The following is a 113,631-nucleotide window of genomic DNA, read 5'->3' as shown; positions in this document are numbered from 1 at the left end:
ACGCCTGGGCCGGCCATCTCTGCCTGACGCTGAACGGCGTCGCGGTGATGCGCGAGATCGAAAGCGGCGTGTATTCCGGCTGCGTCCAGAACGGGCTTGGTACCGCGCGCGGCACCTTGACCGGCATCGGCGCGGCGGAACTCGCTTGCGGGCACCGGAGCGCGATCACCGAGCATTTCACCGCCGAGGCGAGGCCGAAGCGCCTGCCGCCCCGGCCGTTCCAGGAAATCGGCGCCAACACGGTCCTGCGCTGGAAGGAATGGCGCGCCGGCAAGGAGTGAGGCTCAAAGCTCCTTGCAGACCCGGAGCGCGTCCAGGACGGCGGCATGGATGTTGCGCCCGGCCACCGCGTCGCCGATCCGCGCGAGCAGGTAGCGACCCTCGGCATTGTGGCGCCGGAACGGGTCGGTTCCGGCGATCAGCGCCTCGGGATCGAGCTGGCCGAGATTGGCCGAGCCCGGCTTCAGCGCGTGGTAGAGCGCGTCCATCGGGACGAGGCCCTGTTCCACCACCACATGATCGACGATCCGGGTTTCGGTGGCGCCGGTCAGCACATGACGCAAGGTCGCCCGCCGCCGCGCCCCCTCGGCCTCGACGGCGACAAGCTCGGTGAGGCAGGTGAAGCGCACCCCGTCCTTCGCCAGTTGCCGGAGCGCCACCGCAGAGGTCGTGGGGCCAAGGTCGTGGAGCGGCGCGCGGTCGGGCGTCACCCATTCGACCTTGCAACCCGCCTCGGCAAGGTGATCGGCGGTGACGGCGGCGGGGTGGTCACCGGCCTCGTCGGTCATCAGCACCGCGCCCGAGGGACGGACAGCGCCCGAGAGCACGTCCCAGCTCGACACCGTGAGATCGCCGCCCGGAATCGCCGGCGGCTCCGGCCAGCCGCCGGTGGCGACGATGACGGCATCGGGCACCTCCGCCAGCACGTCAGCGGCCTCGGCATAGGCGTTCAGCCTCAGATCGACGCCGAGCCGCGTGACCTCGGCGATGAGCCAGTCGGCAATGCCCCAGACCTGCCGTCTGACGCGCCCCTTCGCGGCGAGCGCGAGCTGACCGCCGAGCCGGCCGGCGGCCTCGAAGAGCACCACCTCGTGGCCGCGCGCAGCCGCCACGCGGGCGGCCTCCAAGCCACCCGGCCCGCCGCCGACCACGACGACCTTGCAGGCCGCATCGGCCTTGGCAATGACATGCGGCATCACCGCCTCGCGCCCCGTCGCTGCATTGTGACCGCAGACCGCGGGTTTGCCCTGGTTGACCCGGTCGACGCAGTATCCGAGGCCGACGCAGGGACGGATCCGCTCCTCGTCACCGCGCGCGAGCTTCGCCACCAGATGCGGATCGGCCATATGGGCGCGGGTCATGCCGACGAGATCGACATGGCCCTCGGCCACGGCGTGGCGGGCGGTAGCAAGATCGGCGATACCGCCCGCGTGGAAGACCGGCAGGCCGGTCGCCTGCCGGATGCGCCCGGCGATCGGCAGATGCGGCGCCGAGGGCATCCCCATCGGCGGCACCCAGCCGGCGAGGCCGAGATCGTCATAGGGTGCGCCCGCGAGCACGTTGATGAAATCGACGGCACCCGCCTCGGCCAGCATCCGCGCGACGGCGACGCAGTCATCGGCCGAAAGGCCCCCCTCGGCAAGCTCGTCGCCGGTCAGGCGGATGCCGAGGATCATCTCCGGCCCGACCTCGGCGCGGATCGCGCCGAGCGCTTCCAGCGTCAGCCGCAGCCGGTTTTCCAAGGGGCCGCCGTAGCGGTCCTCGCGGTCGTTGACCAAAGGCGAGAGGAACTGGCCGAGAAGATGCGAATGCGACAGGATCTCGATCCCGTCGAAGCCGCCCTCCTTGCAGCGCCGCGCGGCGGCGGCGAAGTCGCCGGTGACGCGGACGATGTCCTCGGCCTCCATCACCTTTGGGAAGGCCCGATGCGCCCGCTCGCGCCGTCCCGAGGGGCCGATGACCGGCAGCCAGTTTCCGTCGTCCCAGGCGGTGCGGCGGCCCATATGGGTGATCTGGCACATCACGGCGGCGCCCTGCGCCTTCACGCCAGAGGTCAGGCGCCGGAACCACGGCACGATGCTGTCATCGCCGGCATAGAGCTGACCAAAGACCGAAGGGCTGTCGGGCGCGATATTGGTCGAGCCGCCGATCATCGTCATGCCGATGCCGCCCTTCGCCTTCTCCTCGTGGTAGAGCCGGTAGCGGTCGCGGGGATGGCCGTTCTCGACGAAGTTCGGCGCGTGGGCCGTCGAGATGATCCGGTTGCGGATCGTGAGGTGGCGAAGCCGGTAGGGTTCGAGAAGCGGGTCCATCAGGGTTCCTTGCGGAAAGGGTTGACCGGGATGCCGGGGCACGACCGGACCGGAAGGCACCACGCCGGCGCCGGGCGCCTCCCCTCCCCCTCGTGGGGAGGGGATGGGGGTGTAGGGCGGCCCCGGAGTGGGTTCTTCCGATCCGATCCCGTCTATCCCGCGATGCCCGCCGACGGTGGCCTCTGAGCGACACCGAAAGTCGGGTAGCGCCAGCGGTGATCAAGGCAGACTCAGTTTCGCCATCCGCCCGCCGTCGACGGTCCAGACCTGCCCGGTGACGAAACCCGCCTCGCCCGAAGCGAGCCAGGCGACGATGGCCGCGACCTCCTCGGGGCGGCCGGTGCGGCCGACCGGATGGATGCGGCCGATCTCGCGGCGGAAGGCAGCGGGGTCGGGCATCTTTTCGATGAAATCAACGTTGAGATCGGTATCGATCCAGCCCGGCGCGACCGCGTTGCAGCGGATGCCCTCGGCCCCATGATCCACCGCCACCGCGCGGGTCAGTCCATGCAACCCGGCCTTGGAGGCGCAATAGGCGGCGTGCGTCGAGTTCGACCCCAGCCCCTCAATCGAGCCGATATTGACGATGGCGCCCTTGGCCGCCCTCAGATGCGGCAGCGCCGCCTTGATCATGAGGAAGGGTGCGGTGAGGTTCACGGCCAGCGTGCGCTGCCAGTCGGCGAGCGACATCTCCTCGACGCTGGCCTCCTGCATCACACCGGCATTGTTGACCAGCACGTCGAGCCGCCCGGCCCTCTCGACCACCTCGCCCACGACCCGCGCCGGGCAGGCGGAATCGGCGAAGTTCGCTGCGATCCCTTCGAATTCCGCATCCGGCCCGCGCTGCGCCGTGAAGACCCGCGCGCCCTCCTCAGCCAACCGCCTGGCGATAGCTTGCCCGATCCCGCTGCGCCCCCCGGTGACGAGCGCGACCTTGCCCTGAAACCTCATGCCACGGCCTTCCCGCCGTTCACCTCGACCAGCGCGCCGCACATGTAGCGCGCCGCGTCCGAGGCAAGGAACAGGACCACGTCGGCAATGTCCTCGGGCTCGGCGATGCGGCCCAAGGGCACGGTCTTGCCGAGCTCGGCGACCGCCGTATCGGGGTCGAAGCCGCGCTTGGCGAAGCCGGTGCGCAGCATCGGCGTGTTGACCTCGTTCGGGCAGACCGCGTTGATGCGGATGCCCTGATGGGCGTGGTCCATGCCCATGCATTGCGTCAAGGACGCGATCGCCGCCTTGGTCATGCAATAGACCGCGTGGTTCGGGCCGGGACGCAGCCCCCAGCAGGAGGCGGTGTTGACGATCGCACCGCCCCCCGCTTCCTCCATGATCGGGATCGCGGCGCGGGCGATGCGGAACGGGGCCTCCACATTGACGCCGAGCGAGAGTGTCCAGTCGGCGTCCGTCGTCTCGGTCACCCTGCCGCGGGTGATGACGCCCGCATTGTTCACCACGATGTCGAGCCCGCCGAGCGCCGCCCGCGCGGCCTCCGGCAGCGCGTCGGCATAGGCGGGATCGAGGAGGTCGCCCGGCAGGTGCGCCTCAGCCTCGACGCCCGACACGTCGCGGTCGGCGACGGCGACCTTGGCGCCCTCGGCGCGGAGCGCCCGCACGATGGCGGCACCGATGCCACCGGCCGCCCCGGTCACGAGCGCGCGTCTTCCGTTGAATCTCATGGGTCATCCTCACGTATAGCTGGCGACGGGCGTACCGAAGCGGCTCTCGTCGGGGGTGATGCCAAGACCCGGACCCTCCGGCAGGCGGATATGGCCGCCCTCGATCCGGATGCCATTCGCGGGATCGTAGTGCCCCTCGATGTAGGGTGCCGCGAGCCAGACGCCCTCGCACAGCCGCGGCAGGACGGTCGCGCCGATATGGGTGCAGGCGGCGGCGATGATGTCGCCGCCCCAGGCGTCGTCGCAGGTATGCGGCAGCGACCGCGCCTCGCAGATGTCGCGGAAGGTGGCCATCGCGGACAGCCCGCCGATCCGTGTCACCTTCATCCCGAACCCGTCGCAGAGCCCCTGCCCCACGACACGCAACACGGTGGCCAGATCCTCGCCGTTCTCGTCGATATAGACGGCGTGGTGCAGCTGGCCCCGGATCGCCGCGATCTCCTCGATCGTGTTGCAGGGCTGCTCCATGATGAAGGGAATGTCGGGGCATTCGCGGCTGAGCCTCAGCGCGTCCCGCGTCGTCAGCCCTCGGTTGCCGTCGACCGCGAGCCGGACCTTGCCGCCGACGCGCTCCCAGACCTTGCGCACGGTCTCGATATCGATCTCGACCGGGCGGCCTCCGATCTTGACCTGAAGCCTCGGATAGCCCTCGGCCACCTTCTCAGCGGCGATGCGGGCGATGTCGTCGGGCGCGCCGACGCCGGTCGCGTAGTAGGAGGGCACCCGCTCGGTCACCGCGCCGCCGAGGAGGTCGGCGACGCGGGCGCCGTAATGCTTGCCCATGAGGTCGTAAGCCGCGATGTCGATCGCCGCCTTGGCATAGCGGTGGCCGTTCAATAGCCCGTCCATCCGGCGGCGGAGCGCGACGGGCGTCAGGGGATCGGCCCCGATCAGGCCCGGCGCCATCTCGGCGAGCGCGGCGCGGGCTCCAAGGGCATGATGCGGCTGGTAGGTCGGGCCGACCGGGCAGGTCTCGCCCCAGCCGATAAGCCCGGTATCGGTCACGAGCTTCACGAGCGTGGTGTCGAGCGCCCAGACCTCGGCATTGGCCATCGTGTAGGGGCCGTTCCGAACCGGCAGGTCGTGCTGATAGACGTGGATTTCGGAGATCTTCATGGATGCCTCGAAAAGAACGGCCGTCGCGGGTGCGACGGCCAGTCAGGGAGCGTCAGTATTCGGTGTTGAGCGCATCTTCCGCCGGGACCTCGCGCTCCCGCCGGGCGATGTAGTCGCGCAAGGCCTCGTCGATGCCGGCGTCGAGCTTCGGCTCCTCGTAGTCGCGCAGGAGCTTCTTTGCGTAGTCGAGCGCCCTTGCGGTGATTTCGACAGACCCTTCCGCCTGCCACTGCTCGATCGAGTTGTTGTCGAAGAGCTTCGGCATGAAGAAGGCGCGCTCAAAGTTTTCGAGCGTATGCGGATGGCCGAGGTAATGGCCGCCGGGACCGACATCGCGCACCGCCTGCAAGGCTTCGTCGAAATCGTCCCAGCGCGGCCCCTCGGCCATGCGGTAGCCCATCGCGCACATCTCGGCATCGACCACGAACTTGGCGACCGAACAGTGCATCCCGGCCTCGTTCCAGCCCGCCGAATGCCAGATGTAGTTGCAGCCCGCATGCAGGACCGCGTTCATCGTCATCGCACTTTCATAGCCCGCCTGGGCGTCGAAGGACTTGGCCCCACCGAGGTTGTTCGAACTCCGCCACGGCACACCGTAGAACCGCGCCATCTGGCCGATCATGAAGTTCATGAGGCTGATCTCCGGCGTCCCGGCCATCGGGGCGCCCGACTTCATCGACACCGTTGAGAGGTAGTGCCCGTAGATCGCCGGCGCGCCCTTGCGGATCACCTGCGTATAGGCGAGCGCCGAAAGCGCCTCGGCATTGAGCTGGGCGACGGCCGGCGCGACCGAGGCGGGCGTGTTCGCCCCGCCAAGGACGAAGGGCGAGCAGAGGACCGGCTGGCGCCGCTTCACGAAGGCGCGCATGGCCGAGAGCATCGTCTCGTCCCACACGAGCGGCGAGTTGCCGTTGCAGTTGCCGGTGACGACCGGCGTCTCCTCCATCACGTCGCGGCCGAACAGTATCTCGCACATGTCCATCACGTCCTCGGCGTTCTTGCCCGAGGTGGTCATGCCCATGAAGGTCTTGTCGGAATGCTTCATCGACGAATAGGTGATGTGGAGATGGCGGTGGCTCACCTTCATGTCCATCGGCTCGACGATGTGATGCGCGGTCGAATGCAGCGCCGGCGACATATGCGCGAGCTTGTGGAACATGTTGAGGTCGGCCATCGTCGGCCAGCGCCGCACATCGTCGAGGTCGCGCAGGAACGGCGCCCCGGTCATCGGCACGAAGATCGAGTGCTTGCCGCCGAACGGCAGGCTGCGCTCGGGGTTCCGCGCCCGGTAGGTCCAGTCCGAGGGGATCGAGGAGATCAGCTCCCGCACGAGGCCGCGGTCGAGATGCACCCGCTCGCCGCGCACATCGGCACCGGCGCGCTTCCAGTCCTCAAGTGCGATGTCGTCGCGGAAGATGACGCCGACCTCTTCGAGGATCGCCATCGAGGCGTCGTCGATCCGTTCGACCTGGTCCTGATCCATCGGCTCGCAGAGCGGCAGCCCGCGCTTCAGCGCCGGCAGCATCCCGAGATCCGGGGCCGAGCGCAGCGCCTTGCGCGCGCCGCGCCCGCCCGCGCGTGCCTTACGATCGTTGCTGTCAGCCATGTCTGCCCCCGTGGTGAAACTCTCGGCCACAGAAAGCCCCGGACCGACCCGGATCGGCAGTCACTTATTCGAAGCAATCCCGCCAAAATGCGACGCGGGATGCGGGCGGCGTCCTGGCGCCGCCCCGCGCTCAGGCATCGGCCGTGGCGTGTTCGCGGCTGATCCGCTCGGCCTCCTTGCCGTAGATCTCCTCGTAGTGGTCGAACTCGGTCTCGTGCCAGGCGGTGCCCTGGGTGGCCGAGCCGAGCGCCATCACCAGATCCTCCTCGGCCGAGGCGGGCAGCAACGCGCGGAAGATGTCCCAGCCGCGGAAATCGGGATCGCCGTCGAACCCGAGCACCTGACCCTTGAGCGAGGAGATCATCGACACCATTGCCCCGGAATAGACCGAGGGCACATGGATCGATACCCGCTCGATCGGCTGCAACAGCACCGGCCCCGCCTTGGTCAGCGCCTCGCGGAGCGCCATCCGGCCCGCGGTGCGGAACGCGAAGTCCGAACTGTCCACCGAATGATGCTTGCCGTCGGTGAGCGTCACCGCGAGATCAGTGACCGGGAACCCGAGCGGCCCCTTGTCGAGCGCCTCGCGCGCGCCCTCCTCGACCGCGGGAATGTAGTTCCTCGGCACCGCGCCGCCCTTCACCACCTCCTCGAACTGGAAGCCGTCGCCGCGCCCCGCGGGCCGCACCGTGATCGCCACGTCGGCGAACTGGCCCGCGCCGCCGGACTGTTTCCGATGTCGGTAATGCTCTTCAGTGCTGGATGAGATTGTTTCCAGATAGCGCGGATCCGGCACCTCGGTCGCCACCTCGATCCCGAAGTCGTCGGCGAGCGTGGCGAGGGTCTGGCGCTCGTGCATCACGCCCTGCAGGTTCAGAAGCGCATGCCCGCTCAACGGATCCTGTCCAAGCCGGAGCATCGGATCGGCTTCGGCGAGCCGCGAGAGCGCCGCCGACAGCCGCACCTCGTCGCGCTCGTGCGCAGGCGTCACGATCCGCGCAAGCGGCGGCGGGCAGCCCTTGGCCCAGTCCGGCACCGGCTCTGCCGCCGCGGCGGTGAAGATGCGCCCGGAATCGAGCTGGTCGGACTTGACCGAGATCCCGACCTCGCCGGGTTCCAGATGGTCGAGCCCGGCCTTGCCGCCGAGCCCGGCGAGCCCGCCAAGACCGTCGCCGCCAAGCTGCTTGCCGGCCGCGACGCCACCGTCGAGCGCGCGCAGCATCACGCATTTGCCGAGATGCTTGCGGATCTGGGCGTGAAAGCCGACCGCGAGCGCCTTGTCCGCGCCGAGCCGGGCCTTCAGGGCCGAGACGTCGGGTGCCTCGTGCCGCAGGGCCTTCATCAGCCGGTGAATGCCGTTCTTGTGGCTCGCCGAGCCGAGGAACGCGGGGATCACGGCGCGGTCCTGGGTCTCGCGCCGGGCAATCTCGAACAGCGCGCCTGTCGCCGGCTCGCGGTCCTCGATCAGTTCCTCCAGAAGCGCGTCGTCGTAATCCGACATCTGCTCCAGAAGTTCCGCCCGCGCCTCATGCTCGCGATCGGCCTCGGATTTCGGCATCTCGATCAGCTGCGAGCTCTGCCCCTCGCGGTAGCGCCAGGCCCGCTCGGAGATGAGGTCGACCGCACCGACGATCTCGCCGCCCTCGCGGATCGGGATCTGGCGCAGGACGATCGGATGGCCTGAGTAGGTCTGCAAGGCCGCGACGATGTCACGGACGCGGCCCTTGGGCATGTCCATGCGGTTGATGAAAAGAAAGCAGGGCAGATTGGCGGCCTCGACAGCGCGAAGCCAGGGCGCGGCGAGCACCGCCTCGTCGGGATCGGGCGCCACGCAGAGCACCGCGGCATCGGCGGCAAGGAGCGCCGCCCCGCCCATCCGCGCGAATTCCGGACCGCCCGCGACGTCGATCGCGCACCAGTCCTCGCCCATGAAACCAAACCGCGTGAGGTTGAGATGACCGGCCGTCTCGGACCGGGGATGGCCGTCCTCAAGCGCCGCAAGCGCCCGGACTAGCTCGGTTTTCCCCGATTGAGACGGCCCAAGTACCGTGATGCAGCGCATGATGATCCCCTTTCGGCACGCAGGCGGGCGCAATCCGTGACTGGCCCCCGTGCCCTCGGGCCATGCGCCCTGATGGATCAACTCTCGGTCTCTGAACGCGCCGGGTCAAGGTCGGATCGCGCCCGCCCTTTCACCTTGCCGAAAATATCCCCGCCGGAGGCCGGCACGCGCTCTGCCTCCGCGCGATACCGAAAACCGGGTGCCGGGAATCAGCGCCCCCGAAACCGCGCCGGGCGCTTTTCGAGGAAGGCCGCGACGCCCTCGGCGAAATCCGCCGTCCGCCCGCATTCGCCCTGCAGCCGCGCCTCGAGCGCGAGCTGGGCATCGACATCGTTGCCGAGACTGGCCCTGAGCGCCTGCTTCACCCGGACGAAAGCCTCGGTCGGCCCGGCCGCCAGCGCCTCGGCCCGCGCCTTCCACCGCGCCTCGAACGCGTCGTCAGGAACCGCCTCCCAGATCATGCCCCAGTCGGCCGCCTGCCGCGCGGTGACCTTCTCGGCGAAAAGCGCTGCCCCCATCGCCCGAGCCATCCCGACCAAACGCGGTAGGGCGAAGGTCCCGCCGGCATCGGGAATGAGCCCGATCCGGGTGAAGGCCTGGATGAAGCTCGCGCTTTCCGCCGCGATCACGACGTCGGCCGCGAGCGCGAGATTGGCCCCCGCCCCAGCCGCGGCGCCGTTAACCGCCGCGATCACCGGCACCCGCGCGGCGAGGATCGCACGCAACATCGGCTCGTATTCCTCGGCCAGCGTCCGCTCGAGGTCAAAGTCGCTCCCGGCCGCCCGGTCGCCCAGGTCCTGCCCCGAACAGAAGGCCCGGCCTGAGCCGGTCAGCACGATCACCCGCGCCGTCCCGTCCGCTCGCCCCACCGCATCGGTGATCTCGGCCCGCATCGTCGTGTTGAGCGCGTTCATCACCGCGGGCCGGTCGAGCGTGACAACGGCGACGCAGTCCGCCTCAGTGTACCGGATCGTCTTATAGCCCATTGTCCCGCTCCTGCCGCCGCACCCGCCCGCAGCATAGCCCGCCCGCGCGCCGCGCAAAGCGCGACGGCGCGTCACTTGTCGAGGATTTCCTTGAGCCGCTTCTTCTCGGCCTCGCTGAGCGGATCCGGCGCCGCCTCGGCAACGGGCTTGCGGCGGCGCAGATAGACCGCCGCGGTGCCGAGCGCGATGACAAGCATCGCCGGCCCGGCGATCCAGAGGATCAGGTTCTCGCCCGACGCGGTGGGCTGCAGGAGAACGTATTCGCCGTAGCGGTCGACCAAATAGGCGATGACCTCCGCGTCGCTGTCCCCGGCGACGAGCCGCTCGCGCACGAGAAGCCTGAGGTCGCGCGCGAGCCCCGCGTTAGACTCGTCGATGTTCTCGTTGCGGCAGACTAGGCAGCGCAGACCTTGGCTGAGGTCCCGCGCCCGCGCCTCGAGCGCCGGGTCGTCGAGGATCTCGTCGGGCTGGACCGCGAAGACCGGCGTGGCGAGCAACGCGAGAAGAAGCAGGAGCCGGCGCATCACGTCACTCCGCAGGTGCGGCGAGCGCACCGCGTGCCTTCCGCGCCCCGGCCGCGACCCGGTAGCGCCGATCGCTGAGGCTCAGGATGCCGCCGAGCGCCATCAGGATCGCCCCGCCCCAGATCCAGTTTGCGAAGGGCTTGATATAGGTCCGCACCGCCCAGCCGCCGTCCGCCTGCTCGTCGCCGATCACGAGGTAGATGTCGCGCCAGACGCCGTTGGAGATCGCGGCCTCGGTGGTCGGCATCGCCGCGACCGGATAGACCCGCTTCTCGGGGTGGAGCACCGCGACCTGCCGCCCCTCCCGCGAGACGATCATCGTCGCCATGGTCGAGAGGTAGTTCGGCCCCTCGACCTTCTCGACCCGGTCCAGCGCGATGTCGAAGCCGCCGACCGCGAAGCTCTCGCCGACCTTCGCCACCCGGATGTCCTCGACATCCCAGGCCATCAGGCAGGCGATGCCGATGAAGACGATGCCGAGCCCCGAATGCGCCGCGGCCTTGCCCCAGTCAGCCCGCGGCAATCGGCCGAGCCGCGCCACCTGGTGGCCCGCGCGTTGCCAGAGCTCCGCCGCCGCCCCGGCGATCAGCCAGACGCCGAGCGCCACGCCCACCGGCGCGAGGGCGGTGCGTTCGGTCTGAACCGCGAAGGCAAGCGCACCGAGTGCGAGCGCGAGGATCAGCGCCGGGTAGAGCGGCCGCATCGACCGCTCGAGCCGCGCCCGTTTCCACGGCATGATCGCGCCAAGCGGCAACAGGATCGCGAGCACGATCATGAACGGCGTGAAGGCCTGGTTGAAGAACGGCGCGCCGACCGACAGCTTGCGGTCGAAGGCCAGTTCCGCGATCAGCGGCCAGAGCGTGCCGACGAAGACCACGAAGGCCGCGACCGCGAGAAGCACGTTGTTGAGGACGAGCGCCGATTCCCGGCTGACCATCGCGAAGACGCCCTTGGCCTCCATCGCGCCCGCCCGAGCCGCGTAGAGCGTGAGCGCGCCACCGATGAAGACGGCGAGGATCGCGAGGATGAAGATCCCGCGCTCGGGGTCGTTGGCGAAGGCGTGCACGCTCGTGATGATGCCCGAGCGCACGATGAACGTGCCGATGAGCGAGAAGCCGAAGGCGAGGATCGCGAGGAGGATCGTCCAGGCCTTCAGCGTCTCGCGCTTCTCGACCACGATGGCGGAGTGGAGCAACGCGGCCGCGATGAGCCAGGGCATGAAGGACGCGTTCTCGACCGGATCCCAGAACCAGAACCCGCCCCAGCCGAGCTCGTAATAGGCCCACCAAGAGCCGAGCGCGATGCCGATGGTCAGGAACATCCAGGCCGCGAGCGTCCAGGGCCGGACCCAGCGCGCCCAGGCCGCATCGACGCGGCCCTCGATCAGCGCCGCGACCGCGAAGGAGAACGCCATCGAGAGCCCGACATAGCCGAGATAGAGGAACGGCGGATGGAAGGCCAAGCCCGGATCCTGCAGGAGCGGATTGAGATCCTGGCCGTCGAAGGGCGGCTCGGCGAGCCTCAGGAACGGGTTCGAGGTGAAGAGGATGAAGGCGAGGAAGGCCAAGCCGATCATCGCCTGGACGCTGAGGACCCGCGCTTTCAGCCGTTCGGGCAGCCCGCCGCCGAACCATGCCGCCGTGGCGCCGAACCCCGCAAGGATCAGCACCCAGAGCAGCATCGAGCCCTCGTGGTTGCCCCAGACGCCCGAGACCTTGTAGAGCATCGGCTTCAGCGTGTGGGAATTCTCGACGACAAGGCGAAGCGAGAAGTCCGACGTCACGAAGGCCCAGGTCAGCGCCGCGAACGAGATCGCGATGCAGAGGAACTGCGCCGTAGCCGCCGGTCCCGCCAGCGCCATCCAGCCGCGCCAGTCCTTGTGGGCGCCGACAAGCGGAATCACGACCTGAACGGCCGCCAGCATCAGCGCGAGGATAAGGGTGAAATGGCCAAGCTCGACGATCATGGCGCGGAGCATACCGGCTCGCGCGGGCGGGGCCAATGGGCTGCGCTCCAATGTCGCGGGTATATTCCGCGCCATCGCCGGCGCCCGCCCCGGGCGCAGCGGGGCCACGGGCCGGACAAATGTAAATTTCTTTTACATGGCATCTTGACGCAGCTCCGCCGGGTTCCGATCTAGATCAATGTGAAAGGAATTCACATAACCCGACGGAGGACCCAATGACCACCATCGCCGCCTGGCCCGGACGGGCCGAAGCCTGGCTCGACGAGCGCGGCAAGGGCGCCTGGATCGCCGCCATGGTGCTCGGCTTCATCTTCTTCTGGCCGATCGGCCTCGCCCTTCTCGCCTATATGATCTGGAGCAAGCGCATGTTTTCCAAGTCCTGCGGCTGGAGCCGCCACGACGCCCATTCCCACATGGCCCGCAGCCGGTGCCGCCAGCACGGTTTCCGGTCCTCCGGCAACACCGCGTTCGACGCCTACAAGGCCGACACGCTCGACCGGCTCGAACGCGAGCAGGAGGAGTTCGAAGCCTTCCTCAAGCGCCTGCGCGAAAGCAAGGACAAGGCCGAGTTCGACCAATATCTCGACGAACGCGCCCGCACCGCCAGCGACGAACGCGACGAGACGGGCGGGAAGGACAGCGGTCAGGAGCCCGAGCGCCCCGGACGCTACTGAGCCCTGCGGACGATGCTTGAAGGGTGGCCCGGAGCGATCCGGGCCACCCCTCTTGTGAATACATGCCACTAGGCAAAACTCGGGGCTTGGCGGAAAAGCCGGTCCTTGTTACCTTCCTGACGTCAACCGATCTTTCAGACCCGCACCGGCGGGGGGTCGATAATGCGCCATACGCTGCCCATCGCGCCCCAGTTCTATGTGACGGCACCCCAGCCCTGCCCCTACCTCGGGGGACGGTCGGAGCGAAAACTGTTCACCGCGCTGCAAGGCGACAATGCCGAGAGACTGAACGACGCTCTGTCGAAACAGGGGTTCCGACGGTCGCAGAACGTGCTCTACCGACCGTCCTGCGCCGAATGCACGGCCTGCCTCTCGGCGCGGATCCGGGTCGCGGATTTCCAGCCCAGCAAGAGCCAGCGCCGGACACTGCGCCGCAACGCCCATCTGCGGCGCGACGCGACGAGCCCCTGGGCGTCCGAGGACCAGTACGCGCTCTTCCGCCGCTATCTCGACAGCCGCCACGCCGATGGCGGCATGGCCGACATGGACATCTTCGAGTTCGCCGCGATGATCGAGGAGACGCCGGTCCGCAGCCGCGTCGTCGAGTATTCGGCGCCGCCAGACGAACCTGGCGACCGGCGCAAGCTCACCGCGGTCTGCCTGACGGACGTGCTCGATGACGGACTGTCGATGGTCTACAGCTTCTACGATCCGGATCGCGCCGGCGACAGCCTCGGCACCTACATCATTCTCGACCATGTCGAGATCGCCCGCCGGTCCAGCCTGCCCTATGTCTACCTCGGCTACTGGGTCCCCGGCAGCCGAAAGATGGGCTACAAGGCCGGCTTCGGCGCGCTCGAGATCTACAAGAACGGGCGCTGGCAGGATATCGGCGACCCCGCCGATCATACCGGCGAGACCCATCCCCTCGCGGTCGATCCGATCGCCGAGCAGGTTGCCCGGATCGCGTTGCCCGAGGCGCGCACGGCCAAGAGCGGCCTGTAAGCGGCACAACCAACCCCTATAGGAATCGACCTGGTCGCCGGCAGACCGGAGCATCCGCACGGCCTCGGCGCGATGACAGGCTCAGAAGACCTTCCCCGGAATGCATTCCGTCCCGGCAGGCTCCACCGAGCCTCGGCAATGCGCACCGGATCCTGCTTCTTCCTGCAAACACCAATCCCCGGGGCTAACGGCCCTCAGGCCGCGGCCCGCCACTTCATCGAGGCCGATCTTGTGGCGGGCGCTCATACGCGTGTGCCCGGTCCAGCCGGATAATTGGCACCGCCCCCGTCAGTGCCCGGAGAACACCAGAGTTTGCACCGGCACGATCAGCGCCTGGATCCTGAGAACCGCCGCATGCACGACGGCCGTCGCGTCAACGGCGTGGTAGAAGATCCATGTTCCGAAGCCGAGGCCGCCCTCGTCCAGCCGGTCGTGGAAGCTCGTGTAGGCATTGACGATGCACTTGCTGCCCGGCGGCACATCGTCGGCGCTGCCGGGATAGAGCGGCTCCATGGCCACCGTCACCGTTCCCGGCCGCGCGGCTTCCGTCGCGTCCACGAGCCGGTCCGTCGGCCGGAACTGGCCCGAAGCGATGACGTCCTGCACCGAGACCACCACGGTCGGGATGATCGTGAAGGGTTTCGACAAACACAGGATCTCGCCAACCATTCCCGGTTTGATCACCTGTGCCGAGACCTGATCGAAGCCCGCCTGGAACCTGCCCGTGCCCGAAGCCTTCGGCACGAGGATCCCGGCCGGGCGGAGCACTGCGCTGACATAGTCCCCCGGCTGAAGGATGAACTGCTGAACGGTCCCGGACACGCCTGCGGTGACGACCAGCTTGTCGAGCGTCACCTGCGCCTGCGCCAGCGCCGATTCCGCGGTTGCCTTCTGCGCCGGCAGGAGCGTCGATATCTTGGTCTGAACCGACGCACGGCTGGATTCTGCGACCGTCAGGGCCGCCTCTCGGCCGTCCACGAGGTTCTGCTGGCGCTCGATCTCGCGCTCGCTCACGACCGAGGAATTGCGCGCCTGCAGCTCCAGATTGCGGTTCAGTTCGTCCGTTGCCTGGGTCAGCGCGCTCCGCGCCTGCGCGACGGAGCCTTCGGCGGCGGCGAGTTCCGACTGGGCCATCACCATCGCGGCGTCGATCTCGGCAACCTGCGCCTTCGCGGTCTCGTAGGATGCGCGCGCGAGCTCGTCGTCCAGCCGGAACAGGGGGTCTCCAGCCTCGACCTCCTGCAGGTTCTCGACATAGACCTCGGCAACCCTGCCGCCGGTCTCGGGCAGGATCGTCACCGTGCGGAAGAAGGACGCGCCGTTCGACGTCGTCGGGTGGTAGTAGAAGATCATGGTCAAAAGCGAGATTGTCAGCACGGCACAGGCCGTGATCCCCCAGCGCAGTTCGTACCAGATCGAGAAGAGTGTCAGCTCCCTGCCCCACCTCTTGCCCTGAACCCGGCTGCGGTAGAGGTAGTCGGGAAAAATCGTGACGAGCGAGCAGAGCAGAAACTCGAGCATTCCGGTCTCTCCTCAGGCCTGTTCGGACGCTGCGGCATCGGCGGCCACCGCCGGGGCCTTGGGGGCATTCTTGGCCGCACCCTTCGACAGTTCGCGCAAGGAGCCCGCGATCGAGTTCAGCGGTTCGGTGAAGTTCGGCAACTGGATAGCCGCCAGGAGCAGGGCACCGACCCAGAAGATATGGTTATGAGTGAACAGCGCCAGGAGCGCCATGACCCCGATCAGCTGAAGCTGCGTGCTGTTGGCATGTTCGGCCATCTTTTCGGGCAGCGCGTGCAGCTTGAAGTAGAAGTTGCCGACAAGAAGCACGATCACCACCAGCGAAACGACGATGACGTTGTAAAGAAAGTCCGAACTCCCCGGCGCCGTGATGAAGGGAGGAAGGTGGTGCGGCGCAAGTTCGTGAAGATCCGTACTCATCATTCCTCCGTCAGCTGTTCGCGCGACAGCGAGGCGCGAGGCGCCGCTGCCTGAAAAGAACTAAATCCCATGCGCTTGGGTTTGTCCACTCCGGTGCGACCCGGACGCCGCGCGCCGCCGCCCGGCGCATCCATGGTGTCGTACCTGCAGCCCGCGGCACGGCTGATCCGCACGCCCCGACGCCTTTTGGGCGGCGCTGGAGACGCTGGGCATGGTCGATGCGCCGCCGCGGCGCCGACCCGAACTCCGGGATTTCGATGAAAGCGCCCGTCGGCCGAAGCCGGTCAGATCGGATAGCCGTGCCGCTGCGCGAGCCGCCAGATCTCGCGGTTGAGTTCCGCGATCGCCTCGATCGCGGCATCGACCGTCTCCAGTTCGGCGCTGTTGATCGGATCGGTCTTGCCGTACCGGATCGCGTCCTTGCGATCCGAGATCCGCATCAGGATGGTCTTCGGCGATCCGCCATCCGCATCGAAGGAATAGATGCAGTGATTGTACTTGTTGCGCAGAGCCGAGATCCGGGAGAAGCGCTCTGTGACGCCGAGCACGTCTTTGCGTTCGGCTTCCGGGGTACGCTCCATCTTGGCCAGCCGCCCAACGAGATCGAGCCGCGCCCGTGTCGTGTTGAGCGTGAGGAAGATGATCAGCGCCGTATCCTTGTCGATCCGCGCCAGCCCCGCGATCAGGTGGATGAGTAAGCTCTCGGTGTTGGACCAGGTGTAATTGAGCTTGCCGACCCTGAGCAGTATCTCGTCAAGCTGCGGCGCGTCGGCCGTCGATGCCGGCGTCTGGTGGGGTCCCGCCATCACCGCTGACCGAAGTACCTGGCGACCGCCTCCGTCCGGTTTTGAACCCCCAATTTGGTAATCACATGGTGGATATGCAGCTTGATCGTGTGCTGCGACAGATCGAGCTTGGACGCGATCAGCTTGTTGGGAAGTCCTTTGGCAAGGAGTGTGAGCACCTGTCTTTCGCGCGGGGTCAGGCCAGCGTCGGACGCGGCGCCGGACCGGGCCGCCGTGCCGATCCGGTCATTGGCGACGGCCTCCGCCGGTTCCTCGGCGCGCAGCAATTCGGCGGGGACGTAGCGACCGCCGCTCAGGAGAAGCCGGAGCACGGATATCCAGAGATCGAACCGGATGTCGATCGGCAGATAGCTCTCGATCCAGTCGAAACCGGACGCCAGATCGATTATGCGCCGTGCGGCCTCCTCGGAACGATACGCCAGGACGACAACGGCCGAGCCGAAGCCGCCGCGCTCCCCGAAGGTTGCCCCGTCGTCTTGGGATATCGTGGCTTCGTCAACGACAACCAGACGCACCGCCGCCTTGCGAACCGGAGGCAGCGCATCGAAATCGGCCAGCGTCTCCAGACGCTCGAGCCCGCTGTCGCCTACTTCCATCGACGTTGCGCGAACCAGACATTCCGAAAAGCTGTGTCTGGAACCTATGATGGCCAGTTCGGCCACCGCTTCACTGCCCCGCGCTGGAATATCCCGTTCCACGTTTCCGGAAACGACTGCATCAAATCGATCAATCAACATATTCGTCCCCCTACGTAAAGACACCCGGCAGGGCAAATAACCCAACATTACCAATGCCCTCGACGCCGTGAACGGCATCCGTAGACAAAACGCACACAGTAAATCTGTGACGGCGGCCTCGACTATACGCGCTTGGGGGCCAGAATTAAACCTTAACCATTGGAATATGTGACTAGCTCCAAGGATTTATCCCGGCCCTGTTGGGTATCTCCGTCTATTTCAATGTATTACAGACCGAACCTGATTGCCGTAGCGATTTTTCCGCTTCGACCGGGTAGCTCGGTACCGCTTCGCCGCGTCTGAACCCTGCCCGATCGGCGCCACAAGCATTAGACCCCGCGGTGATTCGATACCTCAGGTTGATTGAGCGACGTAGCGTCCGGCTACGCAAGTCGTTAGAAACACGGCCATTCCGTCTCCCGCGGCACCGCTAGTCCGATTTGCCAGCTACCCCAAAAGTGGTTTTCGCGTGACCATTTTCAGGCATCACTTGGCAATTTCTGCCGATGTGTGCCGGCTCCGGGACGTCGAACGTTTTCCCGGGGGCGATGTTTCGCAGGAACACATTTGAGCCGGTCATTGATGGAAAGGAGAGCACGAGACCACCGGTCCAGGCGTTTCCCTGTCAGCGAAATCCAATAAGGAAACCGTGCCGGACCATACCGCTTGAGAGATGAACGGCGGTGATCCGGCCACCAACCGGAGAATTGTCATGAGCAACAGAAACTGGTGGCCTTTCAACTTCGAGCTTGAGAATGAGGTCGACAACTCCGTCGACTCCGAAGCCGAGAACGACTCCTACCTCGATTCCCGCACCGAGTCGGAGAACGAGGCCTTGGCCGACGCGCAGGCCGATTCCTCGGCCGAGGGTGAGGTCGAAGGCGAGACCGAAGCCGAAGCCGAGGGCGGCGAGGAAGAGGGCGAAGGCGAAGCCGAGGCTACGACCGACGGTCAGGCCCAGGCCGATTCCGCGGCGGATGCCGGTGCGCAGAACGACGCCGAGGCCAAAGCCAAAAGCGACAACTACGCCAACAACGCCGCGACCAATGACACCGACGTCACGACCGATATCACCAACGACGTCGATCTCGCCATCGACTGGAACCAGACCGACGACGACGTGATCGACATCTCCGCCGAAGCTGAAGAGGGCGGGACTGTGGACATCGACGATGTGGCCGCCTTCAACGGCGACATCACGCTCGACAACTTCCTCAACGGTTCGCTTGGTGCCGCGGGCAACGACTCCGCCAATGTGTTCGTCCAGTCGAACAACATGACCGACAACGACCAGCTCGACAACGCCGAGGTTTCGAATTCCGGCGCGTTCTATGCCGGCGGCATGGCGCTTGGCGGTTATGCCACGTCCGGCGACGGCATCAGCACCGAGCCGGAAGGCGGAGACGGCGGCAGCTATGCGCAGGCCGATGGTGGCGGCGGCGGACACGCATTCTCGATCGGTGGTGAAGCCGAGTCTGACGGCGGTGATGGCGGTGATGGCGAAGGCACGACCGCTTCCGCAGCCGAAGCGGCGGGCGGCCAGGCTGACGGCGGCAGCGCCAGTACCGCCAACGACGTCGAAGCCGAAGGCGAGGGCGGAGAGGCGAACGGCGCCTCCGGTACCGGCCTCGGCGTCGGCCTTGGCGTCGGCGCGGGTCTCGGCGGCGACGGCGGCTCCGGCGATGCCGAGAACGCGGTCACGGCCGAAGGCGAAGGCGGCGACGCGAGCGGCGGCGATGCGGCCGGTCTCGGTGTCGGTCTCGGCGGCGGCGAAGGCGGCGAAACCGGTGACAGCAGCGCGGCTGGTCTTGGTGTCGGCCTCGGCGAAGGCGAAGGCGGCGATACCGGCGACAGCAATGCGGCTGGCCTTGGTGCCGGTCTCGGTGGCGGCTTCGGCGGCAACACCGAGGGTGGCGACGCGGCCGGACTGGGCCTTGGCGCCGGTCAGGGCACCGGAACGGGTGGTGACGGCGGTGCCGGCGACGGCGAAGGCGAGATCGAAGCCTCCGGCGGCGAAGGCGAAGTCGAAGACGCCGAAGCCGAGGGCACCGGCACAGGCGGCGACGCCGGTGACGGCGCGGGCCTTGGCGCCGGGCTGGGAGCCGGCTCGGGCACGGGCGGCGATTCCGGCGATGCGAACGGGCTCGGCGCCGGCTTTGGCAGCGGTGACGGCACCTCCGGCGATACCGGCGATGCGAACGCACTCGGTGCCGGCTTTGGCAGCGGTGACGGCACCTCCGGCGATACCGGCGACGCGAACGCGCTCGGCATAGGCCTTGGCGCGGGCAATGGCGAAGCCGGTGACGGCGGCAGCTCCGACGGTGCCGGCCTCGGCCTCGGCTTTGCCCAAGGCGACGGCGGCGACGCGGGCGATGGCGCGGGCCTCGGCCTCGGCGCCGGTAACGGCGAAGGCGAAGGCGGCGACGGCGGGTTCGCGGACGGTCTGGCCGCAGCCTGGGGCGAAGCGGATGCCGAGGGCGGCCATGGCGGCTTCGCCGGCGGCCTCGCGGCGGCCTACGGCGAGACCAACGCTTCCGGCGGCGGCGGCGGCGGTGGCGGCACCGCGACGGTCGGTGACTCCATGGCCAATGGCGGCATGGGCGGCATGGGCGGCATGGCCACGAACGGCGATGGCGGCGTCGCGAACGGCGGCGTCTGGGGGTCCAACAACGGTGACGACGGTTATGTGAACGGGACCTCGTCCGCCTCTGCCGATGCGGCGATCGACACCGCGGCGTTCAACATGGACATCGTCCAGGGCGCCAACATCATGGGTAACTCGATCGACATGACTGTGGTCGGCGGCAACCTGTCTTCGACGTTCATCGGCGACGACGACATGAGCTGATCGCCCGGCGCGACAGACCAGGGCCTGCGCGGATTAGCCGCGCAGGCCCGCCACACGACATAAGGTCAACGCGACGACCGGAAACCACGCTAGACGAGGTCCAGGACGATGCGCTATTTCGACAATGCGACCGAGATCATTTCTCACTTTATTGGTTTGTTTCATTTGAGCGTTGAAGAGGCCCGGCTTCGGGCCGAGTACGATGAATTCCGGGCCCTGAAGAGACTGAACGACGGCCCCGAAGACCTCCCCGTCATCAATCCCAAGATCATCGACGACTTCGAGCCTGACGAGTTCAACGGCAAGATCCGCTTCAAGGCGAAGTCCGAGGATGCGCCGGATACGCGGTCAGCAGTCCCGTCGCCCGACGTCGATGCCGGGTTCGCGGAGCCGGGCTTGCTCTCTCCGCCGGTCTCCGGGTTCGCCTCCCCCCTGCCGGCGGGAGCAAGCCATACTGTCAGCATCAGCTTCGGCGGCGGCGACCGCAGCGGCGGCGGCCCAATCGATGTCGTCTTCAAGATCCCGGCGCCGAGTTCGGTTGCGGTCGTCATCCATCAGTCGAACGTCCTTCACGACAGTGACCAGTGGAATACGGACGCCTTCCAGGGGCCGATCGTCAGCAAGGAAGTTCTCGAGGCAGCACTGGAGAAACTTGTCGATGCCGGCAAGGCCTTGCAGATCTTCAGCCCGGCCGTGCTGCCGGACGGCGAGGTGAGCTACTCCGACATGGCCCATTCGCTGGTCAAGTTCATCGAAGAAGTCGAGGTCCCCGAGGTCGAGGGCGCCCAGATCACTCTCTTGAAAGGCGACGACGCTTACGGCCTGCATGTCAACGGCGAGGAAGTAACAGAGCTTCCCAGTTGGCAGGACCACATTCCCGCCTATCTCGCTCCGCCGCCGGCGGAGGGCGCCGGAGAGGGCGCGGATGCGAACGCGGATGAGAGCCTCGACGAGAACTTGGCGGCGAGCGCGGAGGGAACGACGCCGGTCACCGGCCCGGCCGAGGACGAAGGCCCGGCGCATCAGGCGGTGCATGGCGGCAACCTGCTCGTCAATGAGGTTGTGCTGTCGGCGAGCTGGCTCTACGCGCCGGTGATGCTGGTCGGCGGCGACAGCGTATCGCTTCACATGATCAGCCAGATCAACGTCTGGAACGACGATCACGTCTCCTTCTCGGCGGATGCCGACGAGGCCGGCGACAGCGCGCTCACGACCGCGTGGAACGTCGCCAGCCTGATCCGCGAATCCGCGCCCGCCGAGCAAGATAAGGATCCGGTCGACGCGAAGTTCCCCGAGCACTGGGCGATTACCCGGATCGAGGGCGATGTGATTAACGTGAGTTGGATCAAACAGTTCAACTTCGTCGTCGACAACGACGTGACCGCAATGACCTTCTCGGGTTCGGAGTCGAATTTTGTTTTCGGCGGCAACGAGATCACCAACAGCGTGTCGCTCTACGAACTCGGCTTCCAGTACGACCTGATCGTGGTCGGCGGCCATCTGATCAACCTGGCGATGATCAACCAGATGAACGTGCTTCTCGATACCGACGCCGTCACGCTCGACAATCACGGCGGCGTCGTCGGAAGCGGTGGCAATCTTTTGTGGAACGAGGCAGCAATCTACGAACTCGGCAGCGACACGATCATGCCGCTGGACGCGATGCAGAAGCAGTTCATCACCATGCTCGGCGAGGGGGCCAACGGTGTTCCGGGCTGGCTGTTGAAGAACGAGGCCTTCAGCGGCGACACGATGCTCAGCGTGCTCTACATCGACGGCAACCTGATCAACTCGCAGAGCGTCGAACAGACCAACGTTCTCGGCGACGCCGACCAGGTCGAACTGCTCGCCGGCGAATTGCTCGCTTCGGCAGGTGACGATGGCGTGACGGTGACGACCGGATCGAACGCGCTGCTCAACCTGGCGTCGATCGAGGAATACGGAACCGATTCCACCGTTCATGTCGGGGGCGAGCATTACTCGGACGCCCTGCTCTACCAGGCGGAACTGATCTCGCTCGAGGATCCGATGTCGGGCGAGTCCGACCTTGCGAGCGAAGCTGTCGCGTTCCTCGCCGAAGGTATGATCGAGGACCAGTACGGCAATGACGACGGGCACCCGTCCAATGGCCACGGCAACGGCCACGGCAACGACGCCGGTTCGGCCGATGTCATGCAGACGATGCTTGCCTGAAGTCATTTTCAAAGGATCTGATCGTGAAAGACATTCCAAACGGTCCCGGCGAGGACGACGAAAGCACGGGACATATCCCGAACTTCCAGAGCCGCCGTACGGGCCTCGGCACCACGATCGAAGGCAAGGCGGGGGGTGACCGTTCGGGAGGCACGGTCAACGGCACGGGACAGCCGACGGCCAACGCCGGCGGCGGTGGCGGAGGGATGAACGGGAACAGGTTCCACAAGCGCCTGGGGCCGACCGATTTTTCCAAGAGCCTCGCGGCCGGAAAATGGGCCGTCCGCCGAAACCTCGCGGCTGTCATGCTGTTCACCTGCATGACCAACTTTCTGATCCTCGCGATCCCGGTCTACCTCTTCCAGATTTCCGACAGGGTGCTCACGAGCCGCTCGGTCGACACTCTGATCATGCTGACGGCGGTCATCGTCGGCGCCGTCGTGCTCCAGGCCGTGTTCGACGCCGTGCGGCGGTTCATCCTGATGCGCACGGCGGTGGAGGTCGCGGTGCGCCTTGGCTCGCCGATCCTGGCCGCCGCGGCGCGTGCCTCGCTGCACGGGACCGGACGCGAGTACCAGACCCTCGGCGACCTCCAGCAACTGCGCGGCTTTCTCGTGTCCGGCACGCTCCTGTCTTTTCTCGACATTCCCTTCGCACCGCTCTTCATCCTTGCGATCTTCCTCGTGCATCCGCATCTCGGCGCGATCGTGGTGACGACCGCGCTGATTCTGGTCGTGATCGCCTTGATCAACCAGCGCCTGACCTCGCGCCCCTTCGCCGAGGCGAATGTCGCGCAGAGCAAGGCGAACCAGCATCTCGACTCGATGTCGCGCAACTCGCAGATCATCAATGCGCTTGCGATGATCCCCGAGGCGGTCGAGATCTGGGGCAAGGACACGGCGGCCTCGCTGTCTGCGCAGGTGCGCGCGCAGGACCGCAACGTCATCACCGCCTCGATGTCGCGGGCAGTGCGGCTGCTGACCCAGGTCGGCATGCTAGGCTGGGGCGCCTACCTCGCGATCCAGGGCCACATCACCGGCGGCATGGTGATCGCCGCCTCGATCATCGCCGGCCGCGCATTGGCGCCGATCGAGGGCGCGATCGAGGGCTGGAACAGCTTCCTCCTCTCCCGCGCCGCGTTCGACCGGATCACGGCCCTGCTCAAGTCCTCGCCACTGAACGTCGACCGCCTGCTTCTGCCGAACCCCGAGGGCCGGCTCGACGTCGAGCGGCTGCTCTATGTTCCCGGCGGCACCAAGCGGGTCGTCCTCAACTCGATCAGCTTCTCGCTCGATCCCGGCGGCTCGCTCGCGATTATCGGCAATTCGGGCGCCGGCAAGACCACGCTTGGCAAGATGCTGGTGGGGTCGATCCTGCCCACTTCCGGCAGCGTCCGGCTCGACCTGATGGACCTGCGCAACTGGGACCAGCGCCAGTTCGGCGAGAGCATCGGCTACCTGCCGCAGGACGTGCAGCTCTTTCCCGGCACGATCAAGAACAACATCGCGCGGATGCGCTCGGACGCGACGGACGAGCAGATCTACGAGGCCGCCGTGCTCGCCGATGTGCATGACATGATCGCCACTTTCCCGCAGGGCTACGAGACGGTCGTCTCCGCCGACGGCTCGCCGCTCTCGGGCGGCCAGAAGCAGCGGATCGCGCTTGCCAGGGCGTTCTTCGGCAACCCGCGCCTCGTCGTCCTCGACGAGCCCAACTCCAACCTCGACAACGCCGGCGACAAGGCGCTGGCGCGGGCGATGGACCATGCGCGGCGCAACAGCATCACCGTGGTGGTCGTGACGCAGAAACCCTCGCTCCTGCAATCGGTGGAGAAGGTGATGCTGCTGACCGACGGGCGCGTGAACCTCTTTGGCACCCGCGAGGAGGTCATGCAGGCGATCTCCGCGCGCCGCAACGCCAAGCCCGCGAATCCCACGATCGCGCAGAAACGCCAGTAAGGAGTCGCAACGACCATGGGCACCCAGCTCGTTGTTCCGCAGAACCCCAACTACCACGCGGAGGAATGGTATTCCGAAGTTCCGCGCTCGGTCTCGCGCCACACGATCATCGGGGTCGCGCTGATCATCATCGCGATCGGCGGATTCGGTTTCTGGGCGATCACCGCGCCGCTCGCGGCGGCTGTGATCGCGCAAGGCAGCTTCGTCGCGACCGGCCACAACAAGATCATCCAGCACCTCGAAGGCGGGATCATCGAGGAAATCCTCGTCTCCGAAGGCGACGCGGTCGTCAAGGGGCAGCCCCTGATCCACCTCGAACAGACTGCAGCGCTGGCCAACCAGCGGGAACTGATGCTGCGCCGCGCCCGGCTCGAAGCGGTCAACGCGCGGCTGATGTCCGAATTCAACGGCGCCGAGCGGATCACCTTCCCGTCCTTCTTGCTGGACAAGGGCCAGGATCCCGAAATCATCGAGATCATGGACAACCAGCGCCTCAATTTCCAGACATCGCGCACTAAGCTCGAAAGTGACGTCATCCTGCTCAAGACCAATATTTCGGCACTGGACAGCCGCGTCACCGGCTACGCGACGCACGAGGACGCGCTCCGGCGGCAGCATATTCTCCTGCAGGAGGATTTCGTCGCGAAATCCAGCCTCCTAGAGCAGGGGTTGATCCGCAAGACCGAAGTCAACGCGATCGAGCGCGCGATGATCGATGCCGAAGGCCAGCTCGGCCGGCTCTCGGCCGACCAGGCCGAAACCCAGTCACTCAAGGAGAAGTACGAGCAGCAGATCGACTTGACCTACAACGAGTACCGCCAGGCCGCGCTCGACGAGATGCAGGCGATCCAGGCCGAGCTCGACAGCGTGCGCGAGCAGTCCTACAACGCGGTGGACGTGCTGCGGCGCTCGGTGATCAGCGCACCCGTCTCGGGAACGGTCGTGCGGATGCACTACTTCACTTCCGGCGGCGTCATCGAGGGCGGCAAGGCGATCGCCGAGATCCTGCCCAAGAACGCCCCCCTCATCATTGAGGCGCAGGTGCCGCGCAACGATATCGACGATGTGCGCCTTGGCCAGATGGCAACGGTGCGGCTCGTCTCGCTGAACCAGCGCACGACGCCGGTCCTCAAGGGCGAGGTCTACTATGTTTCGGCGGACTCGCTCCCAGTCGACGCCAGCAACAACCTGCGCGAGGTCTATGTGGCGCGCGTGAAGCTTCCGGCCTCCGAGCTGGAGCGTGTCAAGAGCTTCACGCCGACCCCGGGCATGCCGGCCGAGATCATGATCGAAACCGCCGAGCGGACCTTCTTCGAATACCTGGTGAAGCCCATCGTCGACTCGATGAGCCGCGCGTTCCGCGAACAGTAACTGCCGACGAGGGCCTATTCCGAACCTGCGCTGGCAACGACGGTTGGCGAGCCGCTGCCCTGCACCGTTGCCCCCAGGCTCGAATTGAGCGCAACGAAAGCGAGGGCCTGTGCACGCAGGTTCGCCGCCAGCGCAATCTCCGCATCGCTGAGGTTTTCTTCGTCATCGAGCAGCTCGTTCAGCGTCGCCCCATTGAGCGCGATCATGCCACGCGTAAGGTCCACTGCCTCGCCGTAAAGCTCGACGGCATTGCGGGCCTGCTCGGTCGCGGCACGGCTCTGGGCGTAATCGGACAGCGCATCCTCGACTTCGCGGATCGCGTTGATCACCGTGGAAGTCCAGTTTGTATGGGCCTGCCTCGCCCGCGATTCCTGAGCTGCGACGCGGGCGCGCCCGGTCTGCAACGGCAGGGTCGGAAGTGCGATCGCGGGGCCGAAGAAGTACTCCGGTCCCGTATTGCCGCCCACCCGCGCGAGACTGATCGCCCCGCCGAGCGACAGCTTCGGATAGAGATCCGCGCGCGCCACACCGGTTTCGGCCACCGCCGCGTAATAAAGGCGCTCGGCGATCCGGATGTCGGGACGGTTGCGCACCAGATCGGCCGGAATGCCGACCCCGGTCGACATCCGCGGCATCGGCTGGCGGGCCCCGGCGTCCAGATTGACATCGAGCCGGCCGGGCGTCGTGCCGAGCAGGGTCGCGATCTGGTTCTTCTGGCCCTGAATGCGGGCGCGGATCCCCGGCACCGTCGCGCGCGCCTCGGCGAGGCGCGCCTGGGCCCTGACCAGATCGAGCTTGGTGGCGGCATCCTTGTCGAGCAGGGACTCCGTCAGTTCGAGCGTCTCCTCGCGCGATGTGACTTCCTTCTGACGGACGACCAGCGCACGCTGGTTGAATCGAAGATCGACATAGGCGTTGGCGAGGTTGAAGAGCAGCAGCAGCCGCGCCGCATCCACCTCGGCATCGGCCACCTCGACGCGGGCCCGGCTGGCTTCCTTGCGCAGGCTCTGCTCGCCGAAGGGATCGAGCATCCAGCTCAGGCCGAGCGACGCGTCGGCCCGGGTCTCCGGCGTGTCGGCGACCTCCTTCTGCCGGACCACCGAGGCATCGCTGTTCGCCGTCACCTGGGTCGGCACGGCGGCAAGGTCGGCCTTCGCCTCCCGCACCCTCTCGGTGGCGATCGCGAGGCTGAGGCTGCCGGCCAGGGCCCGCTGAACGAGCGAATTGAGGGTCGGATCCTTAAGCCCTTCCCACCAGGCGACGTTGTTCAAAAGGACCGGCGCGGTATCTTTGTGCCCGGTATAGGTCGATGCGAAGAAAAACTTGGGTGCCTGATATGGCGTCTCGACCGAACACCCCGTCAACAACAAGGACGCCACCGCAACCGACGCAACGCAAGATGCGTCCCGCAAGGGCTTGCCTGCCATTTGCTATCCTTTCGATAACTTTTTTTCTTAGACTGCTCTGCTTTTCAGGGAAGTCTGCGGCAGATTATTTCTTTAAACAAGCACAACTGGAGGTTCAGTGCGCGCTGTAACCCGGATGCATCACTGCGCCGGAATGTCGTCAGCCATTTCCGGAACGGGCGGCACATCAGCTTTGGTTTGGCTTCCGGCCGGATTCGCCCGGATGGTTCAGACCCACCTCGGGAGAGCGAAAGGACACGCGCCGATTGCGCGCTGCATCACGCAGCTTTCACTACCGGGGGGCGCCAACCACGTCGTGTCCGTAAAGCCACTCGAACCGGCCAAGCACACGGTCCGGGGCGAACTTGCCGAGCGCCCGCAATCCCAGATGCGCGACATCGCGCCTGAGGCCCGACAGGTGATAGTTCCGCGCGTTGGCATTGGCGGCGTCGACGATGCGGCGGCATCGCCCCTCGCGTGCTCGTTGGTAGTCCGCGAATGCGGTTTCGGGTCCGGCGCCGGCATCCAGCGTCTCGGCGAGAACCCATGCATCCTCCAGCGCCATGTTCGCGCCCTGCGCGAGGAACGGCAGCGTCGGATGGGCGGCATCGCCAAGGATCGCCGCGCCGTGTCCGTGCCAGCGGGCTGCCACCGGGTGGCGGAACAACCCCCAGAGATTGGGCCGCTCGATCCGATCGAGCCAGCCCCGGACTTCGGGCACGAACTCCTCGAAAGCGATCCGCAGCGCCAGCGGGTCGTCGGTCAACGACCAGCTCTCCTCGGCCCAGCGGCGGCGCTCCTCGACCGCGACGATGTTCCGGAGCCGCCCGCCCCGCAAGGGATAGGTCACGAGGTGCCGGCCGGGGCCCATGAAGACCTGCGCGACCGGCGCGATGCCGGGCTCGGCCGGCAGGGTCGCGCGCCACGCCACCTGATGGGTGAAGAAAGGCGCCACCGTTCCGTTGAGCGCCGCCCGGACCTTCGAATGCAACCCGTCCGCGCCGATCAGGATCTCGGCCTCGAACTCCTCCCCGAGCGTGGTCACGAGACGCGGCGGATGCGCACCCAGCCGGACCTCGTCGACCTGTTTCAGGAGCCGGATCGTCACGCCCGCGTCCCGCGCGCCCTCCTGGAGCACATCAATGAGATCGGCCCTGTGCAGGAACAGGAAGTCGTTGCCCGTCCCCGCCCGCGACAGGTCCATCCGCAGCACGACCGCGCCGCTCTCGCCGTCGCGAAGCTCGACCGCCTCAGCGCGCTGCCCGGCCTTTCCGAGCGCCGCGCCAAGGCCGAGCGCGGATATGACCCGCGCGCCGTTCGGGGAAATCTGTAGGCCCGCCCCGACCTCGCGGATCTCCGGCGCCTGTTCGAGCACCGTCACCTCCGCCCCGCGGAGCGCCAGGGCGCGAGCGACGGACAGGCCGGCCACGCCGGCCCCGAGCACCGTGACTTTCCGCCCCTTCAACATACCCGTACCCCCGAAAAAGAACGGCACCGGAGCCTTGCGACCACGGTGCCGGAAATCCCTGCCCCTGCGCGCAGCGGCTCAATCGTCGCGATGCACGCGCTCGCGCCGCTCGTGCTTTTCCTGCGCCTCGAGCGTCATCGTCGCGATCGGCCGCGCGTCAAGGCGCTTCAGCGAGATCGGCTCGCCGGTCATCTCGCAATAGCCGTACTCGCCGCTGTCGATCCGTCGCAGCGCCGAATCGATCTTGGTGACGAGCTTGCGCTGGCGGTCGCGGGTCCGAAGCTCCAGCGCCCGATCGGTCTCCTCGCTGGCGCGGTCGGCGATGTCCGGGACGTTCCGGGCACTGTCCTGAAGACCTTCGAGCGTCTCGGCGGACTGCTCGAGCAGTTCTTCCTTCCACGTCTGCAGTTTCCGGCGGAAATATTCGAGCTGACGCTCGTTCATAAAGGGCTCGTCTTCGGCCGGACGGTAATCGTTGGGAAGAAAGACCTCGGGTTTCATCTCTGCTCCCTTCTGCCGGCCGGAATCTGAATTCGGCTTGTTCATGTGCATCCGGCTCTCCTCGGGCGCTCCCATAACGCAACCGGCGGGGGTTGTCACTAGGCCTAACCCGGCCTTGCGGCAAATTGATGGCGCCGCTAAGACTCCCGGGACACACCTGCTGCAAAATGACGGAAACCCGGGTCAAACCCGCTTCAAAGTGACGGAAATCCAGTGAAATTCGCCGGCACCGAACAATATGTCGCAACCGCCGACCTGACGGTCGCCGTCAATGCCTCGGTGACGCTCGAACGGCCGCTCCTCGTGAAGGGCGAACCCGGCACCGGCAAGACCGAGCTTGCCCGTCAGGTCGCGCTCTCGCTCGGGCTGCCGATCGTCGAATGGCACGTGAAGTCAACGACGAAGGCGGCGCAGGGGCTTTACGAATACGATGCCGTGAGCCGGCTCCGCGACAGCCAACTCGGCGACGAGCGGGTCCATGACGTGAGCAACTACATCCGCAAGGGCAAGCTCTGGCAGGCCTTCGAGGCCGAGACCAAGGTCGTGCTCCTGATTGACGAGATCGACAAGGCGGACATCGAGTTTCCCAACGACCTCCTGCAGGAACTCGACCGGATGGAGTTCCACGTCTACGAGACCGGCGACACGATCCGCGCGAAGCACCGCCCGGTCATCGTCATCACCTCGAACAACGAGAAGGAACTGCCCGACGCGTTCCTCAGGCGCTGCTTCTTCCACTACATCCGCTTCCCCGAGGCCGAGACGCTGAAGCAGATCGTCGAGGTCCACTATCCGGGCATCAAGGAGCACCTGCTCGCGACCGCGCTGACGCAGTTCTACGAGATCCGCGAGACGCCGGGATTGAAAAAGAAGCCCTCGACCTCCGAGGTGCTCGACTGGCTGAAACTGATCCTCGCCGAGGATCTCTCGCCCGAGGAACTCAAGCGGGATCCGGCGAGCCTCTTGCCGAAGCTGCACGGAGCCCTTCTGAAGAACGAGCAGGACGTGCAGCTATTCGAGCGGCTCGCGTTCATGGCGCGGGGACGGAGCTGAGGCGGCGCCCGGGTTTTACCCACGGAGCCGGTCCGAAAAGTTGCCCCTTCCCTCTCGCGCTGTAACGAAGGCTCGGCTAACCTTCTCGTGAGAAGCGGAAGGAGCGAGTGGCGATGCCCGACATTCTGACGATCCGGCCGGTCGCGGCCGGCGATGAGCAGGCGCGTCGCGTTCCGCCCCATCGTCGTCCGGCCCCGGCCCTTTCACACGAACGGACCTGAGCGTTGCGCCTCCTGCTTTGCGCCCTGGTTCTGGCCGCAACCGCCTGCACCCCCGTCCCGCCCCCGCCGGTCACGGCCCGCATGGTGCTGCCGGATCTGCCGCCGATGCGCCGCTTCGCCGGCCCCTCCGTGACACCGCCGCGCCGCGCCAATGCGGACATGGCGGAAGATTTCATGGACCTTTCGTTCCGGCTCGAAAGCGGACGCGAGCTTGCCGTCTTCACGCGCTTCGAAGGCCCCGTACGCGTGCGGATGATCGGTGCCGTGCCTCCGAGCGCGCCGGAAGACCTGCGCCGGCTCCTCAGCCGGCTGCGGAACGAGGCCGGGATCGACATCATCCAGTCTGCCGATCCCGACAGCGAGGTCTCGATCGAATTCCTGCCGCTGCGCACGATGCAGCGCATGGTTCCCCAGGCCGCCTGTTTCGTGGCGCCCCGCGTCGGCTCGTCGCGCGAGTACCGCCGCGCCAGGCGTGCCATGATCGACTGGTACACCCTCACCTCGCGTGAACGCGCAGTGATCTTCATCCCGAGCGACACCGCCCCGCAGGAGGTCCGCGACTGCCTGCACGAGGAACTCGCCCAGGCGCTCGGCCCGCTGAACGACCTCTACCGGCTGCCGGATTCCGTCTTCAACGACGACAACATCCACACCGTGCTGACCGGTTTCGACATACTCATGCTGCGCGCCTATTACGCACCCGAACTGCGCAACGGGATGACTGCCCGTGACGTGGCCGTGCGCCTGCCCGCGCTCCTCGCCCGGCTCAACCCGCGTGGCGAGGCCGTGCGGCCGCGGCGCCCTGAAATCACCCCGCGCGCCTATGCCGACGCGATCGAGACCGCGCTCGGCCCCGGCACCTCTGAATCGCGGCGCCGCTCGGCCGCGGTCACGGCGATGAACATCGCCCGCGCCAACGGCTGGAGGGATGCGCGCGCCGGCTTCACCTGGCTCGCACTCGGCCGGCTTTCGCTCGGTTACGACGCGGAAGTCGCGGAATTCGCCTTCCGTCAGGCCGCCGCGATCTATCACAGCCAACCCGGCCTCGCACTGCACGCCGCCCATGCCGACATGCAGCTTGCCGCCTTCGCCCTCTCGCAGGGCCGCGCGAACGAGACCATCGCGCTCGCGGACGCCTCCATTCCTGCGGTCTCCGCGGCCGAGAACGCCGCCCTCCTCGCCCATTTCCTGATGGTCAAGGCCGAGGCGCTCGACATGCTCGGACGCAGCGGCGAGGCACGGCAGGTCAGGCTCGACAGCCTCGGCTGGGCGCGCTATGGCTTCGCCTCCGATACCGAGGTCTGGGGGAGGCTGATGAACATCGCCGCACTCTCCCCGGTCCAGAGAGCGAGACATCCATGATCTTCTTCGCCGCCACCCTTCTCGGCGCCCTCACCGGCTGGCTGCGCGCGACGCGCCGCGGCGGCGACCGGCTCGACAAGCTGCAGTATGCCGCGGTTCACGCGATCATCTTCGCCATCGCCGGGCTCTTCGTCACCATCGCCGTCCACCGCCTGTCCTGATCCCGCATGTTCCTTCGCTTCTTCGAGACACTCCGCAAGACCGGCATCCCGGTCACCTTGCGCGAGTATCTCGGCTTTCTCGAAGGCATGGCCTCGGGCCTCGTCACCTACGACATCGAAGGCTTCTACTACCTCGCCCGCACCGCGATGGTGAAGGACGAGCGCCATCTCGACCGCTTCGACCGCGCCTTCTCGGAGGCCTTCAAGGGGCTCGAGGCGATCTCGGTCGAACAGGTGCTGGAGGCAATCGACCTTCCGGTCGAATGGCTGGAGAAACTCGCCGAAAAGACGCTGAGTGAAGAAGAGAAGGCGCAGATCGAAGCCCTGGGCGGGTTCGAGAAGCTGATGGAGACGCTGAAGAAGCGGCTCGAGGAACAGAAGGGCCGCCATCAGGGCGGTTCGAAATGGATCGGCACCGCCGGCACCTCTCCCTTCGGCGCCTATGGCTACAACCCCGAAGGCGTCCGGATCGGCCAGAAGGAAAGCCGCCACCAGCGCGCGGTGAAGGTCTGGGACCGGCGCGACTTCCGGAATCTCGACGACACGGTCGAGCTTGGAACCCGCAACATCAAGGTGGCGCTGAAACGGCTCCGCCGCTGGGCGCGCACGGGGGCGGCAGAGGAACTGGACCTCGCGGGCACGATCCGCGCCACCGCCGAACACGGCTACCTCGACGTCAAGACCCGGCCGGAACGGCACAATGCGGTGAAGGTGCTGCTCTTTCTCGATGTCGGCGGCTCGATGGATCCGCATATCCGCGTCGTCGAGGAACTGTTCTCGGCCGCCCGCGCCGAGTTCAAGCATCTCGAGTACTACTACTTCCACAACTGCCTCTACGAGGGCGTCTGGCGCGACAACCGCCGCCGCTGGGACCAGCAGACCCCGACCTGGGAGGTGCTTCGGACCTATGGCGGCGACTACAAGGCGATCTTCGTCGGCGACGCCTCGATGTCACCCTACGAGATCGCCTATCCCGGCGGCGCGAACGAGCACTGGAACGCCGAGGCCGGTCAGGTCTGGCTGGCCCGCGCGCGCGAGCACTGGCCCTACAATGTCTGGCTCAATCCCCTGCCCGAGCGGCACTGGCAATACACCCAGTCGGTCGGCATGGTCCGCCAGATCTTCGAGGGCCGGATGTTCCCGCTGACCCTCGAAGGGATCGGACGGGCGATGAAGGCGATGACCTGACCCGGCCGAGGCGGTCCCGCTTGATCTGAATCGCCCGATGCCGGAGGCTGGACCTCCGTTCCCGATCCGGCGCCATGCTCCTTCGCTTCATCCTTGCCTTCCTCGTGATCACCCTCACCGGCTGCGGCGCCCCCACGCTGCCACCGCGCGGAGCAGAGTCCCCCCTGGCCTACGACCGCGCCGAGGTCGCGCGGGCGCCCAGGCTCGCGATCCTCGTGCCCGGCGCCTTCGCCTCGGTGTCGATCTTCGCCGCTGCCGACCGCTGGCGCGATGCCGGCTACGCGCTCGTCTACTACCGCTTTCCCGGCCTCGACGGCCTGCCGCTCGATCACGCGCTGAGGATCGAGACGGCGGCCGACACCATCGCCGAGTTCGCGCGAGAGCATCCCGGCAAGAAGATCCGGCTTTTCGGCTATTCCGCCGGCGGGCCGATCGTCATCGAGGCGGCCCGCCGCCTTGAGGGCTACGACGTCCGCGCCGCCGCCCTGGCCCCGTCGCCGGATCACGCGGGCGGTATCCGGACCACGCTGCGCGGAACGCTCGACCTGCTCGGCGCTGCGAGACGTGCCGGAACATTCGACCGCGACGCGGTCTGGGAGGAATACTACCGTGTCCTCCTCTTCGGCCGTGCGGGGCTTGCCGATCCCGAGCTTGCCGAACTCTCGCGCAGGATCGCGGCGGAACAGCGCGGAAAGATCCTCGTCCCCGACCGGGAAATGGCGCGCGCGCACACCCGCGACCTGCGCCAATGGAGACTAGAGCCGGTGCCGGACTGGCTCCAGCCGCGCGTTCGCATCTATCTCGGCCGCGAGGACCCGATCTTCTCGCTCGACCAGACCCTCGCCGTGGCGCAGAAGGCCGGCGACGGCGGGGTCTACGCCTATCCCCGACAAGGGCATCTGATGTTCCTGACCGGACCCCGCGTTTTCGACGACGTGCTGGCCTTCTTCGAGGATCCCTGAGAAGAGGACACCCTGGCGCCCTTTCCAACCACACCGTCCCGCCCCCATATATAACCCATGCTGAAGCTGACCCCGATCCTCCTTGCGCTGCTTTACGGCGTCGTGATCTACCGCTTCTCCGCCTGGCGGACGGCGCGGACGCTCGACGCGCAATCGACGCCGCTCGCAGATCCGCAGCTTCTCGCCGTGACCGCCCGCCTCGCAACCGCGCTCGGCATCCAGCGCGTCCCGGTCCATCTGTACGAGATCGCGCCTGTGAATGGCCTCGCCGCACCGGACGGCCGCATCTTCCTCACGCGGGGCTTTTACCAGAAGTTCCGCGAGGGCGCGGTTACAGCCGAGGAAATGGCGAGCGTCATCGCCCACGAACTCGGCCATGTAGCACTTGGCCACGCAAGGCGCCGGATGATCGACTTTTCCGGCCAGAACGCGATCCGGGTCGTGCTGGCGACGGTTCTCGGCCGGTTCCTGCCCGGGATCGGCATCTATGTCGCGGGGTTCCTCACCTCGCTGCTCGCCGCTCGGCTGAGCCGTCAAGACGAATACGAAGCCGACGAATGGGCCTCGGCGCTGCTCGTCAAGGCGGGGATCGGCACCGGCCCGCAGAAGTCGCTGTTCTCGAAGCTCGAAACCCTCACCGGCATGGGCGGCAGCGCCCCGGCATGGATGATGAGCCATCCGAAATCCGCCGACCGCATCGCCGCGATCGAGGCCAACGAGGTTAAATGGGGCGTGACGCGCTGAGAGCGCGCCACCTGCGCCATCACTTCTTTACCGGGTTCCCGACGTGCTTTCTCAGCCGCGACGGCGTGTGGAACTTCTTGTCCTTGTAGGGGTTCTTGTCGCCCTGATCGCGGAACGTCAGCCGGACCGGCGTTCCCGGCATGTCAAAATCGGCCCGCAACCCGTTGACAAGATAGCGCGAATAGCTGTCGGGTAGCTGGTCGGCATGGTTGCACATGACGACGAATGCGGGCGGCCGCGTCTTCACCTGGGTCATGTACCTGAGCTTGATCCGACGCCCGCCCGGCGCCGGGGGCGGATGCGCCTCCGTCATCGCGCCGAGCCACTGGTTGAGCTTCGCCGTCGTTATCCGGCGGTTCCAGACGTCATAGGCCTTCAGGATCGCGTTGTGGAGCCGGTCGAGCCCCTTGCCGGTCTTGGCCGAGACCGTGACCAGCGGCGCACCCTTGAGCTGCGGCAAAAGTCGCTCGAACGCCTCGCGCAACTCCTTCAGCTTCTCGGTCTTGTCCTCTTCGAGGTCCCACTTGTTGGCGGCCAGCACCACCGCACGGCCCTCGGTCTCGGCGAAGTCGGCGATCCGCAGGTCCTGCTGCTCGAACGGGATGCCGACGTCGAGGAGCACGACCACGACCTCGGCGAAACGGACGGCGCGGAGACCGTCTGCAACGGAAAGCTTTTCAAGCTTTTCAGTAACTTTCGCTTTCTTCCTCATGCCGGCGGTATCGAAGATCCGCATCGGCGTGCCCATGAAGTCGGCGCTGACCGAGATCGCGTCGCGGGTGATCCCGGCTTCCGGGCCGGTGAGCAGGCGCTCTTCGCCGATGATCTTGTTGATCAGCGTCGACTTGCCGGCGTTCGGCCGCCCGATCACGGCGATCTGCAAGGGTTTCTCGCGGGTCGGCTTGCGCGGGCCCTCGTCGGCCTCGTCGTCGCTGACGTCGACATCGACCTCGGGCGCGTCCACCGCGGCGCGGGCTGCGAACTCCTCGGCCAGCGGACGGAGCATGTGGTAAAGCTCGTCCATCCCCTCGCCATGTTCGGCCGAGAGCCGCAGGGGCTCGCCGAGGCCGAGCGCATAGGCCTCGATCACGCCGGCGTCGGCCGCCCTGCCCTCGGCCTTGTTGGCGGCGAGGATCACATGGGCGTTCTTCTTCCTCAGGATCTCGGCGAAGACCTGGTCGGTCGGCGTGACCCCGGCCCGCGCGTCGATCACGAAGAGGCAGATATCGGCCATCTCGACCGCGCGCTCGGTCAGCCGCCGCATCCGGCCCTGAAGGCTGTCGTCGGCCACGTCCTCGAGCCCGGCGCTGTCGATCGCGATGAAGCGCAGGTCACCGAGCCGCGCCTCGCCCTCGCGCAGATCGCGGGTGACGCCCGGCTGGTCATCGACGAGCGCGAGCTTCTTGCCCACGAGCCGGTTGAACAGCGTGGACTTGCCGACATTGGGGCGCCCGACAATGGCGAGGGTGAAGCTCATATGCGTATCCTTGAGGGCCGAAGCCGCCCTCTTACACAAGCTTTCGCCTAGCGGAAAGCCTGAAGCGTGCCCGATTTGCTCACCACGTAGAGCACGCCGCCAGCCACCGCCGGCGCCGAGGCCGCGCCGCCCGGCAGTTCCACCGTCCGGACAAGCGCCCCCGAGGCGGGATCGAAGCTGCGGATCAAGCCGTCGGAGGAGGCGACGACCAGCCGGCCACCGGCAAGAACCGGGCCGTAATGGGCGACGATGTCACGACGCCGCTTGTCGCGGTCCTTGGTGAAATAGGGCATGTCGACGCGCCAGACCTCGGCGCCGGTCGCCGCGTCGAGCCGCATCAGCTGATCCTCGTCGTTGACGAAGAAGACAGCGCCCCCGGCGACCGCGACGGGGCTCGTCGCGCCATCGCGGGCCGACCAGAGCGTGAGACCGGTATCGGCATTGACTGCCGCCAGCCGGCCGGCCGAGGTGCCGGCATAGACGACGCCGTCCGCGATCACCGGATCGCCGGTCAAGTCCGCGAACGAGGCATAGGCACGGCCGCGTCTTTGACCCGCGACATTGGCGCTCCAGAGACCGACGCCGCTGTCCTTCGCGGCCGCGACCATCTGACCCGAAGTGAAGGGGAAGATCGCCTGCCGCGCATCGACTGCCGGCGCGGCGGCTCCCAACACGCCGGCATTCGAGGGCGTACCGGGCAGCACCCATTCGACCTTGCCGTCCGACGCGCGCACGGCCCAGGCCGAGGCGTCGCGCGCAACGACGTAGACGCGCCCGTCCGAGACCGCCGGCGCGCCGCCGACCGCGGCGTCGAAGCGCTGGCGCCAGACGACCGCGCCGCTCGCCGGATCGAGCGCCAGGAGCTCGCCATAGCCGCTGGTCGCGAAGATCCGACCCTCGCCATAGGCGAGACCGCCGCCCGAGGCGTCGCCGCTCCGCTCGGACGGCGGCGTCAGGTCGGCCTGCCACAGCGTCGCGCCATTGGTGCCGGTCGCGGTCACGGTCGCCCTGGAGTCGAGCGTGAAGATCCGCCCCGTCGCGACGATCGGATCGGCGGTGATGCGGTTCCTGCGGCCGTCGCCCTCACCGATCCGCGCGCTCCAGAACGGCGCCGGCGACGCCGAGAGCGCGACATGCCCGATCCGGTGGGTGGTCGCGCCGCCGCGATGGGTCCACTCCGCGTTCCGCTGCATCGCCGGCAGCGAGATCGGCGCCGCAACGGCCGCTGCCGGCGCAAGCTGCGCGGCATCGGCTCCGATGGCGGCGGCCCGCACGTCCTGACGCTCGCCTTCGAGGATCACCTCGGGGTCCGTGCAGGCCGAAACCAGCACGAGAATGCCTGCCGCACCAATCGCTCGGGAAATCATCACCTGCCTGCCTCTTCGTTCGTTGCATCCCCGGCGGCGCGCGACGGCGCACCGCCCGCCCGTCAGGCCGCTTCGGGATCGCCGCCCAGAATTACAATCAACTGCGTCACGCGCCGGCGCAAGCCCGCGGTCACGTCCGGTTCCTCGAGGATCCGCCGCAGAAGCTCCAACGCCTCGTCGTCCTTCGCGTCGGCCATCAGCACCAGCGCCTGCTGCTCCAGCGCCAGAACCCGGAACGGCGCACCGGGCTGGGCGAGTTCCTCGAGCGCCGCGTCGCGCTCGGCCGCATCCATCTCGGCGCCCGCCAGGATCACCGCCTTGAGCCGGGCGAGATCGCGGTAGCCGGCCGAAACCTCGGGATCGGCCGCCAGCGCCTCGAACCGGTCGCGCGCCCCGTCGCGATCGCCCGACCGCAGCGCCTCGTGCGCGGCGAGGAGGGTCACCATCGCGCGCTGCCCGGCGCCATCGCCGACGCCGTCCGCACCGATCGCCTCCAGCGCCGCGAGCCGCGCCGCGGCATCGTCGGATTCGAGCGCGGCCACGATACTGTCGCCGAAGCCTTGCGCGGCGGTCTTGTGGCGCGCCTTCTGCCACTCGGTATACCCTGCGCCGCCGACGATCAGCACGACGAGCGCGATGCCGATCCAGCCGTATTTGCGCATCAGCGCAAAGAGCTTGTCGCGGCGGACCTCCTCGGTCACCTCGTCGATGAAACTGTCGGTTTCGCTCACGCCGATCTCCCTCGTGCCGAGGCCCGCGACGGGCCCGGTCTGCGGCCCGTCTTACACGCAAGCCCGAGCCCTTGCCAAGCCCGGAGCCGCCGCCGCAACGCCCGCGCGCTGATCCCTGCGCGCGGGTCCAGGAGATCCGGTCTCAGTTCTTCGGCGCGTAGTGCCACTGGCGATCGGGCGGCAAGTCGGTGACAAGCACGTCCTCGGCACCGGCGGCCAGCCTTTCGGGCGGCGCCGCCGCCGCGTCGTCCTCCTCGGCGGACTGGCGCGCCCACATCGCCGCATAGCGGCCGCCCCTGGCGAGCAGGTCGTCGTGCCGCCCGATCTCGGCGATCTCGCCCTTTTCGAGCACCACGATCCGGTCGGCATCGGCAATCGTCGAGAGTCGGTGCGCGATGGTGATCACCGTGCGGCCCTTGCCCATCGCCTTCAGGCTTTCCTGGATGTCGCGTTCGGTCTGGGTGTCGAGGGCCGACGTCGCCTCGTCGAGAAGCAGGATCGGCGGGTTCTTCAGGAGCGTCCGGGCGATCCCGACGCGCTGCTTCTCGCCGCCCGAGAGCTTCAGGCCGCGCTCGCCGACCTTGGTTTCGTAGCCTTCCGGTAGCGACATGATGAAGTCGTGGATCTTCGCGGCCTTTGCCGCCGCGATCAGCTCCTCGCGGCTGGCCTCGGGGCGACCGTAGGCGATGTTGTAAAGGACCGTGTCGTTGAAGAGCACGGTGTCCTGCGGCACGACGCCGATCAGCGCGTGCAGCGAATCCTGGGTGACGTCGCGCAGATCCTGCCCGTCGATCCGGAGCGCCCCGCCGGTGACGTCATAGAACCGGAAGAGGAGCCGCCCGATGGTCGACTTGCCCGAGCCCGACGGCCCGACGATCGCCACGGTCTCGCCGGCCCCGATGGACAGGCTGATGCCCTTGAGGATCGGCCGGGCCGCGTCATAGCCGAACTTCACCCGGTCGAGCGTGACCTCGCCGCCCTTCACCGAAAGCGGCTTTGCGCCGGGCCTGTCGGTGACCTCGGCGGGTTGTTCGAGAAGGTCGAACATCTCGCCCATGTCGACCAGCGCCTGGCGGATCTCGCGGTAGACGGTGCCGAGAAAGTTCAGCGGCATGGTGATCTGGATCATGTAGGCGTTGACCATGACGAAATCGCCCACCGTCAGCGTTCCCGACTGCACCCCGAAGGCGGCCATGACCATCACGATCACCAGCCCCGCGGTGATCAGCAGAGCCTGGCCGAAATTCAGGAGCGAGAGCGACTGACCGGTCTTGATGGCAGCACCTTCATAGCCGCGCATCGCCTCGTCGTAGCGGTGCGCCTCGCGTGCCTCGGCGCCGAAATACTTCACCGTCTCGAAGTTCAGGAGGCTATCGATCGCCTTCTGGTTCGCGTCGGTGTCCTGTTCGTTCATCTTTCGACGGATCTTCACCCGCCATTCGGTGATCTTGAACGTGTAGGTGACATAGAGCGTGATCGTGACCAGCACGACGGCAGCGTAACGCCAGTCGAACAGCAGCGCGAAGATCACCGTCACCATGCTGAGTTCTAGGATCAGCGGACCGACCGACAGGAGCATGAAGCGCAGCAGGAACTCGACCCCCTTCACGCCGCGCTCGATCACCCGGCTCAGGCCGCCGGTCTTGCGGGTGATGTGGTAGCGCATCGACAGGCGATGGATGTGGGTAAAGGTCTCGAGCGCGAGCTTCCTGAGCGCCCTTTGCCCCACCCGCACGAAGATCACGTCCCGAAGCTCGTTGAACCCGATCGTGCCGATCCGCGCCATCCCGTAGGCCACCGTGAGCCCGATCGCCCCCATCGCGAGCAGCCAGGCGTCGCCCCGCCCCTCGCCCGAAAGCGAATCCACGGCCGCCTTGTAGAAGAACGGCGTCAGCACCGAGACGATCTTGGCGACGACCAGCGCGCTCAGCGACAGAACAACGCGCCGCTTCACCCAGAACTGGTCCTCGGGCCAGAGATAGGGCGCCACGCGTTTCAGCGTTCGCGCGCTGCGACGCCAGCCATCCGCTGTTGTTCCCTGGTTGCCAGCCATCCGGTCACCGCCTCTTGTCGCATGGTCAACCCGGTTGATCGCAACGGCGGTCTCGGGTATCAAGATCATATTTCAACGTTTCATGAGTAGTTGAACAGTGGAGCAGAGTAAAGCCCTGAACGCGCTGTCGGCGCTGGCCAACGGGACCCGGCTGGAACTCGTGCGCGCCCTGATCGGAACGGGTGCCGAGGGGCTCGCGGCAGGCGATATCGCGCGACGCCTCGACGTTTCCGCGTCGCGGCTGTCGTTCCACCTCTCGACGCTGGAACAGGCCGGGCTGATCACGTCGCGCCGGGAATCGCGCCATGTCTTCTACATGGCGGACGCCGGGGTGATCGGACAGGTCATCGCCTATCTGCTCAACGACTGCTGCTGCGCGCATCCCGAGATCCGCGCCTGCTGCACGCCGGAGACTGAAGGAAGCCTGCCACCGGGTCTCTGAGCAGGCTATTCGGCCGGCGCCGGCACGGTGAATATCTGGCCGGGATAGATGAGGTCCGGATCGCGGATCTGCTCCTTGTTCGCCTCGTAGACCTTCACATAGAGGATACCACTGCCATAGTTCTCGCGCGCGATCCGCCAGAGCGTGAAGCCCGGCTGCACGGTGACGATCGAGGCTTGCGTCGCCGGTGTACGCGGCGCGTCGCCCTCTGTCGCCACGGCGGTCGGGGCGGTTCCTCCTGCCGGAGCGGCGCCAGTGTCCGGAGCAGTCACGGACCCGTCGACCGTCGCACTCCCGTTCGCGGCCGCGGTGGAAAGCTCGGGAACTGCGTTGGTACGAAGCGCTGCGGCGACCGTTTCGGCCGCCTCGCGCAGAAACGGAGTCTCGAAGCGCGCGGTGACCTTGCCGCCCCCGTCGATCTGGTCGATCCGCATCGTATAGAGCCCCGGAGACAGATCCGAGAGTTCGGCCGTCCAGCGTCCGCCAGTTTCGACCGGAACCGTCAGGATCTCGCGGTTGTCGAGATAGACCCGGGCAAAGCTGCCGGAAGCGCCATGTCCGGCCACGCGGACGGCACCGGACGGCGCGTAGCCGATCGTGTCGATCACGATATCGCCGGGCGATACCGGCGAAGACTGCCGGCGCACGCCCTCGGAATCGACGATCAGCACATCCGGCTGGTCAGCCACTTCTGCCTCCGGTTGGGCGGGGGTTTCCTCCTCCGGTGCTGCTTCGACGACTTGGTCCGGTTCGCCAAATGGTTCGACGACCACCGCCGCCTCCGAAGCGACAACGCTGCCGTCTTTCTGAGACGTCTCCAACGTCAGGACACGCGGCTCGTCGCTCGGTGGCAACGAAAGCAGGGCCGCGAAGCTCCCTTTCGAGTCCGCGACCGCGGTCTGGGCTTCAGCGCCGTCGATACGGATCGTAACCGACGCCCCCGCTTCGGCGCGCCCGGCCACGAGCAGCGATCCCCCCGCATCGACCCGCACCGTGTCGAAAGACGGTACCGACGGCGATTCCGCCGCCGGTTTGGGCGGCTCCGGCGCGTTTGGCGCCTGCACGGCTGGAGCCGGCTGGGATACCGTCGCCGGCTCTTCGTCCGGCGACCCGGTCGGCAACCCGACCGGTGGCAGCAGAAAATGGCCGATCACTGCCGCCAAGGCGAGCCCGCCGAGCACACCGCCGACCCACTTCAAAGTAGCGGCGCCGTCGCTCCGGGCTACCGACTTGTCTTCCATGCATTTCCCCTCAGATGCGCATCCTTCCGTCGCGCTTGAGCGACCATAGCAACGCCGTTATCAGGGGTCAAAGCAACCCTGCGCGAGGATCCCATGTCCAGAACCCGGCATTCCGTTTGCGTCTACTGCGGCTCGCGCGTCGGCGCCCGTCCGGCCTACCCTGAGGCCGCGCGCGCAACCGGGTCGATGCTCGCGGCGAACGGCTGGCGGCTGGTCTACGGAGCGGGCGATGTCGGCCTGATGGGCGAGGTCGCCCGCGCCGCCCAAAGCGCCGGAGGCGAGACCTTCGGCGTGATCCCTACGCACCTTTTGTCGCTCGAAGTGGGCAAGCGCGATCTCTCGACCTTCGTCGTCACCGAGACGATGCACGAACGCAAGAAGGTCATGTTCATGAACGCCGACGCCGTCGTGGTTCTGCCCGGCGGCGGCGGATCGCTCGACGAGTTCTTCGAGGTGCTCACCTGGCGCCAGCTCGGACTCCACGCGAAGCCGATCGTCCTCCTGAACACCCAGGGCTATTGGGACCGGCTCGTCGCGCTCATCGACGCGATCGTCGACGAGGGATTCGCAGACGCCTCGCTGCGGGGCTTCGTCGAGGTGGCCTCGACGGTCGAGGCGCTCGAGGCGGTGCTGCGGCGCGGCTTCGCCACGCGCGGCTAGACCGCGACCGGCACCTGCCGGCGCCGGCGCTCCTGCCGCAGCGCGCTCAGCGAATAGACGGCAAGCGCGGTCCAGATCAGCGGGAAGGCGATCATGTGCCAGAGCGTCACCGGCTCGGCGAAAATCAACGCGGCGACGGCAAACTGCAGCGTCGGGTTGAGGTACTGGACGAGGCCCACGGTCGCCATCCGCACCCGCTTGGTGGCGTAGGAAAAGAGCATCAGCGGGCCTCCTGTCAGGATGCCCGACAGCGCGAGGATCACGCTGTCGGGCCAGTTGGCGCCGAAGGCACCGCCGCCCCTGCCCCAATGCCCCGAATGGACGCCCCAGAGCCAGAGCGCGGCCACGGGCGCGAGTAGCGTCACCTCGGCCGCGACCGACACGACCGGCCCCGCCTCGATCCGGCGCTTGAGCAGGCCGTAGATCCCGAATGTCGTGGCGAGAAAAAGCGCGATCCAGGGGGCGGCGCCGAGCCCGCCGGTCAGCACCGTGACCGCCAGCGCGGCCAGCGCCACCGCCGCCCACTGACCCCGGCTGAGCGTTTCGCCGAAAATCACGCGGCCGATCATCACCGCGACCAGCGGGAAGATGTAGTAGCCGAGCGAGGCCTCGATCGCGCGGCCGTTCTGGATCGACCAGATGAAGCCGAACCAGTTGGCCGAAATCATCAGCGCGGCGACAGCGACCAGGAGGACCGACCGCCCGGCAACGAGCGCGGGCAGAAGCCGGAGCCTGCCTTGGACGGCAAGGACGGCCAGAAAGAATACCAGCGACCAGAGCGTGCGATGGGCCAGCACCTCGGGCGGAGGAACATGGGCCACCGCCTTGTAGAAGATCCCCGACAAGCCCCAGACCGTACAGGCCAGGACCATCGCTAGAACGCCCTTGACCGCCTCGCTCATGCGCTGATCTCCACCATCGTGATCTCCGGCACGACGCCGAGGCGCACCGGCAGGATCGAGCAGCCGATCCCACCCGAGACGACGAGGTCGCGGCCCTCTTCGCGGACATGGCCATAGGCGAAGCGGTTGCCGTAGGCGGAGGGCACGAGCGGCGAATAGCCAAAGCACCGGACCTGCCCGCCATGCGTATGGCCCGACAGCGTGAGCGCGATCCGCTCCGGCACGCGCGGAAATATATCCGGCTCATGCGCGAGCAGGATCGCCGGTTCGTCACCTTCGATCTGGGCGAGCGTGCCGTCGAGATCGTCGACGCCCGTATATCGGCCCGGCCCGTCGACCAGCGCCAGCTGGTCGCCAAGCCCGGCGAGCCAGAAATCCCCGGCCGGCCGGACGATCTTCAGCGCGTGGTTCTCCAGCACCGGGATGCCGTTCGCTTCGAGCGCGGTGCCCGCGAGAACCGGCCCGGCGCGGCGGCGCTGGGCGCTCCGGTCATCCCACCAGTCGTGGTTGCCGAGGATCCCGTAGACACCGAGCGGCGCGGAGAGCCGGCCAAGCGCGGCGGCCGTCTCGGCCACCGGGACCTCTTTCGTGACGAAGCGGTGTCCAGCCGCGAGGTCGCCGAGCACGACGACGAGATCGGCGCCAAGCGCATTGGTGCGCGCGACGATCCGCCTGAGCCGGCGCAGCGGCACGAAGGGCTCGCCCATGTGAAGGTCCGCCACGACGGCGATCCTCAGCGGCGCCCCGCGCCAGCCCTCGGGCCTCACCTGCCAGCGCCGCACCCGGAGCCGCAGCGCCGGCTCGACGAAGAAGGCATAGGCGGAGGTGAAAAGGCCCGCCAGGAATACCCCCAGCAGGCCCCTCAATACGCCGCGCCGCGAGATCACCTCAGAGACGCGAGGCGACGTTTTCCCAGCTCACGAGCTTGTCGAGGAAGTTCGTGAGATAGGCGGGGCGCTTGTTGCGGAAGTCGATGTAGTAGCTGTGCTCCCACACGTCGCAGCCCAGAAGCGCGGTCTGGCCGAAGCAGAGCGGGTTCACGCCGTTCTCGGTCTTGGTGACCTTGAGGCTGCCGTCCTTGTCCTTGACGAGCCAGCACCAGCCCGAGCCGAACTGGCCCGCACCGGCGGCGGCGAAATCGTCCTTGAACTTCTGGACCGAACCGAAAGCCTCGGTGATCGCCTTTTCCAGCTCGCCCGGCATCGCCTTGCCGCCCGGCCCCATCATCTCCCAGAACTGGTTGTGATTCCAATGCTGCGAGGCGTTGTTGAAGATGCCGTTCTGCGCGACCGCACCGGCCTGGTAGGTGCCGGTGATGATGTCCTCGAGCGACTTGCCCTCCCACTCGGTCCCGGCAATCAGCTTGTTGCCGTTGTCGACATAGGCCTTGTGGTGCAGGTCGTGGTGATACTCGAGCGTCTCCTTCGACATGCCGAGCGCGGCGAGCGCGTCGTGGGCGTAGGGAAGATCGGGAAGTGTGAAGGCCATGGTTCTGTTCCTTTCGCGCGGAAATTTGCCCGCCCAGTAGAAACGCCTTCAAGCCTCAAAGGTCAATGGCTTGACGGCCTCAAACCCACGAATCCCGGCCGCCTTGATATGCCAGAGCCGGCAGATAAAGGCGGCGGCCAAGAACTTCGTGCTACGCTGGAACGCGGCCATTTCACGTTGGTTCCACCACGAACTGGTCAAGCCGACAAAGCGCCAGCCCCTCATCGTCGAGAAAATCGAAATGCCGCTCCCTCACGCGGCGCAGTTCAGCGACCGAGGCGGGTACCATGCCACGCTTCTTAAGGATGCGCGCCTCGTGGCGTGGCGTGTCGTTATCGCCGCGATGCGTGACGATGTTCGGAAAATGTGGATCAGTCACCGATACCATGCGGGACGGGATCTGGTAGTGCCCCCAATCGAACACCGTCCGGTCACGATGGCGAGTCATGGCGCCCGCCGAGAAGAAGGGGCTATACCAATTGTAGATACCTTCGGTCGGGCCATCGGTTACACAATAGTACTGCTGAGCGAAGCTTATCGCGAAGTTCTGGTTTTCCCACATCGCCGTGGCGTGACGCCGGGCGCGACGGATAAAATCCTTCGAAACGCAGTCGTCGTCGTCCAACCGAAACTGAAGCGTGTCGCCCGGCGCGATTGCCAGTTCCGCCAAGGTCTCCCGGATCACGTCGGAGATATGCGTTGGCGGCACGAACCTCAGGACGACCGCTTTCACGCCGGCGCATATGCGGACTAGACGCTCCCTATAGTCGGCGGGCAGCCGGTCCGAGGCCACGACGAGGAACCGAAAGTCCTGATCGCTCTGGGCTGCGAGCGATTTCAGCGTCAGATGCTCGAATGTAGCAAGCCGGTTCTCCATCCGATCCGGCGCGAAGAGTTCGCGAGCCTTCTCTTCATAGATCTCCTCGAGCTTGTCATCCGGCTGGTTCCTGTAGGCCTTCCAATCACCGCGCCCCAGCATCGAGAACCGGCAGACGCCCAATATGTTCATGTTGTCGTGCATCTTATAATTCCCCTACTGCTAGACCAACGTAGCATTTCGTGGTGCAGGACACTCAGGTGTTCACTTGCGAGGCACGGCGTTTCAAGTTCGTCTTTGCTTTTGTAGCGGCCATATCAACTGCTTCGGCCAACTGAGCCTTTGTCGGAGCACACCAAACGTCGGACTTTTTAATGAACCCGCCTGCGCCAAGACATCTCCCCACCTCGGAGAAGTCCAATTCTCCCCAGGTCTGGTGATTTGCAAAATTCTGTGTCTCGGGCATCCAATCTGCCGCCAAGGCGTTGATGATTACTGGCGGATGCCCCATGAATGACTCCAATTGGGTGGCAATCGCGGTGAACGCTTCGGAATTACGGCGCAAGACAATTGCCGCGCGCTGATCTTCGCGCGCCACGAATCCAAAAAGATGGAAAGCCGATCCATCTAGGCCGACGACATGTTTCGCCGCCTTGTAGAGTGCTAGCTGACGCGGCAGTGAAAGACGTTGCGGATGGATCACGGTGTATCCCAACGCCTCCATATTTGCTTCCAGACATGCCTCGCTCAGCACGCCGCCCTGCCCGCCGAATTGTGTTCGGGAAATGTACAGCTTTTCCGGCCCATTGGGCTCTATCGAAGCCGCCATGACGTTTAGCAAGTCCTTGAATTCCGGCGTAGCGCGGGAAATTCGACCAAGCCCGAAACCCTGACCGGGAACGATCAGTTCGTCGACCTCGACCGGGTCTGTTACAATCCGAGCGGGGATCCCGATATCTAGGAGTTCGTAGAGTGCAGACTGGTAGCCCTTAAAATCGGTCAGTGCATCATGGCGCGGAACGAACAGAACACTCTCGGCGTCAACTCTTCCGCGAATCCACAACCGCGAGATCGTTTCCATCAGGAAATGGCCGAAATTTCCGAAGAACAAGCCGCCCCAGATATGACGTCCGGACCACTTCTCAACCGGAACGGGCCGTTCGCTCAGGGGTTGCGTAAATCGCTTACCAAACCGCCACAAAGCGGCATGCGCATAGTCGAAATCGCCATCCATCACGCCACATTGCTGAAGGTATTGCGATCTCGACGGAGGGCAAACAAGCGCACTGCTCACGGAAGTATAATCCCGCGACCATCCAGCTTCGGGCAAAGGTTCCGACATGCCTGCTCCATTCATCTGCTCGCAGGCATGTCTAGCGGTCTCAACCATTCAAGGCAACGACAACTGGCCGGCAACACAACCTGTCCGGTCAGCCTGACCAAATCCCTCAGCCAGGAAGCGATTCCCGGACCGCTCAGGTGCGGCAGGTCTTACCCTCGGCGAGCGCATCGAGGTCGGCCGGGCACAGTTCCAACTGCACGCTTTCGCTCCATCGATCCAGCGCTCTTGCGGACATCGTGACAGATCCCGGCTCACACCAGGAACGGCTCGTCGCGCATCGTCTCCGGTATCTCCACGCCGAGGCGCGCGAGGATTGTCGGCGCGAGCTGGGTCTGGTTCAGGAGCGTATCCGGCGCGGGTCCTTCGGCCGGGCCGAAGTAATAGAGCGCGAAGTCGCGCTGCACGTCCTCGGCCCCGCCGTGATGGCCGCGTTTGGACTGGCCGTGGTCGGCGGTCACGATGACCTCGTAGCCCGCCTTGCGCCAACGCTCGACATAGGGCGCGAGCTGGCCGTCGAGCTTGAAGCAGGCGAGGTCCATCTGGATGCAGTCGTGGCCGAAGCGGTGACCCATGCTGTCCAGGGTGCAGGTATGGAGCATGCCGTAGTCGATCCCGTGCCTCTCGGCCAGCATGGTGAGCGTCGCGAAGAGGTCGGCGTCGCAGGGCGTCATCTGGTTGTCGTGGCCATAGCCGGTCATCGTGTGGAAGCGGCCGTGGCTGATCGGACCCTGCCCCGGCTCGTCGTATTCGATGTCACGGACCGGATCGAAGGGCGCGCGATTGAAAAACTCCGACCAGAAGCTGTGGGCCACGGCGCCGGTGCGGCCTCCGGCCTTTGCCACCTCGGAGAAGACGTCCGGCTCGGCCACCCTGAAGATCGACTCATTCGATGTCACCCGGTGCACCTGGGGGCTGACCCCGGTATGAATCGAGGCATAGCAGGAGGCCGAGGTGGACGGCATGACCGACCGCATCCGCCAGACCCGCGCCTCGCCTGAGGCGACCCAGCCCTCCAGATTGCCGAAGAAGCCGCGCCAGTTGGCATAGGGCACGCCGTCGATGATGATGAGGAGAAGCTTTCGATCCAAGATATCCGCCCTTTCCCGCCGCGGCGCCGCGCCGCAATCCCGCGTAATCTTTGCCTTGTGCGTGCCGCGAGCATTGCCGAAAGCGGCATCCGCGAGTCGGCCTTCGACCGCGGACGGTCCCGGCGCCCGGAAACCGTGGCCGATGGCGACGAAACCTGGACGGAGGCAACGGCACGGCGCCCGTGCTCTCGGAACGGGCATGTCTAGTATGGCCCGCCGGTCAGGCGAACAGCGATGGGTTTAGGGCTCATCTCTGGCGCGCCTCGGCAGTTTCGCTGCGGCGCCACTGACAGCAGGTAGCGCCCCACTTTACACTGCGGCACGCGCCGATGCGCGCCATCGCACCGGACGCACGCGCCGCCACGCCATGATAGGATGTCAAGCTTCTGTAATCACTTTGGGATTTTGGCGCACCCGACAGGATTCGAACCTGTGACCTCTGCCTTCGGAGGGCAGCACTCTATCCAGCTGAGCTACGGGTGCGCGGTCCTCGCCTCTATAGCGACAAGTTTCCCGTCCCGCAATGGGGGCTTTGCATGGCCCGTTCGAGATCGAGGGCAGCCGGGCACCGCAAGCTGCGGCATGTCCGCCGCACCGCCGTTCTATCTGAAGCTGAAGGAGCATTCGGCCCTCGCTCCAGCGTCTTTCCCGGTTAGAAAATGGGAAGATGGCAGACCGAGAGCTGGAATCACCACGCATGGCCGAACGCCTCCATTGCTGCATTCGCGCGTCCCTCGCCAAGCGACTTCGCCCCGGCCGCAAAGAACCTCCCTGTCGGCCGGTCCTGTTTCTCGGCATTGGCGCGGTTCTGGTTCTGACCGCGTGCAAGGGAGGCGAAAGCGCCGCCACGCTGCCGATCCCGGTGCCGGGCGGGGCGGGAACGCTCGGCTCCTACTTCGTGCAATCCTTCGAACCCTACGAGGCCGCAGCGGCGGCACTCCGGGACACAACGGCGCGCTACCTCTTCCAGAAGAACGAATGGCGGTTCAGCGCCGTTCCGGGCCCCACCTTTTCCAGCTATCCCCTGGCGTCGGCCCGCACCGAATACGCCCATGCCGTCGGCTTGACGGGCGCGGGGCAGACGATCTCCATCGTCGACGAGGGTTTCCGGCAAACGCACGACACGATCGCCGGCAGGACAGTCGCCACATCGGGCGCGTTGCCGGTTGCGGATCATGGGACCGCCGTGGCCTCGGTCGCCGCAGGCTCGTCGTCGAGGATGATCGGCGTCGCGCCGGGCGCGAACCTCGCGCTCGGCAGTTCCGGCTCGGCTTCCTCGGTGACGGCGGCGACCCGCACGGCCCTGCAGCGTGGCGCAGTCGCCCAGAACAATTCCTGGGGCTTCCCGGTGCCCGCGACCTCGGCAAGCTTCGACACCGTCTTCGGCACTTCGGACGGTGCCGCCTACCTTGCCGCACTCGACGCCTACGCTGCCAGAGGCGTCGTCGTCTTCGCCCTGTCGAACGACAAGGCCGCGACCACCTCCGAGCTCATGGAGGGTCTGCCCGCCCTGCGGCCAAGCCTGGAGACGGGCTGGCTCGCGGTCGGAAACGCAACCCCGGCATTCGACGCCGCCAGCGTCCAGTCGGCGCAGATGCAATCCGCCTCCTGTCTCAACGCCGCCCGATGGTGCCTTGTCGCCGACGGAAGCTGGAACGCCGCCACCGCGGCCTCGAACAGTTCATACGGTTTCACGGTCGGCTCCTCGTTCGCCGCACCCCAGGTCGCCGGGGCGCTGGCGATCCTGGCCGAGGCATTCCCGAACCTGACACCGCATCAGTTGCGGCTGCGCCTGCTCGCCTCGGCCGACAATGGCTTCTTCGCGCCGGACGGATCGGTCGAACTCGTGCCCGGCTTCGTGCATGGCTACAGCGACGTCTACGGGCATGGCTTTCTCGACGTCAGGGCGGCCCTGCTGCCGATCGGCACGACCAGCATGAGCCTGCCCGGCGGCGTCGAGGTCAAGACCACCGGGCCGGTGATCGTCGCGGGAGCGGCCATCGGGGACGCCGTCGAGCGCAGCCTCGGCGTGATCGAGGTCGAGGTCACGGACAGCCTCGCGGGCGGGTTCCGGATGCCTGCCGGGGCGCTGACCGCAAGCTCGGTGCCGCGGCCCATGGCCGAGGGACTTCTGGCACGGGCGACCTCCGACGACCTTTCGGCCCGGCGCGCCGCCGCCGCGCAGGCACTGACGGAACCGTTCCGCGCGTTCAACGGCCGGACGCTCGATTTCACAAGCCCCGATGGCAGCCTGTCCGGCGCGCTCCTGATCCCGGCGAGCGGCGACGCGGACGCCGGATACGGGATCAGCGCCAAACACGCGCTGATCGACGGGCCGGTCGGGCTCGACATCGGCGTGAAGATCGCGCACGACCGCGGCGCGCTCGGGCTCGGCGCCGCGGATGACGGGCTTCCGGCAAGCGACCTCGTCGCCCTCCAGCTCGGCTTGACGGGCGAGAGCGCGAGTGGCGGGTTCATCTCGCTCTCCGGCGAGACCGGCATCGCCGATCTCGGTGCCCCGGCCTATCTGTCAGGCGTCTCGGCGGCGCGGTTCTCAAGCCTCGACCTCGATCTCGGCCAGCGCGAGGTCTTCGCCTCCGGCGACCGGCTGAGCTTGCGCGCATCCTTGCCGATGGCGGTGACCTCGGGGCGCGCCGAAATGGTTCTGCCGGTGGTCCGCAGCGCCGGACGCTCCGCATTCGAACCGGTGGCGCTCGACCTCGCGCCCTCCGAGCGGCAGGTCGACCTCGCGATCAGCTACCAGCGGCCGCTGGCGCCCGGACTGGAGTTCCTCGCCGAGCTCGCTTACGCGGAAAACTACGGCAACCGCGCGGGCGTTTCGGATACGGCCGGCGTGCTGGCGATCACCTTCTCGTTCTGATCGCCGGGGCGGCCCCTGCCCCGTCGCCCTTCAGGCGAAAAGCTCGTGGCAAAGCTCCAGCGCCTCGACCAGCGAATCGACCTCGGCGCGGGTGTTGTAGAGCCCGAACGAGGCGCGGCAGGTCGCCGTGACGCCGTAGAACTCCAGCAGCGGCATCGCGCAATGGGTGCCGGCGCGCACCGCGACGCCCTTCTTGTCGAGGACAGTCGAGATGTCGTGGGCATGCGCCGCCCCTTCCAGCGTGAAGGAGAAGATCGCCCCCTTGCCGGGCGCGGTGCCTTGCAGGTTGAGCCAGTTCAGCCCCTTGAACCGGCTCAGCGCGTAGTCGCGCAGATCCGCCTCATGCGCAGCGACATTCCCCATGCCGAGACCCATGAGGTATTCCAGTGCGACCCCCATGCCGATCTGCTGGACGATGCCGGGCGTCCCGGCTTCGAACTTCATCGGCGGGTCGTTGTAGGTCACCGCGTCCCGGTAGACGTCGCGGATCATGTCGCCACCGCCGAGGAAGGGCCGCATCTCGGCCATCCGCTCCTTCGCGATCCAGATCGCGCCCGACCCGGTCGGCCCGTAAAGCTTGTGGCCGGTGATCGCATAGAAGTCGCAGCCGATCTCGGCGACCGACACCGGCCGGTGCACCGCGCCCTGCGAACCGTCGACGAGGACCGGCACGCCTTTCTCGCGCGCGCCGCGGCAGATCGCGGCGACATCGACGAGGGTTCCGGTCACGTTCGACATCTGGGTGACGGCGACGAGCTTCGTCCGGGGCCCGATGGCAGCGATCACCTTCTCGGGGTCGAGCGTGCCGTCCGGCTCCGGCTCCACCCATTTCAGCACCACGCCCTGACGCTCGCGCAGAAAGTGCCAGGGCACGATGTTGGCGTGATGTTCGAGCACCGACAGCACGATCTCGTCGCCGGGCTGCATCCTGGGCGCGGCCCATGCATAGGAGACGAGGTTGATCCCTTCGGTCGTGCCGGAGGTGAAGACGATCTCCTCGGAATCGGGCGCGCCGAGGAAGCGGGCGACGATGGCGCGCACCCCCTCGTATTTCTCGGTGGCGAGGTTCGACAGGTGGTGCAGGCCGCGATGGACGTTGGCATATTCCATCTCGTAGGCCTGCGTGATCGCCTCGATCACGACGCGCGGCTTCTGCGCCGAGGCTCCGTTGTCGAGGTAGACGAGCGGCTTGCCGTTCACCTCGCGCGAGAGGATCGGAAAATCGGCGCGGATCTTGGCGACGTCGTACATGGTCAGACCTTCTCGATCGGAGGGAGGACGCCCAGCATCGCGAGCAGGACGGCAAGAACGGCGACAATGACGAAGAAGCTCGCCACCATCCCGACGAAGACCTTGGCGAGATCGCGAAAGCCGTGCAGCGCGGCGGTGAAATGCGCCAGAAGCCAGAGGAACATCCCCAGCGCCGCGAAGGCGATGAGCGTGGCGAGCGGCGGTGCTACGAACATCACGAGCATCTGCACGGCCTGCGCCAAGGTCAGCAGGAACTCGAGCCAGACGACCAGCAGCAGCGCATCCGCGAAGACGCCCTGCCCGCCGAAGATGCGACCGACGAACGCCATCGCCCCGGCGATGATCACCAGCGACAGGATCTGGAACGCCACCCCGAGCCAGGGGTCGGCGAGAACGGCGAAGACCGCGGCCTGCTGGTCGGAGGGCATGAAGAGAAGCGCGATCCGGGTCTCCAGAAGCGCCACCACCGCAACCAGCAGGAGCCCGAGCCAGCGCGCCTCCATCGGCAGGTCGAAATCGATCAGCCGCCGCGCGGCCTCGCGCGGACGGCGCAGCGTGTGCGCCACCAGGTCGACGATAACGGGGCCGATCGCCGTCATGACTTCGCTCCGCTTTCCGAGACGGCCAGCCCGCTCAACCAGAACCACAGGAAGACCACGAAAACGATCCCGCCCACCGCGCCGGCCTGCAGCCCCGGCCCGATGAAGCCCGCGACCATGCCCTGCAGCAGCATGAGCGGCGACACCGCGAGAAGCGCCCAGAAGAGCGCGATCCGGGCGCCGAAGTAATCCCCGCTGCCGCCGAACATGCGCGCCACGAGATGACCGAGCGCCGCGACCAGGTAGAAGGCCGGCAAGAGCGCCATGACCGCGAGGAAGGACGCCACCATCCTCTGGACGAGCGGCACTTCCGGCGCGAAATGCGCGGCCCGGCTGAGACCGGGCCACTGCGCGATGTAGATCACGACGAGCGCCGCGATCAGATAGGCGAGCGCACGGGCCTCGTGGCGCTCACCGGCCAGAAGCCGGCGCATCACCCTGCGCGGCCCCCGGTAGGTGGCGACGATGTCGTCGGTGACGGCCATCACTTCTTCCGGCGCTGGAGCCAGGCTTCGAGCCGCTCGACGATCTCGGCGGCGAGCGTCTCGTCCTCGATCTCCGCGATCGCGTCGGCAAGGAAGGACAGGACCAGAAGTGCCGTCGCATCCTGCTTCCCGACCCCGCGCGAGCGCAGATAGAACAGCGCCGTCTCGTCGATAGCGCCGGTCGTCGATCCGTGCGAGCATTTCACGTCATCGGCATAGATCTCCAGTTCCGGCTTGGCGAGGAACTGGCTGTCCTCGTCCAGAAGCAGCGACTGGCTGATCTGGTAGCCGTCGGTCTTCTGCGCGCCGGGCTTGACGAGGATCTTGCCCTGGAAGACGCCCACCGCGCCGTTTTTCAGCACCTTCTTGAACACCTGCCGGCTTTCGCAGCGTTCAGCATCATGGGTGACGAAGATCGTGTCGTCGTGATGGAACCGGCCATAGCTGCCATCGCCGAGGGCCGCGCCCGCGACATGCGCGATTGCATCGTCTCCGGCGATCTCGATCACGCATTCGTTGCGCGTCATCTGGCCGTTGACGGTGAGCGTGAAGCTCTTGAACGAGGCTTCCTCAGCAACGCGGGCGAAGATATGCGTGATCGCCCGGCGCTCGTGGTCACGGCCCTGGGCGCGGACATGGTGGAACCGGCCGCCCGCGGCGACATCGACCTCCATCACCTTGTTGAACCGCGCCGCCGCCGGCCCGGTTTCGAGGAGCGTCAGCTCCGCCCCCGGCTCGATCTTCACGCAGTGATGAAGGATCGCGTCGGAAGCCTCTGATTCGTGGCGGTAAACGAGGTGCACCGGTTTTGCGGCCTGCGCCGTCGCCCGGATCAGGACACCATCGGTCGCCGCCGCGGTGTTGAGCGCCGCGAAGGGCCGGACGACCGGCGACTGGCCCTTCGCCTCGAGCGCGCCGTAAAGCTCCTGCGCCCAGTGGATATCGGAGGCGCCGGCCTCCGCCAGCCGCGCGATCTCCACGCCCGCTAGCACCGGATCGTCGGAGACCTCGGCGTCAAAGACGCCGTCGACGAATACCAGCTTCACGCAATCGACACCGCCGAAAAGCTGCGACTCCTTCGGATCGAACAGCGCGGCCTTCGCCGCCTCGGTCGCGTTCAACACGGCCGGATCGGTGAATTTCCAGTACTCGTCCCGCCGCCCCGGCAGGCCCATCTCTCTCAGCCGCGCCAGAGCGTTGGCACGGGCATGGGCGGTGAAGCCACCTTTCGGCAAGTCGAGCGCGGCGAGCCGCGCTTCGGTCGCGGCCACGCGCGCCTCATCCTTCCGCATCGGGGCCGCCATCAGGCCAGCTCCGCCAGGATGTCGGCATAGCCGTTCTTCTCGACCTCGAGTGCAAGCTCGGGCCCGCCGGTCTTCACGATCCGCCCGGCCGCCATGATGTGGACGACGTCGGGCTGGATATGGTCGAGAAGCCGCTGGTAATGGGTGATGACGAGGAAGGCCCTTCCTTCGTCGCGCAACGCGTTGACCCCGTCCGAGACGAGTTTCATCGCATCGACGTCAAGTCCGGAATCGGTCTCGTCGAGGATGCACATGCGCGGCTCGAGCACCGCCATCTGCAGGATCTCGTTGCGCTTCTTCTCACCGCCCGAGAAACCGACGTTCACCGGGCGCTTCAGCATGTCGGCGTCGATCTTCAGCGCCTTGGCCTTCTCGCGCACGAGCTTGAGGAACTCCGCCGCGCTGACCTCGTCTTCCCCGCGCGCCTTGCGCTGGGAATTGAGCGCGGTCCGGAGGAAGGTCATGTTGCCGACGCCCGGGATCTCCACCGGGTACTGGAAGGCGAGGAAAAGACCGGCCGCGGCGCGCTCCTCCGGCTCCATCTCTAGGAGATCCTCGCCGTCGAGCGTCGCGCTGCCGCCGGTCACCTCGTAGCCATCCCGGCCCGAGAGCACGTAGGACAGCGTCGACTTGCCGGACCCGTTCGGCCCCATGATCGCATGGACCTTGCCGGCCTCGACGGTCAGATCGACACCCTTGAGGATCTGCTTGTCCTCTTCCTCGAGCTTGACCTGCAGGTTCTTGATATTCAGCATCTTTTCCTCTTTCAAACGGCAAAGGCGGCCCGCGGGCGCGAGGCCCGGGCCGCAAGGGTTTCGGATGGGTGTCGGTTCAGCCGGTGGGCGTGAGTCGGTAGTCCTTGCCCTGCTCGGCCAGCGATGCGGCGTATTCCGGCGAGAAGATCTGCGACCAGACCTCCGGCGCGTTCGCGGCGACCGCAATCTCGCCGTAGTGCATCAGCAAGCACCCGGCCAGAAGCGCCATGATGCGGGGCCGGGTCGAGAGGGGAAGGAAGAGGAAGAAAAGCGCCGCCAGCACGAAGGCGAAGAGCGCCATGCCGCGCTCGCCGAGATCGTAGAAGGCCGGCGGCAATCCCTCGGTCTTCGCCAGGTGGAAATAGGAGACCCGCCCAGCCAGAACTGCCGTCATGCCGCACAGAAAGGCAATCGAGATCAAGACGGTGCCGCTGAAGCTCCGCTGCGGCTGCTTGGCGAGACGCGCGGCGATCTTGTTGTAGTGACGCTGCGTGTGATGCCCGATCACGTCCGCATGTTCGAACTGGCAGCCGCGGTTGATCCGGTTGAGCCGTTCCGCGAACGCGGCCTTCTGGTCGATCACCGCGTTCATCTCTCGCCTCCGCACTGCACAGCTTCAAGAGCCACGCTGGGGAGGAGATGCGGCCGAATTCGGGTTCAGAACGTGGGTTTTTCGCGGCAAGACCGCCATCAATCCGCCGCAATGCGCCGCCGGCGCGCGGTTCGGTCGCGTTTTCCATTGCTGGCGCGGCGTTTCCACCGCCTGCGGGTCGGATCAAGGCGCGCATCGGTTTCGGTCCTAGACCCCGCCCAGAACCATCGCTGCGGCAACACGCCGCACGAAGGCTGCCATGCCGTCGGGGCCGGACGCCCGGTCCTTGAGGTGGATCGAGATGTCGGGCCGGATTGCCGCGATGATCCCGATGAGGTCGCCGCGAATCCCGTCGTCGAGTCCCGCGCCCATGATCACACAGGAGATCTCCGGCTCGGTCTCGAGTTGGCGCACGACCTCGCCGTGATCATGCGCGCCGAGCCAGCGGATCGGCATATCTTCGAGTTCATCCGCCAGATGGCCGACGATTCCGGGAAGTTTTCCAACAAGAAGAACGACAGGTTTCATTTCGGTATCCCCGCGGTTCGTGATGCCGAGATCATCGGCATGCCGTTGATTGCCTCGTCGTCGAGACGGGCGCCGGTAGTCGCGTTGACTCGGAAGAACGCCTCGCCGGCGGCCGTGCCATGATACACGGCGATGGAGCGCCATTCGATCGAAGGCATGGTCGTGGCAATCATCGCAACGCGTCCCGTCGAACTGGCCGGCAATCCTCGAAGCGAATCCGGATCACCCCACGCTCCCTTCCAGCGAGATCGCGACGAGGCTCTGCGCCTCCATCGCGAATTCCATCGGCAGCGCCTGCAACACCTCGCGACAGAAGCCGTTGACGACGAGCGCCACCGCCTCCTCCTCGTCCATGCCGCGCGAGCGGCAGTAGAAGAGCTGGTCGTCATCGACCTTCGAGGTCGTCGCCTCGTGCTCGACGCGGGACGAGTTGTTCTTCACCTCGATGTAGGGAACCGTGTGCGCCCCGCACTTGTCGCCGATCAGAAGCGAGTCGCACTGCGTGTAGTTGCGCGAGTTCTTCGCCTTCGGGTGCATCGAGACGAGCCCGCGATAGGTGTTCTGCGCCTTGCCGGCGGAAATCCCTTTGGAAACAATGCGCGACCGAGAGTTCTTGCCAAGATGGATCATCTTGGTGCCGGTATCCGCCTGCTGCATGTTGTTGGCGATGGCGATCGAATAGAACTCGCCCTGGCTGTCGTCGCCCCTGAGGATGCAGGAGGGATACTTCCAGGTGATCGCCGATCCGGTTTCGACCTGCGTCCACATCACCTTCGCCCGGTCGCCCCGGCAATCGGCGCGCTTGGTGACGAAGTTGTAGATGCCGCCCCGGCCTTCCTCGTCGCCGGGGAACCAGTTCTGCACCGTCGAATACTTCACCTCGGCATCTTCGAGGATGACGATCTCGACCACCGCCGCATGAAGCTGCGCGGTGTCGCGCTTCGGCGCGGTGCAGCCTTCGAGGTAGCTCACATAGCTCCCCCTGTCGGCAATGATCAGCGTCCGCTCGAACTGGCCGGTGTTCTCGGCATTGATGCGGAAATAGGTCGACAGTTCCATCGGGCAGCGGGTGTTCGGCGGGATGTAGACGAAGGAGCCGTCCGAGAAGACCGCCGAGTTCAGCGTCGCGAAGAAGTTGTCGGATTGCGGCACGACGCTGCCGAGGTACTTCTTGACCAGCTCCGGATGCTCCCGGATCGCCTCCGAGATCGAGCAGAAGATCACGCCCGCCTTCTTCAGTTCCTCCTTGAAGGTGGTGCCGAGCGAGACCGAGTCGAAGACCGCGTCGACGGCCACCTTGCGGGCCTCTGCCGGCGCTTCGTCGGCGCCTTCGACCCCGGCGAGGATCATCTGCTCTTTCAGCGGAATCCCCAGCTTCTCATAGGTGGCGAGCAGCTTCGGATCGACCTCGTCGAGCGATTTCGGTTTCTCGGCCATGCTCTTCGGCTTGGCGTAGTAGTACTGCGACTGGTAGTCGATCTCGGGATAGTGGAGCATCGCCCAGCGGGGCTCCTCCATCTCCTGCCAGCGGCGGAACGCGGCGAGGCGCCACTCGGTCATCCATTCCGGCTCTTCGTTCTTCGCCGAGATCAGCCGCACGATGTCTTCGTTCACGCCGATCGGCGCGAATTCCATCTCGATCTCGGTTTCCCAGCCGTACTTGTAGGCGCCCATGTTCTGGACCGTCTCGACCGTCTCGCGGTCGACGCCTTCACGCACTTCCAATTCGGCCTCAACCCGATCCTGATCCAATGCCATCGCCTTTTCTTTCGTCCTGTCCATAACTTGCCAGCGCCCCCTCACGCCGCCCTTGCGCGGAAGCGCGCGTGTGCCGCGGCCCAGACCTCGGTGAAACGGTCCACATCCTCGGGCCGCGTCTCGGGCCCGAGCGAGACGCGGAGCCCCGAAGCCGCCGCCACGTCGTCATATCCCATCGCCGTCAGGACCCGGCTCGCCTTGACCTTGCCGCTCGAACAGGCCGAGCCGGCCGAGACCGCGAACCCGGCAAGGTCCATCTGCATCACCTGGGTCTCACCCTTCCAGCCGGGTGTCACGAAACACGCGGTGTTGGGCAGCCGCGCTCCGTCCCGTCCGACAAAGATAGTCTCCGGCGCCGCATCGGCAATGCCGGCTTCCATCCGGTCGCGCAACGCGGCGACAGCCCGCCAGCGCCCCGCATCGAGGTCACGCATCGCCGCCTCGATCGCGGCTCCGAAGCCCGCGATCCCGGCCACGTTCTCGGTGCCCGAGCGCCGCCCCAGCTCCTGCCCTCCACCAAGGCTGAGCGGCTCTATGTCGAGCCCCTCGCGGACGATCAGCGCGCCCACGCCCTTCGGCCCTCCGAGCTTGTGCGCCGAAAGCACCGCCAACGAAGCTTCCGACCAGGCGAAGGCCCAGGGGATGCGGCCCACCACCTGCGTCACATCAAGCAGCAGGCTCGAACAGCGTCTTGCGCCATAGGGAAAGAAACCGTCCGCATCGCGTTGGGGCGGCTCAGTGATCGCTCCGGTCTCGGAGTTGGCAAGCCCCATGGCAAGCACATTCGCCCCGCTTTCCGCATGCGTGAGATCGAAGTGCGACCAGAGAGCGTCATGCGCGATGTCGTCGACGCAGACCGCACCGTGCGGAAACACCTGCCGCAGAATACCGGCCGCCTCTGTCGCGCCGGAGGTGAAGACCACTTCCCTCGGCTTGGCCCCGACCGCTACCGCCACCTGCTCCCGGGCACGCTCCACCACCGCTTTCGCCGCCCGCCCTTCGGCATGCACCGAGGATGGGTTGCCCACGACGTCGAGCGCAGCCACCAGGGCCTCCCTCGCCTCGGGCCTGAGCGGCGCCGAAGCGTTCCAGTCCAGATAGACGCGTCCGGTCACCGAACCCTCACTCTGAAAACCGCTCATTCGTCCACCACCTGGAACAATGCCGGCACCGCCGGGCAGGGTTTCAGCGTGTTGCCGATCACGTCGGAAAGCCGGGTCTGGTGCAGGAACACATAGACATGCGCCGAGAGTCCCTCCCAGAGGCGGTTTGTCATCGACTGCGCGCGGCTGCCCGACACCCCGCCCGAAGCGCCCGCGCCGGTATGGAGCGCGCTCACCGTCTCGTCCACCGCTTCGAGAACCTCGCTGACGCGGATGTCGGCAGGATCGCGCGCCAGCTTGTAGCCGCCCCCCGGGCCGCGCACCGATTCGACCAGGCCCGCGCGCCGCAGCTTTACGAAGAGCTGTTCGAGATAGGGCAGCGAGATGTCCTGACGCTGCGCGATCTCGGCGAGCGAGGTGAGCTGATCCTCCCGCACCGTCGCAAGGTCGGCAAGCGCCACCATCGCATAGCGTCCCTTGGTTGAGAGTTTCATCGTGCGAGCTCCGCAAAGAGATTGACGACAGGCGGAAGGCCGCTTAACTCCATTCCACCCGGTCACCGGCATCCGCCGGTATTTAGAACAGTTCTAGGGTGCCTGAGCAAAATCGTCAAGAATGGCTTGCCCAGAATTGACGCGACGGGCCCCCGCAGAGAGAAGACAGGCGATGCCAGAAGTCATTTTCGCCGGCCCGGAAGGCCGCCTCGAGGGACGCTACCATCCGCAGAAACAGCCCGACGCGCCGATAGCGATCATCCTGCATCCGCATCCCCAGTTCGGCGGCACGATGAATAACCGCGTCGTGCATCGTCTGCACTACGCGTTCTACGAGCTTGGCTTCACCGTCCTGCGCTTCAACTTCCGCGGCGTCGGCCGCAGCCAGGGCGAGTACGACCAGGGCATCGGCGAGCTTTCCGACGCGGCCTCGGCGCTCGACTATCTGCAGGCGATGAACCCCAATTCCAAGCATTGCTGGGTCGCGGGTTTCTCGTTCGGCGCCTGGATCGGCATGCAGCTTCTCATGCGCCGGCCCGAGATCACCGGGTTCATCAGCGTGTCGCCGCCGGCCAACATGTACGACTTCTCGTTCCTCGCGCCCTGCCCCTCCTCGGGCCTGATCATCAACGGTACTGCCGACCGGGTGGCGCCGCCGAAGGATACCGCCGCGCTCGTGTCCAAGCTCCGCGAGCAGAAGGGCATCACCATCACCCACGAGCAGATCGAGGGCGCAGGGCATTTCTTCGAGAACGAGGAAGAGCAGATGGCGCCGATGATCTCGACCGTGCAGGCCTATGTCCGCCGCCGGCTCGGCGAGCAGACGCGGTAAGCCGATGCATACGACGGAAGAGCTCGGGATTGCGCTTGCCGCAGACGTGCTCGCGGCGGTCGAGGAGACCGGCGACGAAGCGCTGGTGACCGAGGTCAACAAGATCGTCGAAGCCGCCTCCTCGGCCTTGCAGGAGGCCTATATGGCCGCGATCCGGGCACAGCGCGCCGACGCCAAGGCGCGCCTGTTCCTCGAGGCGCGGCTCAGGAAGGCGCTGGCGGCACGAAAGGGATGAGTGCCCGGCTCGATGCCCAGTTCGCCTTCCTGATGGAGGCGGACAAGCTCAAGCAGGTGATCCGCGCCACAACGCTTGCCGACGGCTCGCGACGCGAGAACTCGGGCGAACACAGCTGGCATCTGGCACTGTATGCTCTTGTGCTCGCCGATCACGCCGGTCCCGGCGTGACCATCGACCGGGTGGTGAAGATGCTGCTCCTGCACGACCTAGTGGAGATCGACGTGGGCGACGTGCCGATCCATTCCGCGAATGGCGAGGCGCATGGCTCGGCCGAAGTGGCCGCGGCCGAGGCCCGCGCCGCCGACCGGATCTTCGGCCTGCTGCCGGCCGACCTCGGCACCGAGCTCCGCGCGCTTTGGGAAGAGTTCGAGGCGGCGGTCACGCCCGATGCGATCTTCGCCAAGTCGCTCGACCGGGTGCAGCCGGTCCTGCACAACCTCGCCTCGGGCGGCGGCAGCTGGACCGAATACGAGGTGACCTTCGAACAGCTTGAAGCCCGTGTCGGCGCCAAGGTCGCGCGCGGCGCGCCGTCGATCTGGACCTATGTTCGGGCGCGGCTTCAGGCCTTCTTCCCCGATCTGTCGTAGCTGCCTGCGACAGAAAGGCGCTGGACATTCCCGGGCGTTTGGCGTGAGTGGCATGCAATAGAGCAGCCCGGAAAAACCTCCTTGTTTCATCGTCTTGTCCGAATTCTTCTGCTTGTCGGACTTGCCACCGGGCCGCTTGCGGCCGGGCGGATGGCGGTGGATCTCGCGCGCACGGCGCTCGTGCCGTCGCCGGTTGCCGCCATCGGCGAGGTCTGTGGCGACGGCCCCTCGGGAACCGGCACCCATGCGCATTGCGACTATTGCCAGATCGCGACGCCCGGCATGCTCACGGCGCCCGCAATTCCCCTTCGGAAGGCGCGCCGCCGGATCACCTCGACCCGCCGCGCGACCGCACGGCGCCTCGTCAGCCCTCGACGCTGGCATCGTCCCCCGTCGAACGCACCGCCACGGCATACCTGACGACATCCATCCCGCGCCACGGCGCGACTGAAAACTCAAGACATCAGGTACAGACATGAACGTCACCCGCATCACCGCGGCGGCCCTCGCGCTCGCCGCCCTCATCCCCGGCTCCGCCGCGCTCGCCCATGCCAGCTTCGAGACACCTGAGGCCGCGGCCGGCACCACCTACAAGGCCGTGCTGCGCATCCCGCATGGCTGCGAGGGCCAGGCGACCGAGAAGGTCCATGTCCGGCTTCCGGAGGGCGTCTTCTCGGTCAAGCCGATGCCCAAGGCCGGCTGGGGGCTGGAGACCATCAAGGCGAGCCATGCCAAGACCTACATGAATCATGGCAAGCCGGTCAGCGAGGGCGTCACCGAGATCACCTGGACGGGCGTGCTGCCCGACGAGTGGTTCGACGAGTTCAGCTTCCGCGGCACGATCGACCCCGAGCTCGACGCCGGCACGACACTCTATTTCGTCGTCACCCAGACCTGTGCCGGCGGCGAAGTCTCGTGGTCGGAGCTGCCCGACCCCGCCAATCCCGAAGCGAAGCTCGACCATCCGGCCGTCGGGCTGACGATTTCGGCCCCAGAGCACAAGGGGCACTGACCCGCCAGGCCGGGCAGCCCCTGCCCGGCCATCAGATTTCTTTCAAATTTCGGTATACCACCGCATACCATCTTTCCAGACCCCGTGATTTCCGCTATGTCACCGGCAACGAGTCAGTCCTCAAGCGGAGAAGAGAATGTCGAAGATCAAGGTTGAAAACCCCGTCGTCGAACTCGACGGCGACGAGATGACCCGGATCATCTGGGACTTCATCAAGAAAAAGCTGATCCTGCCCTATCTCGACATCGATCTGAAATACTACGATCTCGGCATCGAGGAGCGCGACCGCACCGACGACCAGATCACCATCGATGCCGCGAATGCGATCAAGCAGCATGGCGTCGGCGTGAAATGCGCGACGATCACGCCGGACGAGCAGCGCGTCGAGGAATTCGGGCTGAAGCAGATGTGGAGGAGCCCGAACGGCACGATCCGCAACATCCTTGGCGGCGTGATCTTCCGCGAACCGATCATCTGCCAGAACGTGCCCCGCCTCGTGCCGGGCTGGACCCAGCCGATCGTCGTCGGCCGCCATGCCTTCGGCGACCAGTACCGCGCCACTGACTTCCGCTTTCCCGGCAAGGGCAAGCTGACGATCAAGTTCGTCGGCGACGACGGCGAGGTCATCGAGAAGGAAGTCTTCGACGCCCCCGGCGCCGGCGTGACGATGGCGATGTACAACCTCGACCAGTCGATCATCGACTTCGCGCGGGCCTCGATGAACTACGGTCTCGTCAAGGGCTGGCCGGTGTATCTGTCCACCAAGAACACCATCCTCAAGGCCTATGACGGCCGTTTCAAGGATCTCTTCCAGAAGGTCTTCGACGAGGAATTCGCCGACAAGTTCAAGGCCGCCGGCATCACCTACGAGCATCGCCTGATCGACGACATGGTGGCCTCGGCGCTGAAATGGTCGGGCGGCTATGTCTGGGCCTGCAAGAACTACGACGGCGACGTGCAGTCGGACACCGTGGCGCAGGGCTTCGGTTCGCTCGGCCTCATGACCTCGGTGCTGATGACGCCGGACGGAAAGACCGTTGAAGCCGAGGCGGCGCATGGCACGGTGACGCGGCACTACCGCCAGCACCAGGCCGGCAAGGAGACCTCGACGAACTCGATCGCCTCGATCTACGCCTGGACCGGGGGCCTCAAGCACCGCGCCAAGCTTGACGGCAACGCGGCGCTGCAGAAATTCGCCGAGACGCTGGAGAAGGTGACGGTGCAGACGGTGGAGGACGGGTTCATGACCAAGGACCTCGCGCTCCTGGTCGGGCCGGACCAGAAGTGGCTCACCACGATGGGCTATCTCGAGAAGGTCGACGAATACCTGAACAAGGCATTGGCCTGAAGGGTTTCGCCCCGGATGAAATCCGGGGCGATCCGGCGGGGGGCGCTGCCCCCCGCGCCCCCCGGGGTATTTTGGCAATGAAGAAGACGGGCGCGGGCGTCCGGACCGTCGGGTCAGCCCTGCGACACCGTGAGCACTGGACCGACCGCGCGCGCGGACGCATTCCGGGGCAATGACCGACTCCACGCATCACAGCGCGATCGACGACGCCCAGGGCATCCTCTTCGGGGCCGGCATGGCGGCGTTCGGGATCACGATCCTGACCCATCTCGGCCTTGTCACCGGCCAGACCGCGGGGTTGGCGGTGCTGATCTCCTATGCGACGGGCTGGGGGTTCGGACCGGTCTTCTTCGCGATCAACCTGCCGTTCTACTGGCTCGGCTACCGTCGCATGGGCGGGCGCTTCGTCGTCAAGACCTTCGTCGCGGTGGCGCTGATGTCGGGGCTCGCCATGGTCCTGCCGCGCTGGCTGAGTTTCGCCGCCCTCGACCCGGTGCTCGGCGCGGTCCTCTTCGGCGCGATCTCCGGCGCGGCGCTCCTGGCGCTCTTCCGGCATGGCGCGAGCCTCGGCGGCGTCGGCATCGTCGCGCTCCATCTCCAGGACCGGACCGGGTTCCGTGCCGGCTGGACCCAGCTTGCCTTCGACGTCTGCGTCTTCGCCGCCGCGCTGACGCTCCGGGACGCGGGAACCGTCGCGATCTCGGCGCTCGGGGCGCTGGTGGTGAACCTCGTGATCGCCGTCAATCACCGTCGCGACCGCTACATCGCGGCTTGATTGGCACTGGCCATCGGGCCGGTTTTCCTCTATCGGGGCGCCAACCTCAGGAATTGGCGGACCCCATGGACCTTCGCAACATCGCGATCATCGCACACGTTGACCACGGCAAGACCACGCTCGTGGACGAGCTTCTCAAGCAATCCGGCGCCTTCCGGGAGAACCAGCAGGTCTCCGAAAGGGCGATGGATTCCAACGATATCGAGCGCGAACGCGGCATCACCATCCTCGCCAAATGCACCTCGGTCGAACATGGCGGCACCCGGATCAACATCGTCGACACGCCCGGCCACGCCGATTTCGGCGGCGAGGTCGAGCGGATCCTCAACATGGTCGACGGCGTGGTGCTTCTGGTCGACGCCGCCGAAGGGCCGATGCCGCAGACGAAGTTCGTGACCTCGAAGGCGCTGGCGCTGGGGCTTCGCCCGATCGTGGTGCTGAACAAGGTCGACAAGCCCGATGCTGAGCCCGACCGGGCGTTGAACGAGGTCTTCGACCTCTTCGCCAACCTCGGCGCCGACGACGCGCAACTCGACTTCCCGCATCTCTATGCCTCGGGCCGCGCCGGCTGGGCGGACGCGGAATTGGACGGGCCGCGCAAGGATCTGTCCGCGCTCTTCGATCTCATCGTGAAACATGTCCCCGCGCCGCGCCAGATCGCCGACGCTGAAAAGCCGTTCCGGATGCTCGCGACGACGCTTTCCGCCGATCCGTTCATCGGCCGCATCCTCACTGGCCGGGTGGAATCCGGCACGCTCAAGGTCGGCGACCAGGTCAAGGCGCTCAGCCGCAAGGGCGAGCGGATCGAGCAGTTCCGCGTGACCAAGATCCTTGCCTTCCGCGGTCTCGCCCAGACCCCGATCGATGCGGCGCAGGCGGGCGACATCGTCACCGTCGCCGGCATGACCAAGGCCACCGTCGCCGACACGCTCTGCGATCCGGCGATCGACGTGCCGCTGCCCGCGCAGCCGATCGACCCGCCGACGATCTCGGTCACCTTCGGCATCAATGACAGCCCCTTGGCCGGCAAGGACGGCAACAAGGTCCAGTCGCGGGTGATCCGCGAGCGGCTGATGAAGGAGGCCGAGTCCAACGTCGCGATCAAGATCGAGGACACGCCGGGCGGCGAGGCCTTCATCGTCTCGGGTCGTGGCGAACTCCAGATGGGCGTTCTCATCGAGAACATGCGCCGCGAAGGCTTCGAGCTCTCGATCTCGCGCCCGCGCGTGATCTTCCGCGAGGAGAACGGCGTGCGGATGGAGCCGATCGAGGAGGTCATCGTCGATGTCGACGACGAGTACTCCGGCGTCGTGATCGAGAAGCTCACCGGACAGCGCAAGGGCGATCTCGTCGAGATGAAGCCCGCCGGCGTCGGCAAGACCCGGATCGTCGCTCATGTGCCCTCGCGCGGGCTCATCGGCTATCACGGCCAGTTCCTGACCGACACCCGCGGCACCGGCGTTCTCAACCGCATCTTCCACGGCTGGGCGCCGCACAAGGGCGCGATCGAAGGCCGCCGCGTGGGCGTGCTGATTTCCATGGAGAACGGCGTTTCGGTCGCCTATGCGCTCTGGAACCTCGAGGAGCGCGGCAAGCTCTTCATCGGTGCGCAGGAGCAGGTCTACGAGGGCATGATCATCGGCGAGCACAGCCGCGATAACGACCTCGAGGTGAACCCCCTGAAGGGCAAGAAGCTGACCAATATCCGTGCCTCGGGCACGGACGAGGCGGTGCGTCTGACGCCGCCGGTGCGGATGAGCCTCGAAGAGGCCATCGCCTATGTCGAGGACGACGAGCTCGTCGAGGTCACGCCGAAGATCGTGCGGCTGAGGAAACGCTTCCTCGACCCGCACGAGCGCAAGCGCCAGGCCAAGGCCGGCTGAGGCATCCCTCCTGAAGCGGTACCGCACGGCTGTAGCGTCGTGCGGTTTCACCTGATTTTCTGATCGCGCATGTGCCTTCCGGGCCAGATCCCTCCAGGCGGCCGGTATGACCCTCCTCGCGACGGGTTCGGCGCGAGGAGGATGCTGGCGCAATGAGCGCTAATCCGATCTCGCGCGAAACTTCCCCGGCGGCACGCCAAGCCTGCTGCGGCAGTCAAAGGCGAAGCTCGACGGGCTCGCGTAGCCGAGATCGAGCGCCACTTCTGTCACGCTCGCGCCCTTCTCCAGCCGCTCGAACGCATTCGCAAGAAGCAGGTTCGTGCGCCACTGCGTGTAGGTCATGCCGGTTTCGGCCCGAAAGAGCCGTGCGAGCGTGCGCGGGCTCGCGCCAGCGGCCTTCGCCAGATCCTCGATGCTTTCGTTTGCCTCGGGTGCCGCGATCACCCGCTCCATCGCCCGCGCGAGCCGCGGCTCCTTCGAGACCGGCAGCGGCAGCGGCGCGAACTCCATCGCGGCCAGTTCGTCGAGCATCACCCGCGCGAGCCGCGCTTCCGGCCCTTCGGGCGGATAGGCGGTGCCGTAGTCCACGGTCCGCGACAGGAGGGCGTCGAGCAGCGGGCTGACCTTGACGGTGCCCGCGCGGGCAGGCAGCAGCCCGGCATGGGCCGTCTCGACGAAGAGGATGCGGGCCATGACCGAACCGTGCGAATAGACCTCGTGATGCATGCCGGGCGGGATCCAGATCGCGAGGCCCGCAGGCACGAGCCAGGTCCCCTCGCCCGTAAGCACCCAGTAAGCGCCGCTCCTGGGCTGGATGATATGGCCGCGCGCAGGGGCATGGGCGGCCGCGCGGTGCGCCCCCTCGGCGCGCCAGCCGTAGGACAGGACCGGCCGCACCGCGTCGACGAGGTCGCCGAAATCGGGAAGGTCCAGGTCTGGCAGTTTCTCGACGCTCATTGGCACGGTCCGGATACCGCGCCGCTCGCGGTCGGCGCAGGATGCCCCTGAACGGATTTACGGGATGGAGCCGACCAGATGACCACGGGCACCGGTCGATCTGTGCATGTCGTGACGCTGGAGTGCAAGGACGCCGAGAACGCGGCCCGTTGCCTCGGCGCCCTCGCCGCCTATGGCAGGCCCGATGCCGAAGCGTTCGGCTGCGTCTCCTACGACTTCGGCCTGAAGGAGGGAACGGAGGACACGGTCCATCTCGTCGAACGCTGGAACGGCTGGGACGATCTCGACGCGCTTCTCGCCGAGAAGGTCGTGCCCGCGCTGCCGCTCTACAACGAGATGCTCCGTCGGCCGTTCGATCCGGCGACGGATACCATGCGGATCCGCCTGACGTGACGCCATCAATCCGTGGTGTCGATCACCTCGAAATCATGCGTGAGCTCCGCGGTCTTGGCCATCATCGCCGAGGCCGAGCAGTATTTCTCCACCGAGAGCTCGATCGCCCGTTCGACCTTCTTCGGGTCGAGCCCCCGGCCCTTGACGATGAAATGCATGTGGATGCGGGTGAAGACCTTCGGTTCGGTCTCGGCCCGGTCGGCTTCGAGCTCGACCACGCAATCCTCGACCCGCTGGCGGCCCTTCTCGAGGATCGAGACCACGTCATAGGCCGAACAGCCGCCGGTGCCGATCAGCACCAGCTCCATCGGGCTCGGCCCCGGCTTGGCGCCCTCACCGTGCGCTGTGCCGAAGGCGATCTTGTGACCGGTCGTCACCTCGCCGACGAAGGTGCGGGCCTCGGCCCATTTCACGCGCGCTTTCATGTCGTCTCCCATACGGAATCGGCGGCATCATGCGTCGCCTCCGGCGCACCTGCAAGGGCAGCGACCGGCTTCCCTTCGGACCCGACACCTGCTAGGAAGCCGCCGCTCCGGGGCGAACCCGGGGCACCGGTCGCAGCCTACCCGGTTCGCTAAAACAAGGGTCCGAAATGAAGACTGTCGTCATCTGCTCTGGCGGGCTCGATTCCGTATCGCTCGCCCACATGGTCGCGGCCGAGCACGAGCTCGTCCGCCTCGTCTCCTTCGATTACGGCCAAAGGCACCGGAAGGAGCTCGACTTCGCCGCGAAATGCGCCGCCAGGCTTGGCGTACCTCACGACCTCATCGACATGCGCGCGATCGGCGCACATCTCTCCGGCTCGGCGCTGACCGATGATGTCGACGTGCCCGACGGGCACTACGCCGAGGAGACGATGCGGATCACCGTGGTGCCGAACCGCAACGCGATCATGCTCGCCATCGCCTTTGGCATCGCCGCCGCCCAGAAGGCCGATGCGGTGGCGACCGCCGTCCATGGTGGCGATCACTTCATCTATCCCGACTGCCGCCCCGGCTTTGTCTCCGCTTTCGAGGAGATGCAGCGCCACGCGCTCGACGGCTATGCCGCCGTGCGCCTCTTCACCCCCTTCGTGCACCTGCCGAAATCGGCGATCGTCACGGCCGGCGCGAAGCATGGCACGCCGTTCGCCGAAACCTGGTCCTGCTACAAGGGCGGCACAACCCATTGCGGCCGCTGCGGCACCTGTGTCGAGCGGCGCGAGGCCTTCCATCTCGCCGGCGTCGCGGACCCCACGATCTACGCAGATTCCGATTTCTGGAAAGTCGCAGTCGCGGCGGCAGGGCACTGATGTACCGGATCACCAAGGAATTCGCCTTCTCGGCCTCGCACCAGCTGAAGCACCTGCCCGGGGACCATCCCTGCGCGCGGCTTCATGGCCACAATTATGTCGTCGAGGTCGAGCTTGCCGCCGCCGAGCTGGATGCGAACGGCTTCGTGCGCGACTACCGCGAGCTCGCGCCCCTGAAGGCGCATATCGACGAGACCCTCGACCACCGCCATCTCAACGATGTCTTCGGCGACGACCGCGTGACTTCGGAGCACATCGCGCGCGCGCTGTTCGACTGGGCCCGCGCGCGCTGGCCGGAAGTCAGCGCGGTAAGGGTCAGCGAAACCCCGAAGACCTGGGCCGAGTACCGGCCGTGACGTTGCGCATCGCAGAGATCTTCGGCCCGACCATCCAGGGCGAAGGCGCGCTGATCGGTGCGCCAACGGTCTTCGTCCGCGCCGGCGGCTGCGATTACCGCTGTGCCTGGTGCGACAGCCTCCATGCGGTCGAGAGCCGGTTTCGGAATGAATGGGCGCCGATGACGGCGGCGGAGGTCTGGGCGCGGGTGACGGCACTTTCCGGCGGCCGGCCGCTCACGGTCTCGCTCTCGGGCGGTAATCCGGCGATCCAGGATTTCGCGCCGCTGATCGCGATGGGAAAGGCCGAAGGCTACCGCTTCGCGCTGGAGACGCAGGGCTCGGTCGCCCAGGATTGGTTCGCCGCGCTCGACATGCTGATCCTCAGCCCCAAGCCGCCCTCGTCCGGCGAGGTGGTGGACTGGGTGCGGTTCGATGCCTGCGTGACGGCCGCGGACACGGCCGCGGCGGTGATGAAGATCGTGATCTTCGACGAGGCCGACTATCTCTGGGCCCGCGAGGCGGCGGAGCGCCACCCCGACCTGCCGCTCTATCTCCAGCCCGGCAACCATACCCCGCCCCCGCCCGAGGAGGAGGATGCAACCATCGACATGGACGGGGTTCTTGCGCGCATGGAGTGGCTGGTGGAGCGGACGCTGGCCGACGGATGGTTCCGCCCGCGCATCCTGCCACAGCTGCATGTGCTGATCTGGGGTAACAAGCGCGGCGTCTGATCCCGGCAACGCGCCGACCGCCACCAAGGGCGCCACAAAAATCTTCAAAGATTTTTGCCAAGAAAATTGGAATTTTCTTGGCCCTCGCAGGACCAGTTTCGCTCAGTGAAGCCGGAACTCGCCGACGACGTTTCGCCACTCGCCGGGCCCGATCAGCTTGCGGTGGCAAAACCGCACCGAATGCAGCGGCCCCTCGATCTGCTCCTGCCAGAATTCGATGAACCGAAACAGCTCCGGGTAATCCGGGGCGAGGTCATATTCCTGCCAGATGAAGCTGTTGAGTACATGCCGGTAGTCCGGCATCCGGTAGTAAAGTTCCGCCGTCGTGAGCCCGTAGCCCTTCAGCATCAGCTCCGTTTCGGCGCCCGGTTCGCTCGCGCGCATGGTTGCCTCCGTCACTGCCTTCCAACACCATGCTACACGAGTCGCGGTTAACGACAATGAAAACAATATGTTATGATTGTGTTACCGGCACGGCCCGAAACCGGGCGCGCCGCCATTGCACCCAATGGATGGCATGGAGTATAGTCTCGCGCAACAATATCTAGGCCGATCGCACGGCGACAAGAAAGAGGGCGAGCATCCGTGAACGACACGCCGGAAACTCCTGAAAATGCTGATGGATTCCCGAAGCGCCCCGCTTACGACGGCCCCTCGGTCGACATCGCGGAGGAGATGAAGACCGCCTATCTCGACTACGCGATGAGCGTAATCGTGAGCCGTGCGATTCCGGACCTGCGAGACGGGCTAAAACCGGTACACCGACGCATCCTCTACGCGATGCACGAGACCGGCAACACGCACGACAAGCCCTACCGCAAGTCCGCCCGCCCCGTCGGCGACGTGATGGGTAAGTACCACCCGCATGGCGACGCGGCGATCTACGACGCGCTTGTGCGGATGGCGCAGGACTTTTCCATGTCGCTGCCGCTTCTCGACGGCCAGGGCAACTTCGGCTCGATGGACGGCGACAACGCGGCGGCCATGCGCTACACCGAGGTCCGCATGGACAAGCCCGCCGCCTCGCTTCTCGCCGATATCGAGAAGGAGACGGTGGATTTCCAGGACAACTACGACGGCAAGGACAAGGAACCGACGGTCCTGCCAGCGCGCTTCCCCAACATGCTTGTCAACGGCGCGGGCGGCATCGCGGTCGGCATGGCGACCAACATCCCGCCGCATAATCTCGGCGAGGTCATAGACGGCACGCTGGCGCTGATCGAGAACCCGGACCTGTCGATGGAAGCGTTGATGGAGATCATCCCGGCGCCGGATTTCCCGACCGGCGGCATGATCCTCGGCCGTTCGGGCGCGCGGAAAGCCTACCTGGAGGGCCGCGGCTCGGTCATCGTCCGCGCCAAGACCCGCGTCGAAGAAATCAGGAAGGACCGCTACGCCATCGTTCTTGATGAGATTCCCTACCAGGTCAACAAGGCCTCGATGATCGAGAAGATCGCCGAGATGGTCCGAGACAAGAAGATCGAGGGCATCGCCCATGTGCAGGACGAGAGCGACCGCGTCGGCGTCCGGGTGGTGATTGAACTGAAGCGTGACGCCACGCCGGAAGTGGTGCTGAACCAGCTCTTCCGCTTCACGCCGATGCAGACCTCCTTCGGCTGCAACATGCTCGCGCTGAACGGCGGCCGTCCGGAGACGCTCAGCTTGCGTGATTTCCTCACGCATTTCATCAGCTTCCGTGAGGAAGTTGTGGCGCGCCGCACCGCCTATGAGCTCCGGAAGGCGCGCGAGCGCAGCCATATCCTCTGCGGCCTAGCCGTGGCGGTCTCGAATGTCGACGAGGTCGTCGCCACGATCCGCTCGTCGGCGGATCCGGCGGAGGCGCGCGAAAAGCTGATGACGCGGCGATGGCCGGCGCACGAGATCGTCGAATACATCCGACTGATCGACGATCCCACTCACCCGATCAACGAGGACGGGACCTACAACCTCTCCGAGACGCAGGCCCGCGCGATCCTCGACCTGCGCCTCCAGCGCCTGACCGCGATGGGCGTGAAGGAAGTCACGGACGAACTTCAGGAACTCGCCGCAAAGATCCGGGATTATTTGGATATCCTGGGATCGCGCGAACGGATCATGGCGATCATCTCGGGCGAATTGCGCGAGGTGAAGGAGGCTTTCGCCGTCCCCCGTCGCACCGAGATCGTCGACTGGGCCGGCGACATGGACGACGAGGACCTGATCGAGCGCGAGGACATGGTCGTGACGATCACCTCCGGCGGCTACATCAAGCGCACGCCCTTGGCCGATTTCCGTGCACAACGGCGCGGCGGCAAGGGCCTCAGCGGCATGGCCACCAAGGAAGATGACGTCGTCACCACCCTCTTTGTCGCCAACACGCATACCCAGCTTCTGTTCTTCACCACCGACGGCATGGTCTACAAGCTCAAGACCTGGCGCCTGCCCTTGGGCGGCCGCACCGCAAAGGGCAAGGCGATCATCAATATCCTGCCGATCCCGGTGGGCGTTTCGATCGCGGCGATCATGCCCGTGGACGTGCCCGAGGAGGAATGGGAAGCTCTGCAGATCTTCTTCGCGACCTCCGAGGGCGATGTCCGCCGGAACGCGCTCTCCGACTTCACCAATGTCATGCGCAACGGCAAGATCGCGATGAAGCTTCCCGGTGAAGTTTCCCTCGTAAATGCCCGTATCTGTGATGAAAACGACGACGTTATGCTGGTGACGGCGCTCGGTCGCGCGATCCGCTTCCCGACCACCGAGGTCCGAGTCTTCAAGGGTCGCGATTCTACGGGCGTGCGCGGCATCCGCCTTGCCGCCGGCGACAGCGTCGTCTCGATGTCGGTCATCCGCCATTTCGAGGCCGACCCGGCCGAACGCGCCGCCTATCTGAAGCAGCGCCGCCTGATGGCTGGCGCGCTCGAAGACGAGACCGAGGAAGACGACGAGGAAGCCGTGGCCGTCGGCCAGCTTTCGCCCGAACGCTATGCCGAGATGTCGGCGGCCGAGGATCTGATCCTGACGATCACCACCTCAGGCCTCGGCAAGCTCTCGTCGAGCCACGACTACCCGGTGCGAGGTCGTGGCGGTCAGGGCGTCAAGGCGATCTCGTCGGGTTCGCGCGGCGGTACGCTTGTGGCCTGCTTCCCGGTCGAGACCGACGACCAGATCATGCTCGCGACCTCGACCGGCCAGTCAATCCGCTGCCCGATCGAGGGCATCAGCTTCCGCTCGCGTTCGGCAGGGGGCGTCAAAGTCTTCGACACGGCAAAGGGCGAGGAAGTCGTCTCGGTTGCACGGATTGCCGATCAGGGCGACGAGGATGGCGCTGCGGAGTGATCCGGCTCGGCGCGCGTCGGGATGCCGGACGCCGCGCGTCGGGGTCGGTGCCGATTGCCCCGCTGGAGGCGGCGGCAGGGTTCGTCAGAATCGGGCCGCGATCGTTGTCAGCAGATTGCCGCCGATCCTCCGCATATCCGCCACATTTGAGCGGAAACCTGCCTCTATTGGGGACGAGTCGGGAGAGTTATCATGAGTCTGTCGGACATCTTTGCGCAACCCGGCGGGCTCGTCTCGTGGCTTCCGTCCTGGCTCCGCTTTCGGCCCATGACACTTGACGATCTGGAACCGGACGACGACGCCGTCGAGGATCACCGCAGCGCCGCCGAGCGGGAATATCTGCGCGACATCGATATCGAAGTGGACTTCTGACAGTCGCGGCACCCGGCGTCACAGCTCTTGGACATCGGAGATGCGGGCCTGTCGGTCCGCCTGCATGAACCGGCCGTATGGTTGGTTTGTTTCATGGTCCACATGTGCCTTTTTTTTGCTTCGCGGGCAGCAACTTTTCGCGCTCCCGTTGCGGTGACCCGCTCCGTATGAGACGGATATCGAAGGCAAGTTTGCGCCAATAAATCAAAACCATGGAGCAGAAGATGAAATCCGTTTTCGCGTTCGCCATCGTGGCGAGCACCGTTGCATTTACTCCCGCCATGGCCGTCGAGGTCACCGGCGGCGATCTCGCCTTCAGCTATTCCACCTTCACGGATGACACCGATGTCTCGAAGCTCGCCGTGACCGGCGCTGTCGAGATCGGCTTCACGCCGAACTTCGGAGTGCAGTTTGACGCGGGCGCGCATGCCTTCAACCTCATCGACGAGACCGGGACCAACCTCACGCTGCACGGCATCTACCATGCTAACGACCAGGTCTCGTTCGGCGGCTTCTATGGCAACGACCGGCTCTTCGGAGACAACCAGGACTTCTACGGTCTCGAGGCCGGATTCGATCTCGGCGCCGCCAATGCCGAGGCCTATCTCGCGCATGCCGACGACGCCGGCTTCCATGTCAACATCACCGGTCTCTCCGGCAGCTACGGCTTCGACCACGGCTTCACGCTGGGCGGTTCGCTCCAGCATGCCAATTTCGATGGCGGCCTCGATGTCACCCGGTTCGGCGCGACCGGCAGCTACGCCGTCAGCCCGACGTTCGACGTCTATGCGGAACTCGGGACCGTCAAGGCCGGCGCCTTCGGTTTCTCAAACAGCGAGCCCTATGTCGGCATCGGCGCGGCGATGACCTTCGGCGCCGAGCGCGGTGCAACCTTCGGTCGCCGCGGCCTGTTCGAACTTCTGCCGGGCCTCTGATCGCGAATGCCCCCGCCGTCAGCCTGCGGCGGGGGCGTCACCTCCGGTCTTTGAATGACGTGTGCGCAGTTGCACAAAAACTGTTCCCTTGACGGTATTTTTTTCGATACCTGCACAGGCTAGATCTGCTGCAACGCCGCATCCGCGGCCGATTGGAGACAGATCATGACTGACCACCACCCCCTCGCCTCGCTCGTCGCCCGCCTCCTGTTGAGCGTCGTCTTCATCACCGCTGGCTATGGCAAGCTCGGCGATGTCGCCGGATTCGCCGGCTACATGCAATCCGGAGGCGTGCCCGCCTTCCTCGCCTGGCCGGTCATCGGGCTCGAACTGCTCGGCGGCATCGCAATCCTCGCCGGCTTCCAGACCCGCCTTACGGCGCTGGCGCTCGCCGGCTTCAGCATCGCCGCGGCCCTGCTGTTTCACTTCGTACCCGCCGATCAGATGCAGATGATCATGTTCATGAAGAACCTCGGCCTCGCCGGTGGTTTCCTGATTCTCGCCGCGCATGGCGCTGGCGCCTGGTCGGTCGACGAACTGGTGGCAGGCCGCAAGGCGCTCGCCTGAACCGCCGATCTCAAAGGTTTCCGGGGGCAGCGACGCGGCTGCCCCTTTTCCTTTGCGCGCATTCGGCCTAAATCCCCGCCATGGTCGAGACACTTCACATCATCGGCGGCGGCATGGCCGGATCCGAAGCGGCATGGCAGGCGGCAAGCCTCGGCGTGCCGGTCACCATCCACGAGATGCGGCCCAAGGTCGGCACCTTCGCCCACCGGACCGGGATGCTGGCGGAGATGGTCTGCTCGAACTCGTTCCGCTCGGACGATGACGAACGGAACGCCGTCGGTCTCCTCCACTGGGAGATGCGCGCGGCCGGCGGTCTGATCATGGAGATGGCCGACCACCACCGCCTTCCCGCGGGCGGCGCGCTCGCGGTCGACCGCGATCCCTTCGCCGAGAGCGTCACCGGACGGCTCCGCGACCATCCGCTGATTAGCGTTTCCGAGGAGGAGGTTGCAGAGCTTCCCTCATCCGGGAAATGGATAATTGCCACCGGCCCCCTCACCTCCGGCCGGCTGGCCGAGGCGATCCGCGCCGAGACCGGGGCCGAGGCGCTCGCCTTCTTCGACGCGATCGCGCCGATCGTCTATGCCGAGAGCGTCGACATGTCGGTCGCCTGGATGCAGTCGCGCTACGACAAGGGCGAGACCGAGGACGAGCGCACCGCCTACATGAACTGCCCGATGTCGCGGGACCAGTACGAGGCCTTCATCGACGCGCTGCTCGCCGCCGACAAGACCGAGTTCCACGAGGGTGAGACGGCGATCTATTTCGACGGCTGCCTGCCGATCGAGGTCATGGCCGAACGCGGCCGCGAGACGCTGCGCTTCGGGCCGATGAAGCCCGTGGGGCTGACGAACGCGCATCGCCCCGACGTGAAGCCCTATGCGGTCGTCCAACTCCGCCGCGACAATGCACTCGGCACGCTCTACAACATCGTCGGCTTCCAGACCAAGATGAAGTACGGCGCACAAACAGAGGTTTTCAAACGCATTCCTGGCCTTGAAAACGCCAGCTTCGCGCGCCTCGGCGGCATTCACCGCAACACCTTCATCAACTCGCCGACGTTGCTCGACGCGCGAATGCGGCTGAAATCGCGGTCGCATATCCGCTTCGCCGGCCAGATCACCGGCGTCGAGGGTTATGTCGAAAGCGCGGCTATGGGGCTTCTCGCTGGCCGCATGGCGGCGGCGGAGATCCTCGGCCGCGACCTTCCGCCACCCGCGCCGGACACCGCGATGGGCGCGCTCGTCACCCACATCACCGGCGGGGCGGAAGCAAAGACCTTCCAGCCGATGAACGTGAACTTCGGCCTCTTCCCGCCGATCGACGCCAAGGGCGGGCGCCGCGGCCGCAAGGACCGCTACAAGGCCTATACCGACCGGGCGAAAACCGCTTTCCGGGAATGGCTTGACGGCCAAGGCTGATGCGCACACGCTTCGCGCCCTCGCCGACCGGCCCCCTGCATCTCGGCCACGCCTATTCCGCCATCCTCGCCCATGACATGGCGCGAGCGGCGGGCGGCACCTTTCTTCTCCGGATCGAGGATACCGATACCGCCCGCGCCCGCCCGGAATGGGAAGCGCTGATCTACGAGGATCTGCACTGGCTGGGCCTCGACTGGCCCGAACCGGTCCTGCGGCAATCCGACCACCTCGCCCGCTACGACGCGGCGCTCGATGATCTTGGCCGCCGCGGGCTCATCTTTCCCTGCAGTTGCACCCGCGCCGATATCCGCGCGGCGCTCGCGGCCCCGCAGGAAGGGGCGATGCCCACCGAGGGCCCCTATCCCGGCACCTGCCGGCACCGGCTGCTCTCGGACCGGCGCGACGGCGACGCGCTCAGGCTCGACCTCGGCAGGGCCGTCGCCGCGCTCGGCGAGGACGGTCCGATCGGCGGCTTCACCGAGACCGGGCCGAACCATCCCGGACACCACCCGCTGTCCGCCGCCGGTCTAGCCGCGCTCCATGGCGACGCAGTCCTCGGCCGCAAGGAGATCGGCACCGTCTCCTATGCGCTCGCCTCGGTGCTCGACGATGCCACACAGGGCATCACCCACATCATTCGCGGCGCCGACCTTTACGAGATCACCTTCCTTCAGGTCCTGCTGCAGCGCCTCCTCGACCTGCCGACACCGGTCTACCACCACCACCGCCTGATCCGCGACGAGAACGGCAAGCGGCTCGCCAAGCGCGACGACGCCCGCGCGATCCGCACCTATCGGGACGACGGCGTGCGCCCCGAGGAAATCCGCCGCATGGTCGGCCTCGCCTGACAGGGACTTCTTCATTGCCAAAATACCCCCGCCGGAGGCATCCTCCGGCCGGGCCTGGCTCAGACCTCCGGCGTCATCAGCTCGGTCTCCGCCCCGTCCCGGATCCCGGTATAGAAGCACGAGCGCCGATTGGTGTGGCAGGCCGGCCCCGCCTGCTCGACCAGCACCAGCAGGCAATCGCGGTCGCAGTCGAGCCGCATCTCGACAAGCCGCTGCACGTGACCCGAGCTCTCGCCCTTCACCCAGAAGGCCTGGCGCGAGCGCGACCAATAGGTCACGCGCCCCGTCTCCAGCGTCCTTGCCACTGCCTCGGCGTTCATCCAGGCCAGCATCAGGACCTCGCCCGAGCGATGATCCTGCGCGATCGCCGGGATCAGGCCACGGCCGTCATAGACCAGGGTTGCGGGATCGAAACGCATCGTGCCACCTTTGCATTGCCAGCCGTTCGGCCTATCTAGAGGGGAATGCCGACCGAGGAAAGCCCGAGCAAGCCCATGAGCGAAACCGACCTGATCAAGCTCTATTCTCAGCGCATCCTCGCGCTCGCGGCCGACATTCCGCACATGCGGCGCCTCGACACCCCGACCGCGACCGTGCGCAAGCGTTCGCCGCTCTGCGGCTCCACCGTGACCGTCGATATCGTCGTCGGCGACGGCCGGATCACCGACTACGGTCAGGACGTGAAGGCCTGCGCGCTCGGCCAGGCCTCGGCGGCGCTCTCGGGCGCGGCGATGATCGGCCGCACGCGGGCGGAGGTCGAACGCGCCCGCGACGAGCTTCGGGCGATGCTGAAGGATGGCGGACCGGTCCCATCCGCCCCCTTCACGGGTTACGAGGCACTGCTGCCGGCGCGCGAGTTCAAGAACCGACACGCCTCGATCCTCTTGGCACTCGAGGCGACGGCCGAGGCGATGGCCCAGGCCGAAGCCGCGGCCTGAGACACCCCCGAACGCTCCCTGCCCGGATCAAGAAAAAAAAACCGCCGCGATCCTCACGGATGCGGCGGCAGGAGGCGATTTCCGGTGTCCGGGCGCGTGGGCTTGGGGAGCCGCGGGTTCGGGGATAGGCGCGTTTCCGGGCGGAGAACCGCGAGGCAGTAAGGGGTCAGATCAGGCTGGGCAGGTGCAGCCCGACAAGCAGCATCACGACGAGCGAGCAAAGGCCCGCCATGTCCTGCACCAGCGTTCCGCGGGCGCGCATCAGGACGGATTTCAGATCGGTCTTCATCGGGCAACTCCCTCGAATGCGTCTCTGTTGCCTATTTGTTCTCATATTGCGCACGCGATGTAAAGAACTTTTTAGGAACATTTAAGAACGCATGAAGAACTAATGTTAACCGACCGTGATGAGTCTGATCGCGCGGTCCTGCTCCATCAGCCAAAGCAGCACCCGCGCCGCCTGGCCGCGCGACGAGGTCAGGCCCGGATCGCCGTGCAGGAGCTTGCGCGCATCGCTCTGCGCCACCGCCATCAGCGCCGCCTGGCGTTCGAGATCGGCGATGCGGAACTTCGGCAGGCCGGATTGCGCTGTGCCGATGAGGTCGCCCGCGCCCCGCATCGCGAGATCCTCCTCGGCGATGCGGAACCCGTCCTCGGTCTCGCGCAGAATCGAGAGCCGCCGCTCGGCTCCCTCGCCGAGGGGCGGCTGGTACATCAGGAGACAGGTCGATTCGGCCGATCCGCGCCCGACCCGGCCCCGGAGCTGGTGAAGCTGGGCGAGGCCGAAGATCTCGGCCCGCTCGATCACCATGATCGACGCATTCGGGACGTTCACGCCGACCTCGATCACCGTCGTCGCGACGAGAACCTTGGTCCGACCGGCGACGAAATCGGCCATCGCGGCGTCCTTCTCCGCCGCCGCCATCTGGCCGTGGACGAGTCCCACCACGCCCTCCCCCAAGGCCGCACGCAGGACCTTGAACCGTTCCTCGGCGGCGGTGAGATCGACGACTTCGCTCTCCTCCACGAGCGGGCAGACCCAGTAGGCCTGCCGCCCCTCGGCCACCGCCTGCCGCAGATGGCCGACCACCTCGTCATACCGCCCGGCCGAGACCAGCGCGGTCTTCACCGGTTTGCGCCCCGGCGGCTTCTCGTCAAGCACCGAGACATCCATGTCACCGTATTGCGCAAGGCTCAGGGACCGCGGGATCGGCGTCGCGGTCATCACCAGCACATCCGCCGTCAGCCCCTTGGCGCCCAATTCCATCCGCTGGGCGACGCCAAAACGGTGCTGCTCGTCGACGATGGCGAGGCGGAGGTCGTGGAACACGACATCCTTCTGGAACACCGCATGGGTGCCGACGAGGATCTGGATCCGCCCCTCGGCGAGCGCCGCGAGTTTCGCCGCGCGCTCCGCGCCCTTGTCGCGGCCGGTCAGGATCTCCAGCACCACGCCGGCATCCTCGGCCAGGGGCCGCAGGCCCTCCAGATGCTGGCGCGCGAGGATCTCGGTCGGGGCCATCATCACCCCCTGCCCGCCCGCCTCGACCGCAACGAGAAGCGCCATGAACGCCACCAGCGTCTTGCCCGAGCCGACATCGCCCTGCAGGAGCCGGCTCATCCGCTTGTCGGAGCCCATGTCCTCGGCGATCTCGCGGATTGCCCGCTCCTGCGCGCCCGTAGGCTGGTAGGGCAGCGCGGCCAGCACCTTGCGCTGGTGACGGCCGGTCGCGTGGCTCGCCCGGCCCTTCCCGCGCCGCAGCGAGGCGCGGGCGAGCGCGAGCGTGAGCTGGTGCGCGAAGAGCTCGTCATAGCCGAGCCGCTGCCGTGCCGGCGCCTCGGGTATGAGGTCGGCCAGATGTGACGGTGCATGCGCGGCGCGAACCGCGGCAGCCCAACCGGGCCAGCCCTCGCGTGCCTTCAGCGCCGGATCGATCCAGTCGGCCAGCTCCGGCAACCGCGCCAGAGCCGCGGCGACGGCCCTCTGTATCAGCCTCTGGGTGACGCCCGCGGTCAGCGGATAGACCGGCTCGAACGCCGGCAGTTCGCCCGCCTCCTCGGGGCGCAGGATGTGGTCGGGATGGACGATCTGGGCGATCCCGTCGAAAATCTCGGCCTTACCCGAAACGATCCGCCGCTGCCCTGTCGGCAGCTGCTTTTGCAGGAAGTCGCCGCGGGCATGAAAGAAGACGAGTTGGAACTCCGTCTCGGCGTCGCGAACGAAGACCCGGGCCGGCGCTCCCTTGCGACGCGCCGGGAGATGGGCACCGACCTCGACCTCGACCGTCACCACCGCCGGAAGCTGTGCGGCACGGATCGTCGGCAGGAGGCGCCGGTCGACACCGGAATGGGGCAATGTGAAGAGGAGGTCGCGCGGCTTTTCGACCCCCATCTGCGCGAAATGCTTCGCGGTCTTGGCGCCGACGCCCTCCAGCGTCTCCAGCTCTGCAAAGAGCGGAAAGAGGACGGCCGGACGGCTCATGCACCGATGAGCCTCAGCCAGGCATCCTCGTCGATCATCTCGATACCCAAGGCCTCGGCCTGTTTCGCCTTCGACCCCGCGCCGGGCCCGGCGACGACGAGGTCGGTCTTGGCCGAGACCGAGCCCGCGACCTTGGCTCCCATCGCCTCCGCCCGCGCCTTGGCCTCTGCGCGGGTCATCTTCTCGAGCGTGCCGGTGAAGACCACAGTCTTGCCCGCAACCGGGCTGCCCTCGGTCTGCGGCCGCGCGACTTCCTGCACGTCGAGCTCGGCGACGAGACGGTCGATCGACGCGCGCTCGGCCTCCTGATGGAAGGCGTTCACGACCGAGGCAGCGAGCACACCGCCGACCCCGTCGATCGCGATGAGGTCGGCCCATTCCGGCCCCTCGCCGATCCGTGCCTCGGTCATCGCGGCCTCGAAGGCGGCCCAGGTGCCGTAGTGCCGCGCGAGGAGCTTCGCCGCACTTTCGCCGACGTGGCGGATGCCGAGCGCGAAGATCAGCCGGTCGAGCGGTACTTTTCGTCGATCTTCAATGGCCTGGAAGAGATTGTTCACCGATTTCTCGCCAAAGCCGTCGCGGTTTTTGAGTTTGGCGAGATTGGCGCCGTCGCGCTTGGCCAGCGTGAAGATATCGGCAGGCTCACGGATCGGCAGCGCGAGGTCGGCGTAGAACATCTCGACCTGCCTGGCACCGAGCCCCTCGATGTCGAACGCCCCGCGCGAGACGAAATGCTTCAGCTTTTCAACGGCCTGCGCCGGACAGATGAGACCGCCGCTGCAGCGGCGCACCGCGTCGCCCTCCTCGCGCACCGCCTCCGATCCGCATTCGGGGCAGGTTGTCGGAAAGTCGTAGGGCACAGCGTCGGCCGGGCGTTTCGTGAGGTCGACATCGGCGATCTTGGGAATCACGTCACCGGCGCGGTAGACTTGGACCCAGTCGCCGACGCGGATGTCCTTTGCCTCCCGGATCGGATTGCCTTTGGCGTCGCGCCCGGCGATGTAATCCTCGTTGTGCAATGTCGCGTTCGAGACGACGACGCCGCCGACGGTGACCGGGGTCAGCCGCGCGACCGGGCTCAGGGCGCCGGTGCGGCCGACCTGGATGTCGATTGCCTCGAGCCGGGTCCAGGCGAGCTCGGCCGGGAACTTGTGGGCGATCGCCCAGCGTGGGGTCGTGGAACGGAAGCCGAGTCGGCGTTGTAGCGCGAGGTCGTCGACCTTGTAGACGACGCCATCGATGTCGTAGCCGAGCGTCGCGCGTTTCTGCTCGATCTCGCGATAGGCGGCGAGAAGCGCATCGGGGCCGTCGCAGCGCCGCGTCAGAGGGTTGGTAGCGAAACCGAGCTCTCCAAGGCGGTGGACCGCGTCCATCTGGGTCTCAGCCAGAGGTTCGGAATGCGCGCCCCAGGCATAGGCGAAGAACCGCAAGGGTCGCGCAGCGGTGATCGTTGCGTCAAGCTGACGCAACGATCCGGCGGCGGCATTGCGCGGATTGGCGAAGGTCTTGCCGCCGGTCTCAAGCTGGCGCGCGTTGAGTGCCGTGAAGTCGGCATGACTCATATAGACCTCGCCGCGCACCTCGAGGAGGTCCGGGGCGCCCCCGATACCTTGCGGAATGTCGCCGATCGTGCGCGCGTTCTCGGTCACATTCTCGCCGGTCTCGCCGTCGCCGCGGGTCGCGGCCTGCACCAGCCGCCCCCCCTCGTAGCGCAGCGACAGCGACAGTCCGTCGATCTTCGGCTCCGCCGTATAGGCGAGCGCTGCATCGGGTCCGAGGTTCAGATACTTGCGGATTCGGTCGTCGAACTCGGCGATCTCCTCGGCCGCGAAGGCGTTCTCGAGGCTGAGCATGCGGACCGCGTGACGCACCTTGGCGAAGGTCTCGGATGGGGTGGCGCCGATCTGCGCCGTCGGGCTCTCGGCGCCGCCGAGGTCGGGAAACCGCGCCTCGATTGCCAGGAGCCGCTGCTTCAGCGCGTCATACGCGGCATCCGATATCTCTGGCGCGTCCTCGGCGTGATAGGCGCGGTTAGCCCGGGCCACCGCATCGGCGAGGCGCTGCCATTCGGCCGCCGCGGCAGCGGCGGTGAGCGCCTCGACCGGCGTGTCGGCATGACCGCCGGCCTGCTCCGCGTCTGCAGAAGATCGCTTCCCGGCCGTCATCAACACCTCTCCCCGAACCGTTCCCGCAAGTGTTAGGGTGCCGGCCGGGAGAGGTCCAGTCCTAGCCGCGCGCCGAACAGCCCCGGCGCATCGACCCTGTCGTCAGGCGCCGAGGGCGAGCCTGCGGCCAGCCTCGTTCAGCGCGGGTTCGCGCAACACATAGCCACGCCCCCAGACCGTCTCGATATAGTTCTCGCCCCCGGTGGCCTCGGCGAGCTTCTTCCGGAGCTTGCAGATGAAGACGTCGATGATCTTCAGCTCCGGCTCGTCCATGCCGCCGTAGAGATGGTTGAGGAACATCTCCTTGGTCAGGGTCGTGCCCTTCCGCAGCGAGAGCAGCTCCAGCATCTGGTACTCCTTGCCGGTCAGATGCACCGTCTGCCCCTCGACCTCGACCGTCTTGGCGTCGAGATTGACGCCGATCTTGCCGGTGCGGATGATCGACTGCGCGTGTCCCTTGGACCGGCGGATGATCGCATGGATACGCGCGACAAGCTCCTCGCGGTGGAAGGGCTTGGTCATGTAATCGTCGGCACCGAATCCGAAGCCGCGGATCTTGTTCTCGGTATCATCCGCGCCCGTGAGGATCAGGATCGGCGTATCGACCTTCGCCAGGCGAAGCTGGCGCAGCACCTCGTGCCCGTTCATGTCCGGCAGGTTCAGATCGAGCAGGATCAGGTCGTAGTCGTAGAGCTTCGCCAGGTCGATCCCCTCCTCGCCGAGATCCGTGCAATAGACGTTGAGATTGGCATGGGTCAGCATCAGCTCGATGCTGCGCGAGGTTGTCGGGTCATCCTCCACCAACAGGATTCGCATCTGGCGCACTCCGCTTTAATCCTTCGATCACCGAAACACTGCCGCAGAATGGTTAATCACGCGTTACCGTAGCGGTGCGAACCGATCAATCTACCCAAGGTTGACGGTATTTCTGGATCGCCGTGACTTTCAAGCCCTTTTCCCCGTGCCGCTCCACAGCGGCGCGCCACAATTCGAACTCCTCCTCGCTAAGCTGGTAGCGTTCCAGCGCCTCTTTCAGCGGCAAGAGCCCGTAGCTGACCGCCCTGACCACCTTGGACTTGCGGCTGGCGACCCAGCGCCGCGTCTCGGGCGCGGGCAGATCGGCCCGCGTCATTACCGTGCCATCGGGCAGGGTTACGGCCCTTGGCCCGTCGATCTTCTTCAAGTACATGTCTCACCCCTCGGTCTTCACCCGCCACAAGCCTGTGCCGACGGGCTTAACGCGCGGTGAAACCGTGACTTGAGAGTAGCAACGATTTTCCTATATTCCTCCCGACCTCCGGAGGCGCCATGGCACTTGACACCCCCCCTCTGAACTCGCTCGGCCTGCCGAAGCGCCCCGCCGACACGCGGGTCGTCGTCGCCATGTCGGGCGGCGTCGACAGTTCCGTCGTCGCGGCGATGCTGGCCGAGGAGGGTTACGACGTGGTCGGCGTGACGCTGCAGCTCTATGACCACGGCGCGGCACTCGCGAAGAAAGGTGCCTGCTGTGCTGGTCAGGACATCCACGATGCCCGCCGGGTCGCCGAGGCGATGGGTTTTCCGCACTACGTCCTCGACTACGAGAACATGTTCCGCGAGGCGGTGATCGACGAGTTCGCCGATGCCTATCTCGCCGGCGCGACGCCGGTTCCCTGCATCCGCTGCAACGAGCGCGTGAAATTCAAGGATCTCCTTGCCACCGCGAAGGACCTCGACGCCGACTGCATGGCGACGGGGCATTACATCCAGCGAAAGATCGGGCCGAACGGGCCGGAACTGCATGCCGCGGCCGATCCGAACCGCGACCAGAGCTATTTTCTGTTCTCGACGACTCCGGAACAGCTCGCCTATCTGCGCTTCCCGCTCGGCCATCTCGCGTCCAAGGCCGAGACCCGGGCGCTCGCGGCGAAATACGGGTTGAGCGTCGCCGACAAGCCCGACAGCCAAGACATCTGCTTCGTGCCGAACGGCAATTACGCGAGCGTGATCGAGAAGCTGCGCCCCGGCGCGGCCGATCCGGGCGAGATCGTCGATCTCGAGGGCAACGTCCTTGGCGAGCACCGCGGCGTGATCCATTACACGATCGGCCAGCGGCGCGGCCTCGGCATCGGCGGGCTGGCCGATCCGCTCTATGTCGTGAAGCTCGATCCCGAGACCCGCCGGGTGGTGGTCGGCCCGAAGGAGGCGCTCTCGACCCGGATCGTGCCAGTGCGTGAGATCAACTGGCTCGGCGACGGCGCCTTCGAGGCGGAGGCCGAGCGGGTCGTGAATGTCCGCATCCGCTCGACGCGGCCGCCACGGCCGGCGGTAATCCGGCCACTGTCAGCGACCGAAGCGGCGGTGGAACTCCTCGACCCCGAGGAGGGCGTCAGCCCCGGTCAGGCCTGTGTATTCTACGAACCGGGCACGAGCCGCATCCTTGGCGGCGGCTGGATCTGGCGCGGCAACTGATACAATTCATCTTGCCCCAAATATCCCGCGCGGAGCGTCCGGCGGCTGCCGCGGGAGCCTCCTGCGGGGATATTTGGAGCAAGATGAATGAATGAGGTCAGAGATGCGCGAGGACGGAGCGCGCGGCGCGCAGGCCCGGCGCCTCGCCGCCGCGGCCAAGGCGCTCCATCGTTGTCTCCATCGCGACGACCTGCGCCGCGCGGGCCTCCGCGTCATCGACAAGCCGGCCGAGCGCGTTGGCGATCGGGCCGGGCTGACAGGCGGGACCGAGGAATTCCGGGATCGCGCGGGTCTCGGTCACGATGTTGACGAGCGTCACCGTGTCGATCAGCGCCGCACGCTTCATCATCCACCAGGTCAGGCGGTTGAAGTCATGCGCGATCACCATCGGAACCCGGTTCGCGGCGAGTTCGAGGCTGACGGTGCCGGAGGCGGCAAGCGCGAGATCGGCAGCAGCGAAGGCCGCGCGCTTGTCGGCAGTCTCCTCGAGGACGAGCGGAACGACTTTCCAGCGCGCGGTCATCTCGCGCACGAGAGCGGCCACACCGCGTACCGTCGGGATCACCACGCGCAAGCTGGGCTCGCGGTCGCGGAGCCGGGCGATCGCCTCCTCGAAGCGCGGCGCGAGCCGGGTGACCTCGCCCCGACGTGATCCGGGAAGGCACAGCAGGAGCGGCTGGTCGGCGCCGATCATGTGGTTCTCGCGGAGCCGCGACGCGGCCTCGGCGGACGCGACCGGTTCGGCGACGACCGGGTGACCGACGAAGTCGCAGGTCATGCCTGCTGCCTCCATGTAGGGCGGCTCGAAGGGGAAGAGCGCGAGCACATGGTCGACGACGGGCGCCATTTTCGCGGCCCGTCCCGGACGCCAAGCCCAGACCGTGGGCGCGACATAGTGCATGGTTCGAAGCGCCGGATGCGCGGCACGCGCTGCCTTCGCGACCCGCAGGCAGAAATCCGGGCTGTCGATGGTGACGAGCGCATCGGGCCGGATCCGGGTGACCTCGTCGGCGGTTTCAGCAATGCGGCGCTTCAGATGTTTATATTTCGGCAGCACCTCGATCAGGCCCATGACCGAGAGTTCCTCCATCGGGAAGAGGCTGTGGAAGCCCTCGGCCTCCATCTTCGCGCCACCGACACCGTGGAACGTGGCCCCCGGCGCCAGTTCCTTCAGCCCCGCCATGAGCGCGGCGCCGAGAGCGTCGCCCGAGGCCTCTCCGGCGACAAGGAAGATCTTCACGACTCTCGTGCCCAGAGGAAGAGGTTGGCCGCCTCAGCCTCGGCCACCATCTCCGCGCGGTCGAGGCAGATCACGCCGCCCGCTTCCCAGGCGATGCCGGCGAGGCCCGCACGGGCCACCGCGCGTACCGTCGCGGGGCCGAGCGTCGGCAGGTCGATGCGCCGATCCTGCCCGGACTTCGGTGCCTTGTAGAAGGTGCCCCTCGCCTTGGCCGGATCACGGCGCAACCCGGCCGCGTGTTCCGCCACGAAGGCGAGCATCGCGTCGGTCCCCGGCAAGGTCTCGACCGCGAGGCAGAGACCCTGCGCCACGACCGCTCCCTGCCCCAGATCAAGCGGGGCGAGCCCGGCGACGATCTCGGCGGCGCGGGCCGCGTCCTTGCGGTCGTCCTCGGACGGCGCGCCCGCGAGAAGCCCCGGCCCCGGCACCAGATCGGGCGCGACCGCCTCGGCGCCGACGACCTCGAAATCCCAGTCCTCGAAGATCGCGATGACCTCGCGCAGGAGCGCGTCATCGCCCTTCTGCACCGCGCCAAGGAGGCGCGGCAGGAGCGTCACGGTCTTGGGGTCTATGAGCCCCGGCTCCAGCCGCGGCCGCCGGATCGCGCCGGCGAAGACCACGCGGTCCACTCGCTCATCCGCAAGCCGGTCGAGGAACGGCGCGAGCCGTTCGACCCGGAACCGCACCGGATCGGCATCGGCCACTTCGGAAGGAAAGCCGTCCAGTTCGGCGACGACGTGATCCTCGCCGCTCTGGCGCAGCGCATTGAGAAGATGGACGGGCAATCCGCCCTGCCCGGCGATGAGCGCGGTCTTCGTCATCTCGGCGCGAGGAACGAGCGGTCGGAGGGGCCGAGGATGAAGTCGAGGACTTCCTGCACGAGCGGGCTGTCGGTGCCGCTTTCGGCACGCGCGCGCGCGGTATCGCGGAAGGTCCCCTGGCCGAGCGCCGAGACGAGATCCCGCAGCGCCGCAATATCGGCGCGTCCGGCGCCGCGGCGCTTGAGACCCACGAGGTTGAGCCCGTCGAGCACGCCACGCGGCCCCTGGACAAGCCCGTGCGGGATCACATCCGCGGTGACCATCGTCACTGCGCCGATCATCGCGCCGCGGCCGATGCGGACGAACTGGTGGACGCCGGACAGGCCGCCGACGATGACCTCGTCCTCGAGAATGCAATGCCCGGCCAAAGCGGCGTTGTTGACGAGGATCACCCGGTTGCCGATCTGGCAGTCGTGCGCGACATGGGCGCCGGCCATGAACAGGCCGTCATCGCCCACTCGCGTCACGCCGCCGCCGCCGGCGGTGCCGGTGTTCATCGTGACGTGCTCGCGGATCCGGTTGCGTGCCCCGATCACTAGCTGCGTCGCCTCGCCCTTGAACTTGAGATCCTGCGGCACCTCGCCGAGCGTTGCGAAGGGAAACACCACCGTCTCGTCGCCGATCTCGGTCCGGCCGGTGATCACCGCATGACTCTTGACCTCGACGCCACGGCCGAGCGTCACCTCAGGACCGATGATGCAGAACGGCCCGATGCGGCAGCCTTCGCCGATCGTTGCGCCGTGCTCGACGATCGCGGCGGGGTGGATATGGGCGTTCGCGGCGATCGTCATCTCAGTCCCGGACGTCGAGCATTGCCGTGATTTCGGCCTCGCAAGCGAGCTGGCCCTCGACCTTGGCGGCGCCGTGGAACTTCCAGATCTTTCCGCCGCCGCGTTTCACGGTCATGTGCAGCTCCAGCACGTCGCCCGGCACCACCTTGCGGCGGAATTTGCAGCTGTCGATCGACATGAAATAGACCAGAAGGTCGCGCCCGATCAGGTCGAGCGAAATGCCGACCAGAACCGCCGCCGACTGCGCCATCGCCTCGATGATCGTGACGCCGGGCATGATCGGGGTCTGCGGGAAGTGGCCCTGGAAATGCGGCTCGTTGAAGGTCACGTTCTTGACGCCGACGCAGCCTTCATTGGCCACGATGTCCTTGACCTTGTCGATCAGCAGGAATGGGTAGCGATGAGGAATGATCCGCTGGATCAGGTGGATATCGGCCTCGGTGATCGCTTCGCCGGTCATTGTGTCTCTCCCCCCGCGCGGCTGGACTGGTCCGGCCTTGCTAACAACTCGGCCTTTCACTGGCAAGCACGACCGCTCAGTTGCCGTCCTGGGCCGTACCGTCGGACTCCGGCGCGTCCGGCACCGGCGCATCGGTCCCGGCGCCGATATCCGCGTCAACACGCGCGATCAGCTCGTCGGTGACGTCGATCACGTCGGCGGCAAGGAAGATCGCCCGGGAATCGAGGATCGCGACCGCGCCGCGGTTGCGCAATACGTCGCGCAATGCAGGGAAAGCAGCGGCGAAGAACCGCTGGCGTTCGAGTTCATGCAAACGGCCGATCTCGCGCGCCTTGGCGTCCTGCGTCCGGCGGATCTCGGTTACCTTCGCATCAAAAGCGTCGGCGGCGGCGCGAAACTCCTCGACCGCCATCGTCGGACGGCGGTCGGTCAACGCCCTCTCCTCGGCGGTCAGTTCGGCCTCGATGCGCCGGTTCTCCGCGCCGAGGTCGGTCGAGGCGGCCTCGATCCGCTGCGCGGCGCGCTTGCCCCAAAGCGACTCGGCGAAGAGGCGTTCCTGATCGAGCGTCAGGACAGGGCTTGCGACGGGTTCGGCATTCGCTTCCTGCGCCGGAGCAGGCTGGCCGCCCGCCGTCAGGAGTACCGCAAGGATCGCCGCCCGCAGCCTGCGCATCAGAACTGGGTCGAAACCGTCAGGTCGAAGTTCTGCTCCTGGTCGAAGTCTTCCTTCTGGAGCGCCTTGGAGAAGTTGAAGCGCAGCGGGCCGAGGACCGTGTCCCAGAAAACCGAGACGCCGATCGAGCTGCGCAGGCTCATGCTGTCGTCGATCGCGCCGCCAAGCGTATTGTCGAGCCCCCAGACCGAGCCAATATCGGCGAAGAGACCGCCGGTGATGCCGTATTCCTCCGGCAGGCCGAGCGGGAACTCGGCCTCGACCCGTGCCGCGGCGAAGAAGTTGCCGCCGAGCGCGTCCTGGTTCGGCACGGTCAGGTCGCGCGGGCCGTAGCCGTTCGGCTCGAAGCCGCGCACCTTGCCGTTGCCGCTGAAGCGGTCGATGACGCGGCTGTCGCCGCCTTGGGTGACGACGGCGCCACCCTCGAGTTCCGCCCTGAGGGTGATCTCCTCGCGGAACGCCTTCATCTGGTAGGTCGCGAGGCCCGTCGAGGTGATCGACTGGATGTCGCCGCCGACGCCCGCGAAGTCCTGGTCGAAGCGCAGCGAGAACGAGCGGTTCGGATCGATCCCGCCGATCCGGGTGTCGTAGCGGTAGCCGTAGCCGAGCGCCGAGGTGAGTTCGGAACCCCGCGCCTCGTCGGCCTTCAGGAGGCTGGAGGAGTTGGCGGAGACCTTGTAGACCTTGTCGTCCGAGATCTTGTAGCGCACCTCGAAGCGGCCGAGTTCGCTGACCGGGAACTCGAGCGATGGCGACATGCCGACCCGCTTGGTCGAATAGAACGAGTTGTCGTTCTCCGAGGTGCTGTAGAAGCCGGTGAAGCGGAACTTCAGATCGCGCCCGAGGAGCGCCGGCTCGACGAAGGTGAACGAGCTGTCGCGCGTATCGGCCCCGGCAGCGAGGTTGAGGCTGACGAACTGGCCGCGGCCGAGGAAGTTGTCTTCCGACAGGCCGATCCGGAAGCCGACACCGTCCGAGACGCTGTAGCTCGCGCCGAAGGTCAGCGAGCCGGTGGGCTTTTCCTCGACGTTGACGTCGACGATGACCTGGTCGGCCGCGGTGCCAGGACGGGCCTCGACGTCGGCGGTCTCGAAATAGCCGAGCGCCCGGGTCCGTTCGGCCCCCTCGCGGATCGCGCGCGGGTTGAACGGGTCGCCCTCGACGGTCTTGAACTGGCGCCGGATCACGCGGTCGAGCGTCGTGGCGTTGCCCTCGATGTCGATCCGCTCGACGAAGACGCGCGGCCCCTTGGTCAGCGCGAAGGTCACATCGAGCGTCTGATTGCGCTCGTTGCGGGTGATGCGCGGCTCGATGTTCATGAAGTTGATGCCCTGACGAAGGGCGATCGCCTCCATCCGGCTGATCGTGGTGTCGATCGAGACTGGCGAATAGGTCGCGCCGGAGCGGATCCTGACGACATCGGCATAGGCGGCCGCATCGACGCCTTCATACTCGCTGACAGTGGTGATGCGGTTGAACTTGTACTGCAGCCCCTCGCGCACGTTGAAGGTCAGGAAGAAAGCATCGCGCTCGCGCGAGAACTCGCGCGCGACCGACAGGATCTGGAAGTCGATATAGCCGCGCGAGCGGTAGAAGTCCGTCAGGAGCTGCTTGTCGAACTCGATCCGGTCGGCGACGTAGGTGTCGCGCTGGATGATGTTGCGCAGGAGACCCGCCTGCTTGGTCTCGAGCACCTGGCGCAGCCGCCGGTCGGAATAGGCGCGGTTGCCGGTGAAGCTCAGCCGCTCGATCTCGGTCACGCGGCCTTCGCGGATCTCGAAGACGAGATCGACGCGGTTGCTGCCGCGGTTGATGATCCGCGGCTCGACCCGCGCGGCGAGGCGCCCGGCCTGGGTATAGGCCTCGGTGATCGCGGCGGCGTCGGCCTCGGCCTGGGCGGCCGAGTAGACCCGGCGCGACTCGGACTTCACGACCTTTTCGAGATCCTCGTCCTTGAGTCGCTTGTTGCCCTCGAAGCTGATGACGTTGATCGTCGGGTTCTCGGTCACCTTGATCACGAGCGTGCTGCCCGAGGGGACGAGTTCCACGGTCGCGAAGAGACCAGAGGCCGTAAGGCGCTGCACCGCGTCGTTGAGAGCGGCATCGCTGACGGTTTCGCCCTGGGCGATTCCGGCAACCTTCACGACCGTGGCGGGATCGATCAGTTGGTTGCCTTCGACCACGACGTTCGAGAAGGCGTAACTCTGCGCCATCGCCTGACTGAAGAACAGGCCACAAGCCGCTGCAGCCGTTACCAAAAGCGTGGCCCGCACACGGCTCCGCTTGCTGCCGCCGACATTTGCTCCGCCGCGCCGCTCCGCCAACATGCTCTGCTCCCGGTATTCTTTGCCACTGTCCTCTGGCACGTCACTACCGGGAAAGGGGGGGCTTGTCAAAAGGCGCGACGCGGCCCCTTGGGGCCGCGTCGCACAAATCCGCGATGCTGTGACACGCCTGCGGCGGTCAGTGCATGTATGGGCTTTCGGGCGCTTGCATCCGGGCAATCTCCGAACCGATCATCGCGCCGCCGGCGAGGCCCGCGACGATGGCGAGGGGAATCAGGATCCGGTCCACACCGAGCTGGTAGACCATCGACACCCCCCGGGCTCCGCTTTCGATGAGTTGCATGATCAACGCCTCGCGCAGGTTATTTCCGCTCGCCAGAAGCCTAGGCGCCGAATATGGCAGCATTGCGGCGCCGCGCCAGCGACGAACGGTCGCGCCCTCCCTGGGCAAGGCTCAGCGGCAGAAGAGATCGTTCGAAAGGCCGAATACCGTCAGCGTCAGGACCAGAGCAAGCCCCGCGGCCATCGCGATATTCATGAACCGGTCCGAGGGTGGCCGCCCCCGCGCCCATTCGTAGGCATGGAACACCAGGTGCCCGCCGTCGAGGACCGGGATCGGAAAGAGGTTCAGGAGCCCGATCGCCGTCGAGAGCGCCGCGACAAGGCCGATGAAGGAGATGAGCCCCGCGCTCGCCGCCGCACCGGTGACCTGCGCGATCCCGACAGGACCGCTGAGGTTGCAGGTCGAGATGCTTCCCACGATCATGCTACCAAGCGCGGTGAACGTGGTCTCGATGATGCCCCAGGTCTGCGAGATGCCGGTCAGCAAGGCTTCGCCGAGACCGGGACGGCGGGTCGCCGGGTCGAACATGAAGCCGCCCGATATGCCGATCTGGTAGCCGGTCTCGAATCCGCCATCCTCCGCGGTGACCGGGCGCGGGCGCGGGCTGAGCACCGTATCGAACTCATCGCCGTCGCGCCAGACGGTCAGCGTGACCGGGTTGCCTGCACTCGCCTTGACCACGGCCTGCAGATCCAGGAAGCGCGGCGTCGGCGTGCCGTTCGCGGCCGTTATGACGTCGCCCACTTCAAGGCCGGCGTCGATCGCCGCACCGCGTGGAAGGACGCCCTGCACCAGCGTCGGGAACAGCGTCGGCCCGACCACGGTCAGTTCGCTCCCGTCGCGCAGCACCAGGTAGTCGACTGTGGCGGCGGCCGGCATTTTGTCGACGAGCCCCACAAGCGCCTCGTAGTCGGGTGTCGCGACCCCCTCTACCGCGAGGATCCGGTCGCCGGGCGCGAGGCCGTTTTCGACCGGTACCGGCCGGAGGGTCTCGATCTCGGGTGCGTCGGTCGCGATACCGCTGGCGAAGAGCAGGCCGCCGAACACGAGGATCGAGAGGATGAAGTTGAACAGCGGCCCGGCAAAGACCGTGGCCGCCCGCGCCCACAGGGGCGCGCCATGCATCGTGTGGCGCCGCTCGTCATCGGAGAGCTTCGCCATCGTGGTCTCGTCCGCGCCCGCCGAGGCGGCGTTGGCGTCGCCGAGGAACTTCACATAGCCGCCGAAGGGGAAAGCGGCGACCTGCCAGCGCGTGCCGCGCTTGTCGACCCGGCTCCACAGCCGCGGGCCGAAACCGATCGAGAAGACCTCGGCATGGATGCCCGACCAGCGGCCGACGATGTAATGGCCGTATTCATGCACCGAAACGATGATCGACAATGCGACGATGAACACCACCACCGTGTGAAGCGTGTCGCCGAAGCTGTTGATGAGGCCGGGAATATCCAATTCTCAAATCCTGCTGGTCTCTGCGATCACCACGCCCGCCACGCGGCGCGCTTCGCGATCCGTTTCAAGCACCATATCAAGGCTCGACGGGGTTTTGCCAACCCCGCCGGAGCCGGAAAGCCGCGACAGCACCTCCTCGACGACCCCGGCCATCGCCGTGAAGCCGATGCGACCGGCAATGAAGCCGTCCAGCGCCACTTCCTTCGCCGCGTTGAATGCCGCGCCGGCGAGGCCGCCCGCCGCCATCACATCGCGCGCGAGGCGCAGGGCGGGATAACGGGCCGGATCCGGCGCCGCGAAGGTCAGGCTGCCGATCTCGGCGAGGTTCAGCCGCGCCACTGGCAGGTGCGCGCGCGCCGGCCAGTTCAGCGCGTAGCCGATCGCGTGCCGCATGTCGGGCGCGCCAAGATGGCCGATCATGCCGCCATCACGGAAGGTCACCAGCGCATGGACGAGGGATTCGGGGTGGACGAGGATTTCGATCTGCTCGGGCGCCACGCCGAAGAACTCTCGCGTTTCAATCACTTCCAGCGCCTTGTTGAACATGGATGCGCTGTCGATCGTGATCCTTTGCCCCATCGCCCAGTTGGGATGGGTCGAGGCTTCCGCCACCGTCGCCCGCGCCAGCCGCTCGAGCGGCCAGTCGCGGAACGCACCTCCGCTCGCGGTGATGGTGATGCGTTCGACCGTCTCCATCTCCTCACCGACGAGCGCCTGGAAGACCGCGGAATGCTCGCTGTCCACCGGCAGGATCCGGGCGCCGTGGCGGCGCGCCTCGGCCATCAGCAGCGGCCCTGCGGTGACGAGGCTTTCCTTGTTGGCGAGCGCGAGCGTGCCGCCATGGGCGAGCGCCCGGAAGCCGGGCACGAGGCCCGCCGCGCCGACGATGCCGGACATCACCCAATCGGCCGGCCTGAGTGCCGCTTCGGCGACAGCTTCCGGCCCGGCGGTGGTCTCGATTCCAGTGCCGGCAAGGGCGTCGCGCAGCGCGGGCAGCGCCGCCTCTTCTGCGATCACCGCGACCTCGGGCCGAAGCACGCGCGCCTGCTCGGCGAGCCGGCGCACATTGCGACCGCCGGTGAGTGCGACCACCCGGTAGGTTTCGGTCCCGCCCTGCCTGGTCAGAAGGTCGATCGTGCTTTCGCCGATCGACCCGGTCGAGCCGAAAACCGAGACGCTGCGCATGCGTCAGAACCGGACCACGGGCACGTCGACGACCTGCGCCACGAGGAGCATGAAGATCGCCGCGCCGAGGAGACCGTCGAAGCGGTCCATCAGGCCGCCGTGGCCGGGGATGAGGTTCGAGCTGTCCTTGACCCCTGCCCGCCGCTTGATCGCGCTTTCGGCGATGTCGCCGAGCTGCGAGAAGAAGGCCAGCAGCGCCGAAATCCAGAGAAGGTCGATCCCGGCGGTCGAAATCCCGAGGAAGATCAGTCCGACCGCCGCGGCCGCGATCCAGCCGGCCGCGGTTCCCGACCAGGTCTTCTTGGGGCTCACGCGCGGCCAGAACTTGGGCCCGCCGAGGATCCGGCCCGCGAAATAGCCGGCGATGTCGGTCACCACGACGACAAGGACGAGCCACATCAGCCAGAGCATCCCGTAACCGTCGCGGAAGGCGACGAGCCCGTAGCTCGCGACCATGATCATGAGAGAATAGAGACCGTATTCGAGCCGCATCGGCCGACGCGGCCGCAGGATCCCCACTAGGGAAGGCAGAAACAGCAGGGGCAGAAGGTACGGGCTTTCGTGACGCATCAGCACGACTGCAAGCGCGATCGCGGCGAGCGCACCGAGCGCTACGGCCTCCACCGGGCGGGCGCGATCGGTCATCGCCGCCAGTTCCCAGACCATCAGCGCGGCCGCGACCGTGGCCAGCGCCGCGAACCAGACCCCGCCGAGCCAGACCAAAGTCAGTCCGCCGACCGCCATGCCCGCGCCGGAGATCAGGCGCGGCGCGAGGTCGCCCCATTTGCCGGATGCGTCGCTCATGCCGATAGCGCGCCGCCGAAGCGGCGCTCGCGCCGGATGAAGCGCGTCACGATCGCGTCGAGCTCGGCCGGCGTGAAGTCCGGCCAGAGCGTGTCGGTGAACTCGTACTCGGCATAGGCCGACTGCCAGAGCAGGTAGTTCGAGATCCGCGTCTCGCCGGAGGTGCGGATCACGAGGTCCGGGTCCGGCAGGTCATGGGTGTCGAGCCGCGCCGCGAGCGCCGCCTCGTCGATCGCCTCCGGCGCGAGGGTCCCGTCGGCGACATCCTTGGCGAGATTCCGCGCCGCGCGCACCAGTTCGTCGCGGCCGCCGTAGTTGATCGCGACCGTCAGGTGCAGGCGGTCATTGCCGGCGGTCCGCTCCTCGATTCCCGCCATCAGCTTTTGCAGCTTCTTGTCGAGCCGCTCGCGGCCACCGATGAACCGCAGCCGCACGCCCTCGGCCGACAGCCGCTCGGCCTCGGACTGGATGTAGCGCGCGAAGATCGTCATCAGGCCGATGACCTCCTCGGTCGAGCGTTTCCAGTTCTCGGTCGAGAACGCGTAGAGGGTGAGATAGCGGATACCGAGCCCCGGCGCGGCCTCGACGATCGAGCGAACCCGCTCGGCGCCGCGCCGATGACCGACGAGCCGCGGCCAGCCGCGGTTCGTGGCCCAGCGGCCGTTGCCATCCATGATGATGGCCACATGCGCCGGTGCGCTGCCCGTGATGTCCTTCGCGGCCATCGGCCCTGCCCTTTCCGCACCCCAAGCAGATCCTCAGACCTGCATGATCTCCGCCTGCTTTTCTTCGAGCGCCTTGTCGACGGAGGCGATGTGCTTGTCGGTCAGCGCCTGGACCTCGTCATGCCAGAACTTCTGGTCGTCCTCGCTCATCCCGTCGCCCTTGGCCTTCTTGATCTGGTCCATGCCGTCGCGGCGCACGTTGCGGATCGCGACGCGGGCATGTTCGGCATAGTTCGAGGCGACCTTGGTCAGCTCGCGCCGGCGCTCCTCGTTCAGCTCGGGGATCGGCAGCATGATGATCGTGCCGTTGAGCTGGGGGTTGATGCCGAGGCCGGAGTCGCGGATCGCCTTTTCGACCTTGGAGACCAGCCCCTTGTCCCAGACGTTGATCGTGACCATACGCGGCTCGGGCACGTTGATCGTGCCGACCTGGTTGATCGGGGTCATCGAACCATAGGCATCGACCATCACCGGCTCGACCATCGAGGCCGAGGCGCGGCCGGTGCGGAGACTCGCGAATTCGTGGCGCAGCGCGGTCATCGCGCCGTCCATGCGGCGTTCAAGGTCGTCGATGTCGATCTCGATGTCGTCGGACATGGGGTATCCCGTTGGTAATGTCGTCAACTGTGCGTCGCGCCCTTTGTACCCGCAGGACGCGCATAATGATATAGGGTCAGGCGGCGACCAGCGTATAGGTCCCGTCGCCGGCCAGAATGCCGCGGAAGCCGCCCGGCTCGTCGAGCGAGAAGACGACGATCGGCAGGTGGTTGTCCCGCGCGAGTGCGATCGCAGAGGCGTCCATCACGCCGAGATGCTTCTGCAGCACCTCGTCGTAGCTCACGCGGTCGTAGCGCTTGGCGTCGGCGTGCTTCTTGGGATCCTTGTCGTAGACCCCGTCCACCTTGGTGCCCTTGAAGATCGCCTCGCAGCCCATCTCGTTGGCGCGCAGCGTCGCTGCCGTGTCGGTGGTGAAATAGGGGTTGCCGGTGCCGGCGGCGAAGATGCAGACCCGCTTCTTCTCGAGGTGCCGGATCGCGCGGCGCCGGATATAGGGCTCGCAGACCTGGTCCATCGGGATGGCCGAGATCACGCGGGTATGGATCTTCAGAGCCTCGAGTGCCGCCTGCATCGCGAGCGCGTTCATCACTGTGGCGAGCATGCCCATATAGTCGGCCGTCGCCCGCTCCATCCCCTGCGCCGAGCCCTGCAGGCCGCGGAAGATGTTGCCGCCGCCGATCACCATGCAGATCTCGACGCCGAGATCGTGGACCGACTTCACCTCGGCGGCGATACGGTTGACCGTGGGGGGGTGTAGCCCGTAGCCCTGATCGCCCATCAGCGCCTCTCCGGAAATCTTCAGGAGCACACGCTTGTAGGTGACCCTGGGTTCCTGCACCCCTTCCATGTTCCGCTCCGCTTGCCGCCCCATTCGTTCCGGCGCAAAATGGAGGAATTCGGCGGCAGGTTCAACCTCGGTCGACCCGAAACCCGGCGCAAGACACGGCACACCCCGGCGATCACCATAAGAACGGCAGGCAAGACACTGTTTTCAATAGATGAAATAGATCCGGAAAAACCGGTTCTGATTGCCGGGCCGACGGCCTCGGGCAAATCCGCGCTGGCGCTCGGGATCGCCGAGGCGCAGGGTGGCGTGATCGTCAATGCCGACGCGCTGCAGGTCTGGGACTGCTGGCGGATTCTGTCCGCGCGCCCCTCGCCCGAGGAGGAGGCGCGCGCGCCGCACCGGCTTTATGGCCATATGCCTCGCGGCGCGGCCTATTCGGTCGGCCACTGGCTGCGCGAGGTGGCGCCGATCCTCGCCGGCCCCGAGCGGCCGATCATCGTCGGCGGGACCGGGCTTTACCTGAGCGCGCTGACCGAGGGACTGGCCGAGATCCCGCCGGTGCCACCCGAGATCCGCGCCGAGGCCGACCGGTTCCTCGCCGGCGCCGGGCTGGAGGCGATGCTGGCCGAACTCGATCCTCAGACGGCGGCGCGGATCGACCGGAGGAACCCGGCGCGCGTGCAGCGCGCCTGGGAGGTCGCCCGCGTCACCGGTCGCGGACTCGCCGCCTGGCAGGACGAGACCGGCGCGCCGCTCCTGCCGCTGGAGCGCACAGTGCCGATCGTGCTCGACGCCGACCGCGACTGGCTCGCGGAGCGGATCGACAGGCGCTTTGAGATGATGGTGGCGGAGGGCGCGCTCGACGAGGTGCGTGACGTGCTCGCCGACTGGAATCCGGCCGCGCTCTGGGCGCGCGCGATCGGCGCACCGGAGCTGGTCGCGCATCTGCGCGGCGAATCCGATCTCGATACCGCGATCCGCCTCGCGCAGGCGGCGAGCCGGCAATACGCCAAGCGCCAGCGCAGCTGGTTTCGCGGCCGGATGAAGGGATGGCGCTGGCTGGCGCGGCCGTGACGGATCGGCATCGAACCGCCGATATGGCTGAATCGCCGGCTTTTTCTCTTGGGCCGAGCGGCTCTGGTGCCTAGACTTCACCGTGCCTCGGGGTCGATCCACCGCAACCGCCGGGGCAGTCGCCACGCCGCGGAGACCCGGCCGTTGAAACTTTTTACCGGTACGCCCCTGTCGCAATTCGCCGATCCGCCGCCCCTCGGCCGGCCGCCGGCGGATCGTGGCGGCGTCGAACCGCTGCCCACCATCGCTGACCCATTGCTGCAGGGGGCACGGAACGCGCCGGTGCGGGTCGTGTCGATCGCGCGGCTCGTCGCAGGCGGGCGCTGGCGGGTCGAGGCGATGCGGTCGCTGAGCGAGCCGCTCCTGCTCTGGTTCACGCGCGGCCAGGGGCGGATCACGATCGATGGCGTGACACGGGGCTACGGCGCCCACAACGCGATCTTCATCCCGGCTGGCGCGATGCACGGATTCGAGATCGGCGGCCAGAGCTTTGGCACCGCCGTTTTCTTCGGACAGGGCCGCGGTTTCGAGCTTCCGACCGACGCGCGACACCTACGGATCCGCGATGCCGGTCCGCAGGCGGAACTTTCGGGCCTGATCGACAACATCCAGCGCGAGCTCGACAGCGACAAGCCCGCCGCGGCCCGCGCGGCGCACCACCATGTCGGGTTGCTCAGCGTCTGGCTCGAACGCCATGTCGAGACCCAGGCGGCATCGGCCACGAAACCCGACGCCGCGCGCCGGCTCGCGGGCCGCTTCTCGACCCTGCTCGAACGCGATTTTCGGTCGGGCAAGGGCGTCGCCGCCTATGCCAGCGAACTCGGCGTGACGCCAACGCATCTCACCCGCGTCTGCAACCAGACCTGCGGCCGCTCCGCCTCCGACCTCCTGCACGACCGGGTAATCTACGAGGCGCGGGTGCTTCTGAGCGAGACCCGCCTTCCGATAGGGCATATCTCCGAGGCGCTGGGCTTTACCTCGGCGGCCTATTTCACCCGCGCCTTCCAGCACCGGACCGGAAAGACACCCTCGGCGTTTCGCCGCAACGGCTGACGCCCACGGCGAGATGCCACGTCGCAATTCGACCAAAAGTGACGGAATCGGCAATTGACGTGGGGGAAAAAAGCATGCGCAATGCGCGGGTGAGCAATTTCATTGCGCCACGCACCGACCTCAAAGGCCGGACGTTGCGCGGGGAATGAGTGAAAGACTCGCAGGGAGGAAAGCGAATGACCAAGCACTACACGCCGGAGATCCATCCGGCGGCCGTGAAGTACGCCGAAGAATGCAAGGCGGGCGATCTGAGCCGCCGCGAGTTCCTGACTCGGGCTTCCGCGCTCGGCGTCTCCAGCGCCGCCGCCTACGGCCTGCTGGGCCTCGCTGCGCCGAAGGCGGTCGCGCAGGAAGCCAAGGCGGGCGGCACCGTGCGCTGCCAGCTCGAGACCAAGGCGCTCAAGGATCCGCGCACCTACGACTGGTCGGAATTGGCGAACTTCAGCCGCGGCTGGCTGGAATATCTCGTCGAATACAACAACGACGGCACCTTCCGCGGCATGCTGCTGGAAAGCTGGGAGGTCAACGACGACGCCACCGAATACACGCTCAAGCTTCGCCAGGGCGTGAAGTGGAACAACGGCGACGACTTCACCGCCGACGATGTGGCCAACAACATCACCCGCTGGTGCGACGGCAATGTCGAGGGCAACTCGATGGCCGCGCGCATGGCGAGCCTCGTCGACGAGACGACCAAGACGGCCCGCGAGGGCGCGATCTCCGTGGTCGATCCGCATACCGTCAAGCTGACGCTCAACATGCCCGACATCACGGTCATCCCCGGCATGGCCGACTATCCGGCCGCGGTCGTGCATTCGAGCTATGACGGCGGCGATCCCGCGGCCAATCCGATCGGCACCGGGCCCTACATGCCCGAATCGAACGAGGTCGGCGTCAAGCAGGTGCTGGTGCGCAATCCCGACGTTACCTGGTGGGGCACCGAGGTCTATGGCGGCCCGTATCTCGACCGCATCGAGTATATCGACCTCGGCACCGATCCCTCTTCCTTCCTGGCCGCGGCCGAGGCCGACGAGATCGACATGGTGCACCGCACCGACGGCGACTTCGTGGAGATCTTCGACAGCATCGGCTGGACCAAGTCGGAAGCCACCACCTCGGCCACGATCGCGGTGCGCTTCAATCAGCTCTCGGCACCCTATGACAACGTGCAGGTCCGCAAGGCGCTGCAACTGGCCGTCGACAACGCAGTGGTGCTGGAGCTTGGCTACGCCAACCTCGGCTCGCCGGCCGAAAACCACCATGTCTGCCCGATCCATCCGGAATATGCCGAACTGCCGCCGCTGACGGTCGATCCGGCCGGGGCGAAGGCAATGCTCGACGAGGCCGGTCAAGGTGACACCGAGTTCGAGCTGATCTCGGTCGATGACGGCTGGCAGGCGGCAACCTGCGACACGGTGGCGGCGCAGCTGCGCGACGCCGGGTTGAACGTGAAGCGGACGATCCTGCCGGGTTCGACCTTCTGGAACGACTGGACCAAGTATCCGTTCTCGGCCACCGAGTGGAACATGCGCCCGCTCGGTGTCCAGGTTCTGGCACTCGCCTACACCTCCACCGCAGCCTGGAACGAGACCGGCTTCAAGAGTGCCGAGTTCGACTCGCTCCTGGCCGAAGCGATGGCGATCGCCGACGCCGATGCCCGCCGCGAGGTGATGGCCAAGATCGAGAAGCTGATGCAGGACGAGGGCGTGCTGATCCAGCCCTACTGGCGCTCGATCTACCGCCACTTCAAGGAGAACCTGCACGCGACCGACATGCACGCGACCTTCGAGCATCACCACTACAAGTGGTGGATCGACGCGTAAGCGCGACTCTCGGGGGGCGCCGCGCCACCGCGGCGCCCCACCCGCGACATCGACAGTGTCGTCCCGCCCAACCTGCGCTCGCGCCGGACGAGAAGGGGATTACCCATGCTGCCGTTCCTGCTCAAACGGATTTCCACGATGATTCTGACGGCCCTGTGCCTCACCTTCGTCGTGTTTTACCTCACCAACCTGCCACCCAACCTTGAGAAGCTCGCGAAATCGGAAGCGGGATCGCGGATCACCGACGACGAAGTCGCAAGCTGGCTGGAACGGAATGGCTATGCCAGCCCGATGATCCTGCGCTACGGCGAATGGCTTGGAGTGGTGCCTGGCTGGACTACGGCCGACGCGGACGGAACCGTCGTCGCCGGCCGTTGCATCGAGAAGGGTCAGGATCCGGCGACCGCGGCCCGCTTTTGCGGCATCCTCCAGGGCGATTGGGGCGTCTCCAGCGTCTTCAAGGACGATGTCTCGAAGATCATCGGCGTGCGCCTGACCCTGACCGGCATCCTGATGTTCTGGGTCATGGTGACGATGGTGCCGGTCTCGCTCCTGATCGGGATCCTCGCCGGCATGCGCGAGGGCTCGCGGCTCGACCGCTCGCTGTCGACCTTCTCGATTTCGACGGCGGCGACGCCGGAATACGTCTCGGGCGTCATCCTGATCGCGATCTTCGCCTCCTCGATCACCGGGCTGAAATGGTTCAAGGGCTCGGCCGCCTCGGCGATGGACGGGATCACCTTCGAGAACTTCTTCCTGCCGGTCCTGACCATCGCGCTCTATGGCGTCGGCCAGGTGGCACGGATGACCCGTGCCTCGATGGCCGAGGTGATGACCGCGCAATACATCCGAACCGCCCGCCTCAAGGGCGTGAGCTTCGCCAATGTCGTGATCAAGCACGCACTCAGGAACGCGCTGATCGCCCCCTTCACGGTGATCATGCTGCTGTTCCCCTGGCTCCTGAACGGCGTCGTCATCGTCGAGACCCTGTTCAGCTACAAGGGCTTCGGCTGGACCCTAGTCTCTGCCGCCGGCAATAACGACATCGAGCTGCTGCTCGGCTGCTCGGTCGTCGCGGTCTTCGTAGTGCTCATCACCCAGCTGATCTCCGATATTGGCTACGTCTTCCTCAATCCCAGAATCAGGATAAGCTGACATGCAGGACCTCGGATGGAGCGGAATTCTCATCGGGATCCTGAAGAACTTTCTTCCGGTATGGATCTCTCTTGTCGTGCTTTTCGCGGTCTCGATCCGCTACAAGCGCCGGCTCGGCCTCTACGGCAAGCTCTTCGACTCGCCGATCGCAATGATCGGCTTCGCGCTGGTGATGTTCTGGGTCTTTACAGCGATCTTCGCAGATCTCATCGCCACCCACGATCCGCTGTCGCAGATCAGCCAGATGAAGAACAAGTTGCCCGGCACCGTACAGCCCGACGGCGTAAACTGGTACCTGCTCGGCGGCGACCATCTTGGCCGCGACGTCTTCAGCCGGGTGGTCGAGGGGAGCCGGATCGTGGTCCAGATCGCACCGCTGGCAACGCTCTTCGCCTTCATGGTCGGGGTCTCGCTCGGGTTGCCGGCGGGCTATTACGGCGGCAGGCTCGACACCTTCCTGTCGTTCCTCGCCAACCTGATCCTCGCCTTCCCGGTGATCCTGCTCTTCTACCTCTTGGTCACGCCGGAGATCGTCGAGACCGGGATGCCGCAATACATGGCGCTGGTGCTGTTCCTGTTCCCGATCGCCTTCCTCATGGTGCTGGTGAACTCGCGCTACTACGTCGTGCCCGAATTCCGAACCAAGGTCCTGCTGGTGATCGGGGTGATTGGCGGCTACCTCTACCTGTCGCTCGTCGGCGAGGTCGGTACCAAGGTCGCGGTGCTGCCGAACGCGCTCGACCTCATCCATGTGCCGGGCAACATCCTGATCGTGTTCGTCTCCGTCGTGTTCGTGAACTCTCCGACCGTGTTCCGGATCATCCGCGGCATCGTCCTCGACATCAAGACGCGCGACTATGTCTCGGCCGCCCAGACCCGCGGCGAACGGCCCTGGTACATCATGCTGTGGGAAATCCTTCCGAACGCGCGGGGGCCGCTGATCGTCGATTTCTGCCTCCGGATCGGCTACACGACGATCCTCCTCGGGACCCTCGGCTTCTTCGGCCTCGGCCTCAGCCCGGAAAGCCCCGACTGGGGATCGACGATCAACGCCGGCCGCAAGCTCATCACCATCGCGCCGCATCCGGCGATCGTGCCCGCGCTTGCGCTGATGAGCCTGGTGCTTGGCCTCAACCTTCTCGCGGACGGGCTCCGCGAAGAAAGCCTCAGGGATTAAGGGGGACACGTTATGTCGAAACCGGACTATGACGGCCCGATCCTCGAGATCGAGAACCTCTCGATCAGCTTCTTCACCCGTCTGCGCGAGATTCCGGCGGTGATGGACTTCTCCTGCACGGTGCAGCCCGGCGAGGCGATGGGCCTCGTGGGCGAATCCGGCTGCGGCAAGTCCACCGTCGCGCTCGCCGTGATGCGCGACCTTGGCAAGAACGGCCGCATCGTCGGCGGCACGATCAAGTTCAAGGGTCGCGACCTCACGACGATGTCGGAGGAGGAACTGCGCGAGATCCGCGGCTCCGAAATCGCGATGATCTACCAGGAGCCGATGGCCTCGCTCAACCCGGCGATGAAGATCGGCCAACAGCTCATGGAAGTGCCGATGATCCATGAGGGCGTGTCGAAGGAGGAGGCCTACGACCGCGCGCTCGAAGTGGTGACCGACGTGCGCCTGCCCGACCCCGAGCGGATCCTGAAAAGCTACCCGCACCAGCTTTCCGGCGGCCAGCAGCAGCGCATCGTCATCGCGATGGCGCTGATGTCGAAGCCGGCGCTTCTGATCCTCGACGAACCGACGACCGCGCTCGACGTCACCGTCGAGGCCGCGGTGGTCGATCTCGTCAAGGACCTCGGCAAGAAATACGGCACCTCGATGCTGTTCATCTCGCACAACCTCGGCCTCGTTCTCGAGGTCTGCAACCGGCTTTGCGTGATGTATTCCGGCGAGGCGGTGGAGACGGGCTCGATCAAGGATGTCTTCGACAAGATGCAGCATCCCTACACCCAGGCCCTGTTCCGCTCGATCCCGCTGCCGGGCGCGGACAAGAACGCGCGGCCGCTCGTCGCGATCCCCGGCAACTTCCCGCTGCCGCACGAACGGCCGAACGGCTGCAATTTCGGCCCGCGCTGCGACTATTTCCAGGCCGGGCGCTGCGATGCCGGCGACATCCCGATGTTCCCGGTCGAGGGCCACGACCGCCACGATACCCGCTGTCTCAAGGTCGCCGAGATCGACTGGAACGCGCCGCTCGTCGCCGCCAAGACCACGGAGAAGGCCCCGATCGGTGACGTTGTCCTGAAGATGGACGACCTCAGGAAATACTACGAGGTCAGCGCCAACGCGCTCTTCGGCGGCAGCACCAAGGTGGTGAAGGCCAACGAGACCCTGAGCTTCGAGGCGCATGAGGGCGAGACGCTCGCCATCGTCGGCGAGTCGGGCTGCGGCAAGTCGACCTTCGCCAAGGTGCTGATGGGGCTCGAGACAGCGACCTCCGGCCAGATCCTGCTCCACAACCACGAGATCCAGTCGACGCCGATCCAGGAGCGGTCGACCGAGACGGTCTCGAGCGTGCAGATGGTGTTCCAGAACCCGTTCGACACGCTCAACCCCTCGATGACCGTGGGCCGCCAGATCATCCGGGCGCTGGAGATCTTCGGCCAGGGCAATTCCGACGAGGAGCGGCACGAGCGGATGCTCGAACTCCTCGACCTCGTGAAGCTGCCCCGCGCCTTCGCCGAGCGGATGCCGCGCCAGCTCTCGGGCGGGCAGAAGCAGCGCGTCGGCATCGCCCGCGCCTTCGCCGGCGGCGCCAAGATCGTCGTCGCAGACGAGCCGGTCTCGGCGCTCGACGTCTCGGTCCAGGCGGCGGTCACCGACCTCCTGATGGAGATCCAGCGTGAGAACAGGACGACGCTTCTCTTCATCTCCCACGACCTCTCGATCGTGCGCTATCTCTCGGACAGGGTCATGGTGATGTATCTCGGCCATGTGGTGGAGCTCGGCTCGACCGACCAGGTCTTCGCGCCGCCCTACCATCCCTATACCGAGGCGCTGCTGTCCGCCGTGCCGATCGCCGACACCCATGTCGAGAAGAAGCGGATCGTGCTTGAGGGCGACATTCCGTCGGCGATGAACCCGCCGCCGGGCTGCCCGTTCCAGACCCGCTGCCGCTGGAAGTCGAAGGTGCCGGGCGGGCTCTGCGAGAAGGAGGTGCCGCCGTTCCGCACCCTCGCCGCCGGGCATCAGGTCAAGTGCCACCTTTCGGACGAGGAACTCGCCTCGATGGAACCGGTGATCAAGATCGCCGCGGAGTGAGCCTGCGCGTCGCGTCCGATGCGGCGCGACGCTTGATGCGGCGGGTCGAAACGTCCTATGACACGGGTGCGGGCCCCCGCCCGGCCGACCCGTGATTAAGAAGACCGTCCCATGCCCCAGACGCTGACCCTCGTGGCCGATATCGGTGGAACCAATACCCGTGTGGCGCTTGCCCCCGGCGGTGCGGTCGACCGCGCCTCGATCCGGCGTTTCGCCAACGCCGATCGCCCCGGCCTCGGCCCGGTTCTTGCCGCCTATCTTGCGACCGCAGGCAATCCGCGCTGCGAGGGCGTCTGCGTCGCCGTCGCGGGTCCGGTCGCCGATGGCGTCGCGACGATGACCAATCTCGACTGGACCATCGACCGCGACGCGCTGGCCGAAGCGACCGGTGCCGCGCGCGTGGCGGTAATCAACGACCTTCAGGCGCAGGGCTACGCGCTCGACCACCTCGCGCCGGGCAGCCTCCGCCCGCTCGTCGCCGCCAACTGCCCGCGCAAGCCCGGCGCGGCACAACTCGTCATCGGCATCGGCACCGGTTTCAACGCCGCCCCGGTGCACGAGACCCCGGTCGGGAGGATCGTCACCGCCTCGGAATGCGGCCAGATGACGATCCCGGTGCGCAGCGAGGCTGACCTGAGGCTGATGCGCTTCCTCGAGACCGCGCATGGATTCGCCTGCGTCGAGGATGTGCTGTCCGGTCGCGGTCTCGAACGTCTCTTCGCCTTCCACTCGAGCGAGGCGGGCCGCGACGACCGCCCCGCGGCGGCGGCGGTCATGGCGGCAATCGCCGAGGGCGCGGACCCTGTGGCAACCGCGACCGGGGCAAGCTTCGTGCGCATCCTCGGCACCGTCGCGGGCGATCTGGCACTGAGCCACCTGCCCTTCGGCGGCATCCACCTGATCGGCGGCGTCGCCCGCGCCTTCACGGCGCATTACGACAGGTTCGGCTTTGCCGAAGCCTTCCGCGACAAGGGCCGGTTCTCCGGCTTCATGCAGGAATTTCCGGTCTCGATCGTCGAGGACGATTATGCGGCCCTTGAAGGCTGCGCGCTCTGCCTCGGGTCCGGAAACTCTGAGTGAGCCTTTCGTCGTCAAACCATTCTTAAGAGCTTTCGCCCTAGCCTGATCCGAACGTTTCAGGCGAGCGAGGGCGAGGTGCGAGACTCCGAGATACCCACGAAGGCGATCGGCGGAGCCTCCGAACTGACGCTTCCGGCGCGGCTCGATCTGACGGCCGCCGGTCCCCTCCAGGACGCGCTTCTGTCGCATCGCGGTGCAGCGCTTAATGTTGATGCCGGCGCCGTAGAGCATCTCGACACCCCCTGCCTTCAGGTGCTGTTGGCGGCGGCTGCGGAGTGGCGCGCCCTCCGCCAACACCTCGACGTCACGCCGATGTCGGAGGCGTTTCGTGACGCGCTGCGCAGCTTCGGCCTCACGCCCCCTGATCTTGCGGCGCACGGTTCCGGCGAGATCAACGTTGCGGGGACTTGCACATCGTGGGCGTGAACATCTTGGCAGTCGACGACAGCCGCACGATGCGCGACATGCTGGCATTGGCTCTTGGCGCGGCGGGCTACACGGTTCGGCTCGCTGAGGATGGCCAGCATGGGCTCGAGACACTCGAGAGCTTCCGCCCCGACGCGATCCTGTCGGACATCAACATGCCACGGCTCGACGGATTCGGTTTCGTCCAGGCCGTGCGGCAGATCGAACGGCACCGGGCGACGCCGATACTCGTCCTCACGACCGAGGATGCGCCCGAACTAAAGGCCCGCGCCCGCACCGCGGGCGCCACCGGATGGATCGTGAAACCCTTCGACGCTTCGAAACTGGTCCGCGCGTTGCAGATGGTCGTCCGGTGAAGGGAAATGCCATGTCGACACCGGGCGACTCGATGGATCGACTCCGCGCCGGATTCCACGTCGAATGCGAAGAGCAGATCGAACGGCTGCGCGATGCGCTCGGCATGGTCGAGGCCGCCTGCGACCGCGGCTGCACGCCGGATCCCGAGACCGTCAACGTGGCATTTCGAGCGGTGCACACGATCAAGGGCGGTGCGAGCGCCTTCGCGCTGAGGCCGCTCGTCAGCTTCGCTCACCGGATGGAAAGCACGCTCGAGGGGGTGCGATCGGGGGCGATTCCCGTCGACGGCGCGACGACGGCCGCGCTGATCCGGGCCACCGACCAACTTGCCGATCTGGTTTCCGCCGGCGCCACCGGCGATGACATGACGACAGAGGAACGGACGTTCGCTGATCCGGCCGACACGCCTGGCGATGCCGATCGCAACTGGCGGGTTCGTTTCCGACCGCGCGCAACGCTTTTTGCTACGGGAAACGAGCCGCTTTACCTGTTGCAGGCACTATCTGCCCTCGGGGCAAGCGAGGTGATCTGTGACATGTCTGCGCTTCCTCCGCTCTCCCAACTCGATCCGGAGACGGCATATGTCGGATGGTCACTGGCGCTTCCGGGAGATCGCGACCGTTCGGAAATCGTGGAGATCTTCGACTTCGTCGAGGATGTGTGCGACGTCGTGATCGATCGAAGCACTTCCGAACGCGAAGCGACGCCGCCGGTCGCAGTCCCGTCCGAGGATACACAGCCCGGAACCGAACCAGCCCGCTCCATCCGGGTCGATCTGAATCGCGTTGACCGCGTAATGAATCTCGTCGGCGAGTTGGCGATCGCGCAGTCGATCCTGTCGCAAGCGATCCGCGATGCCGGACTTGCCACCGATTCCGGCATTTCCCCTAGGCTCGAAGCCCTCTCGGCGTTGACGCGCGATATCCATGACACGGTCATGATGATCCGCGCACAACCCGTGAAGCCCCTCTTTCAGCGCATGGGACGGATCCTGCGTGAGACGGCGGACGCGCTCGGCAAACCGGCACGTCTGCGAACCGAGGGCGACCTGACCGAGGTCGACCGTACCGTCATCGAGCAACTCGCCGATCCACTCATGCACATGATCCGCAATGCCGTGGATCACGGGCTCGAGCCGGTCGACCTACGGCGCCGAGCCGGAAAATCCGATGAAGGCACAATTACGCTCACCGCGGCGCATCGGGCCGGCCGGTTCGTCGTCGATCTCGCCGATGACGGGCCGGGGCTCGACCGTGCTCGGATCCGCGCGGCGGCCGTGGCAAAGGGATTGATCGATGCCGCGACGGTATTGAGCGACGCGGAGGTCGACCAGCTGCTTTTCCGTCCGGGCTTTTCCACCGCCGCATCGGTCAACGACGTGTCCGGTCGCGGGGTGGGGCTGGATGCTGTCAGGACGGCGATTGCTCGTCTGGGCGGGCGGCTGTCGATCCAGTCGGACATCGGCCGCGGAACGCGCTTCACCATGTCCTTGCCGCTCACGCTGGCGGTTCTGAACGGGTTGATCGTGCGCGTTGCGGGGCAGATTCTGGTCATACCGGTGGCCGCGGTCGTCGAATCCGCAGCGGTCCGGGCGCTCGAACGGCGAGACCTCGGTCCCGGGCGCGAACTCTTGCGAATTCGCGACAGTTTCGTCCCCCTTTGCGATGTGGCGGAAACGCTCGGTTACCGCACCTCGGGAGCGCGACCTCAGGATGCGATCGCAATCCTCACCGAAGCCGAGGCCGACATGCGCTCCGCATTGGTCGTCGATGCAATCCTCGATCAGCGGCAGGTCGTAGTCAAACCGGTACACGGCGCCTTCACCAGACCACGCGGGATCGCTGCCGCGACAATCCTCGGAGACGGACAGATCGCACTCATCCTCGATCCGGGCGATCTCGTCCGGCCGACGGGACGGCAGGCCGCCCCGGCTGTCTCCGGTCTCACCGGAGAAACAATCAGATGACGGACGCGGCTCCCGAAGAGGTGAAACTCCTGACGTTCTGCGTCGGGGCGGAGAGCTTCTGCCTCGACATCATGGCCGTCCGGGAGCTTCGGACGTGGAGCCCGCCGACGCCATTGCCCCATGCGCCGTCCTATCTGTCGGGCGTGATCAATCTGAGGGGTACGATCCTTCCGGTCCTCGACCTCGCCGCTCGCCTCGGACTGCCCTCCGTGGAGGCTACCGAACGCCACGTAATCATCGTCGTCGAAACCGCGAGCCAATCCGCGGGCCTTGTTGTCGAGGCGGTCCACGCGATCCGCCCGGTTGCACGCGATCTGTTTGAGCCCATGCCGCCGGCCGCACGCAACGGAAGCGAGGACTGCCTCGCCTCACTCGCACTCGTCGGTGGCCAGATGGTCCGAGTGATCGACGTATCGGCGATTTTGACCGACCGCCGGGCTTTCTCGGCATGAAAGGGTACACGGAACCGCTGACAGACACATCGGCGGCCGCCGACGCGATTGCCCTACATGCAGAGCAGTTGACGGGGATCGTCCTGTCGAAAGGCGGCGCCGCGATGATCGGCGCGCGCATCGGACGCAGATTGACCGCACTTGGTCTTGCGGATCTCGACGCCTATCTTGCACTTCTGCGCTCGCCGGCCTGGTGTGATGAACGTCATCACTTCATCTCTGCCGTTACTACCAACGAGTCGAGCTTCTTTCGCGAGCCGCATCATTTCGACCATCTCCGCAACAAGGTATTGCCGCCGCTGATCGCGCGTGCGCGCTGCGGAGGCCGAGTACGTCTCTGGTCCGCCGGATGCGCCGGCGGACAGGAGGCTCTTTCGCTCGCGATGGTGGTTCTTGACATGTTGCCGGATGCCGAAAGACACGATCTCAGTATTCTGGCGACCGACATTGACCGCGCGGTGCTCAAGCGCGCCCGCTGCGCCGATTTCTCCACCGCCTCGCTCGCATCTGTACCCGCCGAGATGCGATCCCGGTTCTTCTCGTCGGAAGGTAACATGTGCCGCCCTACCCCCGCGCTGCGCAAGCTAGTTCGTTTTCGTGAACTGAACCTGCAGGGGCATTGGCCGATGCACCGACCTTTCGACATCATCGTCTGCCGAAATGTCGCGATCTACTTTGCGCCAGAAACGCAGCGCCGGCTGTGGCGGCGGTTCGCAGACGCACTGACACCGGGCGGCAGACTTTACGTTGGCCATTCCGAACAGATCTCGACGGACAGCGGCTTGCCGTTACGCTGGGACGATGTGTCTTGCTACCAGCGACTTGCCGACGAGCCGGAAGACGGAGCCCGGCCGTGACCGTGACATCAGAGTTCCCTGGTGACACACCCGAAATGGTCCTGGCGGCGCTCCTGCAGGAGGTGGCCACCGAACTCGCAAGTTCAGCGGCGTTGGCCGGATCCGTCCAGGTGGCGCTCTCCCGCTGCCGCTTCTCAGTTCCGCCCGACCCGGAAACGCTCACGAAGCTGCAGGGCTTGGACCGGATCAGCCAGTCCCTGGACTCTGTCAGCCGCTTGATGGCATCTCTCTCCGCCTGCTTGCCACAAGACGTCATGGTCGCGACTTCAGCGTTGAACGCGGATCAGCGGCACAATAACTTGCCTCAACGGATCACGAGATCCGGCCGGACAGAAAGCGGGGAATCCCTTTCGCGCCCGGGTGACGTGGCCTGGTTGTGACCGCGGGGCTGCGACGCGATACAGTTCGTTCGGATTCGTGACCCCGCGCTGGACTCGTCCCGCTACAACATCAGATCCCGACTTCCCGTCTCCTGCGCACGTACCAAACTACGGTATATCCGGCGGACCCAAGACGGATCCGGTAAGTTCGAGAATGGCCTGCGACATTCGGTTGATCGGAACCGCAATCTCCGCGGCGCCGGTGGACAATACTGCGCCGGGCATACCGAATATCACGGAACTGGCTGCATCCTGGGCGAGGCATCGTGCACCGGACCGGCGCAGTTCGGCCATCGCAAACGCGCCATCGCGCCCCATCCCGGTCAGCATCACCGCCACGACATCTTTGGCCGTGTGGAGAGCTGAGGCGAACATCGCCTCCACCGAAGGGCAATGGCCGTACGCCGCCTCGCCTTCGCGCAACCTGCAACGCGGGGGCTTTCCGGGTCCGATGACGAGGTTCCAACCTCCCCCGGGTGCCAGATAGACATTGCCAGGTAGAATTGGTTCGCCGTCGCGAGCAATCCGCATTCGCGGAGCGATCCGGGCGTCCAGGCGCGCTGCAAACCGCTCGAGCATTGTTCTTGGCATATGTTGAGTGACGACGATCGGAGGACCGTCCGCCGGAATACCCGAGAGCAAGATCTCCAGTGCCTCGACGCCACCTGTCGATGCTCCGATCAGGACAAGACGCCCGTTCCATCGAAATCCCGTCGCAGGGAGCGAAGAAATACTCCGTCGGCTGGGACTGCGCACCCGCGCTCGTGACGCAGCTACAAGGCGGTCTCCAAGTCCCTCGAAGGGGCGTCGACAGCCTTCACCGGGTTTGCCAATGCAGTCGACAGCACCGCGCGCGAACGCCTCTACCGCCACTGCACTTCCTCGTGGAGAATCGCTGGATATCATTACAACTGGTAGCGGACGAATCCGCATGAGAAGATCTAGAAAGCTCAACCCGTCCATCCGAGGCATCTCGATGTCGAGGGTCAGTACGTCCGGAGAATGCGTCCTGATCTTGTCACGAGCCTCGATCGGATCTGCCGCTTCGCCGACCAACCGGATTCGCGGATCCGGCGCGACGGCCTCGCGTATGAATGCGCGCATAGTGGCGGAATCATCAATAATCAGAAGTCTAGCCACCATGATCGAGCTGCCGCGCTTTAGCGGATCGGGGCAAGAGGACCACGAGAACTGAAGCGCCGTCCCCTCCGGTTTTACTTAGAACTCGCTCCAATCCTCAGCCTCCGATCCAGGAGCCGCCACCGCGGCAATAAGGCTCGAATGGCCAGATGCCAGAAAGGATCCACGGCTGGCCGAGCGGCGCGGTCGCGCTGTGGCCGGGGTCTCAATGGTGCGGCGAGACCACAAACCTTCAGTCTCGCGGCTCTCATTCGTGCCGCCAATCCTGAACCGCGCCGTCGTGGCGTTGAGCAGTTCGGCTCCTCGTGTCAGGGATTGGCTCGCGGCCGCGGCCTGGCCGAACAGGGCGGCGTTCTGTTGCGTCACCTGATCGATCTGGTTGACCGCCA

General features: G+C 66.4%; 112 protein-coding genes and 1 tRNA gene (2 of these 113 cut by a window edge). 49 read left to right on the top strand and 64 right to left on the bottom strand.

Annotated features, from left to right (window positions below; genetic code table 11):
• Positions 1-281, top strand: partial view of an NAD(P)/FAD-dependent oxidoreductase gene (locus OM960_RS01305; RefSeq protein WP_264770808.1) — the final stretch only. 1,060 nt of this gene lie to the left of the window's left edge; only the last 281 of its 1,341 coding nucleotides appear in the window; its start codon lies off the left edge, out of view; the stop codon is at positions 279-281.
• Positions 282-284: 3 nt separating this feature from the next.
• On the opposite strand, the gene OM960_RS01300 is transcribed toward OM960_RS01305, so the two are convergent.
• The 9 genes from OM960_RS01300 to OM960_RS01260 all read right to left on the bottom strand — a co-directional run bounded on the left by OM960_RS01300 (position 285) and on the right by OM960_RS01260 (position 12,251).
• Positions 285-2,312: an NADH:flavin oxidoreductase gene (locus OM960_RS01300; RefSeq protein ID WP_264770807.1), complete on the bottom strand. Its 2,028-nt coding sequence runs from the start codon at positions 2,310-2,312 to the stop codon at positions 285-287.
• Between the two features lie 219 nt (positions 2,313-2,531).
• Complete coding sequence (locus tag OM960_RS01295; RefSeq protein ID WP_264770806.1) at positions 2,532-3,263, bottom strand: SDR family NAD(P)-dependent oxidoreductase; 732 nt, start codon at positions 3,261-3,263, stop codon at positions 2,532-2,534.
• Positions 3,260-3,991, bottom strand: a complete 732-nt coding sequence (locus OM960_RS01290) for an SDR family NAD(P)-dependent oxidoreductase (RefSeq protein ID WP_263332447.1) — start codon at positions 3,989-3,991, stop codon at positions 3,260-3,262. Before OM960_RS01290 ends, OM960_RS01295 begins: the two co-directional genes overlap by 4 nt.
• Before the next feature lie 9 nt (positions 3,992-4,000).
• On the bottom strand, positions 4,001-5,107 hold the full coding sequence (locus OM960_RS01285; protein ID WP_263332445.1) for a mandelate racemase/muconate lactonizing enzyme family protein: 1,107 nt from the start codon (positions 5,105-5,107) through the stop codon (positions 4,001-4,003).
• A gap of 52 nt (positions 5,108-5,159) precedes the next feature.
• Entirely contained in the window at positions 5,160-6,713 is a 1,554-nt protein-coding gene (locus OM960_RS01280; protein WP_264770805.1) for a trimethylamine methyltransferase family protein, read from the bottom strand.
• A 130-nt stretch (positions 6,714-6,843) separates the two neighbouring features.
• Positions 6,844-8,775 carry an elongation factor G gene (locus tag OM960_RS01275; RefSeq protein ID WP_264770804.1) on the bottom strand — a complete coding sequence of 644 codons (1,932 nt, stop codon included), beginning with the start codon at positions 8,773-8,775 and terminating at the stop codon, positions 6,844-6,846.
• Between the two features lie 209 nt (positions 8,776-8,984).
• The gene (locus OM960_RS01270) at positions 8,985-9,761 is read right to left on the bottom strand and encodes an enoyl-CoA hydratase-related protein (protein WP_264770803.1); all 777 of its coding nucleotides are present in this window, start codon (positions 9,759-9,761) and stop codon (positions 8,985-8,987) included.
• Positions 9,762-9,832: 71 nt separating this feature from the next.
• A complete protein-coding gene (locus tag OM960_RS01265; protein WP_263332436.1) occupies positions 9,833-10,285 on the bottom strand; it encodes a cytochrome c-type biogenesis protein in 453 nt (150 codons plus the stop codon).
• Between the two features lie 4 nt (positions 10,286-10,289).
• Positions 10,290-12,251 (bottom strand): heme lyase CcmF/NrfE family subunit, encoded by a 1,962-nt coding sequence (locus OM960_RS01260; protein ID WP_263332716.1) that lies wholly within the window; start codon positions 12,249-12,251, stop codon positions 10,290-10,292.
• Positions 12,252-12,466: 215 nt separating this feature from the next.
• Between OM960_RS01260 and OM960_RS01255 the strand changes: the two genes are divergently transcribed.
• Together OM960_RS01255 and OM960_RS01250 are read left to right on the top strand one after the other, a co-directional pair.
• The gene (locus OM960_RS01255) at positions 12,467-12,925 is read left to right on the top strand and encodes a DUF2852 domain-containing protein (RefSeq protein WP_264770802.1); all 459 of its coding nucleotides are present in this window, start codon (positions 12,467-12,469) and stop codon (positions 12,923-12,925) included.
• 162 nt (positions 12,926-13,087) lie between these two features.
• Positions 13,088-13,930 (top strand): arginyltransferase, encoded by an 843-nt coding sequence (locus OM960_RS01250; RefSeq protein ID WP_263332432.1) that lies wholly within the window; start codon positions 13,088-13,090, stop codon positions 13,928-13,930.
• 288 nt (positions 13,931-14,218) lie between these two features.
• On the opposite strand, the gene OM960_RS01245 is transcribed toward OM960_RS01250, so the two are convergent.
• The 4 genes from OM960_RS01245 to OM960_RS01230 form a co-directional block, all read right to left on the bottom strand.
• Positions 14,219-15,451: an HlyD family secretion protein gene (locus OM960_RS01245; protein ID WP_263332430.1), complete on the bottom strand. Its 1,233-nt coding sequence runs from the start codon at positions 15,449-15,451 to the stop codon at positions 14,219-14,221.
• A gap of 12 nt (positions 15,452-15,463) precedes the next feature.
• A complete protein-coding gene (locus tag OM960_RS01240; RefSeq protein ID WP_264770801.1) occupies positions 15,464-15,871 on the bottom strand; it encodes a hypothetical protein in 408 nt (135 codons plus the stop codon).
• Between the two features lie 284 nt (positions 15,872-16,155).
• Positions 16,156-16,677 carry a hypothetical protein gene (locus OM960_RS01235; protein WP_263332426.1) on the bottom strand — a complete coding sequence of 174 codons (522 nt, stop codon included), beginning with the start codon at positions 16,675-16,677 and terminating at the stop codon, positions 16,156-16,158.
• On the bottom strand, positions 16,677-17,414 hold the full coding sequence (locus OM960_RS01230) for a helix-turn-helix transcriptional regulator (protein WP_264770800.1): 738 nt from the start codon (positions 17,412-17,414) through the stop codon (positions 16,677-16,679). Before OM960_RS01230 ends, OM960_RS01235 begins: the two co-directional genes overlap by 1 nt.
• A gap of 712 nt (positions 17,415-18,126) precedes the next feature.
• Between OM960_RS01230 and OM960_RS01225 the strand changes: the two genes are divergently transcribed.
• The 4 genes from OM960_RS01225 (at position 18,127) to OM960_RS01210 (ending at position 25,784) form a co-directional block, all read left to right on the top strand.
• Positions 18,127-20,262 carry a hypothetical protein gene (locus OM960_RS01225; protein ID WP_263332421.1) on the top strand — a complete coding sequence of 712 codons (2,136 nt, stop codon included), beginning with the start codon at positions 18,127-18,129 and terminating at the stop codon, positions 20,260-20,262.
• Positions 20,263-20,427: 165 nt separating this feature from the next.
• Entirely contained in the window at positions 20,428-22,455 is a 2,028-nt protein-coding gene (locus OM960_RS01220; RefSeq protein WP_264770799.1) for a hypothetical protein, read from the top strand.
• A 23-nt stretch (positions 22,456-22,478) separates the two neighbouring features.
• Positions 22,479-24,413 carry a type I secretion system permease/ATPase gene (locus tag OM960_RS01215; RefSeq protein WP_264770798.1) on the top strand — a complete coding sequence of 645 codons (1,935 nt, stop codon included), beginning with the start codon at positions 22,479-22,481 and terminating at the stop codon, positions 24,411-24,413.
• A 15-nt stretch (positions 24,414-24,428) separates the two neighbouring features.
• Positions 24,429-25,784 carry an HlyD family type I secretion periplasmic adaptor subunit gene (locus OM960_RS01210; RefSeq protein ID WP_263332416.1) on the top strand — a complete coding sequence of 452 codons (1,356 nt, stop codon included), beginning with the start codon at positions 24,429-24,431 and terminating at the stop codon, positions 25,782-25,784.
• A gap of 14 nt (positions 25,785-25,798) precedes the next feature.
• On the opposite strand, the gene OM960_RS01205 is transcribed toward OM960_RS01210, so the two are convergent.
• From OM960_RS01205 to dksA, 3 genes are all read right to left on the bottom strand, one after another.
• Positions 25,799-27,211 carry an efflux transporter outer membrane subunit gene (locus OM960_RS01205; RefSeq protein ID WP_264770797.1) on the bottom strand — a complete coding sequence of 471 codons (1,413 nt, stop codon included), beginning with the start codon at positions 27,209-27,211 and terminating at the stop codon, positions 25,799-25,801.
• Between the two features lie 271 nt (positions 27,212-27,482).
• Positions 27,483-28,658, bottom strand: a complete 1,176-nt coding sequence (locus tag OM960_RS01200) for an FAD-dependent oxidoreductase (RefSeq protein ID WP_264770796.1) — start codon at positions 28,656-28,658, stop codon at positions 27,483-27,485.
• 78 nt (positions 28,659-28,736) lie between these two features.
• Positions 28,737-29,159 (bottom strand): RNA polymerase-binding protein DksA, encoded by a 423-nt coding sequence (gene dksA, locus OM960_RS01195; RefSeq protein ID WP_263332715.1) that lies wholly within the window; start codon positions 29,157-29,159, stop codon positions 28,737-28,739.
• 213 nt (positions 29,160-29,372) lie between these two features.
• On the opposite strand from dksA, the gene OM960_RS01190 reads away from it, so the two are divergent.
• The 6 genes from OM960_RS01190 to OM960_RS01165 all read left to right on the top strand — a co-directional run bounded on the left by OM960_RS01190 (position 29,373) and on the right by OM960_RS01165 (position 34,850).
• Positions 29,373-30,212: an AAA family ATPase gene (locus tag OM960_RS01190; protein WP_264770795.1), complete on the top strand. Its 840-nt coding sequence runs from the start codon at positions 29,373-29,375 to the stop codon at positions 30,210-30,212.
• A gap of 224 nt (positions 30,213-30,436) precedes the next feature.
• Positions 30,437-31,795, top strand: coding sequence for a DUF2927 domain-containing protein (locus OM960_RS01185; protein ID WP_264770794.1), 1,359 nt, complete (start codon positions 30,437-30,439; stop codon positions 31,793-31,795).
• Positions 31,792-31,956 carry a hypothetical protein gene (locus OM960_RS01180; protein ID WP_263332405.1) on the top strand — a complete coding sequence of 55 codons (165 nt, stop codon included), beginning with the start codon at positions 31,792-31,794 and terminating at the stop codon, positions 31,954-31,956. Before OM960_RS01185 ends, OM960_RS01180 begins: the two co-directional genes overlap by 4 nt.
• 6 nt (positions 31,957-31,962) lie before the next feature.
• Positions 31,963-33,144, top strand: a complete 1,182-nt coding sequence (locus OM960_RS01175) for a vWA domain-containing protein (RefSeq protein ID WP_264770793.1) — start codon at positions 31,963-31,965, stop codon at positions 33,142-33,144.
• 74 nt (positions 33,145-33,218) lie between these two features.
• A complete protein-coding gene (locus tag OM960_RS01170; RefSeq protein WP_263332400.1) occupies positions 33,219-34,106 on the top strand; it encodes a lipase family alpha/beta hydrolase in 888 nt (295 codons plus the stop codon).
• 57 nt (positions 34,107-34,163) lie between these two features.
• Entirely contained in the window at positions 34,164-34,850 is a 687-nt protein-coding gene (locus OM960_RS01165) for a M48 family metallopeptidase (protein WP_263332397.1), read from the top strand.
• Positions 34,851-34,869: 19 nt separating this feature from the next.
• Here OM960_RS01165 and der read toward each other — a convergent pair whose 3' ends face one another.
• The 4 genes from der to OM960_RS01145 form a co-directional block, all read right to left on the bottom strand.
• Positions 34,870-36,327: a ribosome biogenesis GTPase Der gene (gene der, locus OM960_RS01160; protein WP_264770792.1), complete on the bottom strand. Its 1,458-nt coding sequence runs from the start codon at positions 36,325-36,327 to the stop codon at positions 34,870-34,872.
• Between the two features lie 47 nt (positions 36,328-36,374).
• Complete coding sequence (locus OM960_RS01155) at positions 36,375-37,694, bottom strand: outer membrane protein assembly factor BamB family protein (RefSeq protein WP_264770791.1); 1,320 nt, start codon at positions 37,692-37,694, stop codon at positions 36,375-36,377.
• Positions 37,695-37,756: 62 nt separating this feature from the next.
• Positions 37,757-38,425: a tetratricopeptide repeat protein gene (locus OM960_RS01150; RefSeq protein WP_264770790.1), complete on the bottom strand. Its 669-nt coding sequence runs from the start codon at positions 38,423-38,425 to the stop codon at positions 37,757-37,759.
• A gap of 142 nt (positions 38,426-38,567) precedes the next feature.
• Complete coding sequence (locus OM960_RS01145; protein WP_264770789.1) at positions 38,568-40,478, bottom strand: ABCB family ABC transporter ATP-binding protein/permease; 1,911 nt, start codon at positions 40,476-40,478, stop codon at positions 38,568-38,570.
• 97 nt (positions 40,479-40,575) lie between these two features.
• On the opposite strand from OM960_RS01145, the gene OM960_RS01140 reads away from it, so the two are divergent.
• Positions 40,576-40,920, top strand: a complete 345-nt coding sequence (locus OM960_RS01140) for an ArsR/SmtB family transcription factor (protein WP_264770788.1) — start codon at positions 40,576-40,578, stop codon at positions 40,918-40,920.
• A 5-nt stretch (positions 40,921-40,925) separates the two neighbouring features.
• Here the strand turns inward: OM960_RS01140 and OM960_RS01135 are convergent, their stop codons facing one another.
• Positions 40,926-42,161 (bottom strand): LysM peptidoglycan-binding domain-containing protein, encoded by a 1,236-nt coding sequence (locus tag OM960_RS01135; protein ID WP_264770787.1) that lies wholly within the window; start codon positions 42,159-42,161, stop codon positions 40,926-40,928.
• Positions 42,162-42,254: 93 nt separating this feature from the next.
• Here OM960_RS01135 and OM960_RS01130 point away from each other — a divergent pair, with 93 nt between their 5' ends.
• Positions 42,255-42,821 carry an LOG family protein gene (locus OM960_RS01130; protein WP_263332385.1) on the top strand — a complete coding sequence of 189 codons (567 nt, stop codon included), beginning with the start codon at positions 42,255-42,257 and terminating at the stop codon, positions 42,819-42,821.
• On the opposite strand, the gene rarD is transcribed toward OM960_RS01130, so the two are convergent.
• The 8 genes from rarD to OM960_RS01090 form a co-directional block, all read right to left on the bottom strand.
• Entirely contained in the window at positions 42,818-43,723 is a 906-nt protein-coding gene (gene rarD, locus OM960_RS01125) for an EamA family transporter RarD (RefSeq protein WP_264770786.1), read from the bottom strand. The two genes, OM960_RS01130 and rarD, sit on opposite strands and share 4 nt — an antisense overlap.
• Positions 43,720-44,589, bottom strand: a complete 870-nt coding sequence (locus OM960_RS01120; protein WP_264770785.1) for a metallophosphoesterase — start codon at positions 44,587-44,589, stop codon at positions 43,720-43,722. The genes rarD and OM960_RS01120 overlap by 4 nt, the downstream gene beginning before the upstream one ends.
• A gap of 22 nt (positions 44,590-44,611) precedes the next feature.
• Complete coding sequence (locus tag OM960_RS01115; RefSeq protein WP_264770784.1) at positions 44,612-45,211, bottom strand: superoxide dismutase; 600 nt, start codon at positions 45,209-45,211, stop codon at positions 44,612-44,614.
• A 48-nt stretch (positions 45,212-45,259) separates the two neighbouring features.
• Positions 45,260-45,382: a hypothetical protein gene (locus OM960_RS01110; protein WP_263332377.1), complete on the bottom strand. Its 123-nt coding sequence runs from the start codon at positions 45,380-45,382 to the stop codon at positions 45,260-45,262.
• A gap of 1 nt (position 45,383) precedes the next feature.
• Complete coding sequence (locus OM960_RS01105; protein WP_263332375.1) at positions 45,384-46,232, bottom strand: putative rhamnosyl transferase; 849 nt, start codon at positions 46,230-46,232, stop codon at positions 45,384-45,386.
• Positions 46,233-46,284: 52 nt separating this feature from the next.
• Positions 46,285-47,262: a glycosyltransferase family 61 protein gene (locus OM960_RS01100; RefSeq protein ID WP_264770783.1), complete on the bottom strand. Its 978-nt coding sequence runs from the start codon at positions 47,260-47,262 to the stop codon at positions 46,285-46,287.
• Positions 47,263-47,621: 359 nt separating this feature from the next.
• A complete protein-coding gene (locus OM960_RS01095) occupies positions 47,622-48,458 on the bottom strand; it encodes an alkaline phosphatase family protein (protein ID WP_263332372.1) in 837 nt (278 codons plus the stop codon).
• A 406-nt stretch (positions 48,459-48,864) separates the two neighbouring features.
• Positions 48,865-48,941: transfer RNA gene (locus OM960_RS01090), tRNA-Arg, on the bottom strand.
• Between the two features lie 214 nt (positions 48,942-49,155).
• Between OM960_RS01090 and OM960_RS01085 the strand changes: the two genes are divergently transcribed.
• Positions 49,156-51,339, top strand: coding sequence for a S8 family peptidase (locus OM960_RS01085; protein WP_264770782.1), 2,184 nt, complete (start codon positions 49,156-49,158; stop codon positions 51,337-51,339).
• 30 nt (positions 51,340-51,369) lie between these two features.
• Here OM960_RS01085 and OM960_RS01080 read toward each other — a convergent pair whose 3' ends face one another.
• The 11 genes from OM960_RS01080 to iscR form a co-directional block, all read right to left on the bottom strand.
• Positions 51,370-52,590: a cysteine desulfurase gene (locus OM960_RS01080; protein WP_264770781.1), complete on the bottom strand. Its 1,221-nt coding sequence runs from the start codon at positions 52,588-52,590 to the stop codon at positions 51,370-51,372.
• Between the two features lie 2 nt (positions 52,591-52,592).
• Positions 52,593-53,189, bottom strand: a complete 597-nt coding sequence (locus OM960_RS01075) for a Yip1 family protein (RefSeq protein ID WP_263332364.1) — start codon at positions 53,187-53,189, stop codon at positions 52,593-52,595.
• Positions 53,186-53,674 carry a YIP1 family protein gene (locus OM960_RS01070; RefSeq protein WP_264770780.1) on the bottom strand — a complete coding sequence of 163 codons (489 nt, stop codon included), beginning with the start codon at positions 53,672-53,674 and terminating at the stop codon, positions 53,186-53,188. Before OM960_RS01070 ends, OM960_RS01075 begins: the two co-directional genes overlap by 4 nt.
• Positions 53,674-54,978, bottom strand: coding sequence for a SufB/SufD family protein (locus tag OM960_RS01065; RefSeq protein WP_264770779.1), 1,305 nt, complete (start codon positions 54,976-54,978; stop codon positions 53,674-53,676). Before OM960_RS01065 ends, OM960_RS01070 begins: the two co-directional genes overlap by 1 nt.
• Positions 54,978-55,733 (bottom strand): Fe-S cluster assembly ATPase SufC, encoded by a 756-nt coding sequence (gene sufC, locus OM960_RS01060; RefSeq protein ID WP_263332356.1) that lies wholly within the window; start codon positions 55,731-55,733, stop codon positions 54,978-54,980. The genes OM960_RS01065 and sufC overlap by 1 nt, the downstream gene beginning before the upstream one ends.
• 76 nt (positions 55,734-55,809) lie before the next feature.
• Positions 55,810-56,325, bottom strand: a complete 516-nt coding sequence (locus OM960_RS01055; RefSeq protein ID WP_263332354.1) for a hypothetical protein — start codon at positions 56,323-56,325, stop codon at positions 55,810-55,812.
• A gap of 207 nt (positions 56,326-56,532) precedes the next feature.
• The gene (locus OM960_RS01050) at positions 56,533-56,853 is read right to left on the bottom strand and encodes a hypothetical protein (protein WP_263332352.1); all 321 of its coding nucleotides are present in this window, start codon (positions 56,851-56,853) and stop codon (positions 56,533-56,535) included.
• Positions 56,850-57,026, bottom strand: coding sequence for a hypothetical protein (locus OM960_RS01045; protein ID WP_264770778.1), 177 nt, complete (start codon positions 57,024-57,026; stop codon positions 56,850-56,852). The genes OM960_RS01050 and OM960_RS01045 overlap by 4 nt, the downstream gene beginning before the upstream one ends.
• 49 nt (positions 57,027-57,075) lie before the next feature.
• Entirely contained in the window at positions 57,076-58,611 is a 1,536-nt protein-coding gene (gene sufB, locus OM960_RS01040) for a Fe-S cluster assembly protein SufB (protein WP_264770777.1), read from the bottom strand.
• Between the two features lie 41 nt (positions 58,612-58,652).
• On the bottom strand, positions 58,653-59,753 hold the full coding sequence (locus OM960_RS01035; protein ID WP_264770776.1) for a cysteine desulfurase family protein: 1,101 nt from the start codon (positions 59,751-59,753) through the stop codon (positions 58,653-58,655).
• The gene (iscR, locus tag OM960_RS01030; RefSeq protein ID WP_263332343.1) at positions 59,750-60,208 is read right to left on the bottom strand and encodes a Fe-S cluster assembly transcriptional regulator IscR; all 459 of its coding nucleotides are present in this window, start codon (positions 60,206-60,208) and stop codon (positions 59,750-59,752) included. The genes OM960_RS01035 and iscR overlap by 4 nt, the downstream gene beginning before the upstream one ends.
• Before the next feature lie 172 nt (positions 60,209-60,380).
• Between iscR and OM960_RS01025 the strand changes: the two genes are divergently transcribed.
• From OM960_RS01025 to typA, 8 genes are all read left to right on the top strand, one after another.
• A complete protein-coding gene (locus OM960_RS01025) occupies positions 60,381-61,040 on the top strand; it encodes an alpha/beta hydrolase (RefSeq protein ID WP_263332341.1) in 660 nt (219 codons plus the stop codon).
• A 4-nt stretch (positions 61,041-61,044) separates the two neighbouring features.
• Positions 61,045-61,275, top strand: a complete 231-nt coding sequence (locus OM960_RS01020) for a hypothetical protein (protein WP_263332339.1) — start codon at positions 61,045-61,047, stop codon at positions 61,273-61,275.
• The gene (locus OM960_RS01015) at positions 61,272-61,865 is read left to right on the top strand and encodes an HD domain-containing protein (protein WP_263332337.1); all 594 of its coding nucleotides are present in this window, start codon (positions 61,272-61,274) and stop codon (positions 61,863-61,865) included. The genes OM960_RS01020 and OM960_RS01015 overlap by 4 nt, the downstream gene beginning before the upstream one ends.
• Before the next feature lie 81 nt (positions 61,866-61,946).
• Positions 61,947-62,285: a hypothetical protein gene (locus OM960_RS01010; RefSeq protein WP_264770775.1), complete on the top strand. Its 339-nt coding sequence runs from the start codon at positions 61,947-61,949 to the stop codon at positions 62,283-62,285.
• A 55-nt stretch (positions 62,286-62,340) separates the two neighbouring features.
• Positions 62,341-62,877: a YcnI family protein gene (locus tag OM960_RS01005; RefSeq protein ID WP_264770774.1), complete on the top strand. Its 537-nt coding sequence runs from the start codon at positions 62,341-62,343 to the stop codon at positions 62,875-62,877.
• Between the two features lie 136 nt (positions 62,878-63,013).
• On the top strand, positions 63,014-64,225 hold the full coding sequence (locus tag OM960_RS01000; RefSeq protein WP_263332330.1) for an NADP-dependent isocitrate dehydrogenase: 1,212 nt from the start codon (positions 63,014-63,016) through the stop codon (positions 64,223-64,225).
• A 172-nt stretch (positions 64,226-64,397) separates the two neighbouring features.
• Positions 64,398-65,000 carry a YitT family protein gene (locus tag OM960_RS00995; protein ID WP_264770773.1) on the top strand — a complete coding sequence of 201 codons (603 nt, stop codon included), beginning with the start codon at positions 64,398-64,400 and terminating at the stop codon, positions 64,998-65,000.
• Between the two features lie 65 nt (positions 65,001-65,065).
• Entirely contained in the window at positions 65,066-66,883 is a 1,818-nt protein-coding gene (typA, locus tag OM960_RS00990; protein WP_263332326.1) for a translational GTPase TypA, read from the top strand.
• 159 nt (positions 66,884-67,042) lie between these two features.
• Here the strand turns inward: typA and OM960_RS00985 are convergent, their stop codons facing one another.
• Positions 67,043-67,840: a helix-turn-helix domain-containing protein gene (locus OM960_RS00985; RefSeq protein ID WP_264770772.1), complete on the bottom strand. Its 798-nt coding sequence runs from the start codon at positions 67,838-67,840 to the stop codon at positions 67,043-67,045.
• A 78-nt stretch (positions 67,841-67,918) separates the two neighbouring features.
• On the opposite strand from OM960_RS00985, the gene OM960_RS00980 reads away from it, so the two are divergent.
• On the top strand, positions 67,919-68,233 hold the full coding sequence (locus tag OM960_RS00980) for a hypothetical protein (RefSeq protein WP_263332321.1): 315 nt from the start codon (positions 67,919-67,921) through the stop codon (positions 68,231-68,233).
• Positions 68,234-68,238: 5 nt separating this feature from the next.
• On the opposite strand, the gene OM960_RS00975 is transcribed toward OM960_RS00980, so the two are convergent.
• Positions 68,239-68,658, bottom strand: a complete 420-nt coding sequence (locus OM960_RS00975; RefSeq protein WP_263332319.1) for an OsmC family protein — start codon at positions 68,656-68,658, stop codon at positions 68,239-68,241.
• A 167-nt stretch (positions 68,659-68,825) separates the two neighbouring features.
• On the opposite strand from OM960_RS00975, the gene queC reads away from it, so the two are divergent.
• Genes queC through queE form a run of 3 tightly spaced genes read left to right on the top strand, consistent with a single transcriptional unit; the run spans position 68,826 to position 70,593 of the window.
• The gene (queC, locus tag OM960_RS00970; protein ID WP_264770771.1) at positions 68,826-69,524 is read left to right on the top strand and encodes a 7-cyano-7-deazaguanine synthase QueC; all 699 of its coding nucleotides are present in this window, start codon (positions 68,826-68,828) and stop codon (positions 69,522-69,524) included.
• Positions 69,524-69,880 (top strand): 6-carboxytetrahydropterin synthase QueD, encoded by a 357-nt coding sequence (gene queD, locus OM960_RS00965; RefSeq protein WP_263332315.1) that lies wholly within the window; start codon positions 69,524-69,526, stop codon positions 69,878-69,880. Before queC ends, queD begins: the two co-directional genes overlap by 1 nt.
• Positions 69,877-70,593, top strand: coding sequence for a 7-carboxy-7-deazaguanine synthase QueE (gene queE / locus OM960_RS00960; protein WP_263332313.1), 717 nt, complete (start codon positions 69,877-69,879; stop codon positions 70,591-70,593). The genes queD and queE overlap by 4 nt, the downstream gene beginning before the upstream one ends.
• A gap of 102 nt (positions 70,594-70,695) precedes the next feature.
• Here queE and OM960_RS00955 read toward each other — a convergent pair whose 3' ends face one another.
• On the bottom strand, positions 70,696-70,977 hold the full coding sequence (locus OM960_RS00955) for an usg protein (RefSeq protein ID WP_263332297.1): 282 nt from the start codon (positions 70,975-70,977) through the stop codon (positions 70,696-70,698).
• Positions 70,978-71,178: 201 nt separating this feature from the next.
• On the opposite strand from OM960_RS00955, the gene gyrA reads away from it, so the two are divergent.
• The 6 genes from gyrA (at position 71,179) to gluQRS (ending at position 78,051) form a co-directional block, all read left to right on the top strand.
• The gene (gene gyrA, locus OM960_RS00950; protein WP_264770770.1) at positions 71,179-73,908 is read left to right on the top strand and encodes a DNA gyrase subunit A; all 2,730 of its coding nucleotides are present in this window, start codon (positions 71,179-71,181) and stop codon (positions 73,906-73,908) included.
• A gap of 192 nt (positions 73,909-74,100) precedes the next feature.
• Positions 74,101-74,280 (top strand): hypothetical protein, encoded by a 180-nt coding sequence (locus tag OM960_RS00945; RefSeq protein WP_264770769.1) that lies wholly within the window; start codon positions 74,101-74,103, stop codon positions 74,278-74,280.
• A 224-nt stretch (positions 74,281-74,504) separates the two neighbouring features.
• On the top strand, positions 74,505-75,215 hold the full coding sequence (locus tag OM960_RS00940; RefSeq protein WP_264770768.1) for a porin: 711 nt from the start codon (positions 74,505-74,507) through the stop codon (positions 75,213-75,215).
• A 165-nt stretch (positions 75,216-75,380) separates the two neighbouring features.
• Positions 75,381-75,782: a DoxX family protein gene (locus tag OM960_RS00935; protein WP_263332290.1), complete on the top strand. Its 402-nt coding sequence runs from the start codon at positions 75,381-75,383 to the stop codon at positions 75,780-75,782.
• 80 nt (positions 75,783-75,862) lie between these two features.
• Entirely contained in the window at positions 75,863-77,203 is a 1,341-nt protein-coding gene (trmFO, locus tag OM960_RS00930; protein ID WP_264770767.1) for a methylenetetrahydrofolate--tRNA-(uracil(54)-C(5))-methyltransferase (FADH(2)-oxidizing) TrmFO, read from the top strand.
• On the top strand, positions 77,203-78,051 hold the full coding sequence (gene gluQRS / locus OM960_RS00925) for a tRNA glutamyl-Q(34) synthetase GluQRS (RefSeq protein ID WP_263332287.1): 849 nt from the start codon (positions 77,203-77,205) through the stop codon (positions 78,049-78,051). Before trmFO ends, gluQRS begins: the two co-directional genes overlap by 1 nt.
• A 59-nt stretch (positions 78,052-78,110) precedes the next feature.
• Here gluQRS and hisI read toward each other — a convergent pair whose 3' ends face one another.
• Positions 78,111-78,470: a phosphoribosyl-AMP cyclohydrolase gene (hisI, locus tag OM960_RS00920; RefSeq protein ID WP_263332285.1), complete on the bottom strand. Its 360-nt coding sequence runs from the start codon at positions 78,468-78,470 to the stop codon at positions 78,111-78,113.
• Between the two features lie 75 nt (positions 78,471-78,545).
• Between hisI and OM960_RS00915 the strand changes: the two genes are divergently transcribed.
• Positions 78,546-78,989 carry an iron-sulfur cluster assembly scaffold protein gene (locus OM960_RS00915; protein WP_263332283.1) on the top strand — a complete coding sequence of 148 codons (444 nt, stop codon included), beginning with the start codon at positions 78,546-78,548 and terminating at the stop codon, positions 78,987-78,989.
• A 166-nt stretch (positions 78,990-79,155) separates the two neighbouring features.
• Here the strand turns inward: OM960_RS00915 and OM960_RS00910 are convergent, their stop codons facing one another.
• The 5 genes from OM960_RS00910 to sciP form a co-directional block, all read right to left on the bottom strand.
• The gene (locus tag OM960_RS00910; protein ID WP_263332280.1) at positions 79,156-79,278 is read right to left on the bottom strand and encodes a hypothetical protein; all 123 of its coding nucleotides are present in this window, start codon (positions 79,276-79,278) and stop codon (positions 79,156-79,158) included.
• Between the two features lie 105 nt (positions 79,279-79,383).
• Positions 79,384-81,471 (bottom strand): ATP-dependent DNA helicase RecG, encoded by a 2,088-nt coding sequence (recG, locus tag OM960_RS00905; protein WP_264770766.1) that lies wholly within the window; start codon positions 81,469-81,471, stop codon positions 79,384-79,386.
• On the bottom strand, positions 81,468-83,636 hold the full coding sequence (gene ligA, locus OM960_RS00900) for an NAD-dependent DNA ligase LigA (protein ID WP_264770765.1): 2,169 nt from the start codon (positions 83,634-83,636) through the stop codon (positions 81,468-81,470). The genes recG and ligA overlap by 4 nt, the downstream gene beginning before the upstream one ends.
• A 102-nt stretch (positions 83,637-83,738) precedes the next feature.
• Positions 83,739-84,452, bottom strand: a complete 714-nt coding sequence (gene ctrA, locus OM960_RS00895; RefSeq protein WP_263332274.1) for a response regulator transcription factor CtrA — start codon at positions 84,450-84,452, stop codon at positions 83,739-83,741.
• An 85-nt stretch (positions 84,453-84,537) separates the two neighbouring features.
• Entirely contained in the window at positions 84,538-84,825 is a 288-nt protein-coding gene (gene sciP, locus OM960_RS00890; RefSeq protein WP_263332272.1) for a CtrA inhibitor SciP, read from the bottom strand.
• Positions 84,826-84,944: 119 nt separating this feature from the next.
• Between sciP and mnmA the strand changes: the two genes are divergently transcribed.
• A complete protein-coding gene (gene mnmA / locus OM960_RS00885) occupies positions 84,945-86,087 on the top strand; it encodes a tRNA 2-thiouridine(34) synthase MnmA (protein ID WP_264770764.1) in 1,143 nt (380 codons plus the stop codon).
• Positions 86,088-86,184: 97 nt separating this feature from the next.
• On the opposite strand, the gene lpxB is transcribed toward mnmA, so the two are convergent.
• The 13 genes from lpxB to pyrH all read right to left on the bottom strand — a co-directional run bounded on the left by lpxB (position 86,185) and on the right by pyrH (position 98,268).
• Positions 86,185-87,327: a lipid-A-disaccharide synthase gene (lpxB, locus tag OM960_RS00880; RefSeq protein WP_264770763.1), complete on the bottom strand. Its 1,143-nt coding sequence runs from the start codon at positions 87,325-87,327 to the stop codon at positions 86,185-86,187.
• A complete protein-coding gene (locus tag OM960_RS00875) occupies positions 87,324-88,148 on the bottom strand; it encodes an LpxI family protein (RefSeq protein WP_264770762.1) in 825 nt (274 codons plus the stop codon). The genes lpxB and OM960_RS00875 overlap by 4 nt, the downstream gene beginning before the upstream one ends.
• A complete protein-coding gene (lpxA, locus tag OM960_RS00870) occupies positions 88,145-88,939 on the bottom strand; it encodes an acyl-ACP--UDP-N-acetylglucosamine O-acyltransferase (protein WP_263332263.1) in 795 nt (264 codons plus the stop codon). The genes OM960_RS00875 and lpxA overlap by 4 nt, the downstream gene beginning before the upstream one ends.
• Before the next feature lies 1 nt (position 88,940).
• Positions 88,941-89,399 (bottom strand): 3-hydroxyacyl-ACP dehydratase FabZ, encoded by a 459-nt coding sequence (gene fabZ, locus OM960_RS00865; RefSeq protein WP_263332261.1) that lies wholly within the window; start codon positions 89,397-89,399, stop codon positions 88,941-88,943.
• A gap of 76 nt (positions 89,400-89,475) precedes the next feature.
• The gene (locus OM960_RS00860; RefSeq protein WP_263332259.1) at positions 89,476-90,072 is read right to left on the bottom strand and encodes an OmpH/Skp family outer membrane protein; all 597 of its coding nucleotides are present in this window, start codon (positions 90,070-90,072) and stop codon (positions 89,476-89,478) included.
• Entirely contained in the window at positions 90,072-92,399 is a 2,328-nt protein-coding gene (gene bamA, locus OM960_RS00855) for an outer membrane protein assembly factor BamA (protein ID WP_264770761.1), read from the bottom strand. Before bamA ends, OM960_RS00860 begins: the two co-directional genes overlap by 1 nt.
• A gap of 136 nt (positions 92,400-92,535) precedes the next feature.
• The gene (locus OM960_RS00850; protein WP_264770760.1) at positions 92,536-92,700 is read right to left on the bottom strand and encodes a hypothetical protein; all 165 of its coding nucleotides are present in this window, start codon (positions 92,698-92,700) and stop codon (positions 92,536-92,538) included.
• A 111-nt stretch (positions 92,701-92,811) separates the two neighbouring features.
• Positions 92,812-94,149, bottom strand: coding sequence for an RIP metalloprotease RseP (gene rseP / locus OM960_RS00845; RefSeq protein ID WP_264770759.1), 1,338 nt, complete (start codon positions 94,147-94,149; stop codon positions 92,812-92,814).
• 3 nt (positions 94,150-94,152) lie between these two features.
• Entirely contained in the window at positions 94,153-95,334 is a 1,182-nt protein-coding gene (gene dxr / locus OM960_RS00840; RefSeq protein ID WP_264770758.1) for a 1-deoxy-D-xylulose-5-phosphate reductoisomerase, read from the bottom strand.
• Positions 95,335-95,337: 3 nt separating this feature from the next.
• Positions 95,338-96,138, bottom strand: a complete 801-nt coding sequence (locus OM960_RS00835) for a phosphatidate cytidylyltransferase (RefSeq protein WP_263332249.1) — start codon at positions 96,136-96,138, stop codon at positions 95,338-95,340.
• A complete protein-coding gene (uppS, locus tag OM960_RS00830) occupies positions 96,135-96,863 on the bottom strand; it encodes a polyprenyl diphosphate synthase (protein ID WP_263332247.1) in 729 nt (242 codons plus the stop codon). The genes OM960_RS00835 and uppS overlap by 4 nt, the downstream gene beginning before the upstream one ends.
• Before the next feature lie 33 nt (positions 96,864-96,896).
• Positions 96,897-97,460: a ribosome recycling factor gene (gene frr, locus OM960_RS00825; protein WP_263332245.1), complete on the bottom strand. Its 564-nt coding sequence runs from the start codon at positions 97,458-97,460 to the stop codon at positions 96,897-96,899.
• A 76-nt stretch (positions 97,461-97,536) separates the two neighbouring features.
• Positions 97,537-98,268, bottom strand: coding sequence for a UMP kinase (pyrH, locus tag OM960_RS00820; RefSeq protein ID WP_263332243.1), 732 nt, complete (start codon positions 98,266-98,268; stop codon positions 97,537-97,539).
• Positions 98,269-98,307: 39 nt separating this feature from the next.
• On the opposite strand from pyrH, the gene miaA reads away from it, so the two are divergent.
• The 13 genes from miaA (at position 98,308) to OM960_RS00755 (ending at position 112,102) form a co-directional block, all read left to right on the top strand.
• Entirely contained in the window at positions 98,308-99,282 is a 975-nt protein-coding gene (miaA, locus tag OM960_RS00815) for a tRNA (adenosine(37)-N6)-dimethylallyltransferase MiaA (RefSeq protein ID WP_264770757.1), read from the top strand.
• Positions 99,283-99,426: 144 nt separating this feature from the next.
• On the top strand, positions 99,427-100,335 hold the full coding sequence (locus OM960_RS00810) for an AraC family transcriptional regulator (protein ID WP_263332239.1): 909 nt from the start codon (positions 99,427-99,429) through the stop codon (positions 100,333-100,335).
• A gap of 176 nt (positions 100,336-100,511) precedes the next feature.
• Positions 100,512-102,158: an ABC transporter substrate-binding protein gene (locus OM960_RS00805; protein WP_263332237.1), complete on the top strand. Its 1,647-nt coding sequence runs from the start codon at positions 100,512-100,514 to the stop codon at positions 102,156-102,158.
• A gap of 105 nt (positions 102,159-102,263) precedes the next feature.
• On the top strand, positions 102,264-103,313 hold the full coding sequence (locus OM960_RS00800; protein ID WP_264770756.1) for an ABC transporter permease: 1,050 nt from the start codon (positions 102,264-102,266) through the stop codon (positions 103,311-103,313).
• A 1-nt stretch (position 103,314) separates the two neighbouring features.
• Complete coding sequence (locus OM960_RS00795) at positions 103,315-104,490, top strand: ABC transporter permease (RefSeq protein ID WP_263332233.1); 1,176 nt, start codon at positions 103,315-103,317, stop codon at positions 104,488-104,490.
• Positions 104,491-104,502: 12 nt separating this feature from the next.
• Positions 104,503-106,584: a dipeptide ABC transporter ATP-binding protein gene (locus OM960_RS00790; protein WP_263332230.1), complete on the top strand. Its 2,082-nt coding sequence runs from the start codon at positions 104,503-104,505 to the stop codon at positions 106,582-106,584.
• A 111-nt stretch (positions 106,585-106,695) separates the two neighbouring features.
• The gene (locus OM960_RS00785) at positions 106,696-107,664 is read left to right on the top strand and encodes a glucokinase (protein WP_264770755.1); all 969 of its coding nucleotides are present in this window, start codon (positions 106,696-106,698) and stop codon (positions 107,662-107,664) included.
• Between the two features lie 75 nt (positions 107,665-107,739).
• On the top strand, positions 107,740-108,090 hold the full coding sequence (locus tag OM960_RS00780) for an STAS domain-containing protein (RefSeq protein ID WP_264770754.1): 351 nt from the start codon (positions 107,740-107,742) through the stop codon (positions 108,088-108,090).
• Positions 108,081-108,446, top strand: a complete 366-nt coding sequence (locus OM960_RS00775; RefSeq protein WP_263332224.1) for a response regulator — start codon at positions 108,081-108,083, stop codon at positions 108,444-108,446. The genes OM960_RS00780 and OM960_RS00775 overlap by 10 nt, the downstream gene beginning before the upstream one ends.
• A gap of 11 nt (positions 108,447-108,457) precedes the next feature.
• A complete protein-coding gene (locus OM960_RS00770; protein WP_264770753.1) occupies positions 108,458-110,413 on the top strand; it encodes a chemotaxis protein CheA in 1,956 nt (651 codons plus the stop codon).
• Positions 110,410-110,865, top strand: coding sequence for a chemotaxis protein CheW (locus OM960_RS00765; protein ID WP_263332220.1), 456 nt, complete (start codon positions 110,410-110,412; stop codon positions 110,863-110,865). The genes OM960_RS00770 and OM960_RS00765 overlap by 4 nt, the downstream gene beginning before the upstream one ends.
• Positions 110,862-111,722: a CheR family methyltransferase gene (locus OM960_RS00760; protein ID WP_264770752.1), complete on the top strand. Its 861-nt coding sequence runs from the start codon at positions 110,862-110,864 to the stop codon at positions 111,720-111,722. The genes OM960_RS00765 and OM960_RS00760 overlap by 4 nt, the downstream gene beginning before the upstream one ends.
• Positions 111,719-112,102, top strand: coding sequence for a DUF8776 family protein (locus OM960_RS00755; RefSeq protein WP_264770751.1), 384 nt, complete (start codon positions 111,719-111,721; stop codon positions 112,100-112,102). Before OM960_RS00760 ends, OM960_RS00755 begins: the two co-directional genes overlap by 4 nt.
• Before the next feature lie 108 nt (positions 112,103-112,210).
• On the opposite strand, the gene cheB is transcribed toward OM960_RS00755, so the two are convergent.
• Both cheB and OM960_RS00745 read right to left on the bottom strand, forming a co-directional pair.
• Positions 112,211-113,245: a chemotaxis-specific protein-glutamate methyltransferase CheB gene (gene cheB / locus OM960_RS00750; protein WP_263332215.1), complete on the bottom strand. Its 1,035-nt coding sequence runs from the start codon at positions 113,243-113,245 to the stop codon at positions 112,211-112,213.
• A 75-nt stretch (positions 113,246-113,320) separates the two neighbouring features.
• Positions 113,321-113,631: the 3' end of a methyl-accepting chemotaxis protein gene (locus OM960_RS00745; RefSeq protein ID WP_264770750.1), read on the bottom strand. Its footprint extends 2,824 nt past the window's final position; only the last 311 of its 3,135 coding nucleotides appear in the window; its start codon lies beyond the right edge, outside the window; the stop codon is at positions 113,321-113,323.

The organism is Defluviimonas salinarum (genome assembly GCF_026013545.1).
In the GTDB taxonomy this organism is placed as follows: Bacteria; Pseudomonadota; Alphaproteobacteria; order Rhodobacterales; family Rhodobacteraceae; genus Albidovulum; species Albidovulum salinarum.
The sequence above is the reverse complement of the archived record's forward strand: the minus strand, read 5'-3'. Positions and strand labels throughout refer to the sequence as shown.

Bases quoted from the DNA above. Each gene is read 5' to 3' on its own strand.
- OM960_RS01300 (WP_264770807.1), bottom strand. From the start codon at position 2,312: ATGGACCCGCTTCTCGAACCCTACCGGCTTCGCCACCTCACGATCCGC.
- OM960_RS01295 (WP_264770806.1), bottom strand. From the start codon at position 3,263: ATGAGGTTTCAGGGCAAGGTCGCGCTCGTCACCGGGGGGCGCAGCGGG.
- OM960_RS01290 (WP_263332447.1), bottom strand. From the start codon at position 3,991: ATGAGATTCAACGGAAGACGCGCGCTCGTGACCGGGGCGGCCGGTGGC.
- OM960_RS01285 (WP_263332445.1), bottom strand. From the start codon at position 5,107: ATGAAGATCTCCGAAATCCACGTCTATCAGCACGACCTGCCGGTTCGG.
- OM960_RS01280 (WP_264770805.1), bottom strand. From the start codon at position 6,713: ATGGCTGACAGCAACGATCGTAAGGCACGCGCGGGCGGGCGCGGCGCG.
- OM960_RS01275 (WP_264770804.1), bottom strand. From the start codon at position 8,775: ATGCGCTGCATCACGGTACTTGGGCCGTCTCAATCGGGGAAAACCGAG.
- OM960_RS01270 (WP_264770803.1), bottom strand. From the start codon at position 9,761: ATGGGCTATAAGACGATCCGGTACACTGAGGCGGACTGCGTCGCCGTT.
- OM960_RS01265 (WP_263332436.1), bottom strand. From the start codon at position 10,285: ATGCGCCGGCTCCTGCTTCTTCTCGCGTTGCTCGCCACGCCGGTCTTC.
- OM960_RS01260 (WP_263332716.1), bottom strand. From the start codon at position 12,251: ATGATCGTCGAGCTTGGCCATTTCACCCTTATCCTCGCGCTGATGCTG.
- OM960_RS01255 (WP_264770802.1), top strand. From the start codon at position 12,467: ATGACCACCATCGCCGCCTGGCCCGGACGGGCCGAAGCCTGGCTCGAC.
- OM960_RS01250 (WP_263332432.1), top strand. From the start codon at position 13,088: ATGCGCCATACGCTGCCCATCGCGCCCCAGTTCTATGTGACGGCACCC.
- OM960_RS01245 (WP_263332430.1), bottom strand. From the start codon at position 15,451: ATGCTCGAGTTTCTGCTCTGCTCGCTCGTCACGATTTTTCCCGACTAC.
- OM960_RS01240 (WP_264770801.1), bottom strand. From the start codon at position 15,871: ATGAGTACGGATCTTCACGAACTTGCGCCGCACCACCTTCCTCCCTTC.
- OM960_RS01235 (WP_263332426.1), bottom strand. From the start codon at position 16,677: ATGGCGGGACCCCACCAGACGCCGGCATCGACGGCCGACGCGCCGCAG.
- OM960_RS01230 (WP_264770800.1), bottom strand. From the start codon at position 17,414: ATGTTGATTGATCGATTTGATGCAGTCGTTTCCGGAAACGTGGAACGG.
- OM960_RS01225 (WP_263332421.1), top strand. From the start codon at position 18,127: ATGAGCAACAGAAACTGGTGGCCTTTCAACTTCGAGCTTGAGAATGAG.
- OM960_RS01210 (WP_263332416.1), top strand. From the start codon at position 24,429: ATGGGCACCCAGCTCGTTGTTCCGCAGAACCCCAACTACCACGCGGAG.
- OM960_RS01205 (WP_264770797.1), bottom strand. From the start codon at position 27,211: ATGGCAGGCAAGCCCTTGCGGGACGCATCTTGCGTTGCGTCGGTTGCG.
- OM960_RS01200 (WP_264770796.1), bottom strand. From the start codon at position 28,658: ATGTTGAAGGGGCGGAAAGTCACGGTGCTCGGGGCCGGCGTGGCCGGC.
- dksA (WP_263332715.1), bottom strand. From the start codon at position 29,159: ATGAAACCCGAGGTCTTTCTTCCCAACGATTACCGTCCGGCCGAAGAC.
- OM960_RS01180 (WP_263332405.1), top strand. From the start codon at position 31,792: ATGATCTTCTTCGCCGCCACCCTTCTCGGCGCCCTCACCGGCTGGCTG.
- OM960_RS01175 (WP_264770793.1), top strand. From the start codon at position 31,963: ATGTTCCTTCGCTTCTTCGAGACACTCCGCAAGACCGGCATCCCGGTC.
- OM960_RS01170 (WP_263332400.1), top strand. From the start codon at position 33,219: ATGCTCCTTCGCTTCATCCTTGCCTTCCTCGTGATCACCCTCACCGGC.
- OM960_RS01165 (WP_263332397.1), top strand. From the start codon at position 34,164: ATGCTGAAGCTGACCCCGATCCTCCTTGCGCTGCTTTACGGCGTCGTG.
- der (WP_264770792.1), bottom strand. From the start codon at position 36,327: ATGAGCTTCACCCTCGCCATTGTCGGGCGCCCCAATGTCGGCAAGTCC.
- OM960_RS01155 (WP_264770791.1), bottom strand. From the start codon at position 37,694: ATGATTTCCCGAGCGATTGGTGCGGCAGGCATTCTCGTGCTGGTTTCG.
- OM960_RS01145 (WP_264770789.1), bottom strand. From the start codon at position 40,478: ATGGCTGGCAACCAGGGAACAACAGCGGATGGCTGGCGTCGCAGCGCG.
- OM960_RS01135 (WP_264770787.1), bottom strand. From the start codon at position 42,161: ATGGAAGACAAGTCGGTAGCCCGGAGCGACGGCGCCGCTACTTTGAAG.
- OM960_RS01130 (WP_263332385.1), top strand. From the start codon at position 42,255: ATGTCCAGAACCCGGCATTCCGTTTGCGTCTACTGCGGCTCGCGCGTC.
- rarD (WP_264770786.1), bottom strand. From the start codon at position 43,723: ATGAGCGAGGCGGTCAAGGGCGTTCTAGCGATGGTCCTGGCCTGTACG.
- OM960_RS01115 (WP_264770784.1), bottom strand. From the start codon at position 45,211: ATGGCCTTCACACTTCCCGATCTTCCCTACGCCCACGACGCGCTCGCC.
- OM960_RS01110 (WP_263332377.1), bottom strand. From the start codon at position 45,382: ATGGCCGCGTTCCAGCGTAGCACGAAGTTCTTGGCCGCCGCCTTTATC.
- OM960_RS01105 (WP_263332375.1), bottom strand. From the start codon at position 46,232: ATGCACGACAACATGAACATATTGGGCGTCTGCCGGTTCTCGATGCTG.
- OM960_RS01100 (WP_264770783.1), bottom strand. From the start codon at position 47,262: ATGGATGGCGATTTCGACTATGCGCATGCCGCTTTGTGGCGGTTTGGT.
- OM960_RS01085 (WP_264770782.1), top strand. From the start codon at position 49,156: ATGGCCGAACGCCTCCATTGCTGCATTCGCGCGTCCCTCGCCAAGCGA.
- OM960_RS01080 (WP_264770781.1), bottom strand. From the start codon at position 52,590: ATGTACGACGTCGCCAAGATCCGCGCCGATTTTCCGATCCTCTCGCGC.
- OM960_RS01075 (WP_263332364.1), bottom strand. From the start codon at position 53,189: ATGACGGCGATCGGCCCCGTTATCGTCGACCTGGTGGCGCACACGCTG.
- OM960_RS01070 (WP_264770780.1), bottom strand. From the start codon at position 53,674: ATGGCCGTCACCGACGACATCGTCGCCACCTACCGGGGGCCGCGCAGG.
- OM960_RS01065 (WP_264770779.1), bottom strand. From the start codon at position 54,978: ATGGCGGCCCCGATGCGGAAGGATGAGGCGCGCGTGGCCGCGACCGAA.
- sufC (WP_263332356.1), bottom strand. From the start codon at position 55,733: ATGCTGAATATCAAGAACCTGCAGGTCAAGCTCGAGGAAGAGGACAAG.
- OM960_RS01055 (WP_263332354.1), bottom strand. From the start codon at position 56,325: ATGAACGCGGTGATCGACCAGAAGGCCGCGTTCGCGGAACGGCTCAAC.
- OM960_RS01050 (WP_263332352.1), bottom strand. From the start codon at position 56,853: ATGAAACCTGTCGTTCTTCTTGTTGGAAAACTTCCCGGAATCGTCGGC.
- OM960_RS01045 (WP_264770778.1), bottom strand. From the start codon at position 57,026: ATGATTGCCACGACCATGCCTTCGATCGAATGGCGCTCCATCGCCGTG.
- sufB (WP_264770777.1), bottom strand. From the start codon at position 58,611: ATGGCATTGGATCAGGATCGGGTTGAGGCCGAATTGGAAGTGCGTGAA.
- OM960_RS01035 (WP_264770776.1), bottom strand. From the start codon at position 59,753: ATGAGCGGTTTTCAGAGTGAGGGTTCGGTGACCGGACGCGTCTATCTG.
- iscR (WP_263332343.1), bottom strand. From the start codon at position 60,208: ATGAAACTCTCAACCAAGGGACGCTATGCGATGGTGGCGCTTGCCGAC.
- OM960_RS01025 (WP_263332341.1), top strand. From the start codon at position 60,381: ATGCCAGAAGTCATTTTCGCCGGCCCGGAAGGCCGCCTCGAGGGACGC.
- OM960_RS01020 (WP_263332339.1), top strand. From the start codon at position 61,045: ATGCATACGACGGAAGAGCTCGGGATTGCGCTTGCCGCAGACGTGCTC.
- OM960_RS01015 (WP_263332337.1), top strand. From the start codon at position 61,272: ATGAGTGCCCGGCTCGATGCCCAGTTCGCCTTCCTGATGGAGGCGGAC.
- OM960_RS01005 (WP_264770774.1), top strand. From the start codon at position 62,341: ATGAACGTCACCCGCATCACCGCGGCGGCCCTCGCGCTCGCCGCCCTC.
- OM960_RS01000 (WP_263332330.1), top strand. From the start codon at position 63,014: ATGTCGAAGATCAAGGTTGAAAACCCCGTCGTCGAACTCGACGGCGAC.
- OM960_RS00995 (WP_264770773.1), top strand. From the start codon at position 64,398: ATGACCGACTCCACGCATCACAGCGCGATCGACGACGCCCAGGGCATC.
- typA (WP_263332326.1), top strand. From the start codon at position 65,066: ATGGACCTTCGCAACATCGCGATCATCGCACACGTTGACCACGGCAAG.
- OM960_RS00985 (WP_264770772.1), bottom strand. From the start codon at position 67,840: ATGAGCGTCGAGAAACTGCCAGACCTGGACCTTCCCGATTTCGGCGAC.
- OM960_RS00980 (WP_263332321.1), top strand. From the start codon at position 67,919: ATGACCACGGGCACCGGTCGATCTGTGCATGTCGTGACGCTGGAGTGC.
- OM960_RS00975 (WP_263332319.1), bottom strand. From the start codon at position 68,658: ATGAAAGCGCGCGTGAAATGGGCCGAGGCCCGCACCTTCGTCGGCGAG.
- queC (WP_264770771.1), top strand. From the start codon at position 68,826: ATGAAGACTGTCGTCATCTGCTCTGGCGGGCTCGATTCCGTATCGCTC.
- queD (WP_263332315.1), top strand. From the start codon at position 69,524: ATGTACCGGATCACCAAGGAATTCGCCTTCTCGGCCTCGCACCAGCTG.
- OM960_RS00955 (WP_263332297.1), bottom strand. From the start codon at position 70,977: ATGCGCGCGAGCGAACCGGGCGCCGAAACGGAGCTGATGCTGAAGGGC.
- OM960_RS00945 (WP_264770769.1), top strand. From the start codon at position 74,101: ATGAGTCTGTCGGACATCTTTGCGCAACCCGGCGGGCTCGTCTCGTGG.
- OM960_RS00940 (WP_264770768.1), top strand. From the start codon at position 74,505: ATGAAATCCGTTTTCGCGTTCGCCATCGTGGCGAGCACCGTTGCATTT.
- OM960_RS00935 (WP_263332290.1), top strand. From the start codon at position 75,381: ATGACTGACCACCACCCCCTCGCCTCGCTCGTCGCCCGCCTCCTGTTG.
- trmFO (WP_264770767.1), top strand. From the start codon at position 75,863: ATGGTCGAGACACTTCACATCATCGGCGGCGGCATGGCCGGATCCGAA.
- gluQRS (WP_263332287.1), top strand. From the start codon at position 77,203: ATGCGCACACGCTTCGCGCCCTCGCCGACCGGCCCCCTGCATCTCGGC.
- hisI (WP_263332285.1), bottom strand. From the start codon at position 78,470: ATGCGTTTCGATCCCGCAACCCTGGTCTATGACGGCCGTGGCCTGATC.
- OM960_RS00915 (WP_263332283.1), top strand. From the start codon at position 78,546: ATGAGCGAAACCGACCTGATCAAGCTCTATTCTCAGCGCATCCTCGCG.
- OM960_RS00910 (WP_263332280.1), bottom strand. From the start codon at position 79,278: ATGAAGACCGATCTGAAATCCGTCCTGATGCGCGCCCGCGGAACGCTG.
- recG (WP_264770766.1), bottom strand. From the start codon at position 81,471: ATGAGCCGTCCGGCCGTCCTCTTTCCGCTCTTTGCAGAGCTGGAGACG.
- ligA (WP_264770765.1), bottom strand. From the start codon at position 83,636: ATGACGGCCGGGAAGCGATCTTCTGCAGACGCGGAGCAGGCCGGCGGT.
- ctrA (WP_263332274.1), bottom strand. From the start codon at position 84,452: ATGCGAATCCTGTTGGTGGAGGATGACCCGACAACCTCGCGCAGCATC.
- sciP (WP_263332272.1), bottom strand. From the start codon at position 84,825: ATGTACTTGAAGAAGATCGACGGGCCAAGGGCCGTAACCCTGCCCGAT.
- mnmA (WP_264770764.1), top strand. From the start codon at position 84,945: ATGGCACTTGACACCCCCCCTCTGAACTCGCTCGGCCTGCCGAAGCGC.
- OM960_RS00875 (WP_264770762.1), bottom strand. From the start codon at position 88,148: ATGACGAAGACCGCGCTCATCGCCGGGCAGGGCGGATTGCCCGTCCAT.
- lpxA (WP_263332263.1), bottom strand. From the start codon at position 88,939: ATGACGATCGCCGCGAACGCCCATATCCACCCCGCCGCGATCGTCGAG.
- fabZ (WP_263332261.1), bottom strand. From the start codon at position 89,399: ATGACCGGCGAAGCGATCACCGAGGCCGATATCCACCTGATCCAGCGG.
- OM960_RS00860 (WP_263332259.1), bottom strand. From the start codon at position 90,072: ATGCGCAGGCTGCGGGCGGCGATCCTTGCGGTACTCCTGACGGCGGGC.
- bamA (WP_264770761.1), bottom strand. From the start codon at position 92,399: ATGTTGGCGGAGCGGCGCGGCGGAGCAAATGTCGGCGGCAGCAAGCGG.
- OM960_RS00850 (WP_264770760.1), bottom strand. From the start codon at position 92,700: ATGCAACTCATCGAAAGCGGAGCCCGGGGGGTGTCGATGGTCTACCAG.
- dxr (WP_264770758.1), bottom strand. From the start codon at position 95,334: ATGCGCAGCGTCTCGGTTTTCGGCTCGACCGGGTCGATCGGCGAAAGC.
- OM960_RS00835 (WP_263332249.1), bottom strand. From the start codon at position 96,138: ATGAGCGACGCATCCGGCAAATGGGGCGACCTCGCGCCGCGCCTGATC.
- uppS (WP_263332247.1), bottom strand. From the start codon at position 96,863: ATGGCCGCGAAGGACATCACGGGCAGCGCACCGGCGCATGTGGCCATC.
- frr (WP_263332245.1), bottom strand. From the start codon at position 97,460: ATGTCCGACGACATCGAGATCGACATCGACGACCTTGAACGCCGCATG.
- pyrH (WP_263332243.1), bottom strand. From the start codon at position 98,268: ATGGAAGGGGTGCAGGAACCCAGGGTCACCTACAAGCGTGTGCTCCTG.
- miaA (WP_264770757.1), top strand. From the start codon at position 98,308: ATGGAGGAATTCGGCGGCAGGTTCAACCTCGGTCGACCCGAAACCCGG.
- OM960_RS00805 (WP_263332237.1), top strand. From the start codon at position 100,512: ATGACCAAGCACTACACGCCGGAGATCCATCCGGCGGCCGTGAAGTAC.
- OM960_RS00800 (WP_264770756.1), top strand. From the start codon at position 102,264: ATGCTGCCGTTCCTGCTCAAACGGATTTCCACGATGATTCTGACGGCC.
- OM960_RS00795 (WP_263332233.1), top strand. From the start codon at position 103,315: ATGCAGGACCTCGGATGGAGCGGAATTCTCATCGGGATCCTGAAGAAC.
- OM960_RS00790 (WP_263332230.1), top strand. From the start codon at position 104,503: ATGTCGAAACCGGACTATGACGGCCCGATCCTCGAGATCGAGAACCTC.
- OM960_RS00785 (WP_264770755.1), top strand. From the start codon at position 106,696: ATGCCCCAGACGCTGACCCTCGTGGCCGATATCGGTGGAACCAATACC.
- OM960_RS00770 (WP_264770753.1), top strand. From the start codon at position 108,458: ATGTCGACACCGGGCGACTCGATGGATCGACTCCGCGCCGGATTCCAC.
- OM960_RS00765 (WP_263332220.1), top strand. From the start codon at position 110,410: ATGACGGACGCGGCTCCCGAAGAGGTGAAACTCCTGACGTTCTGCGTC.
- OM960_RS00760 (WP_264770752.1), top strand. From the start codon at position 110,862: ATGAAAGGGTACACGGAACCGCTGACAGACACATCGGCGGCCGCCGAC.
- cheB (WP_263332215.1), bottom strand. From the start codon at position 113,245: ATGGTGGCTAGACTTCTGATTATTGATGATTCCGCCACTATGCGCGCA.